General features: G+C 61.4%; 110 protein-coding genes, 1 tRNA gene and 1 riboswitch (1 of these 112 only partly in view). Of the genes, 41 read left to right on the top strand and 70 right to left on the bottom strand.

Annotated features, from left to right (window positions below; genetic code table 11):
- Window positions 1-247 carry the final stretch of an SDR family NAD(P)-dependent oxidoreductase gene (locus HJB82_RS12750; RefSeq protein ID WP_221115468.1) on the top strand. 605 nt of this gene lie to the left of the window's left edge, so the window shows 247 of its 852 coding nt (coding positions 606-852); its start codon lies beyond the left edge, outside the window; the stop codon is at window positions 245-247.
- An 84-nt stretch (window positions 248-331) separates the two neighbouring features.
- Window positions 332-973, top strand: coding sequence for a LysE family translocator (locus tag HJB82_RS12745; RefSeq protein WP_221115467.1), 642 nt, complete (start codon window positions 332-334; stop codon window positions 971-973).
- A gap of 113 nt (window positions 974-1086) precedes the next feature.
- Here HJB82_RS12745 and HJB82_RS12740 read toward each other — a convergent pair whose 3' ends face one another.
- From HJB82_RS12740 to HJB82_RS12720, 5 genes are all read right to left on the bottom strand, one after another.
- A complete protein-coding gene (locus tag HJB82_RS12740) occupies window positions 1087-1881 on the bottom strand; it encodes an ABC transporter ATP-binding protein (RefSeq protein WP_221115466.1) in 795 nt (264 codons plus the stop codon).
- The gene (locus tag HJB82_RS12735) at window positions 1878-2756 is read right to left on the bottom strand and encodes an ABC transporter permease (RefSeq protein WP_221115465.1); all 879 of its coding nucleotides are present in this window, start codon (window positions 2754-2756) and stop codon (window positions 1878-1880) included. Before HJB82_RS12735 ends, HJB82_RS12740 begins: the two co-directional genes overlap by 4 nt.
- A gap of 130 nt (window positions 2757-2886) precedes the next feature.
- Window positions 2887-3840 (bottom strand): ABC transporter substrate-binding protein, encoded by a 954-nt coding sequence (locus HJB82_RS12730; protein ID WP_207582139.1) that lies wholly within the window; start codon window positions 3838-3840, stop codon window positions 2887-2889.
- A gap of 93 nt (window positions 3841-3933) precedes the next feature.
- Window positions 3934-5160, bottom strand: a complete 1227-nt coding sequence (gene rlmN, locus HJB82_RS12725) for a 23S rRNA (adenine(2503)-C(2))-methyltransferase RlmN (protein WP_207582140.1) — start codon at window positions 5158-5160, stop codon at window positions 3934-3936.
- A gap of 350 nt (window positions 5161-5510) precedes the next feature.
- Window positions 5511-6023: an invasion associated locus B family protein gene (locus HJB82_RS12720; protein WP_007632470.1), complete on the bottom strand. Its 513-nt coding sequence runs from the start codon at window positions 6021-6023 to the stop codon at window positions 5511-5513.
- Between the two features lie 334 nt (window positions 6024-6357).
- On the opposite strand from HJB82_RS12720, the gene HJB82_RS12715 reads away from it, so the two are divergent.
- Complete coding sequence (locus tag HJB82_RS12715) at window positions 6358-6918, top strand: sigma-70 family RNA polymerase sigma factor (RefSeq protein ID WP_207582141.1); 561 nt, start codon at window positions 6358-6360, stop codon at window positions 6916-6918.
- Here HJB82_RS12715 and HJB82_RS12710 read toward each other — a convergent pair.
- Complete coding sequence (locus HJB82_RS12710; protein ID WP_207582142.1) at window positions 6915-7307, bottom strand: YkvA family protein; 393 nt, start codon at window positions 7305-7307, stop codon at window positions 6915-6917. The two genes, HJB82_RS12715 and HJB82_RS12710, sit on opposite strands and share 4 nt — an antisense overlap.
- A gap of 79 nt (window positions 7308-7386) precedes the next feature.
- Complete coding sequence (locus tag HJB82_RS12705) at window positions 7387-7692, bottom strand: 4a-hydroxytetrahydrobiopterin dehydratase (RefSeq protein ID WP_207582143.1); 306 nt, start codon at window positions 7690-7692, stop codon at window positions 7387-7389.
- A gap of 202 nt (window positions 7693-7894) precedes the next feature.
- Here HJB82_RS12705 and HJB82_RS12700 point away from each other — a divergent pair, with 202 nt between their 5' ends.
- A complete protein-coding gene (locus HJB82_RS12700) occupies window positions 7895-8341 on the top strand; it encodes a low molecular weight protein-tyrosine-phosphatase (protein WP_207584396.1) in 447 nt (148 codons plus the stop codon).
- Here the strand turns inward: HJB82_RS12700 and thpR are convergent.
- The gene (gene thpR, locus HJB82_RS12695) at window positions 8248-8841 is read right to left on the bottom strand and encodes an RNA 2',3'-cyclic phosphodiesterase (protein WP_207582144.1); all 594 of its coding nucleotides are present in this window, start codon (window positions 8839-8841) and stop codon (window positions 8248-8250) included. The two genes, HJB82_RS12700 and thpR, sit on opposite strands and share 94 nt — an antisense overlap.
- A 68-nt stretch (window positions 8842-8909) precedes the next feature.
- Window positions 8910-9554 carry an arylesterase gene (locus tag HJB82_RS12690; protein WP_221140128.1) on the bottom strand — a complete coding sequence of 215 codons (645 nt, stop codon included), beginning with the start codon at window positions 9552-9554 and terminating at the stop codon, window positions 8910-8912.
- A 72-nt stretch (window positions 9555-9626) separates the two neighbouring features.
- On the opposite strand from HJB82_RS12690, the gene HJB82_RS12685 reads away from it, so the two are divergent.
- From HJB82_RS12685 to HJB82_RS12670, 4 genes are all read left to right on the top strand, one after another.
- A complete protein-coding gene (locus HJB82_RS12685; protein ID WP_221140126.1) occupies window positions 9627-10334 on the top strand; it encodes an ABC transporter ATP-binding protein in 708 nt (235 codons plus the stop codon).
- On the top strand, window positions 10331-12874 hold the full coding sequence (locus HJB82_RS12680) for an ABC transporter permease (RefSeq protein WP_207582146.1): 2544 nt from the start codon (window positions 10331-10333) through the stop codon (window positions 12872-12874). Before HJB82_RS12685 ends, HJB82_RS12680 begins: the two co-directional genes overlap by 4 nt.
- Window positions 12875-13053: 179 nt before the next feature.
- Window positions 13054-13782 (top strand): Bax inhibitor-1/YccA family protein, encoded by a 729-nt coding sequence (locus tag HJB82_RS12675; RefSeq protein WP_007632456.1) that lies wholly within the window; start codon window positions 13054-13056, stop codon window positions 13780-13782.
- A gap of 109 nt (window positions 13783-13891) precedes the next feature.
- Window positions 13892-14449 carry a GNAT family N-acetyltransferase gene (locus HJB82_RS12670; RefSeq protein ID WP_207584397.1) on the top strand — a complete coding sequence of 186 codons (558 nt, stop codon included), beginning with the start codon at window positions 13892-13894 and terminating at the stop codon, window positions 14447-14449.
- A gap of 63 nt (window positions 14450-14512) precedes the next feature.
- Here the strand turns inward: HJB82_RS12670 and HJB82_RS12665 are convergent, their stop codons facing one another.
- The 3 genes from HJB82_RS12665 to acnA form a co-directional block, all read right to left on the bottom strand.
- Entirely contained in the window at window positions 14513-14914 is a 402-nt protein-coding gene (locus HJB82_RS12665) for a DUF2794 domain-containing protein (protein WP_164007576.1), read from the bottom strand.
- Between the two features lie 350 nt (window positions 14915-15264).
- On the bottom strand, window positions 15265-16005 hold the full coding sequence (locus HJB82_RS12660) for a thioredoxin family protein (RefSeq protein ID WP_207582147.1): 741 nt from the start codon (window positions 16003-16005) through the stop codon (window positions 15265-15267).
- A 235-nt stretch (window positions 16006-16240) separates the two neighbouring features.
- Window positions 16241-18931, bottom strand: a complete 2691-nt coding sequence (gene acnA / locus HJB82_RS12655) for an aconitate hydratase AcnA (protein WP_207582148.1) — start codon at window positions 18929-18931, stop codon at window positions 16241-16243.
- 261 nt (window positions 18932-19192) lie between these two features.
- Between acnA and ccmA the strand changes: the two genes are divergently transcribed.
- The 5 genes from ccmA (at window position 19193) to HJB82_RS12630 (ending at window position 22326) form a co-directional block, all read left to right on the top strand.
- Window positions 19193-19840 (top strand): heme ABC exporter ATP-binding protein CcmA, encoded by a 648-nt coding sequence (ccmA, locus tag HJB82_RS12650; protein WP_221140124.1) that lies wholly within the window; start codon window positions 19193-19195, stop codon window positions 19838-19840.
- 241 nt (window positions 19841-20081) lie between these two features.
- Window positions 20082-20741 carry a heme exporter protein CcmB gene (ccmB, locus tag HJB82_RS12645; RefSeq protein WP_207582150.1) on the top strand — a complete coding sequence of 220 codons (660 nt, stop codon included), beginning with the start codon at window positions 20082-20084 and terminating at the stop codon, window positions 20739-20741.
- Between the two features lie 47 nt (window positions 20742-20788).
- On the top strand, window positions 20789-21550 hold the full coding sequence (locus HJB82_RS12640) for a heme ABC transporter permease (RefSeq protein ID WP_207582151.1): 762 nt from the start codon (window positions 20789-20791) through the stop codon (window positions 21548-21550).
- 3 nt (window positions 21551-21553) lie between these two features.
- Window positions 21554-21721: a heme exporter protein CcmD gene (gene ccmD, locus HJB82_RS12635; protein ID WP_207582152.1), complete on the top strand. Its 168-nt coding sequence runs from the start codon at window positions 21554-21556 to the stop codon at window positions 21719-21721.
- Window positions 21718-22326 carry a DsbE family thiol:disulfide interchange protein gene (locus HJB82_RS12630; protein WP_207582153.1) on the top strand — a complete coding sequence of 203 codons (609 nt, stop codon included), beginning with the start codon at window positions 21718-21720 and terminating at the stop codon, window positions 22324-22326. The genes ccmD and HJB82_RS12630 overlap by 4 nt, the downstream gene beginning before the upstream one ends.
- Window positions 22327-22330: 4 nt before the next feature.
- Here the strand turns inward: HJB82_RS12630 and HJB82_RS12625 are convergent, their stop codons facing one another.
- The 7 genes from HJB82_RS12625 to HJB82_RS12595 all read right to left on the bottom strand — a co-directional run bounded on the left by HJB82_RS12625 (window position 22331) and on the right by HJB82_RS12595 (window position 28070).
- Window positions 22331-22921 carry a DUF2585 domain-containing protein gene (locus HJB82_RS12625; RefSeq protein ID WP_221115456.1) on the bottom strand — a complete coding sequence of 197 codons (591 nt, stop codon included), beginning with the start codon at window positions 22919-22921 and terminating at the stop codon, window positions 22331-22333.
- Entirely contained in the window at window positions 22918-23562 is a 645-nt protein-coding gene (locus tag HJB82_RS12620) for a septation protein A (protein ID WP_007632438.1), read from the bottom strand. Before HJB82_RS12620 ends, HJB82_RS12625 begins: the two co-directional genes overlap by 4 nt.
- Before the next feature lie 78 nt (window positions 23563-23640).
- Window positions 23641-25260, bottom strand: coding sequence for a signal recognition particle-docking protein FtsY (gene ftsY, locus HJB82_RS12615; RefSeq protein ID WP_221115455.1), 1620 nt, complete (start codon window positions 25258-25260; stop codon window positions 23641-23643).
- Window positions 25261-25277: 17 nt separating this feature from the next.
- Window positions 25278-26552 carry a tRNA (N(6)-L-threonylcarbamoyladenosine(37)-C(2))-methylthiotransferase MtaB gene (mtaB, locus tag HJB82_RS12610; RefSeq protein WP_221115454.1) on the bottom strand — a complete coding sequence of 425 codons (1275 nt, stop codon included), beginning with the start codon at window positions 26550-26552 and terminating at the stop codon, window positions 25278-25280.
- Complete coding sequence (dapF, locus tag HJB82_RS12605; RefSeq protein WP_221140122.1) at window positions 26549-27454, bottom strand: diaminopimelate epimerase; 906 nt, start codon at window positions 27452-27454, stop codon at window positions 26549-26551. The genes mtaB and dapF overlap by 4 nt, the downstream gene beginning before the upstream one ends.
- Before the next feature lie 112 nt (window positions 27455-27566).
- On the bottom strand, window positions 27567-27791 hold the full coding sequence (locus HJB82_RS12600; protein ID WP_207584398.1) for a hypothetical protein: 225 nt from the start codon (window positions 27789-27791) through the stop codon (window positions 27567-27569).
- A 57-nt stretch (window positions 27792-27848) separates the two neighbouring features.
- Window positions 27849-28070 (bottom strand): hypothetical protein, encoded by a 222-nt coding sequence (locus tag HJB82_RS12595; RefSeq protein ID WP_221131655.1) that lies wholly within the window; start codon window positions 28068-28070, stop codon window positions 27849-27851.
- Window positions 28071-28293: 223 nt separating this feature from the next.
- Between HJB82_RS12595 and ffh the strand changes: the two genes are divergently transcribed.
- The 11 genes from ffh (at window position 28294) to HJB82_RS12540 (ending at window position 36973) form a co-directional block, all read left to right on the top strand.
- A complete protein-coding gene (ffh, locus tag HJB82_RS12590; protein WP_207582158.1) occupies window positions 28294-29880 on the top strand; it encodes a signal recognition particle protein in 1587 nt (528 codons plus the stop codon).
- 16 nt (window positions 29881-29896) lie between these two features.
- Window positions 29897-30217, top strand: a complete 321-nt coding sequence (locus HJB82_RS12585; protein WP_003543666.1) for a chorismate mutase — start codon at window positions 29897-29899, stop codon at window positions 30215-30217.
- A gap of 45 nt (window positions 30218-30262) precedes the next feature.
- Window positions 30263-30634, top strand: coding sequence for a 30S ribosomal protein S16 (rpsP, locus tag HJB82_RS12580; protein WP_209880769.1), 372 nt, complete (start codon window positions 30263-30265; stop codon window positions 30632-30634).
- A 114-nt stretch (window positions 30635-30748) separates the two neighbouring features.
- On the top strand, window positions 30749-31318 hold the full coding sequence (rimM, locus tag HJB82_RS12575; RefSeq protein ID WP_007632422.1) for a ribosome maturation factor RimM: 570 nt from the start codon (window positions 30749-30751) through the stop codon (window positions 31316-31318).
- 4 nt (window positions 31319-31322) lie between these two features.
- Entirely contained in the window at window positions 31323-32024 is a 702-nt protein-coding gene (gene trmD / locus HJB82_RS12570) for a tRNA (guanosine(37)-N1)-methyltransferase TrmD (protein ID WP_207582160.1), read from the top strand.
- Window positions 32025-32237: 213 nt separating this feature from the next.
- Window positions 32238-32780, top strand: a complete 543-nt coding sequence (rplS, locus tag HJB82_RS12565; RefSeq protein WP_207582161.1) for a 50S ribosomal protein L19 — start codon at window positions 32238-32240, stop codon at window positions 32778-32780.
- A gap of 161 nt (window positions 32781-32941) precedes the next feature.
- Window positions 32942-33739, top strand: a complete 798-nt coding sequence (locus HJB82_RS12560; RefSeq protein ID WP_207582162.1) for a basic amino acid ABC transporter substrate-binding protein — start codon at window positions 32942-32944, stop codon at window positions 33737-33739.
- 16 nt (window positions 33740-33755) lie between these two features.
- Window positions 33756-34568, top strand: coding sequence for an amino acid ABC transporter permease (locus HJB82_RS12555; RefSeq protein ID WP_207582163.1), 813 nt, complete (start codon window positions 33756-33758; stop codon window positions 34566-34568).
- A gap of 47 nt (window positions 34569-34615) precedes the next feature.
- A complete protein-coding gene (locus tag HJB82_RS12550) occupies window positions 34616-34777 on the top strand; it encodes a hypothetical protein (RefSeq protein ID WP_007632413.1) in 162 nt (53 codons plus the stop codon).
- A gap of 75 nt (window positions 34778-34852) precedes the next feature.
- Window positions 34853-36262, top strand: coding sequence for a 3-isopropylmalate dehydratase large subunit (gene leuC, locus HJB82_RS12545; RefSeq protein ID WP_207582164.1), 1410 nt, complete (start codon window positions 34853-34855; stop codon window positions 36260-36262).
- A 363-nt stretch (window positions 36263-36625) separates the two neighbouring features.
- Complete coding sequence (locus tag HJB82_RS12540; RefSeq protein ID WP_221140120.1) at window positions 36626-36973, top strand: cell surface protein; 348 nt, start codon at window positions 36626-36628, stop codon at window positions 36971-36973.
- Window positions 36974-37071: 98 nt separating this feature from the next.
- Here the strand turns inward: HJB82_RS12540 and HJB82_RS12535 are convergent, their stop codons facing one another.
- Together HJB82_RS12535 and HJB82_RS12530 are read right to left on the bottom strand one after the other, a co-directional pair.
- Entirely contained in the window at window positions 37072-37902 is an 831-nt protein-coding gene (locus tag HJB82_RS12535) for an aldo/keto reductase (protein ID WP_221140119.1), read from the bottom strand.
- Window positions 37903-38032: 130 nt separating this feature from the next.
- Window positions 38033-38554 carry a L,D-transpeptidase gene (locus HJB82_RS12530; protein ID WP_221140117.1) on the bottom strand — a complete coding sequence of 174 codons (522 nt, stop codon included), beginning with the start codon at window positions 38552-38554 and terminating at the stop codon, window positions 38033-38035.
- Window positions 38555-38720: 166 nt separating this feature from the next.
- Here HJB82_RS12530 and HJB82_RS12525 point away from each other — a divergent pair, with 166 nt between their 5' ends.
- Both HJB82_RS12525 and HJB82_RS12520 read left to right on the top strand, forming a co-directional pair.
- Window positions 38721-39404 carry a response regulator transcription factor gene (locus tag HJB82_RS12525; protein WP_003582964.1) on the top strand — a complete coding sequence of 228 codons (684 nt, stop codon included), beginning with the start codon at window positions 38721-38723 and terminating at the stop codon, window positions 39402-39404.
- A 114-nt stretch (window positions 39405-39518) separates the two neighbouring features.
- Window positions 39519-39974, top strand: coding sequence for a cyclic nucleotide-binding domain-containing protein (locus tag HJB82_RS12520; protein ID WP_207582167.1), 456 nt, complete (start codon window positions 39519-39521; stop codon window positions 39972-39974).
- Between the two features lie 50 nt (window positions 39975-40024).
- Here the strand turns inward: HJB82_RS12520 and HJB82_RS12515 are convergent, their stop codons facing one another.
- The 6 genes from HJB82_RS12515 to tesB all read right to left on the bottom strand — a co-directional run bounded on the left by HJB82_RS12515 (window position 40025) and on the right by tesB (window position 47496).
- Entirely contained in the window at window positions 40025-40828 is an 804-nt protein-coding gene (locus HJB82_RS12515; protein ID WP_221140115.1) for an exodeoxyribonuclease III, read from the bottom strand.
- A gap of 101 nt (window positions 40829-40929) precedes the next feature.
- Complete coding sequence (locus HJB82_RS12510; protein ID WP_207582169.1) at window positions 40930-41598, bottom strand: outer membrane lipoprotein carrier protein LolA; 669 nt, start codon at window positions 41596-41598, stop codon at window positions 40930-40932.
- Window positions 41599-41737: 139 nt separating this feature from the next.
- Window positions 41738-44407 (bottom strand): DNA translocase FtsK, encoded by a 2670-nt coding sequence (locus HJB82_RS12505; protein ID WP_221140113.1) that lies wholly within the window; start codon window positions 44405-44407, stop codon window positions 41738-41740.
- A gap of 248 nt (window positions 44408-44655) precedes the next feature.
- The gene (locus HJB82_RS12500) at window positions 44656-46014 is read right to left on the bottom strand and encodes an ammonium transporter (protein WP_221131646.1); all 1359 of its coding nucleotides are present in this window, start codon (window positions 46012-46014) and stop codon (window positions 44656-44658) included.
- A gap of 25 nt (window positions 46015-46039) precedes the next feature.
- Complete coding sequence (locus tag HJB82_RS12495; RefSeq protein WP_003543684.1) at window positions 46040-46390, bottom strand: P-II family nitrogen regulator; 351 nt, start codon at window positions 46388-46390, stop codon at window positions 46040-46042.
- A gap of 221 nt (window positions 46391-46611) precedes the next feature.
- Window positions 46612-47496: an acyl-CoA thioesterase II gene (gene tesB / locus HJB82_RS12490; protein WP_207582172.1), complete on the bottom strand. Its 885-nt coding sequence runs from the start codon at window positions 47494-47496 to the stop codon at window positions 46612-46614.
- A gap of 84 nt (window positions 47497-47580) precedes the next feature.
- Here tesB and HJB82_RS12485 point away from each other — a divergent pair, with 84 nt between their 5' ends.
- Window positions 47581-48795 (top strand): ubiquinone biosynthesis hydroxylase, encoded by a 1215-nt coding sequence (locus HJB82_RS12485; RefSeq protein ID WP_221140111.1) that lies wholly within the window; start codon window positions 47581-47583, stop codon window positions 48793-48795.
- A gap of 17 nt (window positions 48796-48812) precedes the next feature.
- Here HJB82_RS12485 and HJB82_RS12480 read toward each other — a convergent pair whose 3' ends face one another.
- The 4 genes from HJB82_RS12480 to HJB82_RS12465 all read right to left on the bottom strand — a co-directional run bounded on the left by HJB82_RS12480 (window position 48813) and on the right by HJB82_RS12465 (window position 51515).
- Window positions 48813-49001 carry a Trm112 family protein gene (locus tag HJB82_RS12480; protein ID WP_003589705.1) on the bottom strand — a complete coding sequence of 63 codons (189 nt, stop codon included), beginning with the start codon at window positions 48999-49001 and terminating at the stop codon, window positions 48813-48815.
- 9 nt (window positions 49002-49010) lie between these two features.
- The gene (locus HJB82_RS12475) at window positions 49011-49697 is read right to left on the bottom strand and encodes an LON peptidase substrate-binding domain-containing protein (protein ID WP_207584400.1); all 687 of its coding nucleotides are present in this window, start codon (window positions 49695-49697) and stop codon (window positions 49011-49013) included.
- A 174-nt stretch (window positions 49698-49871) separates the two neighbouring features.
- Window positions 49872-50846, bottom strand: a complete 975-nt coding sequence (gene trxA, locus HJB82_RS12470) for a thioredoxin (RefSeq protein ID WP_207582174.1) — start codon at window positions 50844-50846, stop codon at window positions 49872-49874.
- 159 nt (window positions 50847-51005) lie between these two features.
- Complete coding sequence (locus HJB82_RS12465; protein ID WP_207582175.1) at window positions 51006-51515, bottom strand: prolyl-tRNA synthetase associated domain-containing protein; 510 nt, start codon at window positions 51513-51515, stop codon at window positions 51006-51008.
- 256 nt (window positions 51516-51771) lie between these two features.
- Here HJB82_RS12465 and HJB82_RS12460 point away from each other — a divergent pair.
- The 3 genes from HJB82_RS12460 to HJB82_RS12450 all read left to right on the top strand — a co-directional run bounded on the left by HJB82_RS12460 (window position 51772) and on the right by HJB82_RS12450 (window position 55399).
- A tRNA-Gly gene (locus tag HJB82_RS12460) sits at window positions 51772-51846 on the top strand.
- Between the two features lie 408 nt (window positions 51847-52254).
- Window positions 52255-53697 carry a M81 family metallopeptidase gene (locus HJB82_RS12455; protein ID WP_221140110.1) on the top strand — a complete coding sequence of 481 codons (1443 nt, stop codon included), beginning with the start codon at window positions 52255-52257 and terminating at the stop codon, window positions 53695-53697.
- 367 nt (window positions 53698-54064) lie between these two features.
- Window positions 54065-55399 (top strand): glucoamylase family protein, encoded by a 1335-nt coding sequence (locus tag HJB82_RS12450; protein ID WP_221140108.1) that lies wholly within the window; start codon window positions 54065-54067, stop codon window positions 55397-55399.
- 101 nt (window positions 55400-55500) lie between these two features.
- On the opposite strand, the gene HJB82_RS12445 is transcribed toward HJB82_RS12450, so the two are convergent.
- From HJB82_RS12445 to HJB82_RS12420, 6 genes are all read right to left on the bottom strand, one after another.
- Window positions 55501-56538, bottom strand: a complete 1038-nt coding sequence (locus tag HJB82_RS12445; RefSeq protein ID WP_207582196.1) for an ABC transporter ATP-binding protein — start codon at window positions 56536-56538, stop codon at window positions 55501-55503.
- Window positions 56535-58199 (bottom strand): iron ABC transporter permease, encoded by a 1665-nt coding sequence (locus HJB82_RS12440; RefSeq protein WP_221131643.1) that lies wholly within the window; start codon window positions 58197-58199, stop codon window positions 56535-56537. Before HJB82_RS12440 ends, HJB82_RS12445 begins: the two co-directional genes overlap by 4 nt.
- Before the next feature lie 61 nt (window positions 58200-58260).
- Complete coding sequence (locus HJB82_RS12435) at window positions 58261-59277, bottom strand: iron ABC transporter substrate-binding protein (protein WP_221131642.1); 1017 nt, start codon at window positions 59275-59277, stop codon at window positions 58261-58263.
- A 299-nt stretch (window positions 59278-59576) separates the two neighbouring features.
- Complete coding sequence (locus HJB82_RS12430; RefSeq protein ID WP_207582199.1) at window positions 59577-61115, bottom strand: aldehyde dehydrogenase family protein; 1539 nt, start codon at window positions 61113-61115, stop codon at window positions 59577-59579.
- Between the two features lie 65 nt (window positions 61116-61180).
- A complete protein-coding gene (locus HJB82_RS12425; protein ID WP_207582200.1) occupies window positions 61181-62464 on the bottom strand; it encodes an FAD-binding oxidoreductase in 1284 nt (427 codons plus the stop codon).
- A gap of 67 nt (window positions 62465-62531) precedes the next feature.
- The gene (locus tag HJB82_RS12420) at window positions 62532-63944 is read right to left on the bottom strand and encodes a VOC family protein (protein ID WP_207582201.1); all 1413 of its coding nucleotides are present in this window, start codon (window positions 63942-63944) and stop codon (window positions 62532-62534) included.
- Between the two features lie 101 nt (window positions 63945-64045).
- Between HJB82_RS12420 and HJB82_RS12415 the strand changes: the two genes are divergently transcribed.
- From HJB82_RS12415 to HJB82_RS12405, 3 genes are all read left to right on the top strand, one after another.
- Window positions 64046-64954 carry a LysR family transcriptional regulator gene (locus tag HJB82_RS12415; protein ID WP_221140106.1) on the top strand — a complete coding sequence of 303 codons (909 nt, stop codon included), beginning with the start codon at window positions 64046-64048 and terminating at the stop codon, window positions 64952-64954.
- Window positions 64955-65023: 69 nt separating this feature from the next.
- Window positions 65024-65260, top strand: coding sequence for an Lrp/AsnC ligand binding domain-containing protein (locus tag HJB82_RS12410; protein WP_003567502.1), 237 nt, complete (start codon window positions 65024-65026; stop codon window positions 65258-65260).
- 210 nt (window positions 65261-65470) lie between these two features.
- On the top strand, window positions 65471-66649 hold the full coding sequence (locus tag HJB82_RS12405) for a glycosyltransferase family 4 protein (protein WP_221140210.1): 1179 nt from the start codon (window positions 65471-65473) through the stop codon (window positions 66647-66649).
- Window positions 66650-66670: 21 nt separating this feature from the next.
- Here HJB82_RS12405 and HJB82_RS12400 read toward each other — a convergent pair whose 3' ends face one another.
- The 9 genes from HJB82_RS12400 to epmA all read right to left on the bottom strand — a co-directional run bounded on the left by HJB82_RS12400 (window position 66671) and on the right by epmA (window position 79584).
- Window positions 66671-69982, bottom strand: a complete 3312-nt coding sequence (locus tag HJB82_RS12400; protein ID WP_207582203.1) for an oligosaccharide flippase family protein — start codon at window positions 69980-69982, stop codon at window positions 66671-66673.
- A gap of 192 nt (window positions 69983-70174) precedes the next feature.
- Complete coding sequence (locus HJB82_RS12395) at window positions 70175-71353, bottom strand: glycosyltransferase family 4 protein (protein ID WP_221140104.1); 1179 nt, start codon at window positions 71351-71353, stop codon at window positions 70175-70177.
- A gap of 43 nt (window positions 71354-71396) precedes the next feature.
- A complete protein-coding gene (locus HJB82_RS12390) occupies window positions 71397-73877 on the bottom strand; it encodes a glycoside hydrolase family 2 protein (protein ID WP_221140102.1) in 2481 nt (826 codons plus the stop codon).
- A 16-nt stretch (window positions 73878-73893) separates the two neighbouring features.
- Entirely contained in the window at window positions 73894-74874 is a 981-nt protein-coding gene (locus HJB82_RS12385) for a DUF1839 family protein (RefSeq protein WP_207584402.1), read from the bottom strand.
- Window positions 74865-75773 carry an amino acid--[acyl-carrier-protein] ligase gene (locus tag HJB82_RS12380; protein ID WP_207582206.1) on the bottom strand — a complete coding sequence of 303 codons (909 nt, stop codon included), beginning with the start codon at window positions 75771-75773 and terminating at the stop codon, window positions 74865-74867. The genes HJB82_RS12385 and HJB82_RS12380 overlap by 10 nt, the downstream gene beginning before the upstream one ends.
- Before the next feature lie 5 nt (window positions 75774-75778).
- A complete protein-coding gene (locus tag HJB82_RS12375) occupies window positions 75779-76960 on the bottom strand; it encodes an acyl-CoA dehydrogenase family protein (protein ID WP_221140100.1) in 1182 nt (393 codons plus the stop codon).
- Entirely contained in the window at window positions 76960-77211 is a 252-nt protein-coding gene (locus tag HJB82_RS12370) for an acyl carrier protein (protein WP_209880691.1), read from the bottom strand. Before HJB82_RS12370 ends, HJB82_RS12375 begins: the two co-directional genes overlap by 1 nt.
- A gap of 262 nt (window positions 77212-77473) precedes the next feature.
- Window positions 77474-78526 carry a lysine-2,3-aminomutase-like protein gene (locus HJB82_RS12365; protein ID WP_207582208.1) on the bottom strand — a complete coding sequence of 351 codons (1053 nt, stop codon included), beginning with the start codon at window positions 78524-78526 and terminating at the stop codon, window positions 77474-77476.
- On the bottom strand, window positions 78523-79584 hold the full coding sequence (gene epmA / locus HJB82_RS12360) for an EF-P lysine aminoacylase EpmA (RefSeq protein WP_221140098.1): 1062 nt from the start codon (window positions 79582-79584) through the stop codon (window positions 78523-78525). The genes HJB82_RS12365 and epmA overlap by 4 nt, the downstream gene beginning before the upstream one ends.
- Window positions 79585-79732: 148 nt before the next feature.
- On the opposite strand from epmA, the gene efp reads away from it, so the two are divergent.
- Window positions 79733-80302 carry an elongation factor P gene (efp, locus tag HJB82_RS12355; RefSeq protein WP_207582210.1) on the top strand — a complete coding sequence of 190 codons (570 nt, stop codon included), beginning with the start codon at window positions 79733-79735 and terminating at the stop codon, window positions 80300-80302.
- Between the two features lie 70 nt (window positions 80303-80372).
- Here the strand turns inward: efp and HJB82_RS12350 are convergent, their stop codons facing one another.
- The 6 genes from HJB82_RS12350 to metA form a co-directional block, all read right to left on the bottom strand.
- Window positions 80373-81101 (bottom strand): SIS domain-containing protein, encoded by a 729-nt coding sequence (locus HJB82_RS12350; RefSeq protein ID WP_207582211.1) that lies wholly within the window; start codon window positions 81099-81101, stop codon window positions 80373-80375.
- A 16-nt stretch (window positions 81102-81117) separates the two neighbouring features.
- Entirely contained in the window at window positions 81118-82269 is a 1152-nt protein-coding gene (gene nagA, locus HJB82_RS12345; protein ID WP_207582212.1) for an N-acetylglucosamine-6-phosphate deacetylase, read from the bottom strand.
- Entirely contained in the window at window positions 82269-83300 is a 1032-nt protein-coding gene (locus HJB82_RS12340; protein WP_207582213.1) for an SIS domain-containing protein, read from the bottom strand. Before HJB82_RS12340 ends, nagA begins: the two co-directional genes overlap by 1 nt.
- The gene (locus HJB82_RS12335) at window positions 83297-84070 is read right to left on the bottom strand and encodes a GntR family transcriptional regulator (RefSeq protein ID WP_207582214.1); all 774 of its coding nucleotides are present in this window, start codon (window positions 84068-84070) and stop codon (window positions 83297-83299) included. The genes HJB82_RS12340 and HJB82_RS12335 overlap by 4 nt, the downstream gene beginning before the upstream one ends.
- 249 nt (window positions 84071-84319) lie before the next feature.
- Window positions 84320-85342 (bottom strand): aldose epimerase family protein, encoded by a 1023-nt coding sequence (locus HJB82_RS12330; protein WP_221140097.1) that lies wholly within the window; start codon window positions 85340-85342, stop codon window positions 84320-84322.
- A 162-nt stretch (window positions 85343-85504) separates the two neighbouring features.
- Entirely contained in the window at window positions 85505-86428 is a 924-nt protein-coding gene (metA, locus tag HJB82_RS12325) for a homoserine O-succinyltransferase (RefSeq protein WP_207582216.1), read from the bottom strand.
- Window positions 86429-86478: 50 nt separating this feature from the next.
- A riboswitch (SAM riboswitch) is annotated at window positions 86479-86556 on the bottom strand.
- A gap of 154 nt (window positions 86557-86710) precedes the next feature.
- Between metA and HJB82_RS12320 the strand changes: the two genes are divergently transcribed.
- Window positions 86711-88573: an ABC transporter ATP-binding protein/permease gene (locus HJB82_RS12320; RefSeq protein WP_207582217.1), complete on the top strand. Its 1863-nt coding sequence runs from the start codon at window positions 86711-86713 to the stop codon at window positions 88571-88573.
- Window positions 88574-88621: 48 nt separating this feature from the next.
- Here the strand turns inward: HJB82_RS12320 and HJB82_RS12315 are convergent, their stop codons facing one another.
- The 4 genes from HJB82_RS12315 to HJB82_RS12300 form a co-directional block, all read right to left on the bottom strand.
- On the bottom strand, window positions 88622-89251 hold the full coding sequence (locus tag HJB82_RS12315) for a hypothetical protein (protein ID WP_221115432.1): 630 nt from the start codon (window positions 89249-89251) through the stop codon (window positions 88622-88624).
- Between the two features lie 119 nt (window positions 89252-89370).
- Entirely contained in the window at window positions 89371-91191 is a 1821-nt protein-coding gene (locus tag HJB82_RS12310) for an ABC-F family ATP-binding cassette domain-containing protein (RefSeq protein ID WP_221140095.1), read from the bottom strand.
- A 3-nt stretch (window positions 91192-91194) separates the two neighbouring features.
- Window positions 91195-91851, bottom strand: a complete 657-nt coding sequence (locus tag HJB82_RS12305; RefSeq protein WP_207582220.1) for a thiamine diphosphokinase — start codon at window positions 91849-91851, stop codon at window positions 91195-91197.
- 122 nt (window positions 91852-91973) lie between these two features.
- Complete coding sequence (locus HJB82_RS12300) at window positions 91974-92498, bottom strand: MarR family winged helix-turn-helix transcriptional regulator (protein WP_207582221.1); 525 nt, start codon at window positions 92496-92498, stop codon at window positions 91974-91976.
- Between the two features lie 115 nt (window positions 92499-92613).
- On the opposite strand from HJB82_RS12300, the gene HJB82_RS12295 reads away from it, so the two are divergent.
- Together HJB82_RS12295 and HJB82_RS12290 are read left to right on the top strand one after the other, a co-directional pair.
- Window positions 92614-94152, top strand: coding sequence for an MDR family MFS transporter (locus tag HJB82_RS12295; RefSeq protein WP_207582222.1), 1539 nt, complete (start codon window positions 92614-92616; stop codon window positions 94150-94152).
- A gap of 388 nt (window positions 94153-94540) precedes the next feature.
- Window positions 94541-96085 carry a M48 family metalloprotease gene (locus HJB82_RS12290; protein ID WP_207582223.1) on the top strand — a complete coding sequence of 515 codons (1545 nt, stop codon included), beginning with the start codon at window positions 94541-94543 and terminating at the stop codon, window positions 96083-96085.
- A gap of 57 nt (window positions 96086-96142) precedes the next feature.
- Here HJB82_RS12290 and HJB82_RS12285 read toward each other — a convergent pair whose 3' ends face one another.
- From HJB82_RS12285 to HJB82_RS12265, 5 genes are all read right to left on the bottom strand, one after another.
- Complete coding sequence (locus HJB82_RS12285; RefSeq protein ID WP_164007435.1) at window positions 96143-97006, bottom strand: RNA polymerase factor sigma-32; 864 nt, start codon at window positions 97004-97006, stop codon at window positions 96143-96145.
- Window positions 97007-97383: 377 nt separating this feature from the next.
- Window positions 97384-97956, bottom strand: a complete 573-nt coding sequence (locus HJB82_RS12280) for a CarD family transcriptional regulator (protein WP_207582224.1) — start codon at window positions 97954-97956, stop codon at window positions 97384-97386.
- Window positions 97957-98350: 394 nt separating this feature from the next.
- Window positions 98351-98689, bottom strand: a complete 339-nt coding sequence (gene fdxA / locus HJB82_RS12275; RefSeq protein WP_003543777.1) for a ferredoxin FdxA — start codon at window positions 98687-98689, stop codon at window positions 98351-98353.
- A gap of 193 nt (window positions 98690-98882) precedes the next feature.
- The gene (locus HJB82_RS12270) at window positions 98883-99287 is read right to left on the bottom strand and encodes an RNA-binding S4 domain-containing protein (RefSeq protein ID WP_207582225.1); all 405 of its coding nucleotides are present in this window, start codon (window positions 99285-99287) and stop codon (window positions 98883-98885) included.
- A gap of 2 nt (window positions 99288-99289) precedes the next feature.
- Complete coding sequence (locus tag HJB82_RS12265) at window positions 99290-102532, bottom strand: helicase-related protein (RefSeq protein ID WP_207582226.1); 3243 nt, start codon at window positions 102530-102532, stop codon at window positions 99290-99292.
- A gap of 794 nt (window positions 102533-103326) precedes the next feature.
- On the opposite strand from HJB82_RS12265, the gene HJB82_RS12260 reads away from it, so the two are divergent.
- Both HJB82_RS12260 and HJB82_RS12255 read left to right on the top strand, forming a co-directional pair.
- Entirely contained in the window at window positions 103327-103482 is a 156-nt protein-coding gene (locus HJB82_RS12260) for a DUF3309 family protein (RefSeq protein ID WP_007632343.1), read from the top strand.
- A gap of 27 nt (window positions 103483-103509) precedes the next feature.
- Window positions 103510-103764, top strand: a complete 255-nt coding sequence (locus HJB82_RS12255) for a YMGG-like glycine zipper-containing protein (protein WP_018071981.1) — start codon at window positions 103510-103512, stop codon at window positions 103762-103764.
- A gap of 195 nt (window positions 103765-103959) precedes the next feature.
- Here the strand turns inward: HJB82_RS12255 and HJB82_RS12250 are convergent, their stop codons facing one another.
- Window positions 103960-104685 carry a beta-ketoacyl-ACP reductase gene (locus HJB82_RS12250; RefSeq protein ID WP_164007429.1) on the bottom strand — a complete coding sequence of 242 codons (726 nt, stop codon included), beginning with the start codon at window positions 104683-104685 and terminating at the stop codon, window positions 103960-103962.
- A 71-nt stretch (window positions 104686-104756) separates the two neighbouring features.
- Window positions 104757-105938, bottom strand: a complete 1182-nt coding sequence (locus HJB82_RS12245; RefSeq protein WP_207582228.1) for an acetyl-CoA C-acetyltransferase — start codon at window positions 105936-105938, stop codon at window positions 104757-104759.
- Window positions 105939-106176: 238 nt separating this feature from the next.
- On the opposite strand from HJB82_RS12245, the gene phaR reads away from it, so the two are divergent.
- Window positions 106177-106749, top strand: a complete 573-nt coding sequence (gene phaR / locus HJB82_RS12240; RefSeq protein WP_007632334.1) for a polyhydroxyalkanoate synthesis repressor PhaR — start codon at window positions 106177-106179, stop codon at window positions 106747-106749.
- On the opposite strand, the gene HJB82_RS12235 is transcribed toward phaR, so the two are convergent.
- The 5 genes from HJB82_RS12235 to mtgA all read right to left on the bottom strand — a co-directional run bounded on the left by HJB82_RS12235 (window position 106744) and on the right by mtgA (window position 110061).
- Entirely contained in the window at window positions 106744-107151 is a 408-nt protein-coding gene (locus tag HJB82_RS12235) for a hypothetical protein (RefSeq protein ID WP_164007425.1), read from the bottom strand. The two genes, phaR and HJB82_RS12235, sit on opposite strands and share 6 nt — an antisense overlap.
- A gap of 249 nt (window positions 107152-107400) precedes the next feature.
- Complete coding sequence (rpmF, locus tag HJB82_RS12230; protein WP_003543812.1) at window positions 107401-107586, bottom strand: 50S ribosomal protein L32; 186 nt, start codon at window positions 107584-107586, stop codon at window positions 107401-107403.
- A gap of 154 nt (window positions 107587-107740) precedes the next feature.
- A complete protein-coding gene (locus HJB82_RS12225; RefSeq protein WP_221131628.1) occupies window positions 107741-108388 on the bottom strand; it encodes a glutathione S-transferase family protein in 648 nt (215 codons plus the stop codon).
- Between the two features lie 13 nt (window positions 108389-108401).
- Window positions 108402-109124 (bottom strand): DUF1868 domain-containing protein, encoded by a 723-nt coding sequence (locus HJB82_RS12220; protein WP_221140093.1) that lies wholly within the window; start codon window positions 109122-109124, stop codon window positions 108402-108404.
- Window positions 109125-109323: 199 nt separating this feature from the next.
- Entirely contained in the window at window positions 109324-110061 is a 738-nt protein-coding gene (mtgA, locus tag HJB82_RS12215; protein WP_221115428.1) for a monofunctional biosynthetic peptidoglycan transglycosylase, read from the bottom strand.
- Between the two features lie 135 nt (window positions 110062-110196).
- Here mtgA and HJB82_RS12210 point away from each other — a divergent pair, with 135 nt between their 5' ends.
- Window positions 110197-111111, top strand: coding sequence for a polyprenyl synthetase family protein (locus tag HJB82_RS12210; protein WP_207582232.1), 915 nt, complete (start codon window positions 110197-110199; stop codon window positions 111109-111111).
- A 9-nt stretch (window positions 111112-111120) separates the two neighbouring features.
- Here the strand turns inward: HJB82_RS12210 and hisC are convergent, their stop codons facing one another.
- Entirely contained in the window at window positions 111121-112182 is a 1062-nt protein-coding gene (hisC, locus tag HJB82_RS12205) for a histidinol-phosphate transaminase (RefSeq protein ID WP_207582233.1), read from the bottom strand.
- Window positions 112183-112198: 16 nt separating this feature from the next.
- The gene (gene ispG / locus HJB82_RS12200; RefSeq protein ID WP_221115424.1) at window positions 112199-113449 is read right to left on the bottom strand and encodes a flavodoxin-dependent (E)-4-hydroxy-3-methylbut-2-enyl-diphosphate synthase; all 1251 of its coding nucleotides are present in this window, start codon (window positions 113447-113449) and stop codon (window positions 112199-112201) included.
- Between the last annotated feature and the right edge of the window lie 380 nt (window positions 113450-113829).

Below are 113829 nucleotides of genomic sequence, written 5' to 3'. Positions count from 1 at the left end.
GACCCAGGGCAGCCACATCGAAAAACCGCCTGCCGCCTGGACACCGGAGCAGACCGTCGATTTCATGGTCGAGAGCCTCGAGCGCGGCGACTTCTATATCCTCTGCCCTGACAATGACGTGGCACGCACGGTCGATGAGCGTCGCATGCTCTGGGCTGCCGGCGACATCGTCGAGAACCGCCCGCCACTGTCGCGCTGGCACAAGGACTACGGCGACAAATTCAAAGCGTTCCTGGAACAGAAGTGATCGATACTATTCCAAGGTTTGATTGGTAATTTTCTGGAAGCCGAGTAAGAAATCGTCGGATCTTTCCGGCTTACAGAGTGTGCCATGGATTTCCTGCCCAGCCTGTCGACCCTTCTCGCCTTTGCCGCCGCGACGCTGTTGCTCGCGGCGACCCCGGGCCCAGACATGACGCTGTCGATCAGCCGTTCGCTGGCCCAGGGCAAGAAGGCGGCTCTCTTCGTCGTCGTCGGCACCAGCCTTGGCATCGTCGTTCACACCATGCTGGTCGCCTTCGGCATTTCGGCGCTGATCACCGCCTCGCCGACCGCCTTCCTGATCCTGAAGACCGGCGGTGCCGCCTATCTGCTCTGGCTGGCCGTGCAGGCGATCCGCTTTGGCGCGAAGCTCACCGTCGCTAGGGTCGAGGAGCAGAAAGGCACGGCGCTTTCGAACATCTCGTCGGGTTTCTGGGTCAATCTTCTGAACCCCAAGGTCATTATCTTCTTCATGACCTTCCTGCCGCAATTCGTCAGCGCCGGCGATCCAGCCGTCACGCAGAAGCTGCTTTTCCTCGGCCTTTGCTTCATCCTGATCGGCATGCCGGTCAATGCCAGCGTCGTCTTTGCTGCCGACTGGCTGGCCTCCTGGCTGCAAACCAACAAGAAGGTGTTGCGCGGCATGGACTACACTTTCGCCGGCGTCTTCTCGATCTTCGCGGCGAAGATCCTGCTCACCCAAGCCAGATGATCAGCCAATTCGCGGTCGCGAAACGATCCGCTCACGGTCGGCCTTAGCCGATCACGCCGTCGCCTTAGCCGATCAGCACGCCGTCGGCGCTAGCCGATCAGCACGCTGTCGGTTTATCCGATCAGCAAAGCATCGTCATCGAGCGTCTGGCCGCGCATCTTGCGGAACATCGCGATCAGATCCTCGACCTGCAGGTTCTTTCTGTTGTCGCCCGCCACGTCGAGAACGATCTCGCCGCCATGCAGCATGATCGTGCGGTGGCCGTAGTCCAGCGCCTGACGCATCGAATGCGTCACCATCATCGTCGTCAGCTTGCGCTCGGTAACGATCTTCTGGGTGAGGTTCATCACGAACTCCGCCATCCCGGGATCGAGCGCTGCCGTGTGTTCGTCGAGCAGCAGCACTTCCGAGCCTGCAAGCGTCGCCATGACGAGCGAAACGGCCTGGCGCTGCCCGCCGGAGAGCAGATCCATGCGGTCCTTCAGCCGGTTTTCGAGCCCGAGATTGAGTTCGGCGATCCGCTCCCGGAAATAGTCGCGCCTGCTACCGCCGAGCGCCGGTGCAAGCCCACGTTTCTTGCCCCGACTGGCAGCCAAAGCGAGATTTTCCTCGATCGACAAAGCGCCACAGCTTCCCGTCAGCGGATCCTGGAACACACGCGCAACCAGACCGGCGCGTGATGCCGTCGACTTGCGCGTCACCTCGTTTTTGCCGATCAGCACCTGCCCCTCGCTCGGCAGGACATCGCCGGCGAGCACGCCGAGCAAAGTCGATTTGCCGGCGCCGTTGGAGCCGATGACGGTGACGAAGGAGCCTTGTTCTATGGTCAGGCTGACGCCGTTCAGCGCCTGCTTCTGTAGCGGCGTGCCGCGCCCGAAAACAACCTTGACGTCCTTGACGCTGATCACGATGCGGCACCTCCGCGAAGACGGGGTAGGATGAGCGCCACGGTCACCAATACTGCCGTCACGAAATTGAGGTCGGATGCCTGCAGGCCGATGACGTCGCTGGATAGCGCCAGCTGGATCGCGATGCGATAGAGGATCGAGCCGAGCACGCAGCCGATCAACGCGATCAGCAGCCCGCGCCGCCCAAGCAGCGTCTCACCGATGATGACCGCGGCGAGACCGACGACGATTGTGCCGACGCCCGAAGTGACGTCGGCAAAACCGTTCGTCTGGGCAAACAATGCGCCGCCGAGCGCCACCAGCGCATTCGAGATCGCCATGCCGAGATAGATCTGCCGGCTGGTATCGACGCCCTGCGCCCGCGCCATCCGCGCATTGGCGCCGGTCGCCCGCATCGCCAGCCCGGCATCGCTTTCCAGGAAGCGCCAGACCACGATGAGCGCGATGACGACGAGAACGCCGACGAACAGCGGCCGCACGTAGAAATCGCGAAGACCATGGCCGAAGAATGGGCTGATCATCGTGTCGGCATTGATGAGGGCGACATTGGGTTTGCCCATCACGCGCAGATTGACGGAAAACAGCGCAATCATCGTCAGGATCGAGGCAAGCAGGTTGAGGATCTTGAAGCGCACGTTGAGCAGCGCCGTTACCATGCCCGCACCCGCGCCGGCCGCCATCGCGACCAAGGCCGCGAGCCAGGCGTTGAGACCAGCGATGATCAGCACCGCCGTCACCGCCGCGCCGAGCGGAAAGGAGCCGTCGACCGTCAGGTCGGGAAAGTCCAGAACACGGAAAGCGAGATAGACGCCGAGAGCGACGAAGGAATAGACCAGGCCGAGCTCGACGGCCCCCCAGAATGCGATTTGGCTCAAGGCTTCCGCCCCTTTTCTTCCGTTTCCGTTTCGCATGCGTGCGAAACATTCAAGCTTCCAATAGCATCAGCCACTCTCGTGTGGAACGAGAGCGGCTGTAAAACTTGACCGATGGCAGCAGCCGCGTTGCTTATTCGATGACTTTAGTGGCGCGGGAAAGCACGCTCTGCGGCAGGGTGACGCCCATCTTGGCCGCAGCAGCCTTGTTGACGACGAGATCGCTGCCGGCGGCGGTCTTGACCGCAATATCACCGGGGTTTTCGCCCTTCAGCACCCGCACGACGATTTCGCCCGTCTGCTTGCCGACATCGTAATAGTTGAAGCCGAGGGCGGCGATCGACCCGCGCGAAACCGAATCCGTATCGGCGGTGAAGAGCGGCAGCTTGCTCTCCTCGGCAACCGCGACGGCGCCTTCGAGCGCCGAGATGATGGTGTTGTCGGTTGGGATGTAGATCACATCGGCGCGGCCGACGAGCGCGCGTGCCGCACCCTGAACCTCTGCCGACTTGGTGGCGGCCGATTCCACAACCTTCAGGCCGGCCTTTTCGGCTTCGGTCTTCAGCACCGCCAGCAGCGAAACGGAGTTCGCCTCGCCGGAATTGTAGAGATAGCCGATGGTTTTCACATCAGGCAGGATTTCCTTGATCAGCGCGATGTGCTCGGCGACCGGCGACATGTCGGAAAGGCCAGTGACGTTGCCGCCGGGCTTGTCCATATTCTTGACGAGCTGGGCGCCGAGCGGATCCGACACGGCCGTGAAGACCACCGGGATATCGCGCGTCGAGGAGACGACCGCCTGGGCCGATGGCGTGGAGATCGGCACGATGACATTCGGCTCGTCGCCGGCGAACTGGCGGGCAATCTGGGCTGCCGTCGCCGGATTGCCCTGCGCCGACTCGAAGACGAATTTCAGGTTCTCGCCCTCTTTGTAGCCGGCGGCCGTCAGCGCATCGAGAACACCCTTCCGGGCTGCATCCAGCGCCGGATGTTCGACGATCGCCGTCACGGCAACGGTCACATTGTCAGCCTTTGCGGGCAGGGAAAGGGCCAAACTGGCGGCAAGAGCGAGTAAAATCGAGCGCATTTGTATCCTCCTGATTGATTTTGGCGCCAGTTTTAGGAAAGGGGCGCCCTGAAATCAATCGCGGAGAATTGTAGCAAGGATCAAACTTGCTGATCAGTCGTCGGCGCCGTGATTGGCAATCATCATCGCCTCGAAGGCCAGGCGCTCGGTCTTGCGCATACGTTCGGAGTCCGATTTCAGCTGGCCGCAGGCGGCAAGAATGTCGCGGCCGCGCGGCGTGCGGATCGGCGAGGCGTAACCCGCCGAATTGATGAAATCGGCGAACTTCTCGATCTGTTCCCAGTCGGAACACTGGTAATTGGTGCCGGGCCAGGGATTGAACGGAATGAGGTTGATCTTCGCCGGCACGCCTTTCAAGAGCTTGATCAGCCCCTTGGCATCTTCCAGGCTGTCGTTGACATCCTTCAGCATCACATATTCGAAGGTGATCCGCCGTGCGTTCGAAAGGCCCGGATAGGTTCGGCAGGCTTCGATCAGCTCCTTCAGCGGGTACTTCTTGTTGATCGGCACGAGAATGTCGCGCAAATCGTCGCGCACCGCATGCAGCGAGATCGCCAGCATGACGCCGATCTCATCGCCGGTGCGGAAGATCTCCGGCACGACACCGGAGGTGGAAAGCGTCACTCGGCGCCTGGACAGCGACAGGCCGTCGCCATCCGTGGCGATCAGCAATGCCTGTTTGACGGCGTCGAAGTTGTAGAGCGGCTCACCCATGCCCATCATCACGATGTTGCTGACCTTGCGGCCCTCGGCAGGCATGATCGTTCCCTGCGGCGCTTGACGATCCGGGAAGTCGCCGAGCCGGTCACGGGCAAGCAGCAGCTGTGACAGAATTTCCTCTGCCGTCAGGTTCCGCACCAGCCGCTGTGTCCCGGTATGACAGAAGGAACAGGTAAGCGTGCAGCCGACCTGGCTGGAAAGACAGAGCGTGCCGCGGCCCTCTTCCGGAATATAGACGGCTTCGATCTCGACGGGGCGCCCCGCGCCCCGCGGGGGAAAACGCAGCAGCCATTTGCGCGTGCCGTCGTTCGAGACCTGTTCCTCGACGATCTCCGGACGTTCGATAGTGAAATGCTGCTTCAGCATCTCCCGCATATCCTTGGCGACATTCGTCATATGGTCGAAATCGGAGACGCCGCGCACATAGATCCAGTTCCAGAGCTGCGCGACGCGCATCTTGATCTGCTTCTCAGCCACTCCCGTTTCCCGGAGTACCGCCCCCATCTCCTCGCGCGACAGCCCGATCAGAGACGGCTTTTCGAGGCTGGCGGAGGTGTGCGCCTGCGGCTTGCTAACAACGATCGCATCCATGACGGACATAAGCATTCATCCCGAATTCAAACATGTCCTGCCCCTGCGAGCCCGCATGCTTCAGGGTGAACCGGAAGACTTGCGGACGCATGACGGCAGATCGGCAAAAATTGAATGGCGGAACGGCGACTGATCGCGATCTATCCGCTGTTGGGCCGGCTTTAGCATCATTTTGCCCGCCCGTCACTACATAGCGTGTCGCGCAAAACTGTGCGGCGGTTTTGCGACAACGACATGTGGAAACCAAAGACCTAAAGCGTGGAAAGCGAATCTGAAAGATCCCGCTGCGCTTTAGATGGAATCGAGAGGGGCCGGCGCAAGGCCGGCCCCTCTCGAAATTCTGCGGTGGGAAAGGCTGCTTACTTGCAGCTTTCGATCTGCTTCAGCGCAGCCGAGATGCCGGAGAGCGAATAGCTGTAGGAGGTGCCGGTGCCCTTGCGCGAAACGGCATTCACCGTCATCGAATGACCGGTCTTCATCGCCGCGACGAGGGCTGGCTCCTGCGCCGCATTCTCGACCCAGCCGGCCTTGTCCTTGGTGAACATCACGAAGGTCTTGTTGTCGATGACGACGTTGATCTTCGAATTTTCCTTCACCGTGTAGCCCATCATCGCCTGCGGTTCGTAGGAGATGTTCTGGCCCGGACGCTGCGAGACGATGAAGAAGTTGTCGCCGTGGTCAACGCTTGCCGGCTGCTTTGCCGTCGGAACGGACAGCACATAGCACACGGTGCTATTGCCCGACTTGTAGGAGTAGGCGCCCCATGCCTGGAACTGCTGGATGCGGTTCGGCGCGGCGGCCTGTTGCGCTGCCGCAACTCCGGCCATAACAAGGGTGAGTGCGAGAGCGGATACGATACTTTTTACAAACATGGATTCCTGCCGGTTCTTGCGATCAAGGCCCGAAGCGATCATAGCGGGCGCCGCATAATCACGATCTGCTTTATTTTGACTTAATTCAGGTTACCAAATGGTCAACAATAGCCGCGATTTGTATGTGCCTGTGTCATTTCAGCTCGAGTGTCAATTTTCGACCCTTTGACGGTATCGGCTGCAACACCGTGTCCCGATGGTACTGGCCGTCCGTTCCGCTGAATTTAAGACACAAAGATTCAGGCAAGAGTTTGACCTTTCCCAAATCCGTTGTACCTCATTAAGACTTGGAAATCCGATACGAATTTATTGCGCAGGGGGCTGGTGAGGGGACATGGATGCCGAGGAAAGACAGCGTTTCGCTGCCCTCGCAAAGGCCGTCGCCAGAGATCGCGACCAGCAGGCCTTTTCCATCCTGTTCGACTATTTCGCACCCCGGCTGAAAGCCTGGCTGATGCGCCAGAAGATGACCTCAGGCGAGGCCGAGGAACTGGTTCAGGAGACCATGATCGTGCTCTGGCACAAGGCAGATCTCTACGATGCCACGCGATCTTCGCTCTCGACCTGGCTTTTCCGCATTGCCCGCAATCGCCGCATCGACATGCAGCGCCGCGTCAATACCCGCATCTTCGATGAAACCGATCCGGCTCTGCAGCCGCCGGCCGAAATCGGCGCGGAGGAAATCGTCGCCAACGACGATCGCGACGCCAGGATACGCGCCGCCGTCGGCCAATTGCCGGAGGAGCAGCGCGATATGCTGCGCGCCGCCTTCTTCCTCGGTCAATCGCACTCGGAAATCGCCGAAGCGACCGGGCTGCCGCTCGGCACGGTGAAGTCGCGAATCCGGCTTGCCTTCGGCAAGCTCCGCAAGGTGCTGGAACGCGAGATGGCTTAGATCGTCTTCATCGTTTCTTCGGTCCGGTCGGCCAGAACGCGGTCGGCCGCCTCGTAGTGGCCCGGGCGGATATGGCCACGCACCATGGCGAAGGCCGCCGAGAGCACGGCGATGTCGTCGGAAAAGCCGATGACGGCGAAAACATCCGGGATTATGTCGATCGGCATGACGAAATAGGCAAGCGCTGCGAGCAGCACGCCGCGCACCTTCGTCGGCGTCTGCGGATCGAGCGCGCAGTAGAAACCGGCGACGACATCGCGTGAGAACGGAATTTGCCGCACAGCCCGCCGGAAAGTCGGCCAGAATTTCTGCCGTACGGTCTTTTCCCGTCGGCTCTGGGTGTCCTCGTCGCCTGGCAACAGGATTTCCCCGAATTTGACGTCGTTCATCCCTGCCTCCTTTCGTCCAAGCGAACATATGGTGATGGCGCCCACTCTTTCAATCGACCCCTTTCAATCGGCCCCGCTTTCAAACGCCGCGTCGCGACGCAACCTTCTCCATCGCCTTGGCGAGCTTGAAATCCAGCTCCGTCAGTCCGCCGGCATCATGCGTGTTCAGCGTCACATCCACCCTGGAATAGACGTTGAACCATTCAGGATGGTGGTTGAGCTTCTCGGCCGTGATCGCCGTCTCCGTCATGAAGCCGAAAGCCTCGATAAAATTTGCAAACTTGAAGCTCTTCGATATCGAAGAGGCCGCATCATTGAGCGCCCAGCCCGCAAGCCCCGCCAGTTGCGCCTCGACCGCCGTCCGTTCCAGTCTTTCCATTTTCATGCCATGCTCCTCCTGTGTGTCCGACAGGTCCACCGATGAAACGCATCAGCATCCTCTTCGTTTGCATGGGCAATATATGCCGTTCTCCGCTAGAACAGGATGATTTTAGGCCGGGTCGGCCTAAAATCTGAATCCTGTTCTACATTAAAGAGTTAGAGCATGATGTCGTCCGAAAACCGCTTACACTTTTCGGCATCATGCTCTGGCGGAGGGAATTTTCAGCCACGTCGCCGCCGAGGCGGATTTGAGTGGCCGCTTCACGATCGATTCCGCCGGAACCGGCGGCTGGCATGAAGGCGAGCTGCCTGACCTGCGGTCGATCGCCACGGCGAAAAGCCACGGGATCGACATATCCGGGCAACGCGCCCGCCGAATCCGCTCCAGCGATTTCAGGGATTTCGATCTGATCCTGGCCATGGACCGCGATAATGTGGCGGCGCTCGAAAAGATCGCGCCGCCTGAGGCAACCATCCGTCTTTTCGGCGATACCGCGCTTGGAACGGGAGAGGATATTCCCGATCCCTATTATGGCGGCCCGGCAGGTTTCGAGCTGGTCTATACCAGGCTCTTGACCGGCTGCAGCAGCCTGCTCGAAACGCTGGGCGTCGAGCGCGCCTCGTGCAGCGGGAACACTTCCTCGGTGAGGTAGGGCCCCCCGCCGACCGATTCGCGCGACGAAAGCAGCACGAAGCGCGGCGCGGTGAAACTTGCGGTGTGGAAGTTGCCGCGTCCCGCCAGATATTGCACGACATCGTCGAGCCGCGACGATTTAAGCCGCGCCAGCGTCACATGCGGCATAAATTTGCGCGGATCCGGCGGCAGGCCGATACGCTGGCAGATGCGCTCGATCTCACCCTGCAGCGCATGCATTTCAGGCGATTGCGAAACACCGGCCCAGACCGAATGCGGTTTCTTCGAACCGAAGGAACCGATGCCTTCGAGCCGGAACTGGAATTCCGGCCGGTCGATCCGGTCGAGTCGTTCTACGATTTCATCAGCCGTGCGGCCGTCGACATCACCGATGAAGCGCAGGGTGATGTGGTAATTCTCCACATCGATCCATCGTGCTCCGGGGAGGCCACCGCGCAGCAATGAAAGGCTCATCGCCGCATTGCGCGGAATTTCGAGGGCGGTAAAAAGTCTCGGCATAACGAGCACTCCCCGAATCTTTTGCAGATGCTCACACGGAATCACGCAATCAACGACCGCGCAAGCCCCTATTTCTTCACAGAAGAAATCGCTTCGACGAAATTTGTGACGGCCGGCTCCATCTTCCCGACCATGATCTCGACACCTCTCGTATTCGGATGCATGCCGTCTTCGAGTTTAAGCCCTGGATCCAGCGCGACACCGTCGAGAAAGAACGCGTAGAGCGGAAGTCCGTGTTTTTCCGAAAGCCTCTGGTAAATCGGATTGAACCGCGCCGCATAATCCGCCCCCATGTTCGGCGGCGCCATTATGCCGGCAAGCAAAACAGCAATCCCGCGATCCTTTAGCCGAGCAATCATCTGATCGAGATTCTTCTCGCTTTCTTCAGGCGGGATGCCGCGCAACGCATCATTGGCGCCAAGCTCCAATATGACGCCATCGGTGCCGTCAGGTATCGACCAGTCGATGCGAGCAAGCCCCCCTGACGTCGTGTCACCGGAGACCCCGGCATTGGCAACGGCGACGTCGAGCCCCTTCGCCTTCAGGGCCGCCTGCAGCTTTTCCGGAAAGCCGTCGCCGGGCGGCAGCTGGTAGCCCGCCATCAAACTGTCCCCGAAACCAACGAGATTGATCGTTCGGGCATCCGCTGCAACGGCAAAGATCAGCGAGACGGCAATGACGGTGAATTGAAGCGCGGCAACTTTAAATCTCATTCTGGCTTCCCTAGATTGGCGAAGTGCTGTTATGCGGCCATTCGATTATGGATTTATATAGGGCGATTTCTGTTGGCAAAAACCATCATCGAGTTGAAGGGCGCCGATCTGACCCTCGGCAGTGCAGCCGCCTCCGTGCATGTGCTGAAGGGCATTGATCTCGATGTCTCTGCCGGCGAATCCGTCGGCATCGTCGGCCCGTCCGGTTCCGGCAAATCGACCCTGCTGATGGTGCTTGCCGGGCTGGAGAAACTCGACAGCGGCGAAATCAACATCAACGACACGCCTCTTCATACGCTGAGCGAGGATCAGGTCGCCGATTTCCGCGGCCGCAACATCGGTATCGTCTTCCAGTCCTTCCACCTGATCGCCAACATGACGGCGCTGGAAAACGTTGCCGTGCCGCTGGAACTCGCCAATGTCGGCAACGCTTTCGAGATCGCCCATCGCGAGCTGAAATCGGTCGGCCTCGGTGAACGGCTGAACCATTATCCCGGCCAGCTTTCCGGCGGCGAACAGCAGCGCGTGGCGATCGCCAGGGCGCTTGCCCCCTCTCCGGCCCTGCTGATCGCCGATGAACCCACAGGCAATCTCGACACCGAGACCGGTCGCCAGATCGCCGACCTGCTGTTCTCCAAGCAGGCCGAACGCGGCATGACCCTGTTGCTCGTCACCCATGACGTCTCGCTCGCAAACCGCTGCTCGCGCCAGATCCGCGTCCGCTCCGGCAGGATCGAAGGCGATAGCGCCGCCCGCCACAACGAGGCGGCGATCGCATGAGGATCATCACGCCGCGCGTCTCGCTCGCTTTTCGCCTGGCGCTCCGCGAGCTGCGCGGCGGCATTCGCGGCTTCTACATCTTCCTCGCCTGTATCGCCCTCGGCACGGGTGCGATCGCCGCGGTCAATTCCGTGTCGCAGTCGATCACCGACACGATCGCTTCGCAGGGGCAGGAGCTGCTGGCCGGCGACGTGCGTTTCGAGCTCAACAATCGCGAGGCGACGCCCGAGGAAATGGGCTTCCTCGACGGCCTCGGCACCGTTTCGGTCTCGACGGGCCTGCGCTCGATGGCCCGCAAGCCTGACGGTTCCGATCAGGCGCTGGTCGAGGTCAAGGCCGTCGATGACGCCTACCCGCTCTACGGCCGCTTCGTGGCCGAGCCGGACTATCCCCTCGCAGCCCTGCTTTCAGGCCAAGGCGGCACCTATGGTGCGGTCGCAGCCCCATTGCTTCTCGATCGGCTCGGGCTTGCGGTCGGCGACGAATTGCTGCTCGGCACCGTCAAGCTCAGCATCACCGGCACGGTGAAAACCGAGCCGGATGCATTGTCGGAGGGTTTTGGCTTTGCGCCGCGCCTGCTCGTCAGCCGCCGGGCGCTCGCAGCCTCCGGGCTGATCCAGACGGGAAGCCTAGTCGAACATGCCTACAAGATCCGGCTGGAAGACAAGGGCGCGATGTCGGGCATTCAGGCGCGCGCCACCAAGGAATTCCCCTCCGCCGGCTGGGCTGTTCGCACCAGCGACCGCGCCGCACCCTCGCTCACCGAAAACATCACCCGTTTCTCGCAGTTCCTGACGCTGGTCGGCCTGACCGCGCTGATCGTCGGCGGCGTCGGTGTCGCCAATGCCGTGCGCGCCTTTCTCGATTCCAAACGCACCACCATCGCCACCTTCAAATGTCTGGGTGCGCCGGCGCAGGTCGTCGTGTTGATCTATCTCTTCCAGATCGCCATCATCGCGCTTGGCGGCATCCTGATCGGCCTCGTCATCGGCGCCCTGTCGCCGATCTTCGCCGCGCAGTTCCTGGCGCAGTTCCTGCCGGTCTCGACTGCGCCGACCCTTTATCCCGGCGCCCTGCTGCTTGCCACGCTCTTCGGCATCCTGACGACACTCGCCTTCGCCATCCTGCCGCTCGGCCACGCCCGCGAAGTGCCTGCGACGGCACTCTTCCGCGAGCAGGGTTTCGAGGCCCGCCGCCTGCCCTCCTGGCCCTACATCCTGCTGGCCGCGCTGTTCATGGCCGCCCTTGCCGGCCTTGCCATCGTCACCGCCTATGACCGCTTCATCGCCGTCGTCTTCGTCGGCGCGATCGTCTTTGCCTTCGTCGCCCTTCGCCTTGTCGCCGCGCTGATCGCCTGGCTTGCGCGCCGCAGCCCGCGCGTCAACTCGCCGGCATTGCGGCTGGCAATCGGCAACATCCATCGCCCCGGCGCGCTGACGCCCTCGGTCGTGCTCTCGCTCGGCCTCGGCCTGGCTTTGCTGGTGACGCTGACCTTGATCGACGGCAACCTGCGTCGGCAGCTGACCGGCCGCATGAACGAAGGCGCGCCGAACTTCTTTTTCGTCGATATCCAGAGCGCCGAGGTCGACGCCTTCCGCGATCTCGTCAAGGCGCAGGCGCCGCAGGGCAAGCTCGTTGAAGTGCCGATGCTGCGCGGCCGGATCGTCGCCTTCAACGGCGAAGATGTCACCAAGTTGGACGTGCCGGCCGCCGGCCGCTGGGTGCTGAACGGCGATCGCGGCATCACCTATGCCGACACCCTGCCGGAGAATGCCGCCCTCACGGAAGGTAACTGGTGGGGCAAGGATTACAGCGGCGAGCCGCTCGTCTCCTTCTCGTCGGAAGAGGCGCATGAACTCGGCCTGAAGATCGGCGATAAGATCACCGTCAACGTGCTCGGCCGCAATATTACCGCGAAAATCGCCAATCTGCGCCGCGTCCAATGGGAATCGCTGTCGATCAACTTCGTCATGGTTTTCTCGCCGAACACCTTCCGCGGCGCCCCGCATGCCTGGCTGGCGACCCTCACTGATCCCTCCTCGACACCGGCCGAAGATGCGGCGATCCTGAAATCCGTCACCAACACCTATCCGACGATCACCAGCGTCCGCGTCAAGGACGCGATCGATATCGTCAACCAGCTGGTCGGCGAGCTTGCGACCGCAATTCGCGCCGCCGCCTCCGTTGCTCTCATCGCCTCGATCCTCGTCTTGGCCGGCGCGCTTGCCGCCGGAAACCGGGCGCGCACCCACGACGCGGTGGTGCTGAAGACGCTTGGCGCCACCCGCGCCATGCTGATCCGCGCCTTCAGCTACGAATATCTGATCCTCGGGCTGGCAACCGCAATCTTCGCGTTGATCGCCGGCGGCGTTGCCGCCTGGTTCATCGTCGCCCGCATCATGCGCCTGCCCTCGACCTTCCTGCCCGATGTGGCGGGGCTGACGCTGGTGACCGCGCTCGTCCTCACCGTCGGCATCGGCCTCATCGGCACCTGGCGGATCCTCGGACAGAAGGCGGCGCCCGTCCTGCGCGAACTCTGACCGGATAGCGACGCCCAAACCCTTCACCTTACGGCGATTTAACCGACCGAGCCTTTGCAAGCCTCTTGTTTGCGATCGGCGAAAGCCTCATATTGTCTGCAGGCATGCTGGAGCTCCGCAGCGGCGCCCGGGTCGAAAACCCGACACCGTATTTCCATCGGAGCTTGTAAGAGGAAACTATGGCTGACCTTCGTAACTATCAAAGCCGCGCGCAGACCGGCGAGATGATTGATCAAGGCCTGCGCACTTATATGCTCAAGGTTTACAACCTGATGGCGCTGGGTCTGGCGATCACCGGCGTGGCCGCATATCTCGGATTCAACTTCGCTGTTCAGGACGGCCAGCTCACCCAGTTCGGCGTGCTGCTGTTCCAGTCGCCTTTGCGCTGGGTCGTCATCCTTGCGCCTCTTGCGGCCGTCTTCTTCCTGAGCTTCCGCATTAACAGCATGAGCGTGGCCGCCGCCCAGACGACTTTCTGGGTCTATGCCGCACTTGTCGGCCTGTCGCTCTCGTCGATCTTCCTGGTCTACACCGGCCAGAGCGTCGTTCAGACCTTCTTCGTCACCGCCGCCTCCTTCGGCGCGCTGTCGCTTTACGGCTACACCACGAAGCGTAACCTGTCGGCGATGGGCTCGTTCCTGATCATGGGTCTTTTTGGCCTGATCATCGCTTCAATCGTCAACATCTTCCTGGCGTCGTCCGCGCTGCAGTTCGCGATCTCCGCGATCGGCGTCCTGATCTTCGCAGGCCTTACCGCCTACGACACGCAGCGGATCAAGGAATTGTACCTGGAAGCCGATGACGTCGCCGTGGCCGGCCGCAAGGCGATCATGGGTGCGCTGACGCTCTATCTCGACTTCATCAACCTCTTCATGTTCCTGCTCCAGTTCATGGGCAACCGTAAATAAGCAGGACAGACTGAGATCGAAAAGGCGGCTTCGGCCGCCTTTTTTGTTGCGCCGGCTTTCGCGGAATGGTTTAGGAGAGACCTTGCCCTCCGATGGACCTGCCGCCGAAATGTCCTTCCTCCTGCGCAATGCTTCCGAAGCCGATATCCCCGCCATCGCCGAAATCTATCGCGAATCCGTCCTGAACGGCACGTCGAGCTATGAGATCACGCCGCCGTCCGAGGCTGAGATGGCGCAGCGGTTTGCGGCGATCGTCGGCCAGCAATATCCCTATATCGCCGCAGCCGATGCTGACGGAAACCTGCTCGGCTACGCCTATGCCTCGGCCTTTCGCGTCCGCCCGGCCTATCGCTGGATAGTCGAGGATTCGATCTATCTGGCGCCCGAAGCCCGCGGCCGCGGCATCGGCAAAGCATTGATGACCGAGCTGATCGACCGCTGCACCGGTCTCGGTTTTCGTCAGATGATCGCGGTCATCGGCGGCGCCAGCCCCGCCTCGATCGCGCTTCATCTCAAGGCGGGCTTCGTGGAGGTCGGCCTGATGCGGGGGGCCGGCTACAAGCATGGCCGCTGGCTGGATACGATGCTCATGCAGCGCGTCCTCGGCGAGGGTATGACGACCGATCCGGATCCGTCCATCTATCCCGGCACGCTGTTTGCCGGCTGATGCATGTCGCCCGGAAGTGTGCAGCGGTTCCGGGATAACGACATGCAGAAAAAGTGTTTCGGCTTACTTATCGACCAGCTTCAGCGCCTTGTCGAACACCTTCAACACCTGGTTCAACTCGTGACCGCGCTTCAGAATGGTGCCGTGGACGTTGATCACCGAATAGGCGCCCTGCTTGGCGGCAAGCTTGGGATTTTTCTCGACGCGGAAGAGCGGCATTTCACCGGAGCGTTTGAAGACGGAAAATACCGCCCTGTCTTTCAGATGATCGATGGCGTAGTCGCGCCATTCGCCGTCACCGACCATACGGCCGTAGATCCAGAGGATCGCATCCAGTTCGCGCCGATGAAAGGTCACCGGAAGTGGATCTTTGCTTTGCTTGTATTCCCTGAGATCGACGACGACTGAGGAACTATTGTCGACGGAACGGCTTTCGCCGTGTCGCAAATCCGGCTGATCTGTCATTCAGTCTCCGAGGCCTCTGCATGTGACAGGAGAGTGACAGTGTGCCCGAGCCGCCGCAAATTGCAAGAGTGCCGGCCGTCACATTCGGCCGCACTCCAGCGCCGCGCGTTGGACGCGCAAGGATGCCGTAGCACTTTGAATCGGCGCATCGTCCGATGCGCATAATAGCGTTGTCGCTTTCTCGGTAGCGCCGCATTTCAGTCAAAACAGCGCCTCATTTGCAGGAGAATTATGAATCCCGGTTTGGCGCCAGCGCGCCAAAGGGCCCGGCGGAGCGTATCGACCTTAACCCCAGCCCCGAATACGCTCAGCCGGGCCGCCCGGTACTTCATCCGCAAGCGGATGAAATCTCAGATGTTTTTTCCAGCCATCACCACGGTCGCCCCAAGGATCGCAGCCGGATCGCCGTTGTCGGTCGCCGATTGCAGCAGGATCGCGCAGCCCTCGAGCTGCGGCCGCTGCAGGACACTGGCTGGCAGCGTCAGACTGGTCGCCTTGCCGTCCCACATGCCGACGGTTTCGACATTGGTGACGCTGTGCAGATAGGAAATCTTCTTTCCGCTGTTCTCGCCCTTTTCGACGTCGATGGTCTTTTCCTTGTCGAAATACACCATCACGACATTGGCTTTGCCCTGTCCCGCGCCGATCTTGATCTCCAGCTCGTCGCCGCGCATCGACGCGCTGATGGGGACGGTCAGCCCATTGCCTTCGCCGCTATAGGTATCGAGCTTGCCGTTGATACCGTTGAGATCGGCGCCGGCCAGATGACCGCGCCCGTTGACGATGGCCTGCGGCGTGTAGACGTTGCTGCGGCCCATTGTCCTCGCATAGCCATATTGCCGCTCGGTGTTTTCCTTCGAGCTCAGCGTATCGGCCCAGCCGAGATAGTTCCAGTAATCGACATGATAGGCGAGCGCGATGACATCGCCCTGGCTCACCAGCTTACGGAAAGCAGCATCCGCGGGAGGACAGGAGGAGCAGCCCTGCGCCGTAAACAGTTCGACGACACCTTTCGGCGTGCCGTCTTCGGCCTGAAGCGGGCCTGAGAGAACAACGCCGGCGATCAGCGGAATCAGAAAACGGGGGGACATTCACCTGCACCTCTTTTTCAGCGCCGACGGCGTGTTCGACCGGAGGCCCTGACATATGAACGTACGAATAATCCTTCCGGATCCAAACGAAAAGTCACGAACGGGTGAGACGCAGCGCAACCGGAACCCGCATAAAACAAATCATCGTGAGGTCCCTCAAATACCGTCGCCGCAAAGAAAAGCCGCCGGAAAATGCTCTCCGGCGGCCATCATCATATTATGAAGCTCTTAACAATCAGGCAGCGAGATCGCGCAGAACCGTCTGCAGGATGCCGCCATTGTTGAGGTAGACCACCTCGTCGAGCGTATCGACGCGCGACAGCAGCGGAACTTCCTTCACAGTGCCGTCGCCATAGGTGATCTTGGCGATCTTCTTCTCGCGCGGCTTGATCTTTTCCAAGCCCTCGATGGTGACGAGCTCGTCGCCCTTCAGGCCGAGGCTCTGCCAGGTCGTACCCTCTTCGAAGACGAAAGGAATGATGCCCATGCCGACCAGGTTCGAGCGATGGATACGCTCGAAGGACTGGGCAACGACAGCCTTGACGCCGAGCAAATTGGTGCCCTTGGCAGCCCAGTCGCGCGAGGAGCCGTTGCCATATTCGACACCGGCGAAGATGACGAGCGGCACGCCTTCGGCCTTGTACTGCATCGCCGCGTCGTAGATCGAGGTCTCTTCCTTCGACGGGTAGTGGATGGTGTAGCCACCTTCCTTGCCGTTCGGGCCGAGCATATGGTTGCGGATGCGGATATTGGCGAAGGTGCCGCGCATCATCACTTCATGGTTGCCGCGGCGTGTGCCGTACTGGTTGAAGTCGGCAACGGCGACCTCATGGCCGAGCAGATAGGCACCTGCAGGGGATGCCGCTTTGATCGAACCGGCCGGCGAAATGTGGTCGGTGGTGATCTTGTCGCCGAACAGGCCAAGGACGCGGGCGCCCTTGATATCGGCGATGCCGGTGCCCTTCTTGCCCATGCCGACGAAGTAGGGCGGGTTCTGGACATAGGTCGAATCGTCGTCCCAGGCATAGGTCTGGCCCGGAGGAACCTGAACTGCCTGCCAGTTGACGTCGCCCTTGAAGACGTCGGCATACTTGCTTTCGTAAAGTTCGCGGGTCACGTATTTCTGGATGAACTCCTGCACCTCGTGCGAGGTCGGCCAGATATCCTTGAGATAAACCGGATTGCCGTTCTGGTCTTCGCCGATCGGCTCCTTGGTCAGATCCATCTGCACCGTACCGGCGAGCGCATAGGCGACGACGAGCGGCGGCGAAGCCAGGTAGTTCGCCTGCACGTCGGGCGAAATGCGGCCTTCGAAGTTGCGGTTGCCGGAAAGGACGCCGGAAACGATCAGGCCCTTGTCGTTGATCGTCTTCGAGATCGGCGCCGGCAGCGGGCCGGAATTGCCGATGCAGGTGGTGCAGCCGAAGCCGACGAGGTTGAAGCCGAGCTTGTCGAGATCGGCTTGCAGGCCTGACGTGGCAAGATATTCGCCGACGACTTGCGATCCCGGTGCCAGCGAGGTCTTCACCCAGGGCTTCGTCTTCAGGCCCTTGGCTACGGCGTTGCGAGCCAGAAGCCCGGCAGCGATCAGTACCGACGGATTGGAAGTGTTGGTGCACGAGGTGATGGCAGCGATCGCCACGTCGCCATGGCCGAGATCGAAATCCGTGCCTTCGACGGCGTAGCGGTTGTTGAGCTGGCCCGGCTTCTTGTAATCGGCATCCATCGAGCCGGCAAAGCCGGTCGCGATGTTCTCGAGCGAGATGCGGCCTTCCGGACGCTTCGGGCCGGCCATCGACGGCACCACGTCGCCAAGATCGAGTTCCAGCGTATCGGTGAAGACGAGATCTGAACCGTCGCCATCACGCCACATGCCCTGGGCCTTCGAATAGGCCTCGACGAGAGCGATCCGGTCATGCGTGCGGCCGGACACGGTGAGGTAGTTGATAGTCTCGCCATCGACCGGGAAGAAGCCGCAGGTGGCGCCGTATTCCGGACCCATATTGCCGATCGTCGCGCGGTCGGCGAGCGGCATATTGTCCATGCCGGGGCCGAAGAATTCGACGAACTTCGAAACGACGCCCTTCTTGCGCAGCATCTGCACGACGGTGAGGACGAGGTCGGTCGCCGTGACGCCTTCCTTGAGCTTGCCGATCAGCTTGAAGCCGATGACTTCGGGCAACAGCATCGAGACCGGCTGGCCGAGCATCGCCGCCTCAGCTTCGATACCACCCACACCCCAGCCGAGCACGCCGAGACCGTTGATCATCGTCGTGTGGCTGTCGGTGCCGACGCAAGTATCCGGATAGGCGATCGTCTCGCCGTCCTCTTCCTTGGTCCAGACGGTCTGGCCGAGATATTCGAGATTGACCTGATGACAGATGCCGGTGCCGGGAGGCACGACGCGGAAATTCTTGAAGGCCTGCTGGCCCCATTTCAGAAAGCGGTAGCGCTCGCCGTTGCGCTGGTATTCCAGCTCGACATTCCTGGCGAAAGCCTGCGGCGTGCCGAATTCGTCGACGATGACCGAGTGGTCGATGACGAGATCGACGGGAACGAGCGGGTTGATCTTCTCGGGATCGCCGCCGAGCGACACCATCGCGTCGCGCATCGCGGCAAGATCGACGACGGCGGGAACGCCGGTGAAGTCCTGCATCAGCACGCGCGCCGGGCGGTAGGCGATTTCGTTTTCGACCGCACCCTTATTATTCAGCCATTCGGCAACAGCGAGGATATGCTCCTTGGTGACCGACTGGCCGTCTTCGAAGCGCAGCAGGTTTTCGAGCAGCACCTTCATCGAATAGGGAAGCTTCGAGACGCCGGCCAGACCGTTTGCCTCAGCCTTGGGCAGGCTGTAATAGACATAGTCCTTTCCACCAACGGAAAGGGTGGAACGACAATTGAAGCTGTCAAGAGATTTAGACACGAGAGACCCCGTTCTGATAGCCAACACAGTCGTGCGAACGCCTATGCACTTAATGCACATCAGGATGCGGGTACGGCCATTTCCGCTGTCCGCACGTGGAACAGATGCTCCAAGTTCGGCGCAAGGATGAAATTCACGCCGACCGCTGGCGTGGTTGCGGCTCTTATAGATAATTTCCTAAAAACTTGCCATACCCGAGCGCGGTCAAAATCGGAGATTTTTTGACCCCGCCGCGACCCGAAACGAAGAAAGAGCCGACGCATGCATCTCACCGCCGAAAATCTGGCTGCCAGGCGCGGTGAGGATCTCATTTTCGTTAACATTTCCTTTCACTTGGCAGCCGGCGAGGCGCTTGTGCTGACGGGAAGAAATGGATCGGGAAAGTCCACTTTGCTGCGGGTTGTCGCCGGCCTCCTAAGTCCGGAAAAAGGCGCCGTCATCTTCCATGACGGAGAGGGCGGAGACGACCGCCGTTCTTCCGAGGTCAGCCACTACCTTGGCCATCGAAATGCGATGAAGAATGAACTTACAGTTGCAGAAAACCTCGATTTCTGGCGCAGCTTTTTTGGCGGTATAGGAGGCTCTCCCGGTCTCTCCGTCGAGGACGCCGCTGACGCCGTCGGCCTTTCGGGGATCACCCACCTTCCCTTCGGTTACCTCTCCGCCGGCCAGCAGCGTCGATTCGCCTTCGCCAAGCTGCTCGTCGCCCATCGCCCCTTATGGATCCTCGATGAACCGACAGCCGCACTGGATGCCCGCGCCGACCAGCTGCTGGCCGAATTGATCGAAGCGCATCTGGCCAAAGGCGGCATCGTGCTGGCGGCGACGCATCAGCCGCTGGGGCTGAAGAATGCGCACGAGTTGAAGATGACCGGCTTTGCCGGTGTGGATCAGGGAGTGTGGGGATGATGGTTCGAGGCGTTGCACCCCCCCTCTGCCCTGCCGGACATCTCCCCCACAAGGGGGGAGATCGGCCAGGGGCGGCCTCTTGCCCCAGTCAAACGCTGCAGATGGACGCGGCCGCTTGGCGCGCGATTAAGATTTCTCGAAGCCCATGCATCGTGCCGATCTCCCCCCTTGTGGGGGAGATGCCCGGCAGTGCAGAGGGGGGTGCCGCCCCGACCACAACTCATGCAAAGAGCCGCCCCGCATGACCGCCCTCTTCCTTCGCGACCTCAAACTCTCCATCCGCGCCGGCGGCGGCGCGCTGATTGGCGTGCTGTTCTTCCTGACCATTGTCGCCGTCATCCCCTTCGGGGTCGGTCCGGACCTCAAGCTGCTTTCGCGCATTGGCCCCGCCATCGTCTGGATCGGCGCGCTGCTCGCCGCCCTTCTTGGCCTAGACCGCCTGTTCCAGGCCGAGCGCGATGACGGATCGCTCGACCTGATGCTGATGCAGGAAACACCGCTCGTCCTGACCGTCCTGGTCAAATGCTTCGCCCACTGGACCGCCACCAGCCTGCCGCTGGTCATCGCCTCGCCGCTGCTCGGCCTCTTCATGAACATGGACGAGAGGGCGATCGGCGCGACCGCGCTGACGCTGCTTGTCGGCTCGCCCGCCATCACCTTCATCGGCGCTGTCGGCGCCGCCGTCGCCGTGGCATTGCCCCGCGGCGGTCTGCTGGTCTCGATCCTCGTGTTGCCGCTGACCATCCCGGTGCTGATCTTCGGTGTCAGCGCCACCTATGCCGCCGTCGAGGATCCCGCCCCGTTCCTGCCGCCCTTTCTCATCCTCATCGCGCTGACGCTGTTCTTCGCGGTCATCGGCCCGGCTGCCGCGGCCCTTGCGCTGCGAAACACGGCGGATTGATTGGCATCCGATTGCGGGAAAAGTCGGATCACGGTAAGGAAGCGAACATGAGCCAAACCAGCCTTGCCATCAGCAAATTCAGCGACCTCGCCAACCCGACCCGGTTCTTGGCGCTGGCGGCGCGCGTCATTCCCTGGCTGGCCGGCATTACCGCCCTCTGTTTCGCGATCGGCCTCTATCTCAGCTTCTCCACAGAAGGTGATTACCAGCAGGGCGAAACCGTGCGCATCATGTACATCCATGTGCCCGCGGCCTGGCTTGCGATGATGTGCTACACGGTCATGAGCATCTCGGCGATCGGCACGCTGGTCTGGCGCCATCCGCTCGCCGACGTTGCCGCCAAGGCCGCAGCGCCGCTCGGCGCCGCCTTTACCCTGCTTGCGCTTGTCACCGGCTCGCTCTGGGGCAAGCCGATGTGGGGCACCTGGTGGGTTTGGGATGCGCGATTGACCTCGGTTTTCGTTCTCTTCCTGATGTATCTCGGCCTGATTGCGCTCAGCCGCGCCATTGACGATCCGTCGAGAGCCGCACGTGTCAGCGCCGTGCTCATCCTCGTCGGCTTCGTCAACATCCCGATCATCAAGTTCTCGGTCGAGTGGTGGAATACGCTGCATCAATCGGCAAGCGTGATGCGCCTCGATGGCCCGGCGATCGATCCGGAATTCCTGCGTCCGCTCTTCGTCATGGCGATCGCCTTTACCCTGCTTTTTTTCACGCTGCATATCATGGCGATGCGCAACGAGATCTGGCGCCGCCGCATTGCCGCCCAGCGCCGTCTTGCCGCCCGCCTTGCGAGCCGGGAGGAATAGCCGGTGACGCATGCCTTCTACGTCTACGCTTCCTATGGCTTTGCGGCGCTCCTGACGGTCGTCGTAACGCTATGGACCTGGGCCGACGGTCTAGCCCGCCGCCGTGAACTCGCAGCGCTCGAAGCCGCGGGCATTCGCCGCCGCTCGGCGCGCGCAAAGGACGGCGAATGAGCGAGACGCCTGAAACCACCACCGCCAAACCGCGCGGACTTGGCCGCTACGCGCTGGCGCTTCTGCCGCTGATCGTCTTCGGCGGCATTGCCGCAACGGCAGCAAAGATGCTCTACGACCAGGATTTCCACGGCAAGAACATCGCCGAAATCCCCTCCGCCCTGATCGGCACCAAGGCGCCGGCGCTGAACCTGCCGCCGCTCGCTGGCGCCAACCTGCCGGCGCTGACCGATGCCGCCGTCAACGGCAAGCTGACCCTCGTCAACGTCTTCGCCTCGTGGTGCATCCCCTGCCGGGACGAACATCCTGTTTTGAAAGAGCTGGCGAAAGACCGACGGCTGAACATTGTCGCCATCAACTACAAGGATAAGAGCGACAACGCCGTGCGTTTCCTCGGTGAGCTTGGCAACCCCTATCAGGCGATCGGCATCGATCCGAACGGCAAGGCAGCGATCGACTGGGGTGTCTACGGCATTCCGGAAAGTTACCTCGTCGGCCCCGACGGCACGATCCTCTATAAACGCGTCGGCCCCTTCGACGACATCAGCCTGAAGGAAGGGCTGTTTCCAGCGATGGAAAAGGCATTGGGGAAGCCGGTTTCGTAAGAGCTTACGCGCCGCCGCCCTGCCAGACCTTGATCGCCTCCACCGGCCAGATCAGCATCACCACGTTGAGGGTCAGGTTGTCGCGGATCATGTAGCCGGTGAAAATCTCGAAGAAGATGGCGATCGCAACCGTGAGCGCCACTGGCGCACGCGCTGCGAAGAAGAAACCGACGCACATGAAGACGGTATCCATCGCCGAATTCAGGATGCTGTCGCCGTAATAGTCGAGCGCGATCGTCGCCGTACGGTAGCGGTCGATGATCAGAGGCGAATTCTCCAGCAGTTCCCAGCCGGATTCGATGAACAGCGCCAGCAGCAGCCTCGCTGCCAGCGGTTTGCGGCGCAGGATCAGATGCCCGAGCCCGTAGAACAGGAAGCCGTGGATAATATGCGACGGCGTGTACCAATCCGACAGGTGCTGCGAATTGCCGCTGGTATTGACCCCGCCCTCCCACAACTTGACGTAGCCGCAGGCGCAGATCGGCACGCGGCCCATCATATATTCGGCGACGATCTGGGCGACCAGCACAGCAAGGCAGGCGACAAACCAGAAGGTCTGGTGTCTGGCCCGATATTCGACGTCTGCCGCGCTCACTTCTCGCCGTCCGTTTCCAGGTTGATGCTATGTTTGAGCACCAGCGGCATCTGCGCCAGCGTGAAGATGATGGTGATCGGCATCGTGCCCCAGACCTTGAAGGCGACCCAGGTACCGTCGGAGAAATTGCGCCAGACGACCTCGTTCAGCACGGCGAGAAACAGGAAGAAGATGCCCCAGCGAATGGTGAGCTTGCGCCAGCCCTCCGGATCGAGCTGAAAGGCGGCATTGAAGACGTAGCCGAGCAGCGACCTGCCGAAGGCAAGCCCACCAAGCAGCGCCACCCCGAAGAGCGCGTTGACGATGGTCGGCTTCATCTTGATGAATGTCTCGTTCTGCAGGTAGATGCCGAGCGCCCCGAAGATCAGCACCACGATGCCGGAGACGAACGGCATGATCGGCAGATGGCCGAGCACAATCTTCGAAACGATCAGCGAAATCGCCGTCGCCGCCATGAAAAGCCCGGTTGCGACGAACAGCGGACCACCCAGCTCCGAAAGAGCAGGAAACCGTTCCACCAGCCACTGGCCGCGCAGATTGGCGAAGAAGAAGATCAGCAGCGGCCCGAGTTCCAGTGCCAGTTTCAGCAACGGGTGATGCCGGTCGGCCGCGGTCGGGGTAATATCGCTTTCGGTGCTCATGCGTCCTTCAAACCTGCTATTCCTGAAAACCTGATTGCCGGCCGTGCCTTGCACGCTTTCGGCGGCATATCTGTGGCATCATTGGGGAAGTCCGGCAATGGCATGAGCGAAATCCTCAGCCTCGAACGGTTCCAGATCCTCGACGCCCTCGCCGATCCCGATGAAATAGACCGGCAGCTTATGCTTGGCGGAAATGGCAACGAGAATGCCGCCGCGCGCCGTGCCGTCGAGCTTGGTCATGATCAGCCCATTGACGCCGGCGACGTTGCGGAAGATCTCGACCTGGCTGAGCGCATTCTGCCCGGTGGTGGCGTCGAGCGTCTGCAGCACGGTGTGCGGAGCATCGGGATCGAGCTTGCCAAGCACGCGGACGATCTTCTCGAGCTCGGCCATCAGCTCGGCCTTGTTCTGCAGCCGGCCGGCGGTATCGACGATCAGCACGTCGCATTTTTTTGCTTTCGCCAGTTCGAAGGCGTCATAGGCAAGGCCGGCGGCATCGGCGCCGAGTTTGGTGCCGATGAATTCGGATTTCGTCCGGTCGGCCCAGATTTTCAGCTGCTCGATTGCCGCGGCGCGAAAGGTGTCGCCGGCAGCCAGCATCACCTTCAGCCCGGCGCCGGAGAGCTTCGCCGCGAGTTTGCCGATGGTCGTCGTCTTGCCGGTGCCGTTGACGCCGACGACGAGGATGACATGCGGCTTGTGCGACAGGTCGAGTTGCAGCGGCTTGGCGACCGGCTTCAGAACCTTGGCGATTTCGGACGCCATGATCCGGCTGACGTCCTCGCCGGTGACATCCTTGCCATAACGCTCGGAAGCCAGGGTATCGGTGACCCGCATGGCGGTCTCGACGCCAAGATCGGCCTGGATCAGCAGGTCTTCCAGATCCTGCAGCGTCTCGTCATCAAGCTTGCGCTTGGTAAAGAGCGCGGTGATCTGGCCGGTCAGCTGCGAGGAGGTGCGTGCAAGGCCGTTGCGCAGGCGCTGGAACCAGCTGAGTTTCGGCTGCGGGAGAATGGGTTCCGGCGCGACGATTGCCGGCCCGGTGGCAAAGCCTTTGGGAAGACTGGGAGATTCCGGCTTCGGCTGTTCGGCGATCGTCTCGGAAGGCTCGGTGGATGTGATACCCCCCTCTGCCCTGCCGGACATCTCACCCACAAGGGGGGAGATCGGCTGAACGGAAATGTCTTCTTCTACATTGATCTCAGCAGAAATTTCCTCTGAGAGCGCTTCTGCGACTTCCGCTGTCCCTTCGACCGAAGCCGGCGCGTCAGCCTCCGAACGATCTCCCCCCTTGTGGGGGAGATGTCCCGAAGGGACAGAGGGGGGTGCTTCCGCAGCGTTGCCGTTGGTCGGCTGGGTTTCCGTCTCCGCTTCTGCGGTGGCCTCGGCCTCCAGCAGCGAAAGCGGCACCACACCCATGTCGCTCAACTGGTCAGCAGGGGGCAGGATAGCGGGTTCGGCATCATCCTCGCCGGCAGGCTCCTCCGCCCCGCCCTGTCCGACATCGGCAGCCGGGCCGCCAGCCGTATCCATTTCCTCGGCGAGAACCGGATCATCGGCAAGCGGCAGATGCTCTTCGCGCGAATGCGGCTCAAGTTCTGCTTGCAGCGCCTTTACGTCGGCAGTCTCTACCGTATCTGTCTCCGCCGGCTTGTCCTTGCCGAAGGTGAAGACCTTTTTGATAAAACTGAGCGCCATGGGGATTCCGTGAGAAGTCAGGCCGCCTCTGCGGCCGTCAATTGCATGTCGAGATGCTTGCCATTGTGGCCGGTGATCGTGGCCGGCACAAGTTCGCCGGGACGAAGGCCGGGTGCCGCGGCAAGCGTGAAGTTTTCCGTATGCGCCAGGCCGCTGTTTTCGACAAGCAGCCATTGCCGGCTGCCGATCATGCCGTCGAGATGGGCTTGATGGAGCCTATGTCCAGTGGCACGCAGCCTGGCGGCGCGCTCCTTGACCTGCGACCGGTCGAGCTGCGGCATGCGGGCTGCCGGCGTGCCGGGACGGGGGCTGTAGGGGAAGACGTGCAGATGCGCGATGTCGGCCTCTTCGGCCAGCCGCACGGCATTTTCGAACATCTCTTCGGTTTCGGTGGGAAAGCCGGCGATCATGTCGGCGCCGAAGCTCATATTGGGGCGAAGGCGGCGCGCCTCCTCGATGAAACGCAGCGCATCGGCGCGCAAATGCCGGCGCTTCATCCGCTTCAGGATCATGTCGTCGCCATGCTGCAGCGACAGATGCAGGTGCGGCATGAAGCGGGACTCGTCGGCGATGAGATCCATCAGGTGGGCATCGGCCTCGATGCTGTCGATCGAGGAAAGCCGCAGGCGGCGAATATCCGGAAGCTGTTTCAGCAGCGTCTTCGCCAGAAATCCGAGCGTCGGCGCCCCCGGCAGATCGCCGCCATAACTTGTGGCGTCGACGCCGGTCAGCACGATCTCGCGATACCCGCTGTCGACGAGCTTGCGGGCCTGGTCGACGACCGCTCCCATCGGCACGGAGCGGGAATTGCCGCGGCCATAGGGGATGATGCAGAAGGTGCAGCGGTGGTCGCAGCCATTCTGCACCTGGATAAAGGCGCGCACATGGCCGTCGATATGCCTGACCATCTGCGGCGCCGTCGCCTTGACGCTCATGATATCGTTGACACGGAGTTTCTCTTCGGCCGAAACGCCGAAGTCCGGCAGGCTGCGATAGGAGCCGCTCGAAAGCTTCTCCTCGTTGCCGAGCACGGCATCGACCTCTGCCATCGCGGCGAAGGTCTCTTTCTCAGTCTGTGCGGCGCAGCCGGTGACGATGATGCGGGCATGCGGATTGTCGCGTCGCACCCGGCGGATCGCCTGGCGGGCCTGGCGCACAGCCTCACCGGTGACCGCACAAGTATTGACCAGGACGGCGTTGTTGAGCCCGGCCTTCTCAGCCTGCGCCTTCATCACTTCCGATTCATATGTGTTGAGGCGGCAGCCGAAGGTAATGACCTCGATGCCGCTCACTGTGCCTCCGCCTCTGGGGTACCATCGCGTGACCAGAGACCGGTCGAAGGATCGACCCTGCCCGACCATTCCCATTCGGCTGGGCCGGTCATGATGACATGGTCGTCGCGCTCGCGCCATTCGATCGAAAGCGTGGCCGGCGGCTTGGCGCTTGCGACGTTGACCGTCAACTTGCGGCCGGTGCGGCCGGTGCGTGCGGCGCTGACAGCGGCGGAACAGGCCGCCGAGCCGCAGGCGAGCGTCAGCCCGGCGCCGCGCTCCCAGGTGCGCGTCGTGATCGATGTCGGCGAGGTCACCTGCGCCAGCGTGATATTGGCGCGCTCGGGAAACATCGGATGGTTTTCCAGCAGCGGTCCGAAGCGGGCGAGATCGTGGGACATCACGTCCCGATCCACCCAGAAGATCGCATGCGGATTGCCCATCGACATCACCGAGGGCGAATGCAGCACCGGATTGTCGATCGGTCCGATCTGTAGTTCGATGCGGCTGGTATCGTGGAATTCTTCGGCGAGCGGGATCCTGTTCCAATCGAACACCGGCCGGCCCATATCTACCGAGACCGTCCCGTCCTCGTGCTCGACGGCGTTGAGGATGCCGGCGACCGTCTGGAAGGTGAAGGCCTTCCGGCCGGTCTCGGCGGCCAGCGCCTGCACGACGCAGCGCGTGCCGTTGCCGCAAGCCTGCGCCTTCGAACCGTCGGAATTCAAGATATCGATGAAGGCGTCGGTGCCCTCGGCCTTCGGATCATGGATCGCCATGATCTGGTCGAACTCGGTCTGCGGATCGACATTGAGCGCAACCGCCGCCGCAGGCGTCACCTTGTCCGGCCGGCCGCGCATGTCGACAACCAGGATCTTGTTGCCAAGCCCGTTCATCCTCGCGAATTCGACCGTTGCGCTCATGATATCATCCGTCCGTCTTTCCGGTGTATATGGCGGAAATGCGAAAGAATTGCCAGTGGGATGAGTGCCGGGCAGACGCTGTGGCCCGCCGACCCTTCAAGCCGGTTCGGCTTTACCGCTCGGCGCCGTCTGGATCGAAGGACGCGGCATGCGCCTCGACAATAGCTGCGGTGATGACCTTTCTCAGCTCGTAGACCAGCGAGCGGGACCGCTTGCGATCCAGATCCTGTGCCGCCTTTGCAAGGTTCAGGCCTTCGTTCAAAACAATATGATGGGCCCGCGCCAGCGCCCAGCTCTCAATATCAGGATTTAACATTCGATATCTCCGCCGATTCATCGGCATCAAGGATATTCACGAATCATTTTACAGGACGCACTTAAGTAGAAAGTAGAATCACAAGCGGAATAATTTGCAACTGGCCGCTACAGCGAATTCGAACGACTGAGCGGAATTTTGAGCGGTAAAATCTGAAAACCGGCAGAATTCGCCGGCAGAATCGCAAGTCCAATACATCGGTTCAATCGACGATCGACTGCGTTGTTTCTTCAGGACGGCACCGTCGCGCACGCCGACATCACGCGACTTCTGAAAAATCGCGACGAGCCGTTGCCCCATCTGCCTTGACTTTCCCGCGCGTTTCCTGTTTATCCCGCCCAATCCGCGACGAGCCGCATGACTCCGAGCCGCCGACCGGGACCTGAGATCCCGGAGGTCAACACCCGACAGCGCGATGCGCCCTCGGGTGCTTTTTGGCTTTGCGTCTTGTTTTCGTCAAGGAAAAGCACGACGTTTCCGGGCATATCCGACCCCCCGCCCGAAACGTATCAAGGAAGAGCCGATGTTTGAAAACCTCCAGGACCGTCTTGGATCCATTCTGAATGGACTGACAGGCCGTGGCGCGCTTTCGGAAGCCGATGTTTCCGCAGCGCTGCGCGAGGTTCGCCGTGCTTTGCTGGAGGCGGACGTCGCTCTCGACGTCGTGCGCTCCTTTACCGACCGCGTGCGTGAAAAGGCCGTCGGCGCCGAGATCCTGAAGTCGATCAAGCCCGGCCAGATGGTCGTCAAGATCGTCCATGACGAACTGATCGAGATGCTGGGCGGCGAAGGTGTCGGCATCGACCTGCATGCGGCGGCCCCCGTCGTCGTCATGATGGTCGGCCTGCAGGGCTCCGGCAAGACGACGACGACGGCCAAGATCGCCCACCGCCTGTCGACGCGCGATAAGAAGAAAGTGCTGATGGCGTCGCTCGACACGCGCCGTCCGGCAGCCCAGGAGCAACTTCGCCAGCTCGGCGCCCAGGCCAATATCGACACGCTGCCTGTCATATCAGGCCAGTCGCCGACCGATATCGCCGCCCGCGCCGTCCAGGCGGCCAAGCTCGGCGGCCATGACGTCGTCATCCTCGATACCGCCGGCCGCACCCATATCGACGAGCCCTTGATGGCCGAGATGGCCGACATCAAGAAGCGCTCGAACCCGCATGAAATCCTGCTGGTCGCCGACAGCCTCACCGGTCAGGACGCCGTCAACCTCGCCCGCAGTTTCGACGAGCGCGTCGGCATCACCGGCCTGGTGCTGACCCGCATGGACGGCGACGGTCGCGGCGGTGCTGCCCTTTCGATGCGCGCCGTCACCGGCAAGCCGATCAAGCTGATCGGCGTCGGCGAGAAGATGAGCGAGCTCGAGGAGTTCCATCCCCGCCGCATCGCTGACCGCATCCTCGGCATGGGCGACATCGTTTCGCTCGTCGAGCGCGCGGCCGAGAATATCGACGCCGAGAAGGCGGCCGCCATGGCCGCCAAGATGGCCAAGGGCAAATTCGACCTTGACGACCTCGCCGACCAGCTGCGCCAGATGCAGAAGATGGGCGGTATGGGCGGCATTATGGGGATGATGCCCGGCATGTCGGGCATGAAGGACAAGATGGCCGCAGCCGGCCTCGACGACCGGCTTTTCGGCCGTCAGATCGCCATCATCCAGTCGATGACCAAGGCCGAGCGCACCAATCCCGACCTGCTCAAGCATTCGCGCAAGAAGCGCATCGCCGCCGGCTCCGGCACCGATGCCGCCGCCATCAACAAACTTCTGAAGATGCACCGCCAGATGGCGGACATGATGAAGATGATGGGCGGCAAGGGCAAAGGCGGCATGATGAAGCAGATGATGGGCGGCCTTGCCGGCAAGATGGGGCTTGGCGGTGGCATGGGCGGTATGGGTGGCGGTATGCCCGATCTCTCGAATATCGATCCCCGGCAGCTCGAAGCCTTGCAGAAGCAGGCAGAAGCGGCGGGACTTGGAAAGCCGGGTGGGGGTATGCCCGGTCTCGGCGGTCTGCCGGGTGGTTTGTCGGGCCTCGGCGGCGCCAAGCTGCCGGGCCTTGGCGGTGGTTTCCCGGGATTGCCCGGATTGCCGAAGAAGAAGTGAAAGGATCGCTTGCCCCATGATTGATCCAAACGTCAAAGCCCAGCTCGCGAGCTATCGTCAGTCGATCGACAACATCGATGCCGCTCTCGTGCACATGCTGGCCGAACGCTTCCGCTGCACCAAAGAGGTCGGCGTGCTGAAGGCCAAATACAATCTGCCGCCGGCCGACCCGGCGCGCGAGGAATACCAGATCGAACGCCTTCGCCAGCTGGCGAAGGCTGCCAATCTGGACCCGGATTTCGCCGAGAAGTTCCTGAACTTCGTCATCAAGGAAGTCATCCGGCATCATGAGCAGATCGCTGCGGATCACGCTGAGCAGAGCGCCGCAGCCCGATAACCCCGCCTAATCAGGCGATCAAGAAAAGCCTAAGGAGTAAAGAACATGGCACTGAAAATTCGTCTCGCCCGCGGTGGCTCCAAGAAGCGCCCGTACTACCACGTCGTTCTCGCCGATGCGCGCAGCCCGCGTGACGGCCGCTTCCTCGAAAGCCTCGGTTCCTGGAACCCGATGCTTGCCAAGGACGATGAGAAGCGCGTTCAGCTGAACGCCGAGCGTATCAAGCATTGGATCGAACAAGGCGCCCAGCCGACCGATCGCGTTCTGCGCTTCCTCGATGAAGCCGGCGTTGCCAAGCGCGAAGTCAAGAACAACCCGGTCAAGGCAAAGCCTGGCAAGCGCGCCCAGGAACGCGCCGCCGAAAAGGCTCAGAAGGTTGCTGACGCCGCCGCTGCTGCTGCCGACGCCGCGGAATAATCGGGACAGTCCCTTATCGAACGGGCGGCATGGCGACATGCCGCCCGTTTTCGTTTCCAATCGTCCGCACTTCGTTTATGAGAAACTGACTTTCGGCTTCACATGAAGGAACCCATGACAAAGCTTGAAAACCCCGTTCTGATGGCAACGATCGGTGGCGCGCAAGGCCTCCGGGGAGAGGTGCGTGCCAAGGCCTACACAGCCGATCCGAGCTCACTTGGCGACTACGGCCACCTGCACAGCATGGACGGCCGCAGCTTCGAAGTGCTGGAAATCCGCGAGACGAAGAATATCGTCGTCGTCCGTTTCCGCGGCGTCAACGACCGCAATGCCGCCGAGGCGCTGAACGGGCTTGAGCTCTATATCGAGCGCGACAACCTGCCGGACGAAGAGCTGGAGGACGACGAGTTCTACTATGCCGATCTCGAAGGTCTCGAAGCACGCGACGACAAGGGCGTCAGCTATGGCACGGTCACCGGCGTCTTCGATTTCGGCGGCGGCGACCTGCTGGAACTCAAGGGTCCGGGCAAACGCCCGGTGCTAATCCCCTTCTCCGAAGCCTCGGTGCTGGAGATCGATCTCGAGGCCGGAACGCTGCTGATCGATCCACTGGCGGCAGGGCTGGTCGACGATTCCGAAGAGCTTTCGAAATTCACCGCGGACAAGCCGAAAAAGAAGAAGTAACGCCATGGCCTTCCGGGCGAGCGTGCTGACACTCTATCCGGAAATGTTTCCGGGGCATCTGGGCTTCTCGCTCGCCGGCAAGGCGATGGAGCGAGGGCAATGGTCGCTGGATGCAGTGCAAATCCGCGACTTCGCCACCGACAGGCACCGCACCGTCGACGACACTCCGGCTGGCGGCGGCGCCGGCATGGTGCTGAAACCCGACGTTCTCGCCCGTGCGATCGACAGCACCGCGGAAAATGATACCCGCCCGCGCCTGCTGATGAGCCCGCGCGGCCGGCCGCTGACGCAGGAGCGCGTACGCGAGCTTGCGGCCGGCAACGGCGTCATCATCGTCTGCGGCCGCTTTGAGGGCGTCGACCAGCGAGTGATCGAGGCGCGCGGACTGGAAGAGGTCTCGATCGGCGACTACGTGCTATCAGGCGGCGAGCCGGCGGCGCTGATCGTGCTCGACGCGATCATCCGCATCCTGCCCGGTGTCATGGGCAACGATCTTTCCGGCCTGCACGAAAGCTTCGAAGGCGGCCTTCTGGAACATCCCCACTATACCCGGCCGCAGGCTTGGGAAGGCCGGGAAATCCCCGCCATTCTCACCTCGGGCAACCACGGCGCCATCGAAAAATGGCGGCATCAGGAGGCGGTGCGGCTGACGCGGGAGCGACGGCCGGACCTGCTCGAAAAAGCTGAGAGTGACAAAAACGGCTGATTTCACGGCCTTTTTCACAAAAATGTCGTGCGAGGGATGACAAGCCCTGGGCTTTGGTGTATTGGCGCACGCGGAAATGGGGTTTATCCCCGTCTGCCAGCAAACAAAGAATGGCGAACCCGCTCCCGCCCGAAAGGGCAAAGTCCCGAGGCCAGTTCCAAAGGATCAGTGTCGAGCGCTCTGGCTGTTTCAGAAGAACCAAAGGTTAAGACGATGAACATCATTCAGCAGCTTGAGGCCGAACAGGTCGCCAAGATCGAAGCCAAGCGCACGCTTCCAGAATTTTCCCCGGGCGACACCCTCCGCGTCAACGTGAAGGTCACGGAAGGCACCCGTACCCGCGTTCAGGCCTATGAAGGCGTCTGCATCGCCCGCTCCGGCGGCGGCCTGCAGGAAAACTTCACGGTCCGCAAGATCTCCTACGGCGAAGGCGTCGAGCGCGTATTCCCGGTTTACTCGCCGATGATCGAAAGCGTCGACGTCGTTCGCCGTGGTAAGGTCCGTCGCGCCAAGCTTTATTACCTGCGCGACCGTCGCGGCAAGTCTGCCCGTATTGTTGAAGACACCGGCGTCCGCGCCCGCAAGCTCAACGACGCCGAGCGCGCCGCCATTGCCGAGGAAAAGGCACGCATCGAAGCTGAAAAGGTTGCAGCAGCCCAGGCGCTCGCCGCCGAGAAGGCAGTAGCAGAAGCAGCGGAAGCCAAGGCCGCTGCTGAAGCAGCAGCCGCTGCCGCCGCGGAACCGGCAGCAGAATAACATCTGCGTGACGCAGTCTTTGCTTGAAGCAAAATTCTTTGCTTGAAAAGGCGGCCTTCGGGTCGCCTTTTCTATTTTTTGCTTCGGCGTGCAGCAGGCGGCCTTGCCTCGGACCTATCTTCCATGACAGTTTTTGCCGTTCAATTTTAGGGAACCGATCAATGTTGTTTCGCCGCACCGTTCTTGCGAGCTTCGCCGCCCTTAGTCTTCTGCCGCTCGCCGCAATGGCCGCTGCGCTGCCCGATCTCGGCGGCAAGAGCGTCGTCGTCGTTACCGAGAACGCCTATCCGCCGCTGCAATTCGTGGATCCGAAATCCGGCAAGCCGATCGGCTGGGAATATGATGCGATGAACGAGATCGCCAAGCGCCTGAATTTCAAGGTCGAGTATCAGAACACCAGCTGGGACGCGATGATCCAGGCGGTTTCCGACGGCCAGTACAATATCGGCATGACCGGCATTACCATCAAGGAAGACCGCAAGCAGAAGGTCGATTTCTCCGACCCCTATATGCGCTCGCAGCAGTTCATGCTGGTGCGCGGCGACGAGAAGCGTTTCACCGAGGCCAAGTCCTTCGGCGCATTCAAGGACGGCCTGGTCGGCGCGCAACCCGGCACGACGCCTTTCTATACCGCTGTCTATGAAGTGCTCGACGGCAACGAACAGAACCCGCGCATCAAGCTGTTCGAAACCTTCGGCGCCACCGTCCAGGCCCTGAAGGCCGGCGACGTCGACGTCGTGTTGACCGACGGCACTGCCGGCAAGGGTTATGTCGATGCCTCGGGTGGCGCCCTGAAACTGATCGGCGAGCCGCTCGGCACCGAGGATTTCGGCTTCATTTTCCCGAAGGGCTCCGATCTCGTCGCCCCGGTCAATGCCGCCATCGCCGCTCTCAAGGCCGACGGCACGCTGGATGCGCTGAACAAGAAGTGGTTCCTCGACTACAAGATGGGCGAATGACGCCGAGCAATTGCTGATGGCTTTGCGACCATCTCCCGACAGGCACGTCAAGGACGACTATCCCTGGTGGCTGATCGCGCTTGTCGTGATCGGCATCGCCCTTGCTGCCGTCATCGTCGCCAACGACATCTACGCTCAGGTTTTCCGCACCGTCGTCAACGGTGTCGGCATCACCGTCTTCGTCACGCTGGTCGCCTTCGTGCTCGCCACCGTGCTCGGCCTCGGCATCTGCCTGCTCGGCATGGCCGACAGCCAGGTGTTGCGCCAGATCGCGCGATTCTACATTGAGATCATCCGCGGCATCCCGATCCTCGTGCTACTGTTCTACGTCGCCTTCGTCGGTGCACCGGCTCTGGTTGCTTCCTATAACGTCCTGATTTCGCCGCTGGTGACATCAGGCATGGCCGAGCCCATCCTGGTGCGCGATCTCTCGTTGATGTGGCGAGCGATCATCGCGCTGACGATCGGTTACTCTTCCTTCATCGCCGAGATCTTCCGGGCCGGTTTCCAGTCGGTCGATCTCGGCCAGATCGAGGCTGCCAAGGCACTCGGCCTTTCCCGCTACCGGCGCTTCCGTTCCGTCGTCTTCCCGCAGGCGATCCGGGTGATCTTCCCGCCGCTCTCCAACGATTTCGTCTCGATGGTGAAGGACAGCTCGCTCGTCTCCGTGCTCGGCGTCGCCGACATCACTCAGATGGGCAAGGTCTATGCCGCCGGCTCCTTCCGCTTCTTCGAAACCTATTCGATCGTCACCTATATCTACCTGATCCTGACGATCGGCCTGTCGCTGGCGCTGCGGCGGACGGAGAAGTGGATGAAGTCGCGGTGAACGATCGATAGCCGTGACACGGCTGAAGGGACCGCGGACGCCCTTTGATGATTCAAATTGAAGCCGCCGCGAAAAATCGTTATATGCAGGCGATGGAATCCAAGTTCAGATGCACAGGTGCGCATATTTTCGTGCTGCAGGACCACTATCGCCTGCCGGCGCGGTTCTTTGCATGCGTGTCCGGTGCGCTCAGCAGCCGACTTCGTTGATCGAATGACGGCCGACGGAGCCTGATCCGCTTTTTTCTCGATTTCCCAAAGCATCCAAAAAACGGACTTAACGCCATGAGCGCACCGCGTACTCTCTACGACAAGATCTGGGACGATCACCTGGTCGACCAACAGCCGGACGGCACCTGTCTTCTCTACATCGACCGCCATCTGGTCCATGAAGTCACGTCGCCGCAGGCGTTCGAAGGCCTGCGCATGACCGGCCGCAAGGTTCGCGCCCCGGAAAAGACGCTCGCCGTCGTCGACCATAACGTTCCGACCTCGCCCGATCGCCATCTCGGCATCAAAAACGAGGAAAGCCGCATCCAGGTGGAAGCGCTGGCCACCAACGCCGCCGAATTCGGCGTCGAATATTATTCGGCAAGCGACAAGCGCCAGGGCATCGTCCACATCGTCGGTCCGGAACAGGGCTTCACCCTGCCCGGCATGACCATCGTCTGCGGTGACAGCCACACTTCGACGCACGGCGCCTTCGGCGCGCTGGCGCACGGCATCGGCACCTCCGAAGTCGAGCATGTGCTGGCGACCCAGACGCTGATCCAGAAGAAGGCGAAGAACATGCTGGTGCGGGTCGACGGCCTGCTTCCGCCGCACGTTACCGCCAAGGACATCATCCTCGCCATCATCGGCGAAATCGGCACCGCCGGCGGCACCGGCCACGTCATCGAATTTGCCGGCGAAGCGATCCGCGCGCTGTCGATGGAAGGCCGCATGACCATCTGCAACATGACGATCGAAGGCGGCGCCCGCGCCGGCCTGATCGCCCCTGACGAAAAGACCTTCGAATACATCAAGGGCAAGCCGCGCGCGCCGAAGGGCGAGGCGCTGCAACAGGCAATCGCCTACTGGAAGACATTGGAGACCGACGAAGGCGCTCACTATGACCGCGTCGTCGTGCTCGATGCCGCCAGCCTGCCGCCGATCGTCTCCTGGGGCTCCTCGCCCGAGGACGTTATCTCCGTCCAGGGCATCGTCCCGAACCCCGACGACATCCAGGACGAGACCAAGCGCACCTCCAAGTGGCGCGCCCTCGACTATATGGGTCTGAAGCCTGGCACGAAGATGACCGACATTACCCTCGATCGCGTCTTCATCGGTTCCTGCACCAACGGCCGCATCGAGGATCTGCGCGAAGTCGCCAAGGTGGTCGAAGGCAAGACGGTTGCCGCCACCGTCGATGCGATGATCGTTCCGGGCTCCGGCCTCGTCAAGGAACAGGCGGAGGCCGAAGGCCTCGACAAGATCTTCAAGGCTGCCGGTTTCGACTGGCGCGAGCCGGGCTGCTCGATGTGTCTTGCCATGAATGACGACCGCCTGAAGCCGGGCGAGCGTTGCGCCTCGACCTCGAACCGCAACTTCGAAGGCCGTCAGGGCTTCAAGGGCCGCACGCATCTCGTCTCGCCGGCAATGGCCGCTGCCGCCGCAATCGCCGGTCACTTCGTCGATATCCGCGACTGGAACTGATCCGTCCGACGGAGAGAATGAAAGCCGCCCGATGCCTGCAGAGCATATCGGGCGGCTTCGCCTTTCATGACCCTGTCGCTTCGGCGCGAGACTATTGCGGCTTGCAGCACGGAGCACCACTCGGGCGCGCAAAGCGCTGCAGCGTCTTAAGGTTCTGCATGAAAACTTAGATCGCTTGCGATTTGATTATGCCCTTGCGGGCGAGCCCGTTTGTGCGCCGCCGGCAATTCCCATTTCATCCTTTCGGGCAATCGACATCGATATATTCCTGTGGCCTCATCGATATCAGGCGCGACACGCGGCAGAGCCCGTCAGCCTCCTGCGGATGGCTTCGGCGAACACCGCGCCTTGGGGAGTGTCGTCATGAGGCAGAAAGTGGCAAAGAGTCTCGCGAAAGCCATCCTGACCGTATTTGTATCGCTGGCATCGATTGAGGCCGTGGGCGCCGCGCCGATGCATCCAACCCTACCGCCGCTCGTAGAGGTCTCGTCGAGCACGCTGCAGGTGGCGCAGAACAGAGTACCGTCAGTCAACGGATATCGCGGCTCCAGCAAGGCCCGACCCGGTTATATCAAGAGCTCCAACGGTTATTGGTATCCCTCGCGTGCCTTCGACGATTATACCGGGTCGATTAGACGGCCGACGGACCTGGGCAATACCTGCAACTACGGCTTTGCCCCGACTAACGGATCGTCCAGTTGCAATTACTGACGTGAAGGCTGCGTGACCTGTGCCATGTGGCCGCCGCCTCGGGCGATCTCTTCCTCCAAGGCGGCCGCTGATGGGTTAGATTGTGATCGAAACGACGATCAGAAAGTTGCCGTCATCGGGTCCGGTCCCATGCGGGCGCCGGCGCGGTCGAGTCTGGCGATCGCCACCATGTCATCGGCATCAAGCTTGAAATCGAATACCTGGAAGTTCTCCTCAATACGCGACGGCGTCACCGACTTCGGGATGACGACGAGGCCGGTGTCGAGGTGCCAGCGGATGATGACCTGGGCCGGCGTCTTCCGATGCTTGCCGGCGATCTCACCGATAACCGGGTTCGAAATGAATTTGCCCTGGCCGAGAGGGCTCCAGGATTCGGTGGCGATATTCAGCTTCTTGTGCGCCTCCTGCGCCGCCTTCTGCTGGAAGTCTGGATGCAGTTCGATCTGGTTGATGACCGGAACGACACCGGTTTCGCCGATGATGCGCTCCAGATGTTCGGGAAAGAAATTCGACACGCCGATCGAGCGGGCGCGGCCCTCTTCGCGGATGCGCACGAAAGCCTTCCAGGTCTCGGTGTAGAGGCCGCGATGCGGCGACGGCCAGTGAATGAGATAGAGATCGACATAGTCGGAGCCGAGTTTCTTCAGGCTGCCGTCGAAGGCGCTGAGCGCATTGTCGTAACCCTGGTCGGTATTCCTAAGCTTGGTGGTGACGAAGATATCCTTGCGGTCGAGGCCGGAAGAGCGGATGCCTTCACCGACGCCCTCTTCGTTGTCGTAGCCGGACGCCGTATCGATATGGCGATAGCCGGCGGCAATTGCGGTGCGCACCGTCGGGGCGGCAATGTCCTGCGGCGTCTGCCAGACGCCGAGACCGACCTGGGGAACGGAATGTCCGTCATGGAAAGTAATGATGGGTTGAGCGGTCACAATATATCTCCGGGAGTTTGAGAATTGGACGAGGCATGAATTGCGCCCACACTTTTAGGCGTCCCGGAACGCATTTCAGCCTGAGCGCTCGGTCACCGAAAACATATAGGCGGCCGTATCCGGAAGACAATCAGAGGACCCGGACAATCGTCCCTTTCCGAAGATGCGGCAGAAGCCGGCGCATGTCGCTGAGGCTGACCGCCACGCAGCCGGCCGTCGGCTCGTAGCCCGGCCGGATGAGATGGAAGAAGATCGCCGAGCCGCGATTGCGCGCCCGCGAGGAGATGTTCCAGTCCATCACCAGACAGATATCGTAGAGCCCGTCGCCACGCCGCATCTCCTCATGGCTCGGGCCGAACGGCCCCCTGACGAGGCGATTATAGCTGGCGTTGTCGGGCTGATCGCACCAGAGCATGTCGGCGCGGATGCGGTGGATGGGAAGCGAAGTGGCGAGCCGGCCGTTTCGCTCACCACGCCGGAAGCCTGATATCAGTCTCATCGACGCGATCGGTGTGGCGCCGTCGCCCTCTCGTTTCATTGCGGTTCGTCCGGAGCGGCCGATCGCGGCAGGGACGGTGATGGCGCCGAACCGGACGATCGCCCGGCTTTTCTGCCCCGGCGCCGGACGCACCACGATCGTCGACGGCTTCATCCCCGGCTTCCGCCTTGTTTTTTCCATTTTTCTCGCATGTCTTGCATTGTCTGGGGCTCCCATTGAAATCATATGAAAACCTGTGCGGCAACAGCCCGCCGCCCGATCCTTGCCAAACCCGGAATTTGGCGTAGGACTAGGGAAGATAACACGAGGACAAGACGGCATGACCGCACGCACCATTCTTCTGGTGGATGACGACGACGACCTTCGTCAGACGCTGACGGAGCAATTGTCGCTGTATGAGGAGTTTTCGGTTCTGCAGGAAGCCAACGCCGGCAAGGGCGTTGCGACTGCCCGCTCGACACCGGTCGATCTGCTGATCATGGATGTCGGCCTGCCCGATATGGACGGCCGCGAGGCGGTGAAACTGCTGCGCAAGGGCGGCTTCAAGGCGCCAATCATCATGCTGACCGGCCACGATACCGATTCCGACACGATCCTTGGCCTCGAAGCCGGCGCCAACGACTATGTCACCAAGCCCTTCCGTTTCGCCGTGCTGCTCGCGCGCATTCGCGTGCAGCTGCGCCAGCACGAGCAGAGCGAGGACGCCACCTTCACCGTCGGCCCCTACCTCTTCAAGCCGAGCCAGAAACTGCTCACCACCGATAACGGCCAGAAGATCCGGCTGACGGAAAAGGAGGCGGCGATCATCCGCTATCTCTATCGTGCCGAACAGAAGGTCGTGACCCGCGACGTGCTTCTCGAAGAGGTCTGGGGCTATAATTCCGGCGTGACGACGCATACGCTGGAAACCCACGTTTACCGGCTGCGCCAGAAGATCGAGCGCGATCCCTCCAATGCCGAAATCCTGGTCACCGAAAACGGCGGCTACAAGATCATACCCTAGAGCATTCCGTTTTCTCCGAATCACGAAAATGCTCTATCTCTCTGTTTTCACGCAATTCTGGACGTAAAGCGGCTACGCGCTTTTGCTGGAATTGCTCTAAGGCGAAAAGCCCGCATGGCGCTGACCGACGACATCCACATGCTCGCGCAGCTTCCTTTGTTCAGGGATATGAACGAGGATCAGCTGCGGCTGATCGCCTTCGGCGCTGATCGGCGCATGATCGCGGCCGGCCAGATGCTGTTTCGCCAGGGCTCGCCCGCCGAGAGCGCCTATGTCGTCCTCAGCGGCAGCCTGGAGCTGAGTGCTGCAAGCAGCGACGGCATGCAGAAGACGGAGGGGGTCGCCGGCCCCGGAACGATGATTTCCGAGCTGGCGCTGGTCACGCTGGTGGAGCGCAAGTTCACCGCGGTGGCGCGCGAGGACACCGGCATCATCCGCATCACCCGCGCCCTCTTCCACCGGCTGATCGAGGAATATCCGGACGCAGCCCTGCTGATCCAGAACCGCATCCGCGACAATCTCGCCGAACTTGCGGCAAAGGCCGCAAGCCAGTTTTACCGCTTCAGCTGAAGCCTGTTGGAGCGGTTCTGCGCTTCCACGAAAAGCTGAACCACACCGCTCTAAAGATCGAAATGCGCCGTGACCGGCACGTGGTCCGAGGGCCGGTCCCAGCTGCGCGCCTCCTTCAGGATCTCGATGCGCCGGAGATGCGGCCCGAGATCCGATGACGACCAGATATGGTCGAGACGGCGGCCGCGATCGGCCGCCTCCCAGTCCTTGGCGCGGTAGCTCCACCAGGTATAGAGCTTCTCGTTCTCCGGCACATGCTGGCGCATGAGATCGAGCCAACCGCCGCGCTTCATCACCTCAAGCAGCCCGTCGGTCTCGACAGGCGTATGGCTGACGATCTTCAGGAGCTGCTTGTGCGACCAGACATCGTGCTCCAGCGGCGCGACGTTCAGGTCGCCGACCAGGATGGCGGAGGTGTTGCTCTCACCATTGGCTTTCAGCCGCTTCATCTCCTCGATGAAATCGAGCTTGTGGCCGAATTTCGGATTGACGGTACGGTCGGGCTCGTCGCCGCCGGCCGGAACGTAGAAATTGTGCAGCCGGACACGGCGATTGCCGCGCTCGAAAATCGCCGAAATGTGTCTGGCATCGCCGACCCCGCAATAATCCTGCCGGTGATCCTCCGTCAGCGGAATGCGCGAGGCGATCGCCACGCCGTGATAGCCTTTCTGGCCGTGGATGATGATGTGATCGTAGCCCATCGCCCGCAGCGGTGCGGCCGGAAAGAGCTCGTTCGCCACCTTGGTTTCCTGCAGGCAGAGAATGTCGGGCCTGTGCTTGAGAACGAGCTGCTCGACGATCGGCATGCGCAGCCGCACCGAGTTGATGTTCCAGGTGGTGATCGAAAAGCCCATATTCTCAGCCCTTTCATGCTTTCATGAAAGGGCTTTAGAACAAAGGCGGATGGGAGGGAACCGCCCGCGTGCAAAACAGGGGACAGTCAACCAAAAAGGCGTCAGTCGCGGGACTGAGGCGTGCCCGGAATGGTCTCATAGGGCACGCGGAACACGCGATCGTCGAACTGCATGCCTGTCTTGACGTTGAAGATCATCACCGACGTGTCCTTGCCCTGGTTGTCGGTGATCGTCCACTGACGCAGGTCGTAGGTCTTCGGGTCGAACATCATGGTGATGGTCGAGCTGCCGAATACCGTGTTGTTGCCGAGCGCAATCGTCGTCAGATCCGACTCTTCCTTCACGCGCTTCACCATGCCGGCCGAGAGGTCGATGTGCTGCGCCAGGAGCAGGCTGAGCGGCGTCTTCGAGAGCGGATAGAGGTCCCAGGTTTTCAGCTTGGTATTGCCGATGGCGACGTTTTTGCCGTCGGCGATCACCCGCATCGGCGACGGGTCGTCATAATTGAAGCGCAGTTTGCCGGGCCGCTGGATGAAAAACTTGCCGCCGGTCTGCTCGCCGCGCGGACCGAACTGCACGAATTCGCCCTGCATCGTCGTGACACCGGAGAAGTGGTCGGCGATCGCCTGCGCGGTGCCGGAGGCGGGAGCTGCCGCCTGCGCATAAGCACCGAAGGGAACGGCGCTCACCATCGCAGCAACGGCAAAGGCGCCGAGAAGATCGCGGCGCGTTACCGTCAGGCCGGAGAGGAAGGGGTCGGAGTTACTCATCTAAATCTCCTTTATGCGATCTGCATGCTGCCGAAAGGCGGCGTCTTCAAGGCGTTGCGATCGGCCCGCGAGAGGTAACGGCTTCGACGCTGTCAGGTTTCCGCAAAACCGGCCCTATTGGAAATATATGCCAATTATTTCAGCGGTCGAGGATATCGCCTTCGGTCGGAACAAGAATCTCGCGTTTGCCGGCATGATTGGCCGGCCCGATGATGCCTTCCTTCTCCATCCGCTCGATCAGCGAGGCGGCCCGATTGTAGCCGATGCCGAGCCGGCGCTGGACGTAGGAGGTCGAGGCCTTGCCATCACGCAACACGATGGCGACAGCCTGATCGTAAGGATCTTCCGATTCCGAAAGGTTGGACGTGCCGGCCGGGCCACCGCCGCCGTAATCACCATCTTCGTCGTCGTCGGCGGTGATCGCATCGAGATACTGCGGCGAGCCCTGGGTCTTCAGGTAGGAGACGATCTCTTCCACCTCGACATCCGAGACGAACGGACCATGCACGCGCTGGATACGTCCGCCGCCCGCCATGTAGAGCATGTCGCCCATGCCAAGCAGCTGTTCGGCGCCCTGTTCGCCAAGGATGGTGCGGCTGTCGATCTTCGAGGTGACCTGGAAGGAGATGCGGGTCGGGAAGTTCGCCTTGATCGTGCCGGTAATGACGTCGACCGATGGGCGCTGTGTCGCCATGATCACATGGATGCCGGCCGCGCGCGCCATTTGCGCCAACCGTTGCACGGCGCCTTCGATATCCTTGCCAGCGACCATCATCAGGTCGGCCATTTCGTCGATGATGACGACGATATAGGGCATTGGCCTGAGGTCGAATTCTTCGGTCTCGTACATTGCCTCGCCGGTGTGACGGTCGAAGCCGGTCTGCACCGTGCGCGAGATCGCCTCGCCCTTCGACAAGGCCTGCTCGACGCGGGTGTTGAAGCCGTCGATGTTGCGAACACCGATCTTCGACATCTTCTTGTAGCGCTCTTCCATCTCGCGCACGGTCCATTTGAGCGCGACGACGGCCTTCTTGGGATCGGTGACGACGGGCGAAAGCAGATGCGGGATTCCGTCATAGACCGAAAGTTCGAGCATCTTCGGGTCGATCATGATCAGCCGGCATTGTTCCGGCGTCATGCGGTAAAGCAGCGACAGGATCATCGTGTTGATGGCGACCGACTTGCCGGAGCCGGTGGTGCCGGCGACGAGCAGATGCGGCATCTTGGCGAGGTCGGCGATGACGGCTTCGCCGCCGATCGTCTTGCCGAGCGCCATGGCGAGCTTCGCCTTGCTGCCTTCGAAATCCCTGGAGGCGATAAGTTCACGCAGATAGACGGTCTCGCGCGTCTGGTTCGGCAATTCGATGCCGATCGCGTTGCGGCCGGGCACGACGGCGACGCGGGCGGCAATGGCGCTCATCGAGCGGGCGATATCGTCGGCAAGGCCGATGACGCGCGACGACTTGATGCCGGGCGCCGGCTCCAGTTCATAGAGCGTGACGACCGGGCCGGGGCGGACATGGATGATCTCGCCCTTGACGCCGAAATCCTCAAGCACGCCTTCGAGCATGCGGGCGTTCTGCTCCAGCGCATCGGCCGATAGCGTCGAGTCGCGCACGACATTCTTCGGTTCGGCAAGCAGATGCATCGAGGGCAGCTGGAAACCCTCCGGACGGATGAACGAGCCCTGCGCCTCCCGCTCGATGCGGGCGCTGGGCTTCGGACGCGAGACCAAAGGCACGACGCGCGGTTCCGGCTTGCCGGCGGCCTTTGCCGGTGCGCGGATCATCCAGTCGTCGTCGTCATCATCGGGCAGAATATCGGCCGGGCGCGGCGGCATGTCGGCATCGAAGGGCAGATCGTCGTCATCATCGTCGTCATCGACGGAAAGCGACGGTGCAGAGACGATACGCCGCGGCGATGCTGCGCGTGCCTCCATCGACGGCTCCATGCGCTCGCCGCGGACGGTGGGCGCCTTAGCGCGGACGGGTTCGTTCAGCGTGCCGAACTCGTCATCGTTGAAATCATAGGGTGATTCGAAATCGCCCTGGCGGCGCTTGCGCGGCCCTATGCCGAAGAGCCGGCGCAGCCGCCCTTGGCTCATGTACCAGGCATGGGTCATCGCACCGCTGAGAGCGACCCAGCGCGACTCGTCGTCCTCGTCCTCGTCTCCGACGACGCGGACCTTGCTTGCTGTCCCGACGTAATCTTCCTCGATCTCCTCCTCGGCGTCGCTGCGGCCGACGAGGCCCGACGCAAAGAGCATCATCCAGGCGGTGGGCGCGGCAAAGATGCAGCCGACGACCATGGCGAAGGTGCCGGTGGGATAAGCGCCGACGAAGAGTGCGGGAAAACGCAGGATCATGTCGCCGATGACGCCACCGATCCCGTTCGGGATCGGCCAGGTGAGCGGCGGCGGGAAGCAGCCGATCACGGCGCAGGAAAGCACCGTACCGGCAAGCCAGGCGCCGGCTCGGGCGGGGATACGGCTGAAGCGGCGGCCCGAGATCAGCGTCAGCGCCCAGGCGACGATCGGCAGCATCGAAATGACGCTGGCAAGGCCGAGAAACTGCATGACGATATCGGCAAAGGCAGCGCCGCTATAACCGAGGATATTGGTCGGCAGATTGGCAGTGGCATAGGAATAGCTCGGATCGGCAACGTTCCATGTCGCCAGCGCCGCGACGCAGAGCGCCAATAGCAGAAAGATCGCAAAGCCGATGAGGGCCTGGATCTGCCGCAGCATGAATGCCGAGAGGGAGAACCGATCCGGACGGCCATCCATCGCCGGCGACGTGCTTCTTGCCATGTGTCTAACCCGTCCAATGCCTGAGGGCAGGCGAATCACCGAAGCCTCGCCATGCCAAAATGCGTCCGCTCCACCTAATCAGAGCCGGGTTAAAGCGATGTTAACCATGCACGCCTGGACGTGCATTCGCGACAGGGAAATAAAAAAAGCCCGAACCTTGAGAGGTCCGGGCCAAATGCGGTCTATGATTAGATAGGCCGCGACGGGCCGTGGAGCGGCGTCCTTAAGCCAGGCGCCGCAAAGCTGATTTACGAGTGGTAGGCGGCTTCGCCGTGGGTCGCGAGGTCGAGACCTTCGCGCTCGGCTTCGACGCTGACGCGCAGCCCGATGACGACATCGACGATCTTGTAGAGGATCGCCGAACCGACGCCGCACCATATGATGGTAGTGAGAACGGCAATGAGCTGAACAACGACCTGGCTTCCCATCGTCACACCTTCGACATAGCCGACGCCGCCGAGCGACGCGCTGGCGAAGACGCCCGTTGCGATAGCGCCGAATATGCCGCCCACGCAGTGCACGCCGAAGACGTCTGCGGTGTCGTCATAGCCGAACTTGTTCTTCACGACGGATACGAAGAAGTAGCAAAGCGGCGAAACGGCTAGGCCCATGACAATCGCGCCCATCGGACCGGCGATTCCAGCAGCCGGCGTGATGGCAACGAGACCCGCAACCATGCCGGAAGCACCGCCGAGCATAGACGCCTTGCCACGAGCAAGGGTTTCGACGAGCGTCCAGGAAACGATGGCAGCTGCGGTCGCGATGAAGGTGTTGACCGTTGCAAGCATCGCACCGCCGGAGGCTTCGAGGTTGGAGCCCGCGTTGAAGCCAAACCAGCCGACCCAGAGCATCGAGGCGCCGACCATGGTCAGCGTCATCGAATGCGGTGCCATCATGTCCTTGCCGTAGCCGGTGCGCTTACCGACCAGAAGAGCGCCAATGATACCAGCGATACCGGCATTGATGTGGACGACCGTACCCCCTGCGAAGTCAAGCGCGCCCATCTTGAAGAGCATGCCGTTCGAATCCCAGACCATGTGCGCGATCGGAAAGTAGACGAAAGTCGCCCAAAGTGCGCAGAAGAGAACTGCAGCCGAAAATTTGATGCGCTCGGCGAAAGCCCCGATGATTAGGGCAGGCGTGATCGCTGCGAAGGTCATCTGGAATAACATGAAGATGAATTCCGGAATGACGACGCCCTTGGAGAAGGTTGCAGCCGTGGTTGCCGTGGAAACGCCGGAAAGGAACATCTTGGCTGTGCCGCCCCAATAGGGGCTGTCCGAACCGCCGAAAGCGAAGGAATAGCCGTAAATCACCCAGATCAGCATAACCACCGCGCCGATCATCGTGCACTGCATCAAAACGGAGAGCATGTTCTTGGCGCGAACGAGACCGCCATAGAAGAGTGCTAGGCCGGGCACCAGCATGAACAGCACAAGGATCGTGGAAATGAACATGAAGGCAGTATCGCCCTTGTCCGGCACCGGTGCTGCAGCCGCAGCCGCAGCCGGTGCAGCTTCCTGCGCGAAAGCGACGGCCGGCGCGAGAAGCGCTGCCGAAGCTGCGCAAATCCGCGCAAAGGTGGAAGAAAACTTCGAAATTGACATTGGAAAAAGCTCCTTGATCTGCCGCTTACAGCGCTTCTGAATCGGTTTCGCCCGTACGGATGCGCACGGCATGGTCGATCGAATAGACGAAAATCTTGCCGTCGCCGATCTGACCGGTCTTGGCCGATGCCGCGATGGCCTCGACCGCCCTGTCGACGAGTTCCGATGCAACCGCGATTTCGATCTTGAGCTTCGGCAGGAAGCTGACCGCATATTCGGTGCCGCGATAGATTTCGGTATGCCCCTTCTGGCGCCCGTAGCCCTTCACTTCGGTCACGGTCAGCCCTTGAATGCCGATCGCCGTAAGAGCTTCGCGGACCTCATCGAGCTTGAACGGCTTGATAATAGCCATCACAATTTTCATCTGGTTTCCCATCCTTCGTTATCCTCGGCGCGGAGCCGACTCTCCTTGCCGCTGACGTTCCTGAACAGCGACCGGCGATATACATTCAAGGGACGTGCCAGATTCGAGGCATGGAATAACTTATTGAAAAATAACGATTATAATACCTGGCGCCAATAAACAGGCAAATGATCGGCAAATGACCGGCCATCAATCGCACAAATAATGCGCAATTTTAAAAAGATGCGTATTTTTTATTCATTTGCCTTTTTCCGAATCAAACCCTCCTGTGCGACAGAGGCAATCAGCTCACCCGATCGGGTAAACAGGCTACCCCGGGTCAGCCCTCTGGCACCCGACGCCGACGGGCTGTCCTGCGTATAAAGCAACCAGTCGTCGAGCTTGCAGGGCCTGTGAAACCACATCGAATGATCGAGACTTGCCACCTGCAGGCTCTGATCGAAGATGGAGGTGCCGTGTGCATAAAGCGACGTATCGAGCAGGGTCATGTCCGAGAGATAGGCAAGCACGGCCGCCTGATAGAGCCGGTCGTCGGGAACCGGGCCGGTGGCGCGCACCCAAACGTCTTGTTTGGGATCGAGCTTCTTGTCGGAAAAATAATGCGTCAGCGAGACGGGACGGATCTCGATCGGCCGCTCGCGCTGCCAGTATTTTCGGATCGCCTCCGGCGCATGCGCGAGATATTGCTCCTTGATCTGCTGTTCGCCAAGCAGCGCTTCGGGCATTGTCACCTCAGGCATGACGATCTGGTGATCGAAGCCCGGCTCCTCCACCTGGAAGGAGGCCGACAGCGTGAAGATCGCCTTGCCGTGCTGGATCGCGACGACGCGCCTGGTATTGAAGCTCGATCCATCGCGGATGCGCTCCGCCTGGTAGATGATCGGCACCGAGGGATCGCCGGGCCGCATGAAATAAGCATGCAGCGAATGGACGAAACGCTCGCCCTCGATGGTGCGCTGCGCCGCCATCAGCGCCTGGCCGATCACCTGGCCGCCGAAGACGCGCTGCCAGCCGGCCTGCGGGCTGCGTCCACGGAAGATATCGACCTCGATCGGCTCCAGGTCGAGCGTCGAAAGCAGTGTCTCCATTGCCGAAGACCCGGTCGTCTCGCGCGTCATTTTGTATGTCTCCCGGCGGTAGGAAGTGAAGTTGCGATGATCTATATAGGTCACATCTGAGGCACAAGGTACGGGAGCGGCGCGATGCTGGACATGCTGGTTGTGGGCGGGGGTTATGTCGGCCTTTCCGCCGCTGTCGCGGTCAAACAGGCAGCCCCCCATCTGAATGTCGTCGTCGTCGAGGCGGCCCCGGAGCATGTCTGGAAAAACGACACACGCGCTTCCGCCGTCATCGCGGCGGCGTCGAAGATGCTCGAGGTCTTCGGCATCTGGAATGAGATCGAGCCGGAAGCCCAGCCGATCACCAAAATGATCGTTACCGACTCCAAGACCTCTGATCCGGTGCGCCCGGTTTTTCTCACCTTCGACGGCGAAGCGGCGGAAGGCCGGCCTTTCGCCCACATGATCCCGAATGTTGCCATGGTCGCAGCGCTGCGGGGCGTCTGCGAGCGGCTCGGCATCGACATCCGTCACGGGCTCGGCGCCACGGAGCTGAAGACGCACGACAGCCACATAACCGTCACGCTTTCGGATGGCAGCGCGCTGGAGAGCCGGCTGTTGGTTGCCTGCGACGGCGTGCGCTCGACGCTGCGCGATCTCGCCGGCATCAAGACCGTCACCTGGAACTACGGCCAGTCGGGCATCGTTGCCACGGTCGAACATGAGCGGCCGCATGATAGCTGCGCCGAGGAGCATTTCCTGCCGGCCGGTCCCTTCGCCATCCTGCCGCTCAAGAACAATCGCTCCTCGCTCGTCTGGACGGAGCGGACACATGATGCCGATCGGCTGGTCGCCGCCGACGACCTGGTCTTCGAGGAAGAGCTCGAACGCCGCTTCGGCCACAAGCTTGGGGCGCTGAAAATCATCGGCGACAAACGCGCCTTCCCGCTCGGCCTGACTCTGGCACGCGCCTTCGTCGCACCGCGTTTCGCGCTGGCCGGCGACGCCGCCCACGGCATTCACCCGATCTCAGGCCAGGGCCTCAATCTCGGCTTCAAGGATGTAGCGGCACTTGCCGAAACGATCGTGGAGGCTGATCGGCTCGGCCTCGATATCGGATCGATCAACATTCTCGAACGCTACCAGACCTGGCGCCGCTTCGACACCTTCCGTATGGGCGTGACGACGGACGTGCTGAACCGGCTGTTCTCCAACGACGCAACACCGATCCGCATCTCCCGAGACGTCGGCCTCGGCATCGTCGACCGGCTGCCGCGCCTCAAATCTTTCTTCATCGGCCAGGCGGCTGGGACGACGGCAAAGGACAATCCGCGGCTGCTGGCAGGCCAAGTCATTTGATGGTGATTTAAAGACGCCTATTCGTCGAGGCGACGGGCTTCGGACACCAGCATGATCGGAATGCCGTCGCGGATCGGATAGGCAAGCCGCGCCTTTTCCGAGACTAGCTCATTGTGTTCGCGATCATAGGAAAGCCGGCCCTTGGAGAGCGGGCAGACCAGCAGATCGAGCAGCTTTGGATCGACGCGGCTGAGTTTTTCATCCATGGCTGAAGTCTACTGCAGAACCGTGTCGGAGTCACCGAAGACCCGCGCCAGCACGATCTCGGTAATGGCGATCAGCGTTTCGGCCCGCGTCTTCAGATCGGGCGCTTCCAGCAGTGCCTGCTTTTCAGCCGGTCCGAACGGCGACATCATCGCCAGCGAATTGACAAGCGTCAGATTGCTCGCCCGCTCGACGCTCTCCCAGTCCGCTTCCAGCTTGTTGGCATCGAGATAGGCCTTGAAGGCAGTCAGAAGCGCTGCGCGGTCGACCGCCTCCTCCTCGTTCGCGGCCGAGAGATCGGCGATGAACGGCGCGATACGGAAGGTGCGGAACGGATCGCTGGTTGCTTTCTCCTCAAGCAACCGAAAGCGGCAGACGCCGGTCAGCGAGACGATATAGCGGCCGTCGCCAGTTTCGGCGAAGGAGGTGATGCGGCCAAGGCAGCCGACGGCGGCAAGATTGGGATCGCCGCCCTTGTCTTCGTGTTCGCCGAGCGCCGGCTGCACCATGCCGATCAGCCGGTTTCCCGTCAGTACAGCATCCAGCATCGCCAGATAACGCGGCTCGAAAATGTTGAGCGGAAGCTGCCCGGCCGGCAGAAGGAGGGCACCGGTCAGGGGAAAGACGGCGATTGTATCAGGCAGATCGCCCGGCTTCAGGTATCTGGCATTCCCGACTTGCATGAAACCGTCCCGCATTCTTGTAACGGGCATGCCCGTCCTCACGAGAATGTGGTGCCCCCGTCCGAAAACGCAAGGGCAGTTGCTCGAAACTTAGCGCCTACCTCCGAAAATCCGAATCGCCTTTCAACAGGATCAGACAGGGATACAAAGCAATACAGCGCCTTGCCGCCCTGTCGGACCCGCGGCGCTTTAGGAGAACAGCATCGCCGAAAGCTTGCGCCGAGCCGAAATCGTCGCCGGATCCTTGAAGCCCCAGACCTCGAAGAACTGCAGCAGCTGGCGACGGGCGCCGTCATCGTCAAAGGCGCGGTCCTTGCGCATGATCAGCAGCAGGTGCTCGGCCGCTTCGTCGCGCCGGCCTTCGACATTGAGGATCTTGGCGAGCTTCAGCCGCGCCTCATGGTCGTCGGGGTTGACGGCAAGGCCACGTTCGAGCGCAACAGGATCGCCGAGCTTGCGGGCTTCCTCGATCTGTTCGAGCTTTTTCAGTACGGCCTGGATACCGGCGTCCTTCGCCAACTCTTCCGGCAGATCAGTCAGAGTTTCGCGCGCCCGCTCATGCTGGTTTGCGACGATCATGCACTCGGCCATGCCGGCAATCGCCTTGGCATTTTCGGGATCGGCCTGCATCACCGCGGCGTAGAGCTGAGCGGCCTCATTGATGTTGCCGGCGGCCAGCAGTTCTGCTGCTTCCGTAACCACGGCTTCGATCTCGGCCGCCTCATCGGCGCCGGCCGGGCCGGCGATACGGTCGATGAACTGCTGAATCTGGCTTTCCGGCACTGCACCCATGAAGCCGTCGGCGGGGCGGCCGTTAACGAAGGCGATCACGGCGGGGATCGACTGGATGCCGAGCTGGCCGGCGATCGAGGGATGGTCGTCGATGTTCATCTTGACCAGCCGGACGCGGCCCTTGGCTTCGTTGACCACCTTCTCCAACACCGGCGTCAGCTGCTTGCACGGCCCGCACCAGGGCGCCCAGAAATCCACCAGCACCGGTTGATTGCGCGATTCCTCGATGACGTCCTTGCCGAAATTCGCGGTCGTGGTGTCGGTGATGTAGCTGCCGGCTGCAGCCACGGGTTCTGGGGTGGCGCCGAAGCTTGTCGTCGCCGTCATCTGATTTCCGAAGGAACTGTTATAGGGGTTGTCGCTGCCGCTCATAGGTATCTCCCGCCGCGCCGATCTTGCCGGCGTCTTTGCTAAAGCATGTCGCGCAAAAGTGTAGCGGTTTTGCGATCAAGACATGCACAAAACCAAAGGCCTAAAGCGCCGCAAGCGAAACTGAAAGTCCGCGACGCGCTTTAGCGCTAAAATCGTATGTCAGGACGTCACTTTCAAGACAAGCGGCTTATGCCCGGTCGCTTCCATGAAACGGATGAGATCGGAGCTCGCAATCGATGTCGTCGCATCGTTGGATAGCGGATGGCAGTTGATGATCTCCTCGCGCATCAGATCGGTATCGAGCACGAAGGTGACATTCGCCGCAGTATCGTTGATCGCGCCGAATGCAGTGACCGCGCCGGGAATGACGCCGAGATATTCCATCAACTTCTCGGGCCTGCCGAAGGAGACCCTGCCGGACCCGCCGATGGCATTATGCACCTGCTTGAGATCGACGGCAGCGTTTTCCTCGACGGTCAGCAGAAAATACCTGTCCTTCTTGTCCTTGACGAACAGGTTCTTGGTGTGGCCGCCGGGGATCTCGTCGCGCAGCGCAACCGATTCCGCCACGGTGAAAACCGGCGCATGGTCAACCGTCTTATGGGCAATGCCGAGCCCATCGAGAAAGGCAAACAATTCTTCTCTGGTCTTCGGGACATTTTCGGACATTGGGCAATCCATTGGATAGGAAGGGAAAAAGACAAGGCGTCCTGATTAAGTCCGTCGACATCGTTTGGCAATCTTTGCGGCCGACGCTTTGCCCCGCATTTGCGGCCTTTCCGCCCGGCCCGCGCGAGCAGGAGAATTTTTCTTCACCTCTCCGTCATTTCCCTGTTGCATTTGAAAACCCGTTAGGCCATATAGCGCCGGTCGCCGCGAGGCGGCGCCCACGGTCCAACAACTACCCCGGACCGATGTGGATTGAGCGGGTGTAGCTCAGGGGTAGAGCACAACCTTGCCAAGGTTGGGGTCGAGGGTTCGAATCCCTTCGCCCGCTCCAGTTTCTCAAATTTTCAAAGCCTTAGCGCACCTTTGCCGTGCAGGGTGTCTGTTCTGAATGTTTGCCGATCCGCGAGCTCGCTGATCGGCGAATAAGGGGCGTGTGCTCCTCGCGGCCGGGGCGCGTAAACTGCTGAGTTTGACGCGATCTTGCGTGCACCCAATGACTCGCCGCATAGCAACGCCACTCTGCTTGGCCTCGACCCATAAGATGATGTTCTGATCATCGTCATCGGCAGGAGCAGATGGCGCACTCAATGAGATGGGCCGCACCGCTTGCGACAATCCCTCACTTGGTGTCAGATGACCGGAGAAATTCTTGACGACAGCACCGGCCTCGAGGTCCAGGGCGCTGCCGGCATTGCGGCCCTACCTTCCTGATTGCTCCCAATATCAACTGAGGTTTCCCATGCGCATCGCCGTTGGTGGCATTCATATCGAATGCAGCACATACAATCCCGTCCTGAACGAGGAGAAGGATTTTCGCGTGCTGCGCGGGGACGCACTGCTGGCATCACCCTACTTTGGCTTCCTCAGGGATTACGACGCCGAATTCCTACCGACGATCCATGCCCGCGCCATTGCTGGCGGCCCGGTTTCACGCGCCACCTACGAGGCCTTCAAGGGCGAATTCCTCGAGCGGCTGAAGCCGATGCTGCCGCTCGACGGTCTCTACCTCGCCATGCATGGCGCCATGTATGTCGAGGGCATGGAGGATGCCGAAGGTGACTGGATTTGTGCGGCCCGCGCGCTCGTCGGCGAGGCCTGCACGGTGTCGGCAAGCTACGACCTGCATGGCAACGTCACCCAGCGCATCATCGATGCGCTCGATATTTATTCAACCTATCGCACTGCGCCGCATATCGATGTCGAGGAGACGATGCGCCGCTCGGTCTCCATGCTGGTGAAGAGCCTGAAATCAGGTGTGCGGCCGGTTGTTCTCTGGGCGCCGGTCCCGGTCGTGCTGCCCGGCGAGCGCACCAGCACCGTCGATGAGCCGGCGAAAAGCCTCTATGAGATGCTGCCCGAAATCGATGCGATTGATGGTGTCTGGGATGCATCACTGATGGTTGGTTATGTCTGGGCCGACGAACCGCGCGCCACGGCCGCCGCCATCATCACCGGCACCGACCGCGCGGTAATGGAGCGCGAGGCCAGACGTCTCGCCAAGGCCTATTGGGATGCGCGCGAAGACTTTGTCTTCGGCTGCGAGACCGGCTCGTTGGAGGAATGCGTCGCGAGAGCCATTGCAAGCCCGACAATCCCCGTCGTGCTCGCCGAATCCGGCGACAACCCGACCGGCGGCGGCGTCGGGGACCGAGCCGACGTGCTGGCCGAGTTGATCGGTAGGGGTGTTGCCGGCGTCGTCTTCGCCGGCATCACCGACAAGGCGGCAACCGAGACCTGCTATGCCGCAGGCGTGGGCGCCGAGCTGGACCTCAGCGTTGGCGCCTCACTCGACAGCGAGGGCAGCAAGCCGGTCAATGCTCGTTTCATCGTCAAGTTCCTCCATGGAACCGCCGAACCCGCCGACCGCCAGGCGGTGGTTTCGATCGATGGCATCGATCTCGTACTGTCCGCCAAACGCCGGCCCTATCACAACATCGCCGATTTCACCCGGCTCGGCCTCGATCCGCACAAGGCGAGGATCATTGTCGTCAAATCGGGTTATCTCTCTCCCGAGCTGGCGCCGATTGCAAATCCCAGCCTGATGGCGCTCTCGACCGGTGTCGTCGATCAGTTCGTCGAGCGCCTGCCACGGCTGCGCAAGCAGCATCCGACCTATCCCTTCGACAAGGATTTTGCCTTCGAGCCGCAGGTCTTCCTGTCGGCGCGTTCGGCGGGGACTTGAGACGACCGATCGGCGAGAGGCGTGTTTCATCTTCACTGCCTCGCGGCGCGATGCCAAGGGGTAGATGCGCGCAGTAGAGACTCCGACGCCTCATACCAGCCTATACGATTGAGCGACTGTCACCCGTTCCGCGGAAGATCGGAGGAACCGAATATCGCCGGAAACAACGGCTGCGGACCGGCGCGTAACCGCTGCTTTTGCTGCACCGCTTATATGACTTCTACTAGATATTATTTCACCGATAATTATTAACGACCACTTCTGCCCATTTGTGTTCTCTTATCCCTGCGAATCAAAAAGGTTTGATTTGCCGGGGGACGGCCGTCATGTTCAAGCATGGGGCGATGCAACAGTTGGGTAGGAGCCTATGCTGCAACGGATTGAAGATATTGATGCAGCGCTTGTCGACAGGCTGCAGCATTCGGCATTCAAGTACTTCCTGAAATATTCCAATCCCGAAAATGGCCTGGTGGCCGATACCTCGATCGGCGGCGTGCCGGCAAGTATCGCAGCCGTCGGCTTTGCCCTTTCCTCCTATCCCGTCGGTGTCGAGCGTTGCTGGATCAGCCGCGCGGAAGCAGCCGAACGCACGGTCAATACGCTGCGGTTTTTCGCCGGCGCGCGTCAGGGCGAGGAACGCCACGCCACCGGCCACCGCGGCTTCTTCTACCACTTTCTGCATATGGATACCGGCCACCGCGCCTGGAACAGCGAGCTGTCGACCATCGATACGGCGCTGCTGGTCGCCGGCATCCTGACATCAGCGCAGTATTTCAACCGCGAAGACGACGAGACGGAAAAGGAAATCCGTGAGCTCGCGACCTTCATCTACGAGCGCGTCGATTGGCGCTGGGCGTTGAACAAGGGCGACACCATTGCCATGGGTTGGAAGCCCTCTTCCGGCTTCCTGCGTTGGCGCTATCACGGCTTCGACGAGGCGATCATCCTTTACGCACTGGCGCTCGCATCGCCGACGCACCCCATCCCGCAGTCTTGCTACGACGCCTTTACGTCAAGCTATTCCTGGATGCTGCACGGCGAACAGTCCTATCTCTATGCCGGGCCGCTGTTCATCCACCTGTTCTCTCATGCCTGGATCGATTTCCGCGGCATTCAGGACAAGCCGATGGCGGAGCGGAACTGGGATTATTTCCGCAACACGCAGGCGGTCATCAACGTCCAGCGTGATTATGCCGAGCGCAATCCCGGCCAGTTCGTCGGCTATAACAAGAATATCTGGGGTTTCTCCGCCTGCGACGGCCCGCCGCCGACGCGGCGCATGCGCGGCGGCCGCCAGCCGAAGGTTCTGGGTTATGCCGCCCGCGGCGCCCCGCTCGGCCCGGATGACGGCACGATCGCACCCTGGGCAGCCCTCGCCTGCCTGCCCTATGACCGGCAGGCGGCTTTGGATGGCACCAAGGCACTTTTGACCAGCTATCCGAACCTGCTCTTGGAAGGCGGCTTTCCCGGCGGCTTCAACCCGACGGTCAAGACCACGCGGCCGGAAGGCTGGGTCGACGACCGCACCGTCGGCATTGATCAGGGTCTTCTCGTCATGACCGTCGAGAACGAGCGCTCCGACTTCATCTGGAAGCTGATGAGGCAATCGCCGGCCATCCGGCTCGGGCTCGAGCGCGCCGGCTTTACCGGCGGCTGGCTTGAAGGCATCGAGCCGCAAGAAGTGGTGCGCAAGTTCGGCTAAAGCAATTACAGGAAAAGTGCGAAGCGGTTTTCCGTCCGGAATTGCGTTAAAACAAGAAGTTATGGGGGTTCTGAGCGTCCTCGGACGCGCGACGCTTTCACTCAGCTCTCGAAAACATGCGCCTTGCCGGCGATATCGAGGCGAACGAGATCGCCTCGCGCCGGCAGCGCAACGCTCGAGGTCTTGATCAGGATCGGCGGCAGGGCAACACCGTCGAGCGAAACGGCAACGGTGCAGACCGCGCCGCCGAACTCCACCTCGACGACACGTCCGCCATGGTTGCGATCGCTTTCATCGGCAACGACGCGGATCTGCTCCGGCCGCAGCATGATCTCCGCTTTGCCCTGACGACTGCCTTCGACGGCGACGCGGCCAAGCGCGCAGTCGGCCAGACCGTTCCGAATGATCGCGGGAAGCAGCACGGCATCGCCGAGGAACAGTGCTGTCTCACGATCCCTGGGATGCAGATACAATGATTGCGGCGACCCGGCCTGAACCAGCCGTCCTTCTCTGAGCACCGCGACCTGATCGGCAAAGGTCAGCGCCTCTTCCTGATCATGCGTAACCAGAATGGTGGTAATGCCGGCCGCCTTGAGAACGCGCGCAACCGCCTTGCGCATGTTCTCGCGCAACCCGGTGTCGAGTGCCGAGAAAGGTTCGTCGAGCAGCATCAGCCGCGGCTTGCGGCCGAGCGCGCGGGCAAGCGCCACGCGCTGCTGCTGGCCGCCGGAAAGCTGATGCGGGCGCCGCACCAGCATGCCGCGGTCGAGCTCGACCATATCGAGCAGCTCGACGATACGCTTCTCACGGTCGGCCGCACCCCGCTCGAAGCCGAAGCCGATATTTTCGGCGACGCTTAAGTGCGGAAACAGCGCGCCGTCCTGCGAAACGATGCCGATGCCGCGCTTGTGAGCCGGCACCGTCGCGGGGCCGTCGGCAAGCACCTCGCCATCGAGCGTCACTCTCCCGACGTCGGGCTGCTCGAAGCCGGCAATGATGCGCAGCAGTGTCGTCTTGCCCGAACCGGACGGGCCAACGACGGCGGTGCGGCTGCCCGCCTGGACATCGAGCGAAATATCCTTCAGCGCCTGCACAGGCCCGTAGCGCTTGCTGATGTTTTCGATCGTAAGCAGCGTCATTGGCCGGCAGTCCGTTTCGATTGGGTATAGAGCATCAGCGTGAGCGGCAGCGACAGCACGATCATCATGAAGGCATAGGGCGCAGCCGAAACATAATCGATCTCGCTGGTCAGCGACCAGAATTTCGTCGCCAGCGTATCGACGCCGTTGGGCGACAGCATCAGGGTCGCCGTCAGTTCATTGGTAATGCCGAGGGCGGCGAGCGCGACGCTGGCCGCCGCTCCGGGTGCGGCAAGCCGCATGGTGATCTGCCGTACCGCCTGCCCTGGGGTGCGGCCGAGGCCCATCGCGGCGCGCTCCAGCTCCACCGGTGCCTGGGCGATGCTGGCGCGCAGCCCCACCATGGCGCGGGGCAGGAAAAGCATCACATAGGCGACGAGCAGCGTTGCAAAGGTCTGGTAGAGGGGCAGCACGAGACGCACGGTGATCGTCACCAGCGCCAGCGCCACGACGACACCCGGCAGCGAGCCGACATAGTAATGGCAGGCTTCGAGCACGCGCTGCAAACGGCCGGGCGCACGCACGGAAAGCCAGGCCATCGGTGCTGCGGCAATCGTCGCCAGCACGCCGCCGACAATGGCAAGCACGATCGTCTGCAGGAAAGCGCTGCCGACTTCGATGCGCCAGATCTCGGTGCCGCCGAGATAGAGCCAGCGGCCAAGCGTCACCAGCGGCACGCCGAGGGTCAGCACCGCCAGGACGACAGGCAGAAAAACGGCCGGCACCACGAACCAGCCGAGCCGGCGGCGATCTGTCGGACGCGGCGAGCCGGAGCCGACGCGTGCATACCGTTCGTTGCCGCGCACCAGCACCTCGAAGCCGAGCAGAAAAAGACAGCAGGCGACGAGCACGCCGCCGAGCATGTTGGAGGCGGGACTGTTGTAGGAGGACTGGAACTGATCGACAATCGCCGTCGCGAAAGTGTCGAACCGGATCATCACAAACAGGCCGTACTCCGAAAGCAGATGCAGCCCGATCAGCAGCGAGCCGCCGCAAATGGCGAGTCGGAGCTGCGGCAGCACCGCCCGGAAGAAGACCCGCCAGGGATTGAGACCCAGCGAGGCCGCGGCATCCTCGATCGCCGGATCGAGACGGCGCAACGCCGCGGCGACCGGCAGGTAGAGAAAAGGATAATAGGCGATCACCGAGACGAAGACACCGCTCTGCAGGCCGTGCATGCCGGGGACGAGGCTGACCCAGGCATAGCTGTGTACGAAGGCAGGCACGGCGAGCGGAGCAATCGCAAGCCAGGCGCAGAGCCGCGCGAAAGGAATGTCGGTCCGCTCGGTCAGCCAGGCAAGCGTCACCGCAAGCGCGATCGATAGTGGAATGGTGAGCGATTCCAGCAGAACCGTGTTGACGAGCAGTTCGCCGACGCGCGGCCGAAAGACCAGGGCGTTTACCGTTTCCCAGCCGACATCATAGGTGACCCAGCCGATGAAGCCGAGCGGCACCAGGCTGAAGATCGCGACGATGGTTGCCAGCAGCACCACGGAAGCGTGCGGCATGGGCGCGCGCGGCAAACCCATCCGCCCCCCAGGCGCGACCGGCCCCGCGTTACCGGATGCGAGCAATCTGTTGTCCTGCAGCAAGGCCGATGCCTTTACACGCTGAAAAAGGAAGGCAACCGCTTTTGAGGAGCGGTTGCCGGATTTCGTCATGCCCTAAGGTTTTCTTGAGCCAAAAGCAATAGTTTTGGCGGAAGTCGCCTGCGGCAGAAGGTCAGATCAGGCCGGCGGCCGTCATCAGCTCCACAACCTTCTTGCTGTCGAGCGTCGAAGCTTCGACTTTCGGCGCGTCGAGATCGGCGAGCGGAGCGAGCTTCTCGTTGGAGGGCGCGTCCTTGCCGACGGCATATTCGTAGGAGTCACCATCCTTGAGAACCGCCTGGCCGGCCTTGCTGGTGAGGAACTTCAGGAAAGCCTGGGCTTCCTTCATGTGCTGCGTTGACTTCAGGATGCCGCCGCCCGAAACGCTGACGAAGGCGCCGGGATCCTGGTTCTTGAAGTAGTGCAGGCCGACATTCTTGCTGTTCTCGCCGGTCTTCGCCTGATCGCCGAACCAATAATAGTGATAGATGATCGCACCCTCGACTTCGCCTGCATTGACGGCCTTCATGGCGACGCTGTTGCCCTTGTAGGGCGTGGCGTTTTCCTTGAGAGCCTTCAGCCAGTCGGCGGTCGCCTGCTCACCCTTGAGCTGCAGCAGCGCAGCGACGATGGCCTGGAAATCGGCGCCGGCAGGTGACGCACCCCAGCGACCCTTCCAGGCCGGATCAGCAAGGTCGAGCATCGACTTCGGCAGCTTGTCTTCGGTGAGCTTCGTCTTGTCATAGGCAAAAACGGTGGTGCGGGCGGCAATGCCGGTCCACATGCCGTCAGCCGGGCGATATTGATCGGGAACCTGGTCCAGCGTGTCCTTTTCGATGGGGGCAAAGAGGCCCGCGCCATCGACCAGCGTCATCGCCGGCGAATTCTCGGTCAGGAACACGTCGGCCGGAGAGGCGTCGCCTTCCTGAATGATCTGGTTGGCGAACTGCATGTCGCCGCCCTGCCGCATGGTGACCTTGATGCCGGTCTCCTTGGTGAAGGCATCGATCCATTCGCGGCCCAGGCTTTCATGCTGGGCATTGTAGACGACGAGACTTTCGTCCTGCGCATTGGCGCTACCGGCGAGCGCGGTGGCGGCGAGAAGCGAAGCGGCAAGCGCGAGGGAAAAACGGCTAAGAGCAATGTTCATGATGGCCTCCGTGGCGATGTCACCCGAGGTCTCCACGGGTGATGAGAGGCGTATATTTTTCCTGACTGAGGATTTCAAGTTTGGCTTGCCCGAAAAAGCCATCACAATATCTTGACTAAATGTTTCATGTTATAGTGGAATAAATCGCGATTGGCCAAAAAGGCGACGCCCCCTGCATGTCGCCCGGAAGTGTGCAGTGGTTCCGGATAGCGACACACTTCAAAACAAAGAGCTAACGCGCGTCGCATGAATCAATTGCATGCGACGCGCTTTAGGGAATGCCGCCCGTTGCAGCCGGCTTATTCGACGTCGAACTTGACGCCCTGCGCAAGCGGCAGCGTCCTGCCGTAATTGATCGTGTTGGTGGAGCGCCGCATATAGGCCTTCCAGGCATCCGAGCCGGATTCGCGGCCACCGCCGGTTTCCTTCTCGCCACCGAAGGCGCCGCCGATTTCGGCGCCCGATGGCCCGAGATTGACATTGGCGATGCCGCAATCCGAGCCGCGGGCGGAGACGAAGGTTTCGGCCTCGCGCATGTCGTTGGTGAAGATCGACGACGACAGTCCCTGCGGCACGGCATTGTGCAGCGCCAGCACCGCGTCGAAATCGCTATATTTGATCACATAGAGGATCGGCGCGAAGGTCTCGTGCTCGACCGGGCCGGTCTGATCAGGCATTTCGACCAGCGCCGGGCGAACGTAAAAGGCGTCAGTCGAACCATTGTCGACGCGGTCGCCGCCGGTCACCTTGCCGCCGGCCGATTTCGCTTCGCCAAGTGCTGCCTGCATCTTCTCGAAAGCCTTGCCGTCGATCAGTGGTCCCACCAGCGTGCCGGTTTCGAGCGGATTGCCGATGGTGACGGAGCCATAGGCCTTCTGCAGGCGCGGCACCAATTGGTCGTAGACGCTGTCATGCACGAAGAGACGACGCAGCGTCGTGCAGCGCTGGCCGGCCGTGCCCATGGCGGAGAAGGCAACGCCGCGCAACGTCAGGTCGAGATCGGCGCTTGGGCAGACGATCGCCGCATTGTTGCCGCCGAGTTCGAGAATGGCGCGGGCAAAACGCTGCGACAGCCGCGGACCGACGGCGCGGCCCATGGCCGTCGAACCGGTGGCGGAAACGAGTGGGATCTTCGGATGGTCGACCAGCACTTCGCCGACTTCACGGCCGCCGATGATCAAAGTCGATAGATTGGCCGGAGCCGTGCCGCCCTCGGCGATGAAGCGCTTCAGCGCCTTCTCGAACAGTGCCTGCACGGCAAGGGCGGTCAAAGGTGTCTTTTCCGAGGGCTTCCAGACGGTGGAATTGCCGCAGACCATCGCCAGCGCCGCATTCCACGACCAGACAGCAACAGGGAAGTTGAAGGCGGAGATGATACCGATCACACCGAGCGGATGCCAGCTTTCCATCATCCGGTGTTCGGAGCGCTCGGTGGCGATCGTCAGGCCGTAGAGCTGACGGGAAAGGCCGACCGCGAAATCGCAGATATCGATCATCTCCTGCACTTCGCCGAGGCCTTCGGATGTGATCTTGCCGACTTCGATCGAGACGAGACGGCCGAGTGCTGCCTTGGCGGCGCGCAGTTCCTCGCCGAGCAGGCGGACCAGTTCGCCGCGCTTCGGTGCAGGTACGGCACGCCATTCGAGGAAGGCCTTATGCGCCTCTTCGATCGCCGCATTCGCCTCGGCAACCGAATGCTCTCTGAGTTTGCCGATTTCCTTGCCGGTGACCGGCGAGCTGACCGACAGGGTGCCGCCGTGATAGCGGCCGGCATCGACGCCGAGTTCGGCAAGCAGCTTGGCGGTTTCGGTGGCGAGATCGAGGACGGCGATATTCATTGTCGTGGTTCCAATCTTATTATTCTCAGAAGCGAGTTTCGCTTCCCGGAAGCGTTTACCGGTTCTCAAAAGCGGGCATCGGCGAAATGGGCGACTTGAGCGCCCGCTTCGTACCATAGTTCCTTCAGCGCACGGAGCCTCGGTTCGGTCGGCGACGTCAGCGGCAGCGGCAGGTCGGCTTCGGCAAGCCGGCCGAGGATATGCTCTGCCAGCGTCCGGCCGAAGACCGTGCCGGGCGCAATGCCGCGGCCATTGTAACCCGAAAAGCCGACGACATTTGGCGCGAATTTGTGAAAGCGCGGCAGCGCATTGTCGGTCATGCCGATCTGGCCATACCATTCGCACTCGAATTCGACATCGCCGATAACCGGAAACAGCCGCTTCAGGGCGCGCTTGGCCCAACCCTTATGCACGGTGAGCCCGGTATTGCGCAACGCCCCGACACTGCCGAACACCAGACGTCCAGCCTGATCCATCCGGAAGGAGGAGAGGATTTCCTTGGTATCCCACGCGCCTTCCCGGCCCGCCAGGATCGACTGACGCAGATTGTGGCCGAGCGGCACGGTGGCGAAATTGAAATAGGGCAGATGCACCTGTTCGCTGCGCACCTGCTCCCACGGTCCGGTGCTGTAGGCGTCCGTCGCGACGATGATCCATTCGGCGCTGACTTCGCCGCTTTCGGTCTTCACCTTCCAGCGGCTGCCGTGACGCTCCGTTGCAACGACCGGACTGGATGTGTGAATGACGACGCCTGATTTGACGGCGGCATGGGCAAGACCGCGCGCATAGGCCAGCGGTTGCAGCGTTCCGGCGCGCATGTCGAGCAGCGAACCGGTATAGGCATCGCTGCCGATGCGTCTGGCCGTCTCCGCCGCATCGAGCAGCGTTACGGCGGCGCCGCGGGCGGACCATTGCGCCGCGCGTTCTTCGATCTCCTTCAGCCCGTCCGCACCGACAGCGCAATGCAGCGTGCCGTTGCGTTCGAGTTCACAGGCAACCCCGTGCCTGTCGATCAGTTCCATGACCAGCTTTGGCGCATTGCCGAGCAGCTCGAGCAGACGTTCGCCATGCACCGGGCCGAGCACGCCGGGCAGATCGTCGGGCATCACCCACATGCCGGCATTGATCAGGCCGACATTGCGCCCCGCCCCGCCGAAGCCGATCTCCTTGGCTTCCAGCAGCACCACCTTCGACCCGGCTTCGGCAAGATGCAGAGCAGACGACAGGCCGGTGTAACCGCCGCCGACGATGACGACATCGGCCGACACCGCGCCTGCAAGCGGCGAGGTGGCCGGTGGTTCGGCTGCGGTCTTTTCCCAGAGGCCGTGGGAGCGCGGATCATTCAGCATGGCTCAGTCCGATCGGAGCGAAATCGCGGTACTCTAACGCATATGATGAAGGGTTGAAGCCACCATTTTACGCGACGGTCTTCAGTTGCAGGCCCGCAAGACCGAGCGCCTCCATCGCCGCATCCAGCGATGCCGTCTGGCGTTCGGCATAAAGCGCCAGCTCGTCCTGGACGGTCCCGCCAAGTGCTGCCTCGAAGGCGTCGCGGTTCGAGCGGGTCGCATAATTCTGCTGCTGGTCGGCGCCGAGGTTCGACTGAAAGATGCCGGCTGCGCTGACCGGCAGGAAGTCTTCATAGACGATCGGGGCGAAGGCGAGGTAACCGTTGGTGATCAACGCTTCCGGATCGTCGGGCAGCGTGCCGCGGACGGCGGCGGCAATGCCAGCAGGTGTGGCGGAATAACGGAAGAAGGCCAGACCCTGCCTGCGCAGCTCTTCCCAGCTGTCCGGCAGCGCCTTGAAACGCTCGGCAAGTTCGCTGTCGTAGGCGCCGGCCTTGGCGCCGCCGGCGACGACCTGGACCTCGCCGCGAACCGAGGCGAGCAGCCGGTCGTAGAGCGCTCGGCCCTTGGCCGTCAGCGCCACACCGCGCTGTTCGATCTCGCCGAAGCGGGCAGTATGCGTACCCCGGATCGCACCGTCGTCATCGGAAAAGCCGATCCTTTCCTCCAGCGCCTTGAAACTCGTCTGCCGCAAGAGGATATCGCAATGACGGCGCGGTGGTCCTTCGATGACGGCCTTCGGCGTGATGCCGCGTTCCGGCATGCGGGCCTGGACTGCGTCGATATCCAGCGTGCGCGGCGTCAGGTGGTTGATATGCGGCCCCTTGAAGCTGACGACGTCGGCGATCAACCGGTGCGCATCGTGCAGGCGCTTGTAAGTCTTGGCGCTGATTGTCGCCTCACCGTGCCAGCGGAAGGTTTCGAGCGCCTCGGCGACGAATTCCACTGCTTCCGGCCCGGTCAGGCCGCCGTCCCGCTCATGACGCTCGATCAGCGCGATGGCGCGCGGCGTATAGATGCGCCGTGCCGCCAGAATGGCCGCCGCTTCGCCGCGCAGCCCCTCGTCTTCGATCAGCTCCAGCCGTAACAGCGAGGTAAAGACGCGGAATGGATTAACGTTGAGCGCAGCCTCGTCGACCGGCCGGAAGCTGGTGGAATGAACAGGCACGCCGGCAACCGAAAGATCGTAATAGCCGACGGCCTGCATTCCCATGACCGCAAACAGCCGTCGAATGGTGAAAAGTTCTTCTGCCGTGCCGAGCCGGATGGCGCCGTGGCGCTCGACATCGATGCGCTCCAGTTCGCCGGCGCGGGCCAGTCGCTCCCGCAGTTCGGGGTCGTTTTCGAGGCAGCCGGCATTCACATCCGCCACCAGTTCGATCAGCGTGCCGTATTGCGGCACCTCTGCCCGGTACATCTGCGACATCGCCTCGGTAAAGAGCGAACGGATACGGTCTGTGGAAACGAAGGCTTTCGGCATCGGGGACTCAGGCTCATTCCGCTTTTGCAGGATGAACCTCTTTACAAGCGTAACAAACCCAGAAATATCGACATTTTGGAAATAGCTCATTCTGAAGCGGAATGATCATGTTTGCTTCAAGACGATTTTTGCCATCGATTTCGCATCTCGCCGCCTTTGAGGCGGTCGCCCGCACCGGCAGCGTGACGGCAGCCGCGCGCGAACTCGATCTGACCCAGAGCGCCGTCAGCCGTCAGGTGAGCGCGCTGGAGCAGCAGCTTGGCGTCGAACTCTTCCGGCGCGAACGCCAGACCATGCGGCTGACGCTTGCCGGTGACAGTTATGCCCGTGAAATCCGCGAGGCGCTGCGGCGCATATCCAGCGCCTCGCTGAACCTGCGCGCAAATCCGTATGGCGGCACGCTCAATCTTGCCATCCTGCCGACCTTCGGCACGCGCTGGCTGGCGCCGCGCCTGGGGCGTTTCCTCGCCGCCAATCCCGGCGTCACCATCAATCTGGTGACCCGGCTTTCGCCCTTCGATTTCCGCCTCGATTCGATCGACGCCGCCATCCATTTCGGCCACCCGCACTGGCCGGGCGCCGAACTGGCTTTTCTGATGTCGGAGCGCACGGTGCCGGCCTGCAGCCCTGAGTTTCTGAAGCGCTACGCAATCTCCGGACCACAGGATCTGCTTTCGGTTCCGCTGCTGCACCTGACGACGCGGCCCGATGCCTGGGAGCAATGGTTCGCCGGCAACGGCGTTTCCTTCGAAAGCGTGCACGGCATGCTCTTCGACCAGTTCGCCACCGCCGCCCAAGCGGCGATCGCCGGCCTCGGCATCGCCCTCCTGCCGACATTTCTGATGCAAGAGGAGATCAGCCGCGGCGATCTCGTCGCCGCTGTCGACCGTGGAATGGAAAGCCGCGAACGCTATTATCTCGCCTTTCCGCCCGAGCGGGCCGACTATGCGCCGCTTGCCGCTTTTCGCGATTGGATCGTCTCGGAAGCGGCCGCCGATCCGGCCGCGTGACGAACGGCTTGCATCGGCATGGCGCTTTCGACCATTATGCCACCAACCAACCCTTTGCAGGAAATCCCCATGAAGCCGATCTTCGTCCAGCTCCAATGCGCCCCCGGCAAGACCTATGAGGTCGCCGATGCCATCTACCAGACCGAACTGGTCTCGGAGCTCTATTCCACCAGCGGCGACTACGACCTGCTGCTGAAGGTCTACATCGAAGAAGGCCAGGATATCGGCAAGTTCATCAACGACAACATCGCCAATATTCCCGGCATCGTCCGCTCGCTGACGACCTTGACTTTCAAGGCCTTCTGAAGCAATTCCAACAAAAGTGTGCTGCGGTTTTACGTCCGGAATTGCGTAAAAACAAAGATGCTCTGAATCAATCAGACGCGGTTAACCTTTTTCGCGAAGAATCGCCTTTCGGGACGCCGCTTAAACCGCGGCTTAACGCCGGAGAGATCTGGTCGTTGCTATAAGAGTCCCGCCTCAACTCGGGGCAACGTGCGCAGCTATAGGTGGAAAATGGCGATCGTCGAGGCAGATAGGGTGCGCGAGAAGGCGCAGCCGGAAACGGCGCCGCTGATCATCCATGTCGTGCGCCAGTTCCTGCCCAACCGCGGCGGCCTGGAAGACGTGGTCGCCAATCTCGCCCGCCAGACTGTCCGGCGCGGTTATCGCGTCCGCGTGGTCACGCTCGATTCATTGTTCACCGCGCCTGAGGACAAACTGCAGCCGCGCGAAAACATCGACGGCATCGAGGTGGTGCGCATTCCCTGGTCCGGCAGCAGCCGTTATCCGCTGGCGCCTAAGGTTTTCCGTCATCTCGCCGATGCCGATCTCGTGCATGTCCATGCCATCGACTTTTTCTTCGACGCGCTCGCCTGGGGCCGGCTGCTGCATCGTAAGCCGATGATCGTCACCACCCATGGCGGCTTCTTCCACACGCGAAAATACGCGGCGATCAAGAAGATCTGGTTCCGGACGTTGACCCGCGCCTCGGCACTGGCCTATCGCAGGGTCGTCTGCTGCAGCGCGTCCGACCTCAAGCAGTTTTCGGAAATCGTGCCCGACAGCCTGCTGATCGAAAACGGCGCCGATATCGGCAAGTTCGCCGACACCGCTTCGCGCCGGGCAAAGCGCCGCATCGTCACCATCGGCCGGTTCTCGGTGAACAAGCGGCTGGACCATCTCCTCGATGCGATGGTCATGCTGACGACCCGTGATGCGGAATGGCATCTCGATATCGTCGGCGCCGAATCCGACCTGAACCGGGCGGATGTCGAAGCCGCGATCGAAAGCCGTAACCTTTCCGGCCTGGCCACCCTGCACGTCTCACCCGACAACGGCGCCATCCGACGGATCATCACGGATGCCTCGCTCTTTGCCTCCGCCTCTGAATATGAAGGTTTCGGTCTGGTGGCGCTGGAGGCGATGAGCGCCGGCCTGCTGCCGGTGCTGAACGCCAACGATGCCTTCGCGACACTTGCCGGCCGGCATCCTGCTATCATGCTTGCCGATTTCACCGATCCTGGGGCCGCCGCCACCGCAATCGAAGCGGCCTATGAAGGTCTTTCGCGCCAACCTGAGACCATTCGCGCTGGGCTTCTCGACGCTACGCGCGGCTATTCCTGGGATATCGTCGCCGGACGCTATATCGATCTCTACAGATCGTTGGATATCGTCGCCGTCGAAAACATCTGATTCTGCTTGCTGAAATTCCCGTCACGCTCTTGCGAGACGAATGATCTCGTCCAGCACGAATTTGCGCGACTGCGGCGGCGTCAGGTTGTGGTCGGCATCCGGCAGCATCAGCAGCCGGACGTTCGGATAGCGGGAAAGCCTTGCGCCGCGCGGCCCGAAATGGAAATAGACATGATCGAGCCCAACATCGCCTTCGCTGTAAATCAGCGTCAGCGGCACCTTGCGTTTGCCGAACAGCGCGAAGGAATGCCTGACCTCGCGGGCGATATGGCGTCGGTCGGGAAGCAGCTCGAGCAGCGGCGCGATCCACGGCGACAACCGGCGGCCGGCGGCGATGACGACATTCTGCAGCGCCGAAACCACATCCACTTGGCCGCGCAGCAGCCGCTTCAGCGTATCGAGCCGCGCCAGGCGCTGGCCGTAGTCATCCAGGCTGCGGGGAACGGAAACGACATGCTCTTTGCGCACCGGGATCTTCGGATCCCAGTAGTAGACGAAGGGATTGATCGACACGACGGCCTTCAAACGCTCATCGGCGACCCCTGCGCGGAAGGCGAGATAACCGCCACTGCATCGGCCGGCGACCATGACCGGACCGGTGACGATGCTTTCGAGCAGATCGAGCGAGGCGACCGCGTCCGCGGTCTGCGTATCGGAGTAAAGCACCTGTTCCGGTGCATCCGGCCGCGGCGGGCTGTCGCCGACATTAGCGGAATCGAAGCGCAGCGAAACGACGCCTTGCCGCGCGAGCTCGCGGGCCATATCAACCGTCGTCCGTCCCCAGCCGGCATGCCGGTCATAGGCCGTCGACAGGAACAGCACGGCATTGCCCTTGATCTCGCCCAGCGGCCGGCTGACGACGCCGACCAGGTGATCATGGCTTCCGAAACGCACCGGCATTTCCGTAAAGCCGTCACCTGCAAGCGGCGGGTTCTCGATCGCTGCCGATGAATGGGCTGCGGACGTCTCCGTCGTCCTTGCCTCCAGCCACGTCGTCAACAGCGCGATGACATCAATCGGCGTCTTGGCAAACAGCGGATTGGTGGCGAGCTCGTCATAGCCCTCGAAAGCCCTCTGCTCGACATCGGCGCCAAGCGCCCTCAGCGCATCGGCAAAGCCGGTATCCTCGGCCTTCGCAGGACGTTCGAGGATCAGATAGCGCGGGGCTGCAAGCCCCTGCGGTGAAGCGATGCTGAGCTTGCCGAGCTCGGCAGCGATCTCCTCGGGCATGACCAACCCGGCGATCTGCACCTTTGCCGTCTGGACGTGCTCCTTGCCGAGGCCGAGATCGGCATCGATAATCCTGGACCACATGTTGAGTTCACGCAGATAGGCCCGGCCGCTCAGCACCGGGGCCAGCATGACCAGGCTGTCGACACCGTCGATCGAGGAGCCGATGCGCTGGGAAAGTGTTGCCCCAAGGCCCTGGGCGATGAGGATGACGCGGTCGCAGCCGCTCAGCGACTTCAGCTTGACGGCGGCCGCACGGATCGAATTTTCCCAGGTCTCCAGCCTTGCCGGCAGCGCGCCGAAATCGAGCGCATCGCCGGTGCCGCGATAGTCGAAGCGCAGGCTCGGTACGCCGATATCGGAAAAATGCTCGGCCGCAACGCGGAAGAATTTGCGGCTGCACATCTCCTCGAAACCCCACGGGCTGACAAAGAGCACGGCCGCCGAACGTTTCTTCACTAGAGGATTCTCGGGCATGAACAGCCCGACCGTGCCGTCGAACACGACAGGCAGGGCAGCGCTGCGTCCGGCACCCGCAGCCGGATCGAGCGAGAATTCGCCGGGCGCGACCTTGGCACGATCGGGATCGCCGGGAAGCCGCGGTGCAATGAAATTGATTGCGTGCCCCACAGGCCGGCGCAACAGCGACGGCATCTTGTCGAGAATGGAGCGCATGACGTCGACATCCTCGCCCGGCACGGCGCGCAGCACGCGGAGCGCCGCGAAATAGCAGACTGTACCGGCGACGATTGCAGCGACCAGTCCGACCGGGCCATGGAGGAATTCCAGCACGGAAATCGCCGCGCAAGCGCAGAGCACGGAGGCGAGCGTCACCTTCGTCAGGCTTGCGTAGAGACCCGAAAGCTGGGATCCGAATCCTGTCTGTCTGATCATCATCACCGACATCGCAACGAAAACGAGGATGCGCACGAGTGCGGCACCCTCGGCTGCAAGCCTAGGTACGATCAGTAAACAACCCGCTACCATGAGAAGGCCACCTATCACACTGATGTTCAGGCGGGAGCGGGCCCGGTCCATCGACAACAGATAGAGGCTGAGGATCTGCATGAAGGTATAGGCGGGCGCGACGAGCGCCAGCAGCGCCACCACCGTGCCGCTGCGGCGGAACGCCTCGCCGAACACCACAAGCACCAGCTCGCTAGAGATCGCTGCCAGCCCGAGGCTCATCGGCAACACGATATAGGCCATGCTGCGGGTAACGGCTGCGAAGACCTCGACCGGCAAGGTCGAATCGTCGCTGTTGTGACGCCGCTCGGAATAATAGGGCAGCAGGCTGCCGGTCATCTGGATCGGCAGTTGAAGGGCGATATTGGCGATCGACAGTCCGACGGCGTAGTAGCCGACCATCTCCACCGACCAGAACTGCTGCAGGAAGAGCAGTTCGAGCCGATTGAGGAAGATGGAATCGATGATGAACTGGATCGACAGGATAACGGAGGAGGAAGCGAGAGATTTCAGCGAAACCCCGCACCAGTCACGCCGCGAAAGAAGGATCGGCAGCGTAGCGAAAAACAGCACGAGCTGGCCGAGCGCATAACCGACGAGAACACCCTCGACGCCATAGAAAACGGCGCCGACGGCAACACCGGCGAGCTGCACAATCGAGACTGCGACCGTCAGCCGGAAGAAGGCACCAAGCTTTTTTTCGCCAATCAGGTAAAATTTGACGAAGGATCCGATCGCCTGGACGAAGAACAGCACGCCGGTAACCAGGGCGACGGACGGCGCGGTATCGGCCCAGTGCATCTCCTCGGAGGTCAGGAAAAACAGAGCGTAGAGCGCCAGCAGCACGACGGTCGAGAACATCATGAAGCTGACGAGGATGGCGGCAAAACCGCGCCGGCGGCGCGCGTCGTATCCTTCCGCAGAAAGTTGCGGTAGGGTCTTCAACAGCGTGATGCTGGAGCCGAGTTCGGCGATCGAGGCGCCCGTGACCACCAGCCAGAGCGAGAAGGCGACGATGCCGTTGGCTTCCGGTCCGAGCAGCCGCGCCGTTATGATCGATGAAATGAAGCCCGTCAGCAAGAGCAACATGCCTGCCGCCGCATTCATCATCGAATTTGCGATAATACCCTTCGACATCTGTCCATCCGCCAGGATCGGCCTAAAACGCGTCGCGATCTTTCAGATTCGCTCCTCGCGCTTTGGGCCTTTGTTTTTACGCATGCCGTTATCGCAAAACCGCTGCATACCTTTGCGCGACATGCTCTAAAGCCGGATACCCGCCACCTCTAATGCAAAAATGTTAAAATAAAGCTGAGTGGCGACCTCACCTTAGCTTGCCTGCATCGCCGATAGCTTCTGAAGCGCTTTCTCATAGCTGTTCTCAGCGAGGTAGCGCAGCAGGAAGGCCCGCGCCTTTTCAGCCTTCTCTCTCGCAAGCTCGGGCGCGCGGAAGATATCCCCGAGGCGCGCGGCCGCGGCTTCCGGAGAAGGATCTGCCCAGATCGCGCCCTCGAGCCCGGCAAAGTCCGGATGGGTATCGACGACCGGAATGAGGGGAGAGTCGACCAGCCATGTATTGTCCGGATCGCAGAAATCCGCCGTGCCCGACCAGGCGGTTGAGATAACCGGCGTGCGCTGCATGATCGCCTCGGCAACCGTCAGCCCGAACCCCTCGGAACGATGCAGCGAAAGATAGGCGTCGGAAGAGCGGATGAGGCCGTTGATCTCGGCGTTCGACAGCCTGTCAGTGACGATTCTGATCCGGGCGTCACCCGCGACCGAAGCGACCAGTGCGCGCAGGCCTTTGTCCTTGTTCACATCGCCGCTGGCCTTCATCAACAGGAAAGCGCTTGGGGCCTCGGCGGCGAATATCCTGAAGGCTTCGATCACCGCCTGCGGATTTTTCCGGTTGATCGAGGAGCCGGCGCTGAAAATGAAGCTGACGAGAAAGGCGGCCTTCTCGATGCCGAACTTCTCCCGCATGCCTTCCGTTGCCGGCGCCGCGGTGACGGGATGCGGAACGACGATAACGGGTGCCTTGGTGAGCGGCGCAATCGCCCGCCGGGTGAATTCCGACGGCACGAAGACGGCATTCATATAGTGCATAGCGTTGCGCCACTCGGCCGGCACGACTTCGAGCTCCCAGGCGAAATACCCGATATTGAAGGCGCGGGTGAAATTCGCAACGCCCTTCTTCAGAATGGCGCGCGGCAGCATCGGCGGATTGAGATGCCAGATACGGCTTCCCGGCGCCTCGATCGAGAGAGGCGACGGTGTCCATCCGGCGAAGGACTCTTCGTCGGGATGCGTGCTGACGTCGGAAAGCGAAATCGCCCTTCCCGCCTCCGACAGAGCGCCGGCGCAAAGCCTTGCCGATTCGCCGACGCCGACAGCCATCGAGAGATAGCCGACGATTTCCACCGGCTTGCGCGGATTGAAGGCAAGCCGCGATCGCGGGATCAGCCGCTGCAGCACATGGGCACGCAAAAAGCGGTATGTAGTTCTCAAATCGCGGTCTTTCTCAATGGATCGGCATCGTTTTTCGCGAGATTCAGCCCGAGAGGGCGACACGATGCGAACTTCCCAGACTTCTAATCTCGCCTGCAGGCGCGATATCGCTTTCGGTGCCGGGCAGCGCCGAGAGCGTCACGCGCCGCATCGCACCGGGGGCGAGGTGGAACCAGTCGTCGTAGGCCCGGTAGCCTTCGACGTCGATATGCACCGATTGCGCCAGCCGGTCGGTCCTCAGATCGACGAACCAGTCGTCGCCGTCCCTGCCGAGTGATGCTTCGATGCCGGCATCATGCAACGCCTTCCCCCGTCCGCACGGGAAGTGGAAGCTTTCCGCGAGGATGGCGCCATCTGCCAGCGAACGCAGGCGCGCAACACTCGCATCATGCGACGGCGGCCCGAAACGGAAGGCATAGGTCGTATCGAAAAAGGCGCCGAACAGCGCGGTGCAGGCAATACGCTCCGTGTCCCTTGCGGCCAGCTTGAAAGCCCTGCTACCGCTGAGCACCTGCTGTTTTCCGTCCCGCAGGCAGATGACTTCGAGTTCCACATCGAGAGCGGCATCCGTCTCGTTGATGATGTGCACGTCGAGACCGTTGGTTCCCTCGTCGGTGAAAACCACCTGAACCGGCCGGAATGCACGGCGCATCGCATACCAGGCCGGCTTCGGCTCTCCGGTGGAATCGATCACCCCCCAGCCGGGACCGGGCAGCAGATCCTGCAACGTCCAGACGAGGGCGCCGTTACAGGAGGAGCCCTTGCGCCGCCATTCGGCAAAGGTCTCTTCGATCACTTCGCCGGTGACGGCGCGGGAGAGATCGAGATAATGCCCCGGATCTTCGCGGCGCAGCTGGGCCGGATCGAAGCCGTAGAGAAGCTGCAGATAGAAATCGCGAACATCCTCGAAATCCCAAGATGCGCTGCGGTCGCGTGGCACACGCGCCTTCCAGAGCGGGCTGTGCACAGCCGGCACATCGAGATGCCGTTGCAGCGTCCTTTGCTGCGGCACATGCGCGAAGGCGAGGCTCTCGGAGGCAAAACGCACGTTGGCGCGACGCGCGTCGGCAATCGGCAGCATATAGGCGCCGACGCCGTAATAATGGGCAATACCGGCATTGGGCGAAAACGGCATCGCTCCACCATGGGGCGAGTTCGGGACATAGGGCACGTCGGGACGCATGCGCGTAGCGATGGCCGGGATGATCTCATCTGTGACCGGCCCGCTCCAGAATTCCATGGGCAGACCCAGCATCGCCGCCTGCTGGTGGATTTCGCTGCCGCCGCAGAGCACTGCGAGGGAAGGCGACGCCTGGACGCCGTGCAGGAATTCCTCGACCTCGGCATGCACATGGCCGAGAAAAGCCTTGTCGTTGCGCGGATAGTCGAAATTGGCGAACATGAAATCCTGCCACACCAGCAGGCCGAGCTCGTCGCAGAGCGTAAAGAAATCGGGCGTCTCGTAGACCATGGTGCCGCCGATGCGGATCATGTTCATGCCGGCGCCAGCGGCAAGCCGCAGGAACGGCTCATAATCCGCCCGCCCGCCCGGCAGACGCGCGATATCGGCTGTCGTCCAGACCGCGCCGCGGCAGAAGATGCGTTCGCCGTTGACGGTGAGCGCGAAGTCGTCGCCGTCTTCGCCGTGGTCAACGTCGATCCGCCGGAAGCCGGTCCTGCCCAGCGGATATTCAACGCCGTCGGAAATCAGCGTCAGCTCGTAGAGGCGCGGAGCGCCATGCGTATGCGGCCACCAGGGCTCGATGTCGGAAAGCTTGAGGATAGCCGAGTAATGATTGTCGCCGATCTTCTCGAAGGGCTGCTCCATCCCGCCGCAGTGCAGCAGCATCGCGGGATGCTCGGCATTGCTATGCAGGGAAACGCTGAGGCGGCCGACGCCGCTTTCCTCCAACACCGCGCGGATGGAGACATTGTCGATCGAGACGGGATTGCGCCGCACCATCGAAATCGGCCGCCATGGCCCGACGGCATGGATATCGGGGCACCAACCCGGCATATGACCGAGCAGCGTCGTGCGGAAATTCTTCAGCCCCGCCGGCGTGATCATCTGCGGCCGCCAGCGTGCGCGCAGGCCCGGCTCCGACAGCCGGGGGCCGAGCGCCCGGAAGCATAGCGCCAGTTCGTCGCCGCCCGAAAGCGTCACCGGAATCTCGTGCGCCGTGAACATGCTCTCGGAAAACAGGATTTCTTGGCCGTTCAGGAAGACATGGCAAAGCGTCGCGAGCCCTGCAAAACGCAGGATTGCCTCGCCGGGCTCGGCATCGAAGAGTCGGCAGAGATACCAGGCGTCCCTGGTGTTCAACGGTTCGGGATTTTCCCGATCGAACAGCCCGGCCTTTTCCAGCGCTGCGGCGACGGTTCCGGGAACGGGCGCTGGGATGAGCCGCGCGGAGAGCGGGATATCGTGCGGCACGGCGCAGGCGCCCGGCTCCGTCAGGATCAGGTTCCAGCCTTCGGAAAGCAGACTTTCCTCGGCACCGATGCTTGCCAAACGCCCCCGCATGGTCAGATCTCCGGCCTCAGATTCGCCCCGCAAGCGACGCCATCATGGAATCCCATGCATCGGCAGCCGGATCAAGGGCTGCCTGCAGCGGTTCGAACTTCCGGCGAGCGATGGCACGGGCAAGCTGGAACTGCACGGATTTCGCCGTATCCGAAATGCGCCGGGCATGCTCGGCGGCCGCGGCGAATTCATCAGCAGAAAGCCAGACCAGATAATCGGCCGCCAGCTCGAAATTGGCGCCCACCTGGCGAAGCGTATTGAAGGCATATTTGTGGAAGAAGCCGAACGGCCGCTCCGCCACCGCTTCGACCTGCTGCGGAAAAACGCTTGCAAATGCACGGATCGGATTTTCGCTGGGACGCCTGTTGAAATGAACGCCGGCAAGCCGCCGGGCGGTCGCGCGCAGATACTTTTCATCAGCGGGCTTTTCCGGGAACCGGGCAAATTCCGCATAGGGCAGGAACGGCGGCTCATTCTCCGTCAGCTGCAGCTGGAACAGCCCGTTGAAATCCTCGCCTTCGAGGCGGAAATAGCCGGCATTGTGGAAATAATCGACACGCTTGGCGGCAACATCCAGCCGGTTGATGGCCACCGTCGTCTTGCCGTGCTCCAACAGGTAGGCGGTCCCGCGCGTATCCGGCATGTAGAAGGAATCCATCTCGATCAGGCAGAGACGGCCCCGCGCGATCTGAACTTCGACATGGCGTTCGACGCGGTCGTAAATGGCAAGCTCGGTCGCGCGAATGCCGTAGAGCGCTTCGAGATCTTCGAGCGGCACCTTGAAGAAGGTGAACTGGTCGCCCTCGAAATCCTGCGTCAGGGTGAAACCGAGCATCGCCTCGGGCGCAACGCCTGAGGTCGCCAGCACCTCGATCCAGAGATCGACATAGCAATTGGTTTCCGGCCAGGTACGCTCGCCGGAATGCAGCGCGTGCTGACGATAGGTCTCCGGGTCGATTCCCGAAAATACCGATGTCATCGACCGGCTCAACCCCACAGCGCTTTCCGTACGCTGGCCGGCCATTCCTTCACATCGAGCCCGTGATGATGGAAGAGAGCCAGCGCGATGCGCTCCAGTCCGAAGCCGACGCAGGCGGTGTGGGCGACACTGCCGTCTTCAAGATTGAGACCCCATTTCGTCCCGAAGGCATCCTGATGGTAGTTGAAGCTCATGCAGGCGGTCGGATTGGCGGTCGAGGTGATCGGGATCAGCAGTTCGAATTTCAGGTTCTGGTCGCGCTGGTTGTTGGCGAGCATCTTGCCGGCGCGGCCGAAGAACGGATCGTTGGCGATATCGATCGTCACCTCGAGGCCGACGGCCTTCATCATCTCGACACCGCGATCCATCCAGCGCTGGCGGAAATCGGTAACGTGCTCTTCGGTGCCCATGCAGACATATTCGCGCATGCGAAACAGCTGCTGGCGGGCCGGATCCTTCGACGGTTCGTGGCGGAAGCAATAGGATTGCAGGTCGAAGAGGCCGCCCGTCTTCGGCAGGTTGCCGCGCTTGGCGATCGTTGGATAGAGTGGATAACAGGCGGCCGGCGTCAACACGATGTCGGTCGCCTCCTGCCCCTTGGTCCAGTCCTCGCCGACCTCCATGCATTGCAGCAGACTGACATGATCCAGTTCGCTGCCGCAGAAGCTGTGCACCGTGCCGGCGAGCTGCGGAAAACTCTTCATGTAGCCGCTCGTCTCGAAGAAGGCGCGGTTCATGCCGGGCGGAAAGCGCATGGCCTCCGCGCCGTCGGCGCCGCCGAACGTGTCGATTAGGCGCTCGAAGGCAGCGATCACCTCTTCGAACTGGCCGCTGCGGCCATAGAGCCCATCGATGCCGGTATCGATCAGCAGCCCGGCTTCGAAAAGCCGGTCCAGAAACGAGGTCTGCATATCCATGACTGTCACCCCAGTAGGCTAGTGTCCTGCTTATGGACAAGAAGCATGCTCGACGTATTGCCGAGGATGCGGTCGTTCGAAATCATCAGCTGTGCGGAGTGCGCGTCGCGCAGATGGCGTCCAAGGCTGAAGGGCGTGCCATTCTTGTAGCCCATGATGCCGCAGATCAGCATGGCGTGGTTGACGATCTCCAGGATCGTCTCGGACGAGGCGATCTTGACGTTGTTCATCGCCACCGCAAATCCCATCGAAGACAGCCGGTCGACATCGACCTTGGCATCCTCATAGGCCTTGAGGCCGGCAACCACATTGGATTTCACCATCTGCAGCAGGTTCGAAACCTCGGCCAGGCGCAGCGCGCCCGGCGGCTGCGCATCCGGCGCCTTGCGGGCGGCAGCGCGCACGAAAGCCTGGGCGCGGACGACGGCGTCGACCGCGATGCCGTACCAGACGCCGCTCCACAACAGATGCGAGGAGGCGAGCATGGATTGCGCGGCGATCTCCGCGAAAGGCTTCGGCAGGATCTGATGCGCCGACGCTTGCCCCTTGAAGAGGAATCCGTCGGAGCAGGTGCCGCGCATGCCGAGCGTATTCCAGACATGCGTTTTCTCGAGCGTGTACTGGTCCTTGAGGAAGGCCGTCAGCACCTGATCGGAGGAAGCCGCCTGCGCATGGGCACGCGAGGTGATGAGAATGGCGTCGGCATGTGAACCGTAGGAAATGACGGTCGCATCCTTTTCGAGGCGGCAGGTGTCACCATCGACCTCGACCGCGCAAATGCTGTTGCGAAGGTTTCCGCCGATACCACCTTCGGTTGTGGCCGATGCGATCAGCAACTGCTCGGCGGCAATGCGGCGCATGAAGCCGCGGTGCCATTCACTGTCGGCGCCGTGTTCAACGAGACTCGACAGCTTGATGTGATGCATGGCGAAGACCATGGCGCTTGCCGCACAGGCTTGGCCGAGCATCGAGCACAATTCGGCGATCTCGGTGATCGAGGCGGATTCGCCGCCGAATTGGCGCGGCACCTGGATGCCGAGCAGCCTTTCGGCCTTCATCGCATCCACGGCTTCGCTAGGGAAGCGGGCTTCGACGTCGACCGCATCGGCGTGTTTCGCTGCGATTTCGGCGACGCGTGCGACCCGAGCGACAAGACCGTCCTGCATGATCTTGACGGGGAAGTTCATCAGGCGACCTTCCGGCTGTCCCGGATGAGATCGACGGTCCTGGCGATGGCAGAGATGCTCGCGAAGGATTTGCGATTCAGGAGATTGTCGGGAAATTCGATGTCGAACGCCTCTTCGATGCCAAGCATCAGCTGCACCGAAGCAAAGGATGTCAGACCGGCCGCATAAAGGTCGGCATCGTCGGCGACCTGGTCGATCGACGCAGGAAGTTTGCCGTATTTGGCTACGAGGTCGCGGATTGTCTTATGCATCCCATCACTCCAAGATTCTCATGATCCCGAACCGGCGTTCATCGCCTTGTCATGAGCGTTCTTTTAGTGCGGAAAACAGAAAATTCCGCTAATTTATTGGGTTAAATATGATTAGCGCTCACAGTTAGAATTTTAGCGACCATTTCCATGCAAGCGGCAATAATAGTTTTATATCAGTCGTTTAAACTCGTTTCGAGCGCGACGGACGCCGCAGTTTGGAGCGCAGCGAGTACAGAAATGACACGAAAAGCACCCGTTTGCGTCAATCCGCGGGCGGATAGGAATGTTCGCCGCCGCGATAATCCGAGACGGAATAACACCCGTCACCGCTAGCCCGGATGGCGCTTCCACTGACAACGGCCTTGCCGTGACCACCCGGTATATCGAGGATGTAGGCCGGCTGGCAGAGACCGGAAATCTGCCCTCGCAACGCGGCGACGATCCTCTGCCCCTCCTCGATCGTCACTCTGAAATGTCCGGTGCCGGGCGCCAGATCAGGATGATGCAGGTAATAGGGTTTGACGCGGATTTCGACGAAGGCCTTCATCAGTGCCGCAAGCACGTCGGGATCGTCGTTGACGCCCTTGAGCAGCACCGACTGGCTGACCATGGCGATGCCGGCATCGACGAGGCGGGCGCAGGCAGCACGCGCTTCCGCCGTCAGTTCTCTGACATGGTTGGCATGCAGCGCCACATAGACCGTCTTGCCGCTCGCCTTCAGCGCGGCGATCATCGCCGCATCGATCTTCCCGGGATCGACAACAGGAACGCGGGTGTGGAATCGCACGATCTTCACATGGGCGATCCCGGCAAGTGCCTGCATGATATCATGGAGGCGGCGCGGAGAAAGCACCAGCGGATCGCCACCGGTGAGGATGACCTCCCAGATCTCCTCGTGACCTCTGATGTAGTCGAAAGCTGCCTGCATCGCCGCCGCATCGAGCGTGCCGAGGCCCTGCGGCCCGACCATTTCGCGCCGGAAGCAGAAGCGGCAATAAACCGGGCAGACATGCACGGCCTTGAGCAACACACGATCGGGATAGCGGTGAACGATGCCTTCGACGGGGCTATGGGCATGATCGCCGATCGGATCGGCGCGTTCTTCTCGGGCGATCGTGAGTTCGGCTATGTCAGGCACGAATTGCCGTGCGATCGGATCATCAGGATCGGTGAGGTCGATGAGCTCGCTGATCACAGGTGTCAGCGCGATCGCGTAACGCGCCGCAACCTGCTCGAGCGTTGCGCGATCGGCGGGCGCGACCAGCCCTGCCATCACCAGATCGTCGACGCTTTTGAGCGGTTTGACGGCATTCATCTTCCGTACTCCGCAACCGGCGCCCAGAGCACCTGATCGATGCGCGATGCTCCCGTCGCCAGCATCACCAGCCGGTCGAAGCCGAGCGCGATGCCGCTTGCCTCACGCATCAGCGAAACTGCGGCAAGGAAGTCCTCGTCAATCGGATAGGTTTCGTCGTAGACACGCGCCTTCTCGGCCATTTCGATCTCGAACCGCCGGCGCTGTTCGGCAGCATTGGTGAGCTCGCCGAAGCCGTTCGCAAGCTCGACGCCGCAGGCGTAGAGTTCGAACCGCTCGGCAACCCTGGGATCGCGTGGCGAGGGACGCGCAAGTGCAGCCTCCGAGATCGGATATTCGTCGAGGATGGTGATGCGGCCGAAGCCGAGATGCGGCTCGATCTTTTCGACCAGCACCCGGCTGAACAGATCGGCCCAGCCATCGTCATCGGCAACACGCATGCCGGCGCGCTTCATCTCTGCCGCCAGATGATCGCGATCGGTCGCCCCGTCGGCGGCGACCGAGGCGAGAAGATCGATGCCGGCATGACGCTCGAATGCTTCGGCAACGCCAATCCGCTCCGGACCGGCGAAGGGATCGCTTTCGCCACCGCGATAGGCAAGTTTTTCAGTCTTTACCGTTTCGGCCGCGAGCGCCAGGATCCGCACACAATCCATCATCAGGCTCTCGTAGCTTTCGCCGGCCCGATACCATTCAAGCATGGTGAATTCAGGATGGTGCAGCGGCCCGCGCTCGCGATTGCGATAGACATGGGCAAAACACGAGATGCGCTCCTCACCCGCCGCAAGCAACTTCTTGCAGGCGAATTCCGGCGAGGTGTGCAGATAGAATGGCGCCTTTTGCCCGTCCGTCGTCAGTGCTTCGGTGGCGAAGGCATGCAGATGCGCCTCGTTGCCCGGGGAGATCTGCAGCACCGCCGTATCCACCTCGATGAAATCCTCGCGCGCGAAAAACCCGCGCAACGCCGCCTGGATCGCATTGCGCCCGATCAGGAACGGACGGCGATCGGCGTGTACGGACGGGTTCCACCAGGGGGACACTTTCGCCGAAGAGTTCATTCCAAGCTTTCTTCGCCGGAGAAGCCGGTATGGGGATGGCTATTTCCCGGATTTTAGGTTAGTTGCGCCCCCAAAGAAAAATATTTGCGTCTTCGAGGCGTCTCGGCAGTTCTCTACGACGCCGAAAGCCGAGTTACAAGGAAGTCTTATGGTCAAGGTCATCGCCTCTTCGGTCCGCAAGGGCAACGTTCTCGACGTCGACGGCAAGCTTTACGTCGTTCTCACCGCTCAGAACTTTCATCCGGGCAAGGGTACGCCGGTCACCCAGGTCGACATGCGCCGCATCGTTGACGGCGTGAAGGTTGCTGAGCGTTGGCGCACCACCGAACAGGTCGAGCGCGCCTTCGTCGAGGACGTGTCCTTCCAGTACCTCTATCAAGACGGCGAAGGCTTCCACTTCATGAACCCGAGCAACTACGATCAGGTCGTGGTTGATGTCGACACTATGGGCGATCAGAAGGTCTATCTGCAGGAAGGCATGTCCTGCATCCTCTCGATCTATGAAGGCCTTCCGCTGGCACTCGAGCTGCCTCGCCACGTCACGCTTGAGATCACCGAGACGGAACCGGTCGTCAAGGGCCAGACGGCATCGTCCTCCTACAAGCCGGCCATCCTGTCGAACGGCGTGCGCGCCATGGTGCCGCCGCACATCAATGCCGGCACTCGCGTCGTCATCGCGACGGAAGACAATTCCTACGTCGAACGCGCCAAGGACTGATCCCTGGTTCATTCCATACAAAAGGCCGGTTCCGACCGGCCTTTTTTGTGTCCGCCGCCAACAATGCTGATCAGAGATGCGGGTTGCGCGGCCGGTATTTCTGGACAAGCTTCTGGTTGATCTCGGCTGCACCCGGCATGTTGGCGCTGAGATAAACCGGCGCATCGCCGGATTTCGAAAGCTCGGAGGCGACCTCGGCGAAGATCGCATTGATGACCGTCACCCCGACCGCCGTCGAGACCGGCCCGACCCGAAGCCCCGTGCCTTCGAGGTCGAGAACGGCGTCACCCGGTGGCAGCCCATTGTCGAGCACCACATCGGCCGCGTCGGCGAGCCGCCGGCGGCCATTGGCGATCGCTGAGGAATAGGCGATCGAAGTGATGGCAATCACCTTTGCGCCGATTTCTCGCGCGTAGTCGGCGGCTTCGATCGGCGCGGCATTGACGCCCGAATTGGAGGCGATGATGATGACATCGCCCGGCTGCATGCCGTAACGCTCCAACATGGGCCGAACCAGGCCCTGCGTGCGTTCATAGACCGAACTGATGACCGCACCCTCATGCAGCATCGCCGAGCCGACGAGCACCGGCACGGTGAAGGCGAGCCCGCCGGCACGATAGTGCACCTCTTCCGCCAGCATATGCGAATGGCCAGTGCCGAAGACATAGACGCGCTTGTCGCCGTGGGCAGCATCGAGGATAACCGCCGCCGCCTGCGCCATCGGCTCGGCAAGCGTCTGCTTCAATTCTTCCAGCCGGCCGATCAGGTTGGAGAAATAGGCATCCGTGATGTCAGTCATCCCACTTCTCCTTGAGTCAAGCCGCTTCGCCGCTGAGCCAGGTGGCGGTGACCGAGAGCGCATCGGTGAGATGCACGAGATCGGCGCGCGCGCCTGGTGCGAGATGGCCGCGATCGCCCAGTCTGAGAAAGCGGGCGGGATAAAGCGTTGCCATGCGCAAAGCCTCGGCCAGCGTCAGATCGAGATAGGTGACGCCGTAGCGAATCGTCGAGATCATGTCGACGTCGGAACCGGCCAGCGTGCCGTCGGATAGTACCAGCTTCGAGCAGAACCCGCCCCGTTCGCGCCGGACGGCGCGCCCGTTCAGCGTGAACGAATCCTTCTCCGACCCGACGAGCGACATCGCATCGGTGACGAAAAACAGTCTGCCTTCGCCGCGTTTGGCACGCAGCGCCGTGCGCAAAGCCTTCGGATCGACATGGTGACCATCGGCAATGACGCCGCACCAGATCGAGGGATGATCGATCGCCGCGCCGACGAGACCGGGGGTACGGTGTCCGAGCTGGCTCATGGCGTTGAAGAGGTGCGTGACGCCGCGCGCTCCGGCATCGAAACGTTGTTCCGCTGCCTCGCTCGAACAATCGGAATGACCGATACTGACGGTGACGCCGGCTTCGGCAAGCTCACGCACCTGGGCAACCGTCACCTGCTCGGCAGCCATGGTGACGAGCAGCGTGCCGATCGCCTCGCGTGCCCGGATGAAGGCCTTGACGTCTCGATCCTCGACCGGCCGCATCAGTTCGGCCAGATGCGCACCCTTGCGCGCAGGCGCCAGATGCGGGCCTTCGAGATGCAAGCCGGCGACGCCACGGTTCGCCTTCACCGCCTCCTTGGCGGCCTCGATTGCGGCAATGGATGCCTCGGACGTGTCGGTGATCAGCGTCGGCAAGAGCGATGTCGTGCCATAGGGCCGGTGTCCAGCAGCGATGATCTCCATCGAGGTGACGGAAGGCTCGTCGTTCAGCATCCGCCCGGCGCCGCCATTGACCTGCGCATCGATGAAGCCGGCCGACAGAACCCCGCCGGCAAGCGTCACCGTCTCGCCGTCCGGCAGATCGTTTCCAGCAGCGATCGCCTCGACGCGGCCGTCGGCAACGATGAGTGCTTTCTCGTCATGGAAGCGCTCGCCATCGAAGATGCGGGCGCCGATGAAGATCTTGCGGACCATCAGACCGTCTCCGTCACCTTGAGCAGGTTCGCCGGCTTGTCGGGATCGAAGCCCTTGCGGCGCGTCACCGACTCGATCAGCCGGTAATAGACGAGCAGCGACACCAGCGGATCGATAAGGCCATTGCCCGTCGTCGGCACGCGCAGATTGACCCCGGAAAGCGGCTGCGTGGAGAAACCGACGGTGGTGGCGCCGAGCTTCTGCAGGCGCTCCAGCGCTTGAACGTTGTTGACGAAGGCCGCATCGTCGGGCGCAAAGGCGATGATCGGAAAGCCCGGCTGCACCAGGCGCATCGGGCCGTGCATCAGTTCCGCCAGCGAGAAGGCCTCGGCATGCAGGCCGGAGGTTTCCTTGGCCTTCAGCGCCGCTTCGAGCCCGATTGCAAAGGCCGGGCCGCGGCCGGCCATATAGAGCGAGGTCGCATTGAAAAGCACCTCCTCGGCTGCCGCCGTGTCGATCCCGGCGGTTGCCGAAAGCGCCTCCGGCAGCCTGCCAAGCGCAGCCTGTAGGTCGGACGCGCCGCCGACCGCAACGGTCACGCCGGCAAGGGCGGCGACGGAAGCGATAAAGGATTTGGTCGCCGCGACGCTCTTTTCCGCGCCGGCATTAAGCCCGAGAACGATATCGGCTTGCTTGGCAAGCGGACTGTCGGCGACGTTGACAACGGCAATCGTCGTCGCCCCGCCCCTTTTGGCCGCATCCTGCAATGCGATGATGTCGGGGCTTGCACCCGACTGCGAGACGGTGAAATGCACACCCCCCTTCAGATGCAGCGCGGCACCGTAGACCGAAGCGATCGACGGGCCGACCGAGGCGACCGGGACGCCGCAGGTGATCTCGAAGAGGTATTTGAAGAAGGTGGCGGCATGGTCCGAGGAGCCACGCGCCGCCGTCGTTACCACGCTCGGGCGGGAGGACGAAAACAGCCGGGCGATCTCGGCAAAGGCCGGCTTTTCCTTTTCGAGAAGCGTGGCCACCACCTCTGGGGATTGGCCGGCTTCCTGCAGCATCAACGACTGGTTCTCATTCATAGGTCATCTCCGATTCTCAATTCGGCAACGAAATCATAGGCATCGCCGCGATAGTGCGAGCGGGTGTACTCAACGACGCGCTGGTCTTCCAGGCGCGAGACGCGTTCGATCAGCAGCGCCGGCGCGCCTGATTTGACGTTCAGGATCGCCGCTGAGGACGGATCGAGCGTAACGGCGGTCAGCCGCTGCAGCGCACGTACGGGCTTGTGACCGTTGGCCGCCAGCGCATCATAGAGCGACCCCTCGCCGCCGGGATCGCCGCCTAAGAATTTGATCGGCACCACGGCGCGTTCGATCGCAAGCGGCAGGCCGTCGGCGAGACGCAGCCGGTCAAGCCTCAACACCGGCTCGTCGCCGCCAAGGCCCAGCAGGAAGGATTCCTCCGGCGACGGCGTATTGACCGCCCGCGACAAGATCCGCGCGGCTGGCAGACGCCCACGCGAACGCATGTCGGCGGAGAAGGAGGAAAGCCGCCAGAGCGACTGCTCCATACGCTCCACTCTGCTCGATACGAAGGTACCGCTTCCGTGGCGCGATTCCAGTGCACCTGAAGCCATCAGATCGCGATAGGCGGTGCGCACGGTGACACGGCCGAGCTTCAAGGCCTCGGCAAGGTCGCGCTCCCCTGGCAGCGCCGTGCCAGGCTTCAGCAGGCCTTCCTGAATAAGGCCGGTCAGCGCCTGCGCCAGCCGCTTATAGAGCGGGCCGGACAACGCCTCGTCACGCAGGCCGCGGTTGTTCAGTTCCGCTATCAGACTGGTTCTATCCATAAGCACACAATAGAACCTATCTAGAACCAATCCACAAGGCGGAATCGCACCCGGCCAAGAAAAAACCTCCCCGGAGACCGGAGAGGTTCATAGCGCTGATGCATGTCGCCCAGAAGGGCGCAGCGGTTCCGGGATAACGACATGCATAAAAACAAAGGACTAAAGCGCGTCGCATGAATCAACTTTGATGCGACGCGCTTTAGAATTTGACAACCGTGCGTCCATAGAGCCGTGCGTCTGAAAAAGACGTCAGCTCTTGGTGAAGATATAGTCCGTCTCCTGGCGCAACACTTCGCCGGGGCGCAGCACCGCATTCGGGAAACCTTGGTGATTGACGGCATCCGGCCAGACCTGCGTCTCCAGGCAGAAGCCAGCAAACGGGCCGTACTTGCGCCCGCCGATGCCGGGAGCGCCGGTATCCAGTTTGAAACCGGCATAGAACTGCACGCCCGGCTCGGTGCTGCGCACTTCCAGCGACACACCGGAATACAGGCTGCGGGCAAGCGCGACGCTGCGCTTGGCGGTGCGCTCGCCGGACAGGCAAAAATTATGGTCGTACAAGGCCTGTTCGCTGCCGACGAAACGCTTCATCGGCGCCATCTCGCGGAAATCGAATTCCGTGCCCTCGACGGAACGGATCTCGCCGGTCGGCACCTGTTTCTCGTCGGTCGGCAGATAGTGGTCGGCAGCGATCATGATGTCGTGGCCAAGCGCATCTTCACGGCCGTCGAGATTGAAATAGGCGTGCTGGCAGACATTGGCGAGCGTCGGCTGGTCGCTGGTCGATTCATAGGTCACCGACAGTTCGCCGTTGCCGTGCACCCAGAAGGTTGCCTGGATGGTGCAATTGCCGGGATAGCCGGCGCGGCCATCGGGATCGACAATCTTCAGCACCACCCGGTCGACCTCATGCTCGACGACCGTCCAGTTGCGTTTGGCGATATTGTCGCTGCCGCCATGCAGATGGGTGACGCCATTTTCGTTCAGCTCGAGCTGGTAGTCCTTGCCGTCGAGCGTGAAGGCGCCGCCACCGACACGGTTGGCGCAGCGGCCCGGCGTCGCGCCAAAATAGGCCGAATGGAGCGGGTAGCTGTCAAAATCATCGAAACCGAGCTGCAGTGGGGCCTCATGCCCCTTAAGACGCAGATCCTGGATGACCGCGCCCCAGGTGATGATCTTGGCCGTCAGCCCGCCGCCATTGATCTCCACGCGATAGACGGTCTCGCCTGCCTTCGTCTGCCCGAAAACTTCCCGCTCCAACTTATCCGACATGATCGACCGTCCATTCTCATTCAAAGTTTTTCAGCGTTGTGCGTCACAAAGACCCACAACGCTTTCGGTTTCAGGAGCGGAACCTGCCCGCATTTGCTCCAAACCGCAACCGGTCGGATCAGAAGAAACGCCCCGGCATCGGCCGAGGCGCAGTCCGACGCTTCAGAGGTCCGTGCCGATCTCCTCCACATCAAAGGGGGTCGTCTGGTAGATCTCGTTGATCCAGTTGCCGAACAGGAGATGCGCATGGCTGCGCCAGCGGTTCTGCGGCGTCAGCGCCGGATCATTATGCGGGAAGTAGTTGTGCGGCATCTTGATCGGCACGCCGGCGTTGACGTCGCGGAAATACTCGTCGGAAAGCGATGTGGAATCATATTCGACATGATTGAACATGTAGAGCCGCCGCCCCCTCCTTTCGTGCACGAGGCAGACACCCATCTCGCCTGATTCCATCAGGATCTCCAGGCTTTCGGATGGCTCGATATCGGCACGGCGCACCTCGGTCCAACGCGACACCGGCACCTCGAAATTGTCGGAAAAGCCGTTGAGATAGATGGAGGACGGCTTCAGGTTCCGGTGGCGGTAGATGCCGAAGGCCTTTTCTTTCAACTCGTATTTCGGAACACCGTGGAAATGATAGATCGCCGCCATCGCGCCCCAGCAGACGTTCATCGTCGAATGCACGTTCGTTTCCGTCCAGTCGAGAATCTGCTGCATTTCCGGCCAATAGGTGACGTCTTCATAGGGCAAAAGCTCGATCGGCGCCCCGGTGATGATGAAACCGTCGAACTTGCGGTGCTTCACTTCCTCCCAGGTCTGGTAGAAGGCGAGCAGATGATCTTCGGACGTGTTCTTCGCCTTGTGGCCGCCGATGCGGATCAGCGACAGCTCGACCTGCAGTGGCGAGGCGCCGACGAGTCGGGCCATCTGTAGTTCGGTCTTGATCTTGTTCGGCATAAGGTTGAGCAGCCCGATCTGCAGCGGTCGGATATCCTGACGGATCGCCAACGTCTCGGTCATCACCCGCACACCCTCTTGAACCAGGGTTTCGAAGGCGGGCAGCGTATCGGGGATCTTGATGGGCATTGCGGTCACTCGATCAAAAAAACAAAAAACCGGCGGCGAAAAAAATCGCTACCGGTCCGCACGCGGCCCTTTAGCGACTTTTTTAACGTGGCTGCAAGCCGGCCGGCCAAATCACCACGGAGCTTTAATTAGCCCCAGTCGGACCGCGAATCAACTGCCGAATGCACGCAGGAGCGATGCATGCAAGCATCATCACAGTTTAATGACTGATAGAATCTGTTGATAGACCGGTAACGCCACCATGTTAATAATGGTAAGCATGGGCGATGTTGGAAAAGCGTAATGGCAGATAAGATCGAGGGGAGGCCGGGCATCCGAAGGCACGATAGGGTGGGGTATGATCTCAGCCTGACGAATCGCCTCGGGGTTATGTTCTCCGCATTCTGGAATTCGCAAGTGCGTGGCAAGGTGCTGTTTCTGGCGACCGTGCTGATCCTCGTCATCCTGTTGACGTCCTACGGCCAGGTCATCCTCAATCAGTGGAATGCTCCCTTCTACGACTCGCTGGAGCGCCGCGATCTCGGTGAATTCTTCCACCAGCTCGAAATCTTCGCGATGATCGCCGGCACGCTGCTGCTGCTCAACGTGCTGCAGGCATGGCTGAATCAGATGACCGCGCTCTATATGCGCGAGGGCCTGTCGCGCGACCTCGTCGATCAGTGGCTGAAGCGCAAGCGGGCGCTGCGGCTTGCTTCGAGCGGTCTGATCGGCGTCAATCCGGACCAGCGCCTGCATGAGGATTCCCGCAACCTCGCCGAAAGCACGACAGGGCTCGTTCTCGGCCTGCTGCAGTCGACCATTCTTCTGGTGAGCTTCATCGGCGTGCTCTGGGAGCTTTCCAGCGGCTTCATCTTCCACATCAGCGGCCACAGCTTCTCCATTCCCGGCTACATGGTCTGGGCGGCGATTTTCTACGCCGCCTCCGCCTCGGTGCTGAGCCAGGTCGTCGGCCGCAAACTGGTCAAGCTGAATGCCGACCGCTTCTCGAAGGAGGCCGAGCTTCGCTTCACGTTGATGCACGCCAACGAGAACATGCCGGCGATCACCGTCGCCCGCGGCGAGGAGAATGAGCGCCGGCGCATCAACACCGACATCAGCTCGGTACTGAGGGTCGTCAAGCGGCTCGCCATGGCCAATACCAACCTCACCTGGGTTTCGGCCGGCTACGGCTGGCTGGTGATCGTCATCCCGATCATCGTCGCCGCCCCCGCCTATTTCTCCGGCGGCCTCACCCTCGGCCAGCTGATGATGTCGGTCGGCGCCTTCAATCAGGTCAACACGGCGCTGCGCTGGTATGTCGCCAACTTTGGCCCGATCGCCGAATGGCGCGCGACACTGATGCGCGTCACCGATTTCCGCCAGGCGCTGCTCGACATGGAGGAGGAATTCGCCCAGAAGGACGGCATCGCCTATGAAAACACTGCGCCCGACACGCTGACGTTGAAGGATGTGGTGATCGTTGCCAAGATCGGTGAAGAGATCGACGAATGCGGCGGTTTCCGCCTGCGTGAAACCGATGTCGTGATCAAGGCCGGCGAAAAAATCATGATCAACGGCGATCACAGCGTCAACCGCAAGCTACTCTTCCAGGCGATGGCCGGCCTCTGGCCGTGCGGCAGCGGCACGATGGGCCTGCCGCCGATCGACGACATGCTGTTCGTCCCGCAGATCGCTTATGTTCCCGGCGGCACGCTGCGCGAGGCGCTGGCCTTTCCCGCAAGTCCTGATGCCTACGAGCGAGCCGCTGTCGAGACGGCCCTCGACAGAGCCGGCCTGCATTCGCTGATCGCAAGGCTCGATACCCGCGCCCGTTGGGACAAGCTGCTCGACAGCGATGAACAGAAGGCGATCGGCTTTGCCCGTCTGCTTCTTGTGCGCCCGCGCTGGATCATCTTCGACGAAGTGCTGGAAGGCATGGAGCCGGAATGGCAGGAGATGATGGCCAAACTGCTGACCTCCATGCCGGAAAGCGGCATGATTTACATCGGCCGCTCCGAGGCCTATCTCGAGGCGCTCAAGCCGCGCGTACTGCATCTGCAGGCGCTGCCGGCAAGATCTGAGGAACCGCAGCAGCAACAGCAAGTCGCTCAGACCGGCACCAGCGCCAGTACAGGCGCTGCCGCCATGCCCGCGCCGGCGCTGTAGAGCGCCGTGCGTCCGATAGACACTATATCACTTTGAATTTCACGCTGGTCACATCGGCGGCGTGATGCCATTCAGGCCGACGGCCACCTGGCTGGCCGAGATGCTGCCGTCTGCCGCCTTCTCGCCGGTGACGATGACGCTGGCGCCGGCCTTCAGATCGTCCTTGGTCGCCGGCGCCAAGGTCACGATCGGCGTGCCGTCGGCAATCGTGATGGTTTTTTCCTTGCTTTGATAGGTCAGCGTGATCGTGTGGCCGTCGACGGATTTGACGGCATTGCTGACGGTCGCATTGGTCATCTGGCTGTTCGGCTGAGCATCCCAGGGACGGTTGCCCTCGCCGGTCCCCTTCATCGACGCCGGAAAGATTAATACCTCGATCGCCCCGTCAGGGCCGGCGCCTTTCGGAAGCGAGGCGACCCCGACGAAATCGCCGGGCTTGATATCCTCGACCGAGGCTTTTTTGATGCCGCCGACTTTCCAGCCGGCTTTCAGCGTAATTATCGCATCGCTGCCTTCGCGCGTCTTGACGACGAGACTATCGCCACTGAGGCTTTCGATGGTGCCACGAACGCGAACGCGGTTGCCATCCCGCGCCTGTGCGGCCTGCGAGAGCGCAATCGCGACAAGACCGCCGCCGGCAAGTGCTGTGAAAATCTTGGAATAGGCCTTGCGAGACATATGACTTTTCCTTGTCGCCATTGCTATCGGCGCTATCCCCAGCTGCCGGGCGACACTCTATGCCGCGCGTCGATACACTGGCCAATCAAGGAAAGGTGAGACTGCGAGTTTGCGAAGCCTCAGCCTTCCAGCTCTTCGCGCAGCATTTCGAGCTCCAGCCACTCCTCCTCCATTTTCATCAGGCCGGCGCGTAGTTTTTCCATCTCGACGGCAAGCCGGTTGAAAGCTACGGGATCGCGCGTGAAAAGATTGGGATCGGCCATCACCTGTTCGCGCTTGGCGATCTCGGCTTCGGCTTTCGCCATGTCCTTCGGCAGATTTTCCAGCGCGAATTTCTGCTTGAAGGAAAGCTTGCCCCTCGAACTTCCAGCAGAAGACGCTGCCTCCTGGGTCTTCGGCCTCTCCGCCGCCTTCTCGGCCCGCTTGCGCTCCTCGATCGCGCCCTTGCGCTGCGCAAGCATGTCCGAATAGCCGCCGGCATATTCGATCCAGCGGCCGTCAGGTGCGTCCGCCATGGCAGGTGCGATCGTCGAGGTCACGGTGCGGTCGAGGAAATCGCGGTCATGGCTGACGAGAATGACGGTGCCGGGAAAGCCAGCGACGATTTCCTGCAGCAGGTCGAGCGTCTCGATATCGAGATCGTTGGTCGGTTCGTCGAGGATCAACAGGTTCGTAGGGCGCGAGAGAATCCGCGCCAGCATCAGCCGGGCGCGCTCGCCGCCGGAAAGGCTTCTGATCGGCGTCCGCGCCTGTTCCGGCTGGAACAGGAACTCCTTCATGTAGCCGGTGACATGACGCTGTTCGCCGTTGACGAGCAGGTTTTCGCCGCGCCCATCCGTCAGGTAGTTGGCGAGCGTATCCTCGGGATCGAGATCCTCGCGTTTCTGGTCGAGTGTGGCGATCTCCAGATTGGTGCCGAGCTTAATCGTGCCGCTATCCGGGGAAAGCTGACCTGTCAACATCTTCAAGAGCGTCGTCTTGCCGGCACCATTCGGCCCAACCAGACCGATGCAATCGCCGCGGTGCACGCGGATCGAGAAGGGCGTGACGATTGCCCGGTCGCCGAAGCTTTTGGTGATCTTGTGAGCTTCGATCACCAGCTTGCCGGATTCCTGCGCGTCCGAAGCCGTCGCCTGCACCGAGCCCTGCGGCCCCTTATGGCCGCGATAATTCGAGCGCATCGTCTGCAACTCGCCGAGGCGGCGCATGTTGCGCTTGCGCCGCGCCGTGACTCCATAACGCAGCCAGTGCTCCTCGCGCTCGATCGCCTTGCCGAGTTTATGCTGCTCCAGCTCCTCGGCCTCCAGCACCTGGTCGCGCCAGGCCTCGAAATGCGAAAATCCCCTGTCGAGCCGGCGCGAGGTGCCGCGGTCGAGCCAGACGGTTGCCGTCGAGACCTTTTCGAGAAAACGTCGGTCGTGCGAGATCAGCACGAGGGCGCTGCGCGTCTTCTGCAACTCGCCTTCCAGCCATTCGATGGTCGGCAGGTCGAGATGGTTGGTCGGCTCGTCGAGCAGGAGAATATCGGGCTCCGGCGCCAGCACGCGGGCAAGGGCGGCCCGGCGCGATTCGCCGCCGGACAGCATGCTCGGATGTTCCTCGCCGGTCAGCCCGAGATGCGACAGCAGATAGGTGACGCGATAAGGGTCGTCGCCCGGCCCGAGACCGGCTTCGGCATAGGCCTGGACGGTGTTGAAGCCGGCAAAATCCGGCGCCTGTTCGAGATAGCGCACCGTCGAGGAAGGATGACGGAAGACTTCGCCAGACTGCGCCTCGACCAGGCCGGCGGCGATCTTCAGCAGCGTCGATTTTCCCGAGCCGTTGCGCCCGACCAAGCAGATTTTGTCCCCGGGCTCGATCTGCAGGCTAGCACCAGCCAGCAGCGGTGCGCCGCCGAAGCTCAGGAAGATATCGTCGAGTTTCAGAATGGGAGGGGCCAAAAATCAGACTCCGGAAAGATCATATGGCCTGGCGAGCACGATCGCCCGGCCGCTGCGGAGCGAAAAGCGAATCTTGCTTTCCGCAACATTGGAAATGGTGCGCGACGAGCCGAAAGGCAGATGGAAATCGGCCAGCGGATAACGCGCATTCTCGATGGAAAGCCCGGTCAGCTCGCTGAACCCGAGCACGGAAAACAGGCTCCCCTTGGGAAGATCCAGCTCGACCGTCCCGGCAAGCAGCGGCACTGCCTCTTCCTTGCCCGAGGTCAGCAGCACGTCGAAACCCTCCTCCGCCAGACTGACGGCCGACAGCAGATGCTGAAGCGCGTGGTCCGAGCGTTCGCCGCCAAGAGCACCGGCCAGAATCAGCCGCCGCGCACCCCGCGCGATCGCTTCCGACACGGCGATTTCGCCATCCGTCGCCGCCTTTGCCGCGGGATAGGGCTGTTTCGGCACATCGGGAAAGGCACCCTCGAGATCATCAGGCGTCGAATCGAAATCGCCGACCCAGAGCTCCGGCTCGATACCGAGTGCCACCGCATGCCGCATGCCGCCATCGGCCGCGATGGAACGGCTGCCGCCGATGGCTTGGCGCAGGCGCTCCGTCAGGCTGAGTTCGCCGCCGAGGAGAATGGTGAAGGTGGATGGGCTCATGGGCATTGCCCTTAGCGCAAACCGGGGGTCGAGGGGAAGGGGCGCCGGCGGATCGGCGCCATTTCCCTTCGAGCGCCACTAGAACAGGATGTCGCCCGAAAACCGCACACACTTTTCGGCATCATGCTCTAGCCCGGCGTATCCTTGTCGCGCGACCGGAAGACCGCCTCGTAACCGCCGATGAAACGCTCGAAAAGCATTGCGAAACGAGCGACATCCTGCTCAGGCCAGTCGGAGACGATCTCGGAGATGATCGCGAGTTTCTGCGCGACGATCTCGGCCAGCAGATTCTGGCCGACCTCGGTCATGACAACGACAATCCGTCGCGCATCGGCCTGCGAAGCTTCGCGGCGCAGCACGTTCCGCCCGACCATGTCGGCCACCACCCGGCTAGCCCGTGACGGATCGATGCGCAGCATCTCCGCGATCATGCCGACGGTGACCTCGCCGGCAGGCTTTGCCCTCCGCACCGCATCGAGCACGTCGAGATGCGAAAGTTCAAGGCCCGGTGCAGCACTCTGGATCGCCAGCCGGCCGATCAATCGCCGCCCGGTCATCAACCGCATGCGCCCCATGCTCCGGCCGATGCGAGGCACGTTTTCCTCAACCGGCTCTGGCTCGGTGGAAATGGTCTTGGTCAGCACTTCGTTCATGCCGGGACCATAACAGAGCCGCGGCGGAATTTGAATATGCCGATGTCATTAATGTGCCATTGACAAATACATGCTGTTAGCACATAAAAATCTACCCAACCCGGAATGATGCTCCATGGATATGCAACTCGCGCCTGCGCCGCTCGTGACGGATCCTCGTCGCCGGCTCATCCTCTTCTTCTTCCTGATGACGGCCATGTTCATGGCGACACTAGATAATCAGATCGTTTCCACGGCGCTGCCAACGATCGTCGGCGAGTTCGGCCATCTGGAGCGCTTCGGCTGGATCGGCTCGGCCTATCTGCTGTCGCTGAGCGCCGTCATGCCGGTTTATGGCAAGCTTGGCGATCTCTTCGGGCGCAAATACGTGATGATGACGGCGATCATGATCTTCACTGTCGGCTCGGCGGTCTGCGGCCTTGCGGTCTCCATGAACACGCTGATCGCCGCCCGCGTGCTACAGGGCCTTGGCGGCGGCGGCATCATGGTGTCGATCTTCTCCGTCAATGCCGATCTGTTCGAGCCGCGCGAGCGGGCCCGCTACCAAAGCTATTCCAGCCTCGTGTTGATGGCGTCAGGTGCGATCGGACCGGTGCTTGGCGGCACGATGAGCGACCTTTTCGGCTGGCGCTCGATTTTCCTCGTCAACGTGCCGATCGGCTTAATCGCACTTGCCGGCCTTGCCGTGATGCTGCCCTATCGCAAACCGCATCGCCGGCCCAAGATCGATTATGCCGGTGCGCTGCTTCTCGCCCTGACGACGACCAGCATCGTGCTTGCCACCGACAGCAGCGAACTCTTCGGCGCATTGGTCTCGCCACAGAGCATCGTCATCATCGCCTTCGGTATCGTTTGCGCCGTCGCCTGGGTGCTCGTCGAACGCCGCGCGCCGGAACCGATCGTTCCCCTACAGCTCTTTCGCAATTCGACATTCAGCCTGCTCCTGGTGATGTCGATCATGGGCGGCGCCATCGCCATCGGCATGGTCAACTATCTCGCCCTCTTCCTGCAGACCACCACCGGCCTTTCGCCCTCTGCCGCCGGCGCGCTCTTCATTCTTCTGACGGGCGGCCTCGTCTGCGGATCGCTGTCCGCAGGCCGCATCATCTCAAAAACGGGGCGTTACAAGCCCTTTGCCATCGCAAGCCTGACCTGCAGCGCCATCGCCTTTGCGCTGATGTCGCAGATCCACGCGGGAACGCCGATCGCCTTCATCGGGGCGATCATGATGCTGCATGGCATCGGCATCGGCCTTGCCCAGCAGGTTCCCATCATCGGCGTACAGAATGCAGCGCCGGCCCGCGATGTCGGCGCCGCCACCGGTTCGGTGACGCTGTCGCGCATGGGAGGTGCATCGATCGCCATTTCCATCTATGGCGCCATCATCGCCTCTCAGCTCGACAAGGTCGGCGTCTCCATTCCCGGTGTTATCGATATCGAGCAGCTGACGCCGAAGATGATGGCCGCCCTTCCCGAAGCAAGCCGCCAGGCTGTCGCCGATGTCTATGCCGCCGCCTTCTCGCCGCTCTTCATGACCTCCTGTGCTATTGCGCTGATCGGCCTTGTGGCGGCCATCATGCTGAAACCTGTGCAGCTGCCCCGCGCCGGTGAAGCGAAGATGCCGCAACCGACGACGGCGAATGCGGCGGAGTAACCGGATCGATCCCGCAGAATACCTCATCGGGAGGAGTTCCTTCCGCGATGATATTATCGGTGGTTGCAATTTTCTCGCATCGCTGTCGCTATCAGCTCGGTTACTTCAATCGGCCCGTTCTTTTTCTTCGCCACCGACGAATCTCCGCGTTGTGACGGAACTTTCGCCATAATTTCATCCGAGCGAAGGGAAGGCCTCACGATCGAGGCTGGCTAAAATGCAACGGCGCCACATTTAAACAGAGTCTCGCTATGCAACCGATGCATAAATCAGCTACAGCAAGGACTTGTATCGGCCGATTGTGCAGCGCGAGATCAGGGGTGCGCACCTGTTGAATTCCCCTTGCCACGGTCGGTGCCAATCTGCGGCAAACCGGCAAGACAGCGACATGATGCGGAGAACCAGACTGGACAGCTTGACGACGTGGAAATCGCCCGCGCTTTCCAGTGATGCCATCTCCGCGCCGCGGCGTTTCGCGCGTCGCCTGATGCTGCTTTCGGCCGTCGCAATGGCGCTGAATGGCTGTCAAACGCTGATCGACCAATCCTACCAGCCGAGCGTCTCGCCTTCTTCCAATCCGCAGATCGTCGACGAGGTGCAGAAGAACGATCCGCGCGCGGCGATGGGCGCCCGTGAGCATCCACGCATCGTCGCAAGCTACGGCGGCGAATACAAGGACGCCAAGACCGAGCGCCTCGTCGCCCGCATCGCCGGCGCGCTGACGGCGGTGTCGGAAAATCCGAGCCAATCCTACCGCATTACCATCCTGAATTCGCCGGCGATCAACGCGTTTGCGCTGCCCGGCGGTTATCTCTACGTCACCCGCGGCCTGCTTGCCCTTGCCAACGACGCTTCGGAAGTCGCCGCCGTGCTATCGCACGAGATGGGCCACGTGACGGCGAACCACGGCATCGAGCGGCAGAAGCGCGAGGAGGCTGAGGTCATCGCCAGCCGCGTCGTCGCCGAGGTTCTCTCCAGCGATATCGCCGGCAAGCAGGCGCTGGCCCGCGGCAAGCTGCGGCTCGCCGCCTTCTCACGCCAGCAGGAACTGCAGGCCGATGTCATCGGCGTGCGCATGCTTGGCGAAGCCGGCTACGACCCCTATTCCGCTGCGCGTTTCCTCGATTCCATGGCGGCTTACAGTCGCTTCATGTCGGTCGATCCCGAAGCCGACCAGAGCCTAGACTTCCTGTCGAGCCATCCGAATTCGGCGCAGCGCATCGAGCTTGCCCGCACCCATGCCCGGGCCTTCGGCCAGGAGGGTTCGGTCGGGGACAAGGGCCGCGACTATTATCTCGACGGCATCGACGGCCTGCTCTATGGCGACAGCCCTGAGGAAGGCTACGTGCGCGGCCAGACCTTCCTGCACGGCGGCCTCGGCATCCGCTTCGACGTGCCGCCGGACTTCCACATCGACAACAAGGTCGAAGCCGTAATGGCCACCGGCCCGAACGACATCGCCGTCCGCTTCGACGGCGTCGCCGACAATCAGAACCAGAGCCTCACCAACTATATCTCCAGCGGCTGGGTGACCGGCCTCGACCCGTCGACCATCCAGCCGGTCACCATCAACGGAATGGAAGCAGCCACAGCGCGGGCAAGCGCCGACCGCTGGGATTTCGATGTCACCGTGATCCGCAACAATTCGCAGATCTTCCGCTTCCTCACCGCCGTGCCGAAAGGCAGCGACGCCCTTGAGCCAACGGCCAATGTCCTGCGTGCGAGTTTCCGACGCATGACGCCGGCAGAGGCAGCCTCGCTCAAGCCGCTGCGCATCCGCGTCGTCACCGTCCGTCTGGGTGAAAACATCTCGACGCTCGCCGCCCGCATGATGGGTACCGACCGCAAGCTCGATCTCTTCAAACTCATCAACGCCCTGCCCACGGGTGCAGCCGTTTCACCAGGCGATCGCGTCAAGATCATCGCCGAGTAAAAAAATAGCCCGGCTTGCGCCGGGCCAGTCTGTGCTGCTGCAGGGAATAGTTTCGGTTCAGGCGTAAGCCGCCATATGCGGATCGGCGCTGACAAGCGCGCTGCGGAGCTTCTCCATCGCCCGGCTTTCGATCTGCCGCACACGTTCCTTGGAAATGCCGAGATCGGCGCCGAGTTCTTCGAGCGTGGCACCGTCTTCCGCCAGACGCCGGGCGCTGATGATCTTCATTTCGCGTTCGTTGAGATGTGTCAGCGCCGAGGCGAGCCAGACGCGGCGCCGCTCTCCGTCGATCATGTTGGAAACCTGCTCGTCCGGTAGGGGATCATCGCTGACGAGGAAGTCCATCTTCTCCGCACTCTCGGCATCGCCGGAGACCGAAGGCGCCTGCAGCGAGGCATCATTGCCGGAAAGCCTGGCGTCCATGGTCTGCACATCGGAGAGGCTGACGCCGAGCGCCGCGGCGATTTCCTGGTGAATGGATTGCAGAGTCAGCTGCGTGTCACCCTTGGCGAGCTTGGCGCGCAGACGACGCAGATTGAAGAAAAGCGCCTTCTGTGCCGAACTCGTGCCGCCGCGCACGATCGACCAGTTGCGCAGGATATAATCCTGGATCGAAGCCCTGATCCACCAGCTCGCATAAGTGGAAAAACGTACGTCGCGTTCCGGCTCGAAGCGAGCGGCAGCCTCCAGAAGGCCGACATAGCCCTCCTGCACGAGATCGCTCATCGGCAGGCCGAAATTGCGGAACTTACCCGCCATGGATATGACGAGGCGCATATGGGCCATGGCGATCTGGTTGCGCGCGCCGCGATCATCGTGATCCTTCCAACGAATGGCGAGATCGTGCTCTTCCTGACGGGCGAGATAGGGGGCGGCCATCGCGATTTTGATCATGCGCCGATCTGCAGACATGTTCTTCATTTCGATCTCCTGAAACAGGCCTCTCGCCCTAAATGAACAATAAAACGCACCTTCCGGAACATCGCTGTCCGGACTGAATGGGGTTCTGAATGCATGAAGGCCTCGCCCCTGGACTTTTCAGGGGGAGGCCCTATTTCTCATCATGTACCGTTAAGACGGCCGGGCCGGACCTGTTTCTTCACGTTGCCGGATGGGCAATATTGAAAAGGCATGATCCGCTCCTCATCGAACATTGACGGAATGACAGTTCGCCCGTCGAGGCCCATTGCCCTGCGAGCAGTCCGCAATTACGTGTGTTAAACGCGGCAGTCGAAAAAAAGTTCCAAAAAAAACCCGGCGCAAGCCGGGTTTTTTGATAGGGGAAAAACAGGGTCGCCTTATGCGGCTTCGTCCTGTGAGTCGTCTTCTTCTATCGCCTTGCCGCGTTTCGGACCCTTGTTGAGATTGGTCTCGACCAGGCGGACGGCTTCAGTTTCCGACATCTTGTTGACGGCGGCGATTTCGCGCGCCATGCGGTCGAGCGCAGCCTCATAAAGCTGACGCTCGGAATAGGACTGTTCGGGCTGGTTTTCGGCACGATAGAGATCGCGCACGACTTCAGCGATGGAAATCAGGTCGCCGGAATTGATCTTGGCATCATATTCCTGGGCACGGCGCGACCACATGGTGCGCTTGACGCGCGCTTTACCCTGCACGACCTTCAATGCACGCTCGACGAAATCCGTTTCCGAAAGCTTGCGCATGCCGATGCTCATCGCCTTGGCGACCGGAACCTTCAGCCGCATCTTGTCCTTTTCGAAATCGATAACGAAAAGTTCGAGCTTCATGCCGGCAACTTCTTGCTCTTCGATAGCGGTGATGGTACCGACGCCGTGAGCGGGGTAGACGATCGATTCACCGGTCTTGAAGCCATGGCGTGCGATGGAAGGCTTTTTCTGCTGAGTCGTCATTCTATTCAAAAACTCCCTGTTACGCTCCCGGCGGCGGCCGGAGCCGGGTCAGTCAGGCCCGGGTGAGACGGTAGTATCCGTCGGGTGACTTCACTCTGGTCCCATCGGGCAAAAGCAAAGAACTTCTTGCGCACGATCTTGGGACCCGGCGCTCAAAGCGTTGATATGTCACGGAAACCGCGTGCGGATTGGTTTTGCTTTCGTGATGGTTTTGGGCATGCGTCATGCCACAAATGGAACAGTAGCCAAAACCTATCATAAAAATATGAGGAAATCAATAATTTGCTTCGCTTGAGTCATGCGGGCAACACATGTCACCCATATGCCTCCCGCAGCTTTTAAAACGTTTCGCCCCGCGGCCGCCCGAATCCGGCGACCGAATATGGCCGCCGTCTCAATCGCCGGAACCGGGTTTCTCGGAGAAATATTTCTCGAACTTTCCGGTCTCGCCATCCATGTCCTTGGCCTCGGGCAATGGGTCCTTCTTGACCGTGATGTTCGGCCAGATGGTGGCATATTCGGTATTGATCTTCAGCCATTTGTCGAGGCCCGGCTCGGTGTCGGGCTTGATTGCCTCGGCGGGACATTCAGGCTCGCAGACGCCGCAATCGATGCATTCGTCAGGATGGATGACGAGGAAATTCTCGCCCTCGTAGAAGCAGTCGACAGGGCAGACTTCCACGCAATCGGTGTATTTGCACTTGATGCAATTGTCGGTCACGACATAGGTCATGAAGAACTCCAGGATTCCATGCGAATGGGGCCGGGCAACCTGGAACGTCGCGCCTATCCCCGTGCCGGAGGAAAATCGTGGGCAGGCTTGGGAGGCAAGCACGCTTCCGGCAGGTTGTCAGTGACGTATCGGCTTTAACGCCGGATTTCAAGGATAAACGACCTGCAAAAGCCGCCGCCGCAGACAGAGTTTTCTAATCCTCGTCCGACATCAGCCTGTCGATTGCCCGTCTTTCCTTTTTGGTCGGACGGCCGGTGCCGGTCGCCCGGATCGCCTGCTCGTAGGGCGTGAGACGTTTTGCCTCATCGGGCGGCGGCGACAGGTCTTCGTAAAGCAGTCGTGCCTCCTCGTAGGGCCCTCGCCGCTCGCCGGCGAGGCGCACGAGAAGAACGAGATCGCGCCGCTCCAGCGTCATCTCGATACGGTCGCCCGGCTTGACCATCTGGCTCGGATGCTTGCAGCGCTCGCCGTTGATGCGCACGTGGCCCGATTGGATGTGGCTCTGCGCCAGCGAGCGCGACTTCGCCATGCGCGCGAAGAACAGCCACTTATCGATGCGCTGGCGCGAACCGCTTGTCGGCTGGGTCTCCCCGCTCATGACTACTTCTTCATCTGCTCCTTGAGAGCCGCGAGCTTGGCGAAAGGTGAATCCGGATCGATCGGCTTTTCCTTGCGCGGCGGCTTGGCCTCGAAGCGCAAAGGCTGCGAACCGCCGCGATTGTTGTTGCGATCGTTGCGGTCATTTCGCTCGCCGCGATCCTTGCGGTCCTGCCGGTCGCTGCGCGGCTGGTCGCCCCGTGGTTGGTTGCGATCGCCTCTTGCCTGCTGCGGCCGGCCGCCATCGCGATTGCCGCCGTCCTTGCCGCGGTTTTGACGATTGTTGTCGCGGCTTTCGCCGCCTTCACCACCGCCCGGCCGGCGATTGCGGTCGCCGCGCTCCTGGTTCTGACCGCGCTCCTGGCCCTGGCCGCCACGGCGTTCGCCATGCCCGCCGCGCGCCTGGCGCTGATTGTCGTTGCGGCCGCCGAGGCGCCACAGAAGAACCGGCTTCGGTTCCGCCGGCTCGCCGGCTTCCCCGGAAGCGGATGCCGCTTCCTCGGGAGTCAATACCGCTTCCACAGACGCGGAAGCCGCATCTGTGGGAACGGAGGCTTCCGCCAGAGCGGACGTCTCGATCGCTTCATCAGGAGCGGGGGTTTCGACCGCTTCTGCCACAGCCGTGTCGACGTCAGCCGAAACCGCCTCGGTTGCCGATGGCTCGGCGGCAATCTCGTCCGCTGCCCCGTCGGCGTCGTCGTGATCGGCCTTTTCCGCCTCGTCCGCGGGCGTTTCGGCGGCGGCAGCCGGTGCCGAAACCGCATCCTGCGTCGCAAGATGTGCCGATGCCTCTTCCGCCTTCACGGCATCGGCGCGATAACCGAGGCCCTTGAGGATTTCTTCCATGTCTTCGAGCGTCGCACCGAGGATCGACAGCATGGCTGTCGTCGTCGTGAAGCGGCGGCCGTCATAGGCGCCTTCCGGACGGTTGTTCTGACCCGGCTTCCACTGCAGCAGCGGACGGATGATATCGGCAAGCCGTTCGAGGATGTCGATGCGCACGGCACGCTTGCCGAGGAACCGGAAGCCGGCAAGCTTGTAGAACATCCGCTCGAAACTCGGATCGGTGACGACGGAGGTACGGCCGGCGGCAAGCACCGGAATGAGATCGCCGTAGCCCGGTTTGTCCAAACCGTCGTTCTTCAGCGCCCAGAGCAGGGTGATGAGCTCGGCCGGCGCCGGCTTCAGAAGTGCCGGAACGAAAATATGATAAGCCCCGAAACGCACGCCGTAACGGCGCATGGAGGCTCGCGCCTCCTGGTCGAGTGACTTCACTTCCTCGGTCACGTCGCGGCGGAACAGCACGCCGAGATTCTCCACGAGCTGGAAGGCCAGCCCCTTGGCAAGACCCTGCAGGTCCTCGGCGCGCGACAGATCATCGAGCGGCTTCAGCACCGTGCTAATATGATGATTGACGAAGCGCTCGATCCGGGCGGCGACATGATCGCGGGCATTGCCCGTCAACTGCTCGTCGGCCAACAGAATCACGCGCGGACGCATGATGTGATCGCTGCCCGAAAGCCGCGCCACCGGGTCGCCGATCCAACGGATCAACCCATCCGAGCCGATCGCCAGGTCGCTGTTGCCCGCGGCATGGATTCGAGCCGCACGGGCCTCGAATTCGAGCGCGAGCGCTTTCTGCGACGCAGCCTGAACCGCCTTGGCGTCCGGCCCGTCCGTTCCCGTCACCGGCGTGAAACGGAATCCGCTCAATTGCCCTACATGATGTCCTTCAACGAAGACATCGCCATTCACACTGATTTCAGCTTCCAGCATCGCATTCTCTCTCAGGCGCTTCATGAGCACAGATGTCCTGCGATCAACAAAGCGTTTCGTCAACCTTTCATGTAACGCGTCGGACAATCGATCTTCGATTTCCCGCGTCTTTTCCTGCCAGTGTGTCGGATCGGCAAGCCAACCCGGCCGATTCGAAACATAGGTCCAGGTTCTTATCTGCGCGATTCGCGCCGAAAGCGTGTCAATTTCCCCATCTGTCCGATCGGAGCGATGAACCTGCTCCGCGAGAAACTGCTCGTTCACCGTGCCATAGCGGACGAGATCGGAAAAGAGGGTCGAGATAAGATCGGCATGTTGTGCCGGGGTGATACGCCTATAGTCGGGAAGCGCGCAAGCCTCCCAGAGTTTTTCGACGCGGGCAGGCCTGTCGGCAAGACCGACGATCTCGGGGTAGCGCGAAAGCTGTTCGAGCGCCTGCTGGTCGACCGCAGGCAGCGCCCGCGTCAGCCCCGGCACGCGCGGCCCTGCCTCGAGGCTGGCGCGCAGCGATGGAATCGAGGAGAAGTCCATCTCGGTCGTCCGCCACTGCAAAACCTTGACGTTGTCGAATTCATGCCCCTCGATGCGCTGCACCAGCTCTTCGTCGAACGGCGAAACCTGTCCGGTGACGCCGAAGGTACCGTCTCGCACGTGCCGCCCGGCGCGCCCAGCGACCTGACCGAGTTCACCCGGATTGAGATTGCGGAACTGGTAGCCGTCGAATTTCCGGTCCTGGGCGAAGGCAACGTGATCGACATCGAGGTTGAGGCCCATGCCGATCGCATCGGTCGCCACCAGATATTCGACATCGCCCGCCTGATAAAGTGCCACCTGCGCGTTGCGGGTGCGCGGGCTGAGCGCGCCAAGCACGACGGCCGCACCGCCGCGCTGCCGGCGTATGAGCTCGGCGATGGCATAGACCTCGTCGGCCGAGAAGGCAACGATGGCCGAGCGCTGCGGCAACCGAGTGATTTTCTTCTGCCCGGCGTAAAAAAGATGCGAAAGCCGCGGCCGCTCGACGATATTGATGCCGGGCAGAAGCTGCAGCAGGATCGGCCGCATCGTCGCCGCGCCGAGCAGCAGCGTTTCCTCACGGCCGCGAAGATGCAGGATGCGGTCGGTGAAGATATGGCCGCGTTCGAGATCGCCGGCGAGCTGCACCTCGTCGATCGCGACGAAGGCGGCCTTGGTCTCGCGCGGCATCGCCTCAACGGTGCAGACCGAAAAACGCGCATTGGGCGGCGAAATCTTTTCCTCGCCGGTAACCAGCGCCACATTCTGGACGCCGACCTTTTCCACCACCCGCGTATAGACCTCGCGCGCCAGCAGCCTGAGCGGCAGGCCGATCACGCCGCTCCCATGCGCGACCATGCGCTCGATGGCATAATGGGTCTTGCCGGTATTGGTCGGCCCGAGCACCGCGGTCACACCGCGTCCACTCAGAATAGTCGGCTGCGAAGTCAGAATCATGGGTCCATGCAAATGAGGGCGGGCGCCCCCAGGAAAATCTTGGCTTCTCATGGAAGCTAGAGAACACATGGACAGCTGTCACCGCAAACGCAAGGGCAGATTTCAAATTGCTTCTGGGATTACGACCTTTGCGAGTCTTGCGGAACACCCGAATTTCCGATTCGGAACAGCGTGAGAACGAATCAGCGACGAATCGCTGACTCGCGCTGATTCAGCTTTTGTTCACGGCTAAGTATTGATTTTGAATCAGTTTTTCCCACTAGATGCTGAATCGCTGGACTCCCTCCCCTTTTGTATTTCGCTGTCGTAGAAGACGAGTCTGTCCTGCGACGAACAATCGAAAATTGCGCCCGTAATTAACCTGTCGACCAAAGCCCGAACAAATCGGCGACGAATCGCCGACTGTATTGGTTTCGCCTTCTGTTCACGGCAATATCTGGTGGCCGGATTTCAATCGGCGCGCTAAATGCGGATCGGTAGCGGATGTCCCGTTCCGCCTCGTCGTGTTGGCGTTAAGCTTTAGCAAGGCGGATTCAGATGCGGTTAACTCGGGATGGTCAATGGCGGCGCACCGATCAAAAACGGAACGAATCGCTGACGAATCGGCGACATCGGGACTTTCTCGCTTTGTTCACCGCAACATATTGTATTTAAACGCCTTTTTAACCATACGAGCAAATTTCCGATAGGCGGAGGTCAGGACGCATGACATTTCCTGGCTTAACCGGGAACAAAAATCGCCAATACGTGTTTCTCGTCCATTCAAATTGCCGATGAAATGAAGGAAACACACCATGCTTGGCACAATACTTCTTGTTATCCTCATTCTGCTCTTGATCGGAGCATTGCCGAATTGGGGTTATAGCCGTGGCTGGGGCTATGGACCTTCCGGCGGTTTGGGGCTAGTTCTCGTGATTATCATTATTCTTGTACTCATGGGCCGCGTCTAAAGGCCAACAAACCTGGGGAGTTACGACATGATGAAGAAGATTGTTCTTATTGGTGCGCTCGTTGGCGCTCTGGCATCCTGCACAGCGACCGAGCAAGGTACCGCGATCGGCGCCGGCACCGGTGCGGTCATCGGCGGTGTTGTCACCAACAGCTGGGGTGGTGCTGCGGTCGGCGCCGTTGCCGGCGGTCTGACCGGCGCTCTCATCGGCCACTCGGTCGAACGCCGCGGCTACTGCGTCTATCGCGACCGTTACGGCCGCCGCTACGAGGCCCGTTGCTGATCGGCAAAAAGCATATCGGACTCCCAACGGGCGCTTCGGCGCCCGTTTTTCTTTGCTGCTCGCGCGGGCATGGGGCATGAAATAAGCAAGAGCGCATCCGACGGGACGCGCTCTTGCTTCAATCCACCGCTGATCTACTCGGAAAGTCACGCATGTCGTAATCGCAAACGACAATACAGTTTTGCGAGATGTACTTTAGGCGAAGAACTGCCCGCCATTGGCCGTCAGCGTCGAACCTGTGATGAAGCCGGCATCGTCGGAGGCGAGGAAGGTGACGCATCGCGCGATCTCTTCCGGCTCGCCGAGACGGCCGACGGGGATCTGCGGGATGATGCGTTCGTTCAGCACCTTTTCCGGCACGGCAAGCACCATTTCCGTTCCGATATAACCGGGACAGATGGCGTTGACGGTGATGTTCTTGGCCGCGCCTTCCTGGGCCAGCGCCTTGGTGAAGCCAAGATCGCCCGCCTTGGCTGCCGAATAATTCACCTGACCCATCTGGCCTTTCTGGCCGTTGATCGAGGAGATGTTGACGATCCGGCCGAAGCTGCGGTCGCGCATGCCGGTCCAGACCTGATGCGTCATGTTGAACAGACCGGTGAGGTTGGTATTGATCACCTCGTGCCATTGCTGCGGCGTCATCTTGTGGAACATCGCGTCACGGGTAATGCCGGCATTGTTGACGAGGATTTCGACCGGCCCGATCTCGCTTTCGATCCTGGCAATCCCCTCGCCGCAAGCGAGGTAATCCGAAACATCCCATTTGAACACCGGGACGCCGGTAACGTCATGGAAGGCTTTGGCCTTCTCGTCGTTGCCGGCATAATTGGCAGCAACCCTGTATCCGGCATTTTTCAACGCCATGGATATGGCCGCGCCGATTCCACGCGTACCCCCGGTGACCACAGCCACTCTGCTCATGTTCCGCTCCCTTTTTGTTTTTGCCCCGCCTTGTGGCGAGATTTTCAATCAATGACGGATCGTATGCTACTTTAAAGCGCTTCGAAGCACATGGCGACGCCCATGCCGCCGCCGATGCAAAGAGTTGCAAGGCCCTTCTTGGCGCCGCGGCGCTTCATTTCGAACAACAGCGTATTGAGAACGCGCGCGCCGGAAGCGCCGATCGGATGGCCGATGGCGATCGCCCCGCCGTTGACGTTGACGATCGCAGGATCCCATCCGAGATCCTTGGTGACGGCGCAGGCTTGCGCTGCAAAAGCCTCATTGGCCTCGACGAGATCGAGATCGCCGACCGACCAGCCGGCCTTTTCGAGCGCCTTGCGGGAAGCCGGGATCGGGCCAGTGCCCATGATCTGCGGATCGACGCCCGCCGTTGCCCAGGAAACGATGCGGGCGAGCGGCTGGATGCCGCGCCGGACCGCCTCCGCTTCGCTCATCAGCACCGCTGCGGCCGCACCGTCATTGAGGCCGGACGCATTCGCGGCCGTAACGGTGCCCTCCTTATCGAAGGCCGGGCGCAGCTTGCCCATCGCCTCCAGCGTAGCGCCGTGGCGGATATATTCGTCGGCATCGACCGTAACGTCGCCCTTACGCGTCTGGATGATGTAGGGGATGATCTCGTCGGCAAAGCGGCCGGCCTTCTGCGCCGCCTCCGCCTTGTTCTGCGAGGCGACGGCGAACCGATCCTGCTCGTCGCGCGAAAGCTGCCACTGACGCGCGACATTTTCGGCGGTGATCCCCATGTGGTAGCCATGGAAGGCATCGGTCAGGCCGTCCTTGATCATCGTGTCGATCATCTTCGCGTCGCCCATCTTGACGCCGCCGCGCAAATGCATGGCATGCGGCGCCATCGACATGGATTCCTGGCCGCCGGCAACGATGATCTTGGCGTCGCCGTTGGCGATCTGTTGCATGCCGAGCGCGACGGCGCGCAGACCCGAACCGCAGAGCTGATTGACGCCCCAGGCCGTCGCTTCATTCGGAATTCCGGCCTTAATCGCCGCCTGGCGAGCCGGGTTCTGGCCCTCCCCGGCAGCGAGAACCTGGCCGAGGATCACCTCATCCACTTCGCCGGCATCGACGCCGGCGCGCGCGAGCGCACCCTTGATGACGGCCGCCCCGAGCTCATGCGCGGGAACCGTTGCGAAAGCGCCGTTGAACGAGCCGACTGCTGTTCGACCTGCGCTGGCGATGACGATGGATGAATTGCTCATGGGGACGCTCCTCGTTTTCGTCTCACTTACATAAGAGGAAACTGGCAAAGCTTGGAGCGCAAGTCAAACGCGAAGACCGGCTGCGGTCATTTTTCGGCAGAGCCTGCGAAAGCCCGATTCATCTGCTCTGTTAAAGGTTTGCCGCATCGCACAAAGAGATTGTCACCGGCCTTCTTTTGCGTTTACAGTCTGAAGTGGAGGAATATCCATAATTCAGACGGGGGTCCAGGAGACTGATATGGCGAAGCATGAGGGTCAGATCGTAATCAAGAAATACGCCAATCGCCGGCTATACAATACGGGCACCAGCACTTACGTCACGCTGGAAGACCTGGCGGAGATGGTGAAGAAGGGCGAAGATTTTACCGTCCAGGATGCAAAAAGCGGAGATGACATCACCCATTCGGTGCTGACCCAGATCATCTTCGAACAGGAATCGAAGACCGGCAACACCTTGCTCCCGATCTCCTTCCTGCGCCAGCTCATCACCTATTACGGCGACCAGATGCAGATGGTCGTGCCGAGCTTTCTCGAACATTCGATGCGCGCCTTCGCCGAACAGCAGTCTCAGATGCGCGAGCAGGTGAACCGCGCCTTGGGCGAAACACCTCTCGGCAAGAACCTGCAACTGCCGATGCAGATGGTCGAGGACCAGGTTCGCCGCAACACCGAGCTGTTTCAGCAGGCCATGCAGATGTTCTCGCCCTTCATGACGCCACCCGCCAAGGAAAGCCGCAAGGCCGAGGCTAAGGATATCGATGAGCTGAAGGAACAGCTCCGCGCCCTTCAGAACAAGCTCGACAACCTATAAGCCGATAGAAACATCTCGCCCGGCGCTCCGGATCGAGACGGCAAAGCCGCCGATCACATCGATCAAAGCGATCGTCATCAAAATGAAGAATACCTGCGTCGCAGCGTCCCGGACGAGTAGAAACTCGACCAGGAAGGCGATGAAAACCAGCATCGACAGCATGTGGTTGATAAGGTTGCCAGGCCCGGTTCTGGTTGCCTTCAGGATTTCGAAGAACAGCACGACAAGCGCTATGACGATAATGAGATCGCCGAGCGCCATGCTCCATATCGCGCCCGAGATCATCGACAGCACGATGATATCATGCTGCAGGGCAGGAATGCCGCCATCGCCCATCAGGCCCAGCATCGCCAGATTGTAGAGAATAAACGGGATAATCATCAGAGGCATGGCGGCGATCATCGGCAATCTCCCAGCGCAATATGCTTTGCGCAAATCAGATTCGATTTTCGCAAAGCATATTGCGTCGATTCAAAGTGCTACAGCGTCCTTTGCGCGCCTGAAAAGACGCACGGCGCTGTAGCGGGCTGGAAGAATACTGCCGCAAACCGCTGCCACACTGCAAGTCATTGCAAATATCATATCGCCGAAAAGCAAAAGGCCGGCTTGAGGCCGGCCTTGCAACTTCGATCGGACAAGCCGGATCGGAAATTATGCGCTTTCCTTCGGCGTCAGAACCTGGCGGCCGCGATACATGCCGGTCTTCAGGTCGATATGGTGCGGGCGGCGCAGTTCGCCGGAGTTCTTGTCTTCGACGTAGGTCGGAGCCTTAAGGGCGTCTGCCGAACGGCGCATACCGCGCTTAGACGGGCTTGTTTTTCTCTTCGGTACAGCCATTTCTCTTACTCCACTTGCGGGCAAAACATTCCCACGGCCACACCGGCGGCCGAAACGGACATGTCGCGATTTCGGAATTTCGCGCGCTTATACATGCAAGGGGTGGCCTTGACCAGTCCCCATGCGTATTTTTTGCGAAGCCGATGATTCCGTATCAGACTTCGTCTTCCGGCACGATCCAAGCCTCGGCGCGGGCTGCCTCTTCCCATTTGCGCCAGGCCGGATGCGCCTTCATGGTCGCCATATAGGCCAGCGTGTCGTCCCCGCTGACCAGGTCATAGATCTCGAACCGGTTGACGACAGGCGCAAACATCGCATCCGCGGCCCCGAACGCGCCGAAGAGAAACGGCCCGCCGGATTGCTGTAACAGATCCCGCCAGATCGTCTCGATGCGGCTGATGTCGGCCTCGACCCCATCCGGCAGCGCGATCCTGGCCTTCGGCCGGCGGATATTCATCGGGCAGGCGCCGCGCAGAGCCCGGAAGCTTGAGAGCATTTCCATCGAAACCGAACGGGCGAGCGCCCGCTGGGCACGATCCGCGGGCAGAAGACCGGCGTCCGGATAAAGCTCGGCGGCATATTCGATGATCGCCAGCGATTCCCAGACCTTCAATGCGCCATGCTGCAGAAGCGGCACGCGCCCGGTCGGAGAGACCGCCTTGATATTCGGATTGCCGCCCGCGTCGTCGAAAGGGATCAGCACCTCCTCGAAATCGATGCCGACGCCCGTCAGCGCCATCCAGGGTCGGAACGACCAGGAGGAATAATTCTTGTTGGCGATGTAGAGCGTCGGTCTAGTCATGAGCCTCTCCCGTTCAGGCGTCGAAATCGAAAATCAGCAATTCGTGGAAATGGTTCATGTCTTCGAACACGCAGAATGCCGGCGGTGCCAGTTCTAAAACAGGGGCCTTGCGGCGGATATCGTCGGCGACCTCGTCGAGCATTGCCTGCCAGCGCGGCAAGGCTTCATCCTCCAGCCGTTCGATCGCATAGGCGAATGTCACGTGGAACTTGTAGTCCTCCTGGCTCGGCTGGCGGTAGCCCAGAAGATCAGCAAACGCGTTGCGCCAGGCGCGCATGACCTTGCGGTCGTTCTCCGTCACCCCGTCGACGAGCAGGCCCGACGGGCGAGCTTCGACGATCGCCACCTTGAAGGGCTCGGCCATCGAAAAACCCTCAAGCCGCGCCGCCAGCAGTTCCGTCATGTCGTCTATCGGCGTCTCGAGAGGGAGATCGCCCGGCCAGCAATCCTGCCGGCGCCTGGTCTCGATGATCCCTTCGAACAGCGTCATGTGAAGGCTGGAGATCGGCGTGAACAGGAACTGTGGAGCTTCGGGCATCGCCAGATATCTCTCACGCGCCTCGATCAACGCCGCCTGCGTCTGCGAGCCCTTGTCGAGATGGCAGACGATGGTATTGCCGGCTTCCGGCAGAAAACCGCCGACCTTGCGATAGCGGCTGCCGAGGTGCGCAGGCGGGTTCGGATTGTGTGTCTTCGAGTAACAGAGAAGCTCTTGCGAAAGCGTCGTAATGGTCATGGGCGACTCAGGGGCTCCAGTTGGACTGCATTCGCCCATATGGCAGAACCAAGAATGTCAGATGACGTTTGGTCCTTCTCCTGCATAATTCCTTAAAGCGTGATCGATTCAAGGACAAACTTATGCAGCAATTCAAGGCTTTAAAGCGCCCTTGTACGCGTCTGAAGGACGCGCGGCGCTGTAACCATAAGCTCCGATCTCACCTATAGATGCACTTGATGTAATCGCCCGAGCCCTGTGCGCGCCTCTCGATCACGCCGGCAAGCCGACGAAGGCCTCGTCCTGGTTTGCCGGCATTGCGGTCGATCGGGTTCGGCAATGAAACGGCAAGCAGCGATGCCTGGCGTCGCGTCAGTTTCGACGCCGGCACCTTGAAATGATGCTGGGCCGCAGCCTCGATGCCGTAAATGCCGGGACCCCATTCGGCGATGTTCAGATAGATTTCCATCAGCCGCCGTTTCGACAGGACGAAATCCGTGGAGACAGCGAGCGGAAGCTCCATCGCCTTGCGCACGAAGGAGCGGCCGTTCCAGAGAAAGAGGTTCTTAGCCGTCTGCATCGGGATGGTGCTGCCGCCGCGCGTCGCCTGACCTTTCAGCGTATCCTCGACCAGCATCCGCATTTCCGCCCAGTCGACGCCGCCGTGAAAGCAATATTGCCCGTCCTCTGACATCATCACCGACTGCACCAGAGCCGGGGCGACGTCATCAAGCGACACCCATTGCCTATCGTAACCGCGCAGCAGCACGAGATCGCGCAGCATCAACGTCGAGACCGGGTGAATGAACGGCAGCAGATAGAAAAAGATCAGGGCATAGGGAAGGATCAGCACGATCAGCACGGAAAGAACAATGCGTTTCAATAGACGCCGGTCTCCGAACCATTGCCGACGAGCCGGCATGTCGACGCTGTCCTCTCTCTCCGGCGCTATATCCAATGTTCCCCAGTCCGATTTCGCCCCTGTCGTTGTCATAGCGCCTGTACGGAGCTTATGCCAGAGTGCGTGGCAAATCTTGCTGCGCCATCGACAATTCCGTTGCAAGCCCCGGGGCGCTCATGCCAAACAGCGCCCATGGACGCGAACCGGGACACTTTCGAAACGAGGCTGAGGAACAACGCCCGCGAGATCGAGGCGTTGCTCGACGCATTGCTGTCACCGAGCCCTCTCTCCGATGAAATCGTCAGACCTGAGACGCTGCGCGACGCCATGCATTATGCCGTGTTGAACGGTGGCAAGCGACTGCGCCCATTTCTCGTCGTCGAAAGTGCCGCCCTTCTCGGCGGTGACGCCGCGGCGGCGCTTCGCGTCGGCGCTGCACTCGAATGCGTTCACTGCTATTCGCTCGTGCATGACGACCTGCCGGCCATGGACGATGATGATCTCCGCCGCGGCAAACCGACGGTACACAAAAAATTCGACGAAGCCACCGCGATCCTCGCAGGTGACAGCCTGCTGACCTACGCCTTCGACATTATCGCCACGCCGGAAACAGCCCTTCCCGAAACGAGCAAGGCATCGCTGGTACTGGCTCTTGCTCGCGCCGCCGGTCTCGGCGGCATGGCCGGTGGCCAGGCGCTCGATCTCGCGGCAGAAAGACAAGCGCCTGACGAGGCCGGCATCATCCGCCTGCAGGCGATGAAAACAGGCGCGCTGATCCGCTTTGCCTGCGAAGCCGGCGCCCTCATCTCGGCCAGCCCGCCGGAAGATCGCCGCCGCCTGCGCGCCTTCGGCGAAAAGATCGGACTTGCATTCCAACTGGCTGACGACATCCTCGACCTGACCTCGGACACTGCAACCATGGGCAAGGCGACCGGCAAAGATGCAGCCCGCGGCAAGGGAACGCTTGTAGCGCTACGCGGCATGGAATGGGCCGAAGCCCAACTCCATCAGCATGTCCGCGATGCCGAGACACTGCTTGCCCCCTACGGTGCCCGCGCCTCGACCCTCATCGCCACCGCGCATTTCATCGCCGACCGGAAGAGCTGAATCGTCGGATCACGCCGACAATATTTCCTTGAAAGCCGAAACCAGGCGCGCGCATTCCTCGTCCGTGCCGATGCTGATGCGCAGAAACTCCGAAATACGCGGTTTGGCGAAATGCCGGACGAGAACACCACGCTCCCGCAGAGCCGCTTGAAGCGCTGCACCCGACTGGCTCTCATGCTTTGCAAAAACGAAATTTGCTTGAGACGGCAGCACTTCGAAATCCAGCGCTTCGAGTTCCCGGACGAGACCGTCCCGGCTGGCAATGAGCATCTTTCGGCATGTCTCGAACCACGCCTCGTCCTTGATTGCCGCCGTCGCGGCAACCTGCGCCAGGCGATCGAGCGGATAGGAATTGAAGCTGTCCTTGACGCGCTCCAGCGCCTCGATCAGTTCCCGCTGCCCCAGCGCAAAGCCGACGCGCAGACCCGCAAGCGAGCGCGATTTGGACAAGGTCTGAACGACAAGCAGATTGGGATATTTGCAAATGAGCGGGATAGCGCTGTCACCGCCGAAATCGATATAGGCCTCGTCTATCACGACGACCGCATCCGGATGGGCGGCGATAAGCGCCTCTATGTCGGCAAGCGGCAGGCCGATGCCGGTCGGCGCGTTCGGATTGGCGATGATGATCGCACCGCACGGCCTGTCGTAATCTGCCAGCCGGATCTGAAACCTGTCATCGACAGACACTTCGACCGTCTCGACGCCGTATAGCAGGCTATAGGTCGGATAGAAGCTGTAAGTCACATCTGGATAGAGAAGCGGCCGCTCGTGTTTCAACAGCGCCTGAAACGCGTGGGCGAGAACCTCGTCGGAACCGTTGCCGACGAAGACTTCTTCCGCCGTCAAACCGTGACCGGCGGCGATCGCTTGGCGCAATTCCGTGGCGGCGGGGTCCGGATAGAGCCGCAGACGATCGTCCGCAGCTTGCCGGATCGCCTCGAGCGCCGTTGGAGACGGCCCATAGGGATTTTCATTGGTGTTGAGCTTGACCAGTCCGGGAATACGGGGCTGCTCCCCCGCGACGTAGGGCTGCAGCTTGCTGACGATTGGCGACCAGTACCGGCTCATCCGAACTTGCGGTCGCTCATTCCGCCGCCGTCCGCTGACCGAAACGCTTCTCGATATAGTCGACGACAAGCGCCTCGAAATCGGCAGCGATATGGGGGCCACGCAGCGTCAGAGCCTTCCGGCCGTCGATGAAGACGGGCGCCGCTGGCGTCTCGCCGGTGCCCGGAAGCGAAATGCCGATATCGGCATGTTTGCTTTCGCCGGGACCGTTGACGATGCAGCCCATGACGGCGACGTTCAGCGCCTCGACGCCAGGATATTTCTCGCGCCAGATCGGCATGTTCTTGCGGATGTCGTTCTGGATGTTCTGGGCAAGCTCCTGGAACACCGTCGACGTCGTGCGTCCACAGCCGGGACAGGCGGCAACGACAGGAATGAACTGGCGGAAGCCCATGACCTGCAAGATCTCCTGCGCCACCTGGACTTCACGCGTGCGGTCGCCGTTCGGCTCCGGCGTCAGCGACACGCGGATCGTATCGCCGATGCCGTGCTGCAGTACGAAGCCCATCGCCGCCGACGAGGCGACGATACCCTTGGTGCCCATGCCGGCTTCGGTCAGACCGAGATGCAAAGCATGATTGGAGCGTTCGGCGAGCATGGAATTGACGGCGATCAGGTCCTGGACCTGGCTGACCTTGGCCGACAGGATGATGCGGTTGCGCGGCAGGCCGATCTCTTCGGCAAGGGCTGCCGAAAGCAGTGCCGATTGCACGATCGCCTCGCGGGTCACCTGCCGGGCTGAAAGCGGCGAACCGGCTTCGGCATTCCTGTCCATCAGCGCCGTCAAGAGATCCTGATCGAGCGAGCCCCAGTTGACGCCGATGCGCACCGGCTTGTCGTAGCGGATCGCCATCTCGATGATCTCGGCGAATTGCTTGTCCTTCTTGTCCTTGAAGCCGACATTGCCGGGGTTGATGCGGTATTTCGCCAGCGCCTCGGCACAATCAGGATGATCGGCAAGCAGTTTGTGGCCGATATAATGGAAGTCGCCGATCAACGGCACGTCCATGCCAAGCCGCAACAGCCGCTCGCGGATCTTCGGCACGGCGGCCGCACTCTCGTCACGGTCGACGGTGATGCGCACCAGTTCCGAGCCCGCCCGGTGGAGGGCAGCGACCTGGGCAACGGTCGAATCGATATCGGCCGTATCGGTGTTCGTCATCGATTGCACGACGACCGGCGCCCCGCCGCCGACGATGACTCCGCCGACATCGACGGCAATAGAAGCGCGGCGCGGTTTCGGATCAAAATCGGCGGCTGAGGACATGAAGAGTTTTTGCACCCCTAAAGCATGTCGCGCAAAAGTGTGCAGCGGTTTTGCGATAACGACATGCGTAAAATAAGAACCTAAAGCGCAAGAAGCGAATCCGAGAGATTGCGACGCGCTTTAGAAACAGTGCCCTCCAGGTGGATCATGACCGCTTTCTTGTCAACCGCCCCTGATATCACTTTTGTTGGGAGGCGGCTCAGCACAGGATTCAGATTTTAGGCCGTCCCGACCTAAAATCATCCTGATCTAGCAGGCTGCTGAAATTCGCTCTGCGTTGGCGCAGTTGCTTGCTGTGGGTCTGATTTTTTTACAGACTGGCTGTCGTGCGGTGGGATTTTGGCCGATTGAGGCGGGTTTTCTGGCCATATCGGCTTATT

It is taken from the genome of Rhizobium sp. NZLR10 (assembly GCF_019685125.1).
Lineage (GTDB): Bacteria > Pseudomonadota > Alphaproteobacteria > Rhizobiales > Rhizobiaceae > Rhizobium.
Note: the sequence above shows the minus strand (reverse complement) of the source record. Positions and strands in the feature narration are given on the sequence as shown.

Excerpts from the sequence above, each read along its gene's own strand:
- rlmN (WP_207582140.1), bottom strand. The coding sequence starts at position 5,160 with ATGTCCGTCATGGATGCGATCGTTGTTAGCAAGCCGCAGGCGCACACC.
- phaR (WP_007632334.1), top strand. The coding sequence starts at position 106,177 with ATGGCGAAGCATGAGGGTCAGATCGTAATCAAGAAATACGCCAATCGC.
- HJB82_RS12660 (WP_207582147.1), bottom strand. The coding sequence starts at position 16,005 with ATGTCCCCCCGTTTTCTGATTCCGCTGATCGCCGGCGTTGTTCTCTCA.
- HJB82_RS12585 (WP_003543666.1), top strand. The coding sequence starts at position 29,897 with ATGATTGATCCAAACGTCAAAGCCCAGCTCGCGAGCTATCGTCAGTCG.
- HJB82_RS12300 (WP_207582221.1), bottom strand. The coding sequence starts at position 92,498 with ATGAACGAAGTGCTGACCAAGACCATTTCCACCGAGCCAGAGCCGGTT.
- trxA (WP_207582174.1), bottom strand. The coding sequence starts at position 50,846 with ATGAGCGGCAGCGACAACCCCTATAACAGTTCCTTCGGAAATCAGATG.
- HJB82_RS12680 (WP_207582146.1), top strand. The coding sequence starts at position 10,331 with ATGAGGATCATCACGCCGCGCGTCTCGCTCGCTTTTCGCCTGGCGCTC.
- HJB82_RS12235 (WP_164007425.1), bottom strand. The coding sequence starts at position 107,151 with ATGATCGCCGCCATGCCTCTGATGATTATCCCGTTTATTCTCTACAAT.
- trmD (WP_207582160.1), top strand. The coding sequence starts at position 31,323 with ATGGCCTTCCGGGCGAGCGTGCTGACACTCTATCCGGAAATGTTTCCG.
- HJB82_RS12440 (WP_221131643.1), bottom strand. The coding sequence starts at position 58,199 with ATGACGAAATCCGGCAACCGCTCCTCAAAAGCGGTTGCCTTCCTTTTT.
- rpsP (WP_209880769.1), top strand. The coding sequence starts at position 30,263 with ATGGCACTGAAAATTCGTCTCGCCCGCGGTGGCTCCAAGAAGCGCCCG.
- HJB82_RS12285 (WP_164007435.1), bottom strand. The coding sequence starts at position 97,006 with ATGAAGAACATGTCTGCAGATCGGCGCATGATCAAAATCGCGATGGCC.
- HJB82_RS12315 (WP_221115432.1), bottom strand. The coding sequence starts at position 89,251 with ATGTCTCGCAAGGCCTATTCCAAGATTTTCACAGCACTTGCCGGCGGC.
- fdxA (WP_003543777.1), bottom strand. The coding sequence starts at position 98,689 with ATGACCTATGTCGTGACCGACAATTGCATCAAGTGCAAATACACCGAT.
- HJB82_RS12540 (WP_221140120.1), top strand. The coding sequence starts at position 36,626 with ATGAGGCAGAAAGTGGCAAAGAGTCTCGCGAAAGCCATCCTGACCGTA.
- HJB82_RS12370 (WP_209880691.1), bottom strand. The coding sequence starts at position 77,211 with ATGCATAAGACAATCCGCGACCTCGTAGCCAAATACGGCAAACTTCCT.
- ffh (WP_207582158.1), top strand. The coding sequence starts at position 28,294 with ATGTTTGAAAACCTCCAGGACCGTCTTGGATCCATTCTGAATGGACTG.
- HJB82_RS12510 (WP_207582169.1), bottom strand. The coding sequence starts at position 41,598 with ATGAGTAACTCCGACCCCTTCCTCTCCGGCCTGACGGTAACGCGCCGC.
- HJB82_RS12220 (WP_221140093.1), bottom strand. The coding sequence starts at position 109,124 with ATGACCATTACGACGCTTTCGCAAGAGCTTCTCTGTTACTCGAAGACA.
- HJB82_RS12665 (WP_164007576.1), bottom strand. The coding sequence starts at position 14,914 with ATGACAGATCAGCCGGATTTGCGACACGGCGAAAGCCGTTCCGTCGAC.
- HJB82_RS12380 (WP_207582206.1), bottom strand. The coding sequence starts at position 75,773 with ATGGATATGCAGACCTCGTTTCTGGACCGGCTTTTCGAAGCCGGGCTG.
- HJB82_RS12640 (WP_207582151.1), top strand. The coding sequence starts at position 20,789 with ATGAGCCAAACCAGCCTTGCCATCAGCAAATTCAGCGACCTCGCCAAC.
- ccmB (WP_207582150.1), top strand. The coding sequence starts at position 20,082 with ATGACCGCCCTCTTCCTTCGCGACCTCAAACTCTCCATCCGCGCCGGC.
- HJB82_RS12265 (WP_207582226.1), bottom strand. The coding sequence starts at position 102,532 with ATGATTCTGACTTCGCAGCCGACTATTCTGAGTGGACGCGGTGTGACC.
- HJB82_RS12330 (WP_221140097.1), bottom strand. The coding sequence starts at position 85,342 with ATGTCGGATAAGTTGGAGCGGGAAGTTTTCGGGCAGACGAAGGCAGGC.
- HJB82_RS12250 (WP_164007429.1), bottom strand. The coding sequence starts at position 104,685 with ATGAGCAGAGTGGCTGTGGTCACCGGGGGTACGCGTGGAATCGGCGCG.
- HJB82_RS12555 (WP_207582163.1), top strand. The coding sequence starts at position 33,756 with ATGGCTTTGCGACCATCTCCCGACAGGCACGTCAAGGACGACTATCCC.
- HJB82_RS12445 (WP_207582196.1), bottom strand. The coding sequence starts at position 56,538 with ATGACGCTGCTTACGATCGAAAACATCAGCAAGCGCTACGGGCCTGTG.
- HJB82_RS12715 (WP_207582141.1), top strand. The coding sequence starts at position 6,358 with ATGGATGCCGAGGAAAGACAGCGTTTCGCTGCCCTCGCAAAGGCCGTC.
- rpmF (WP_003543812.1), bottom strand. The coding sequence starts at position 107,586 with ATGGCTGTACCGAAGAGAAAAACAAGCCCGTCTAAGCGCGGTATGCGC.
- HJB82_RS12475 (WP_207584400.1), bottom strand. The coding sequence starts at position 49,697 with ATGCGGGACGGTTTCATGCAAGTCGGGAATGCCAGATACCTGAAGCCG.
- HJB82_RS12415 (WP_221140106.1), top strand. The coding sequence starts at position 64,046 with ATGATCATGTTTGCTTCAAGACGATTTTTGCCATCGATTTCGCATCTC.
- ftsY (WP_221115455.1), bottom strand. The coding sequence starts at position 25,260 with ATGGCGCTCAGTTTTATCAAAAAGGTCTTCACCTTCGGCAAGGACAAG.
- HJB82_RS12350 (WP_207582211.1), bottom strand. The coding sequence starts at position 81,101 with ATGACTGACATCACGGATGCCTATTTCTCCAACCTGATCGGCCGGCTG.
- HJB82_RS12675 (WP_007632456.1), top strand. The coding sequence starts at position 13,054 with ATGGCTGACCTTCGTAACTATCAAAGCCGCGCGCAGACCGGCGAGATG.
- HJB82_RS12485 (WP_221140111.1), top strand. The coding sequence starts at position 47,581 with ATGCTGGACATGCTGGTTGTGGGCGGGGGTTATGTCGGCCTTTCCGCC.
- HJB82_RS12340 (WP_207582213.1), bottom strand. The coding sequence starts at position 83,300 with ATGAATGAGAACCAGTCGTTGATGCTGCAGGAAGCCGGCCAATCCCCA.
- HJB82_RS12450 (WP_221140108.1), top strand. The coding sequence starts at position 54,065 with ATGCTGCAACGGATTGAAGATATTGATGCAGCGCTTGTCGACAGGCTG.
- HJB82_RS12420 (WP_207582201.1), bottom strand. The coding sequence starts at position 63,944 with ATGCCGAAAGCCTTCGTTTCCACAGACCGTATCCGTTCGCTCTTTACC.
- HJB82_RS12305 (WP_207582220.1), bottom strand. The coding sequence starts at position 91,851 with ATGCCCATGAGCCCATCCACCTTCACCATTCTCCTCGGCGGCGAACTC.
- HJB82_RS12620 (WP_007632438.1), bottom strand. The coding sequence starts at position 23,562 with ATGAGCACCGAAAGCGATATTACCCCGACCGCGGCCGACCGGCATCAC.
- HJB82_RS12595 (WP_221131655.1), bottom strand. The coding sequence starts at position 28,070 with ATGGGGCAACGGCTCGTCGCGATTTTTCAGAAGTCGCGTGATGTCGGC.
- ccmA (WP_221140124.1), top strand. The coding sequence starts at position 19,193 with ATGCATCTCACCGCCGAAAATCTGGCTGCCAGGCGCGGTGAGGATCTC.
- HJB82_RS12550 (WP_007632413.1), top strand. The coding sequence starts at position 34,616 with ATGATTCAAATTGAAGCCGCCGCGAAAAATCGTTATATGCAGGCGATG.
- HJB82_RS12600 (WP_207584398.1), bottom strand. The coding sequence starts at position 27,791 with ATGAATCGGCGGAGATATCGAATGTTAAATCCTGATATTGAGAGCTGG.
- ispG (WP_221115424.1), bottom strand. The coding sequence starts at position 113,449 with ATGTCCTCAGCCGCCGATTTTGATCCGAAACCGCGCCGCGCTTCTATT.
- HJB82_RS12435 (WP_221131642.1), bottom strand. The coding sequence starts at position 59,277 with ATGAACATTGCTCTTAGCCGTTTTTCCCTCGCGCTTGCCGCTTCGCTT.
- HJB82_RS12690 (WP_221140128.1), bottom strand. The coding sequence starts at position 9,554 with ATGAGATTTAAAGTTGCCGCGCTTCAATTCACCGTCATTGCCGTCTCG.
- HJB82_RS12520 (WP_207582167.1), top strand. The coding sequence starts at position 39,519 with ATGGCGCTGACCGACGACATCCACATGCTCGCGCAGCTTCCTTTGTTC.
- HJB82_RS12425 (WP_207582200.1), bottom strand. The coding sequence starts at position 62,464 with ATGCTGAATGATCCGCGCTCCCACGGCCTCTGGGAAAAGACCGCAGCC.
- HJB82_RS12320 (WP_207582217.1), top strand. The coding sequence starts at position 86,711 with ATGGCAGATAAGATCGAGGGGAGGCCGGGCATCCGAAGGCACGATAGG.
- hisC (WP_207582233.1), bottom strand. The coding sequence starts at position 112,182 with ATGAGCCGGTACTGGTCGCCAATCGTCAGCAAGCTGCAGCCCTACGTC.
- HJB82_RS12525 (WP_003582964.1), top strand. The coding sequence starts at position 38,721 with ATGACCGCACGCACCATTCTTCTGGTGGATGACGACGACGACCTTCGT.
- HJB82_RS12365 (WP_207582208.1), bottom strand. The coding sequence starts at position 78,526 with ATGAATGCCGTCAAACCGCTCAAAAGCGTCGACGATCTGGTGATGGCA.
- dapF (WP_221140122.1), bottom strand. The coding sequence starts at position 27,454 with ATGAGCGCAACGGTCGAATTCGCGAGGATGAACGGGCTTGGCAACAAG.
- HJB82_RS12280 (WP_207582224.1), bottom strand. The coding sequence starts at position 97,956 with ATGACGACTCAGCAGAAAAAGCCTTCCATCGCACGCCATGGCTTCAAG.
- epmA (WP_221140098.1), bottom strand. The coding sequence starts at position 79,584 with ATGAACTCTTCGGCGAAAGTGTCCCCCTGGTGGAACCCGTCCGTACAC.
- HJB82_RS12410 (WP_003567502.1), top strand. The coding sequence starts at position 65,024 with ATGAAGCCGATCTTCGTCCAGCTCCAATGCGCCCCCGGCAAGACCTAT.
- HJB82_RS12465 (WP_207582175.1), bottom strand. The coding sequence starts at position 51,515 with ATGTCCGAAAATGTCCCGAAGACCAGAGAAGAATTGTTTGCCTTTCTC.
- HJB82_RS12745 (WP_221115467.1), top strand. The coding sequence starts at position 332 with ATGGATTTCCTGCCCAGCCTGTCGACCCTTCTCGCCTTTGCCGCCGCG.
- HJB82_RS12270 (WP_207582225.1), bottom strand. The coding sequence starts at position 99,287 with ATGAGCGGGGAGACCCAGCCGACAAGCGGTTCGCGCCAGCGCATCGAT.
- leuC (WP_207582164.1), top strand. The coding sequence starts at position 34,853 with ATGAGCGCACCGCGTACTCTCTACGACAAGATCTGGGACGATCACCTG.
- HJB82_RS12255 (WP_018071981.1), top strand. The coding sequence starts at position 103,510 with ATGATGAAGAAGATTGTTCTTATTGGTGCGCTCGTTGGCGCTCTGGCA.
- HJB82_RS12630 (WP_207582153.1), top strand. The coding sequence starts at position 21,718 with ATGAGCGAGACGCCTGAAACCACCACCGCCAAACCGCGCGGACTTGGC.
- HJB82_RS12730 (WP_207582139.1), bottom strand. The coding sequence starts at position 3,840 with ATGCGCTCGATTTTACTCGCTCTTGCCGCCAGTTTGGCCCTTTCCCTG.
- HJB82_RS12705 (WP_207582143.1), bottom strand. The coding sequence starts at position 7,692 with ATGAAAATGGAAAGACTGGAACGGACGGCGGTCGAGGCGCAACTGGCG.
- HJB82_RS12505 (WP_221140113.1), bottom strand. The coding sequence starts at position 44,407 with ATGGCAAGAAGCACGTCGCCGGCGATGGATGGCCGTCCGGATCGGTTC.
- rplS (WP_207582161.1), top strand. The coding sequence starts at position 32,238 with ATGAACATCATTCAGCAGCTTGAGGCCGAACAGGTCGCCAAGATCGAA.
- HJB82_RS12335 (WP_207582214.1), bottom strand. The coding sequence starts at position 84,070 with ATGGATAGAACCAGTCTGATAGCGGAACTGAACAACCGCGGCCTGCGT.
- nagA (WP_207582212.1), bottom strand. The coding sequence starts at position 82,269 with ATGGTCCGCAAGATCTTCATCGGCGCCCGCATCTTCGATGGCGAGCGC.
- HJB82_RS12295 (WP_207582222.1), top strand. The coding sequence starts at position 92,614 with ATGGATATGCAACTCGCGCCTGCGCCGCTCGTGACGGATCCTCGTCGC.
- HJB82_RS12375 (WP_221140100.1), bottom strand. The coding sequence starts at position 76,960 with ATGAACTTCCCCGTCAAGATCATGCAGGACGGTCTTGTCGCTCGGGTC.
- HJB82_RS12260 (WP_007632343.1), top strand. The coding sequence starts at position 103,327 with ATGCTTGGCACAATACTTCTTGTTATCCTCATTCTGCTCTTGATCGGA.
- efp (WP_207582210.1), top strand. The coding sequence starts at position 79,733 with ATGGTCAAGGTCATCGCCTCTTCGGTCCGCAAGGGCAACGTTCTCGAC.
- HJB82_RS12720 (WP_007632470.1), bottom strand. The coding sequence starts at position 6,023 with ATGTTTGTAAAAAGTATCGTATCCGCTCTCGCACTCACCCTTGTTATG.
- HJB82_RS12515 (WP_221140115.1), bottom strand. The coding sequence starts at position 40,828 with ATGGGCTTTTCGATCACCACCTGGAACATCAACTCGGTGCGGCTGCGC.
- rimM (WP_007632422.1), top strand. The coding sequence starts at position 30,749 with ATGACAAAGCTTGAAAACCCCGTTCTGATGGCAACGATCGGTGGCGCG.
- HJB82_RS12480 (WP_003589705.1), bottom strand. The coding sequence starts at position 49,001 with ATGGATGAAAAACTCAGCCGCGTCGATCCAAAGCTGCTCGATCTGCTG.
- HJB82_RS12430 (WP_207582199.1), bottom strand. The coding sequence starts at position 61,115 with ATGAATATCGCCGTCCTCGATCTCGCCACCGAAACCGCCAAGCTGCTT.
- HJB82_RS12290 (WP_207582223.1), top strand. The coding sequence starts at position 94,541 with ATGATGCGGAGAACCAGACTGGACAGCTTGACGACGTGGAAATCGCCC.
- HJB82_RS12245 (WP_207582228.1), bottom strand. The coding sequence starts at position 105,938 with ATGAGCAATTCATCCATCGTCATCGCCAGCGCAGGTCGAACAGCAGTC.
- HJB82_RS12225 (WP_221131628.1), bottom strand. The coding sequence starts at position 108,388 with ATGACTAGACCGACGCTCTACATCGCCAACAAGAATTATTCCTCCTGG.
- HJB82_RS12390 (WP_221140102.1), bottom strand. The coding sequence starts at position 73,877 with ATGCGGGGGCGTTTGGCAAGCATCGGTGCCGAGGAAAGTCTGCTTTCC.
- HJB82_RS12560 (WP_207582162.1), top strand. The coding sequence starts at position 32,942 with ATGTTGTTTCGCCGCACCGTTCTTGCGAGCTTCGCCGCCCTTAGTCTT.
- HJB82_RS12530 (WP_221140117.1), bottom strand. The coding sequence starts at position 38,554 with ATGAAGCCGTCGACGATCGTGGTGCGTCCGGCGCCGGGGCAGAAAAGC.
- tesB (WP_207582172.1), bottom strand. The coding sequence starts at position 47,496 with ATGACGCGCGAGACGACCGGGTCTTCGGCAATGGAGACACTGCTTTCG.
- metA (WP_207582216.1), bottom strand. The coding sequence starts at position 86,428 with ATGCCCATCAAGATCCCCGATACGCTGCCCGCCTTCGAAACCCTGGTT.
- thpR (WP_207582144.1), bottom strand. The coding sequence starts at position 8,841 with ATGCCGAGACTTTTTACCGCCCTCGAAATTCCGCGCAATGCGGCGATG.
- HJB82_RS12210 (WP_207582232.1), top strand. The coding sequence starts at position 110,197 with ATGGACGCGAACCGGGACACTTTCGAAACGAGGCTGAGGAACAACGCC.
- HJB82_RS12670 (WP_207584397.1), top strand. The coding sequence starts at position 13,892 with ATGTCCTTCCTCCTGCGCAATGCTTCCGAAGCCGATATCCCCGCCATC.
- HJB82_RS12710 (WP_207582142.1), bottom strand. The coding sequence starts at position 7,307 with ATGAACGACGTCAAATTCGGGGAAATCCTGTTGCCAGGCGACGAGGAC.
- HJB82_RS12455 (WP_221140110.1), top strand. The coding sequence starts at position 52,255 with ATGCGCATCGCCGTTGGTGGCATTCATATCGAATGCAGCACATACAAT.
- HJB82_RS12500 (WP_221131646.1), bottom strand. The coding sequence starts at position 46,014 with ATGTCAATTTCGAAGTTTTCTTCCACCTTTGCGCGGATTTGCGCAGCT.
- HJB82_RS12495 (WP_003543684.1), bottom strand. The coding sequence starts at position 46,390 with ATGGGAAACCAGATGAAAATTGTGATGGCTATTATCAAGCCGTTCAAG.
- HJB82_RS12400 (WP_207582203.1), bottom strand. The coding sequence starts at position 69,982 with ATGTCGAAGGGTATTATCGCAAATTCGATGATGAATGCGGCGGCAGGC.
- HJB82_RS12405 (WP_221140210.1), top strand. The coding sequence starts at position 65,471 with ATGGCGATCGTCGAGGCAGATAGGGTGCGCGAGAAGGCGCAGCCGGAA.